105 protein-coding genes, 7 tRNA genes and 1 pseudogene (1 of these 113 running past the window's edge) are annotated in these 113783 nt (G+C 73.8%); 86 read left to right on the plus strand and 27 right to left on the minus strand.

What is annotated here, in order from left to right; all coding sequences use genetic code 11:
- The first annotated feature begins 915 nt into the window (after positions 1 to 915).
- The 4 genes from ACH4SL_RS24935 to ACH4SL_RS24950 all read left to right on the plus strand — a co-directional run bounded on the left by ACH4SL_RS24935 (position 916) and on the right by ACH4SL_RS24950 (position 4934).
- Complete coding sequence (locus tag ACH4SL_RS24935; protein WP_398449218.1) at positions 916 to 1719, plus strand: hypothetical protein; 804 nt, start codon at positions 916 to 918, stop codon at positions 1717 to 1719.
- Positions 1716 to 2960 carry a type VII secretion-associated serine protease mycosin gene (mycP, locus tag ACH4SL_RS24940; protein ID WP_398449220.1) on the plus strand — a complete coding sequence of 415 codons (1245 nt, stop codon included), beginning with the start codon at positions 1716 to 1718 and terminating at the stop codon, positions 2958 to 2960. The genes ACH4SL_RS24935 and mycP overlap by 4 nt, the downstream gene beginning before the upstream one ends.
- A gap of 315 nt (positions 2961 to 3275) precedes the next feature.
- Entirely contained in the window at positions 3276 to 4019 is a 744-nt protein-coding gene (locus tag ACH4SL_RS24945; RefSeq protein WP_398449222.1) for an SseB family protein, read from the plus strand.
- A gap of 126 nt (positions 4020 to 4145) precedes the next feature.
- Complete coding sequence (locus ACH4SL_RS24950; protein ID WP_398449224.1) at positions 4146 to 4934, plus strand: MIP family channel protein; 789 nt, start codon at positions 4146 to 4148, stop codon at positions 4932 to 4934.
- A gap of 15 nt (positions 4935 to 4949) precedes the next feature.
- Here ACH4SL_RS24950 and ACH4SL_RS24955 read toward each other — a convergent pair whose 3' ends face one another.
- The gene (locus ACH4SL_RS24955) at positions 4950 to 5306 is read right to left on the minus strand and encodes a DUF1844 domain-containing protein (RefSeq protein ID WP_398449225.1); all 357 of its coding nucleotides are present in this window, start codon (positions 5304 to 5306) and stop codon (positions 4950 to 4952) included.
- A 377-nt stretch (positions 5307 to 5683) separates the two neighbouring features.
- On the opposite strand from ACH4SL_RS24955, the gene infC reads away from it, so the two are divergent.
- The 9 genes from infC to ACH4SL_RS25000 all read left to right on the plus strand — a co-directional run bounded on the left by infC (position 5684) and on the right by ACH4SL_RS25000 (position 17524).
- On the plus strand, positions 5684 to 6349 hold the full coding sequence (gene infC / locus ACH4SL_RS24960) for a translation initiation factor IF-3 (RefSeq protein WP_398449635.1): 666 nt from the start codon (positions 5684 to 5686) through the stop codon (positions 6347 to 6349).
- A gap of 116 nt (positions 6350 to 6465) precedes the next feature.
- On the plus strand, positions 6466 to 6660 hold the full coding sequence (gene rpmI, locus ACH4SL_RS24965; RefSeq protein ID WP_031515208.1) for a 50S ribosomal protein L35: 195 nt from the start codon (positions 6466 to 6468) through the stop codon (positions 6658 to 6660).
- Positions 6661 to 6759: 99 nt separating this feature from the next.
- Positions 6760 to 7143 (plus strand): 50S ribosomal protein L20, encoded by a 384-nt coding sequence (gene rplT, locus ACH4SL_RS24970; protein WP_033178180.1) that lies wholly within the window; start codon positions 6760 to 6762, stop codon positions 7141 to 7143.
- A gap of 120 nt (positions 7144 to 7263) precedes the next feature.
- Positions 7264 to 8124, plus strand: a complete 861-nt coding sequence (locus ACH4SL_RS24975) for a TrmH family RNA methyltransferase (protein WP_398449228.1) — start codon at positions 7264 to 7266, stop codon at positions 8122 to 8124.
- Between the two features lie 103 nt (positions 8125 to 8227).
- On the plus strand, positions 8228 to 9412 hold the full coding sequence (locus ACH4SL_RS24980; protein WP_398449230.1) for an ATP-binding protein: 1185 nt from the start codon (positions 8228 to 8230) through the stop codon (positions 9410 to 9412).
- Between the two features lie 213 nt (positions 9413 to 9625).
- Positions 9626 to 10765 carry a phenylalanine--tRNA ligase subunit alpha gene (gene pheS / locus ACH4SL_RS24985; protein WP_398449232.1) on the plus strand — a complete coding sequence of 380 codons (1140 nt, stop codon included), beginning with the start codon at positions 9626 to 9628 and terminating at the stop codon, positions 10763 to 10765.
- Positions 10765 to 13251 carry a phenylalanine--tRNA ligase subunit beta gene (pheT, locus tag ACH4SL_RS24990; protein ID WP_398449234.1) on the plus strand — a complete coding sequence of 829 codons (2487 nt, stop codon included), beginning with the start codon at positions 10765 to 10767 and terminating at the stop codon, positions 13249 to 13251. Before pheS ends, pheT begins: the two co-directional genes overlap by 1 nt.
- A 491-nt stretch (positions 13252 to 13742) precedes the next feature.
- On the plus strand, positions 13743 to 16502 hold the full coding sequence (locus ACH4SL_RS24995; RefSeq protein WP_398449236.1) for a cellulose binding domain-containing protein: 2760 nt from the start codon (positions 13743 to 13745) through the stop codon (positions 16500 to 16502).
- A 161-nt stretch (positions 16503 to 16663) separates the two neighbouring features.
- On the plus strand, positions 16664 to 17524 hold the full coding sequence (locus ACH4SL_RS25000; RefSeq protein WP_398449238.1) for a 3-hydroxybutyryl-CoA dehydrogenase: 861 nt from the start codon (positions 16664 to 16666) through the stop codon (positions 17522 to 17524).
- A gap of 40 nt (positions 17525 to 17564) precedes the next feature.
- Here ACH4SL_RS25000 and ACH4SL_RS25005 read toward each other — a convergent pair whose 3' ends face one another.
- A complete protein-coding gene (locus tag ACH4SL_RS25005) occupies positions 17565 to 18320 on the minus strand; it encodes an ABC transporter ATP-binding protein (protein ID WP_398449637.1) in 756 nt (251 codons plus the stop codon).
- A gap of 264 nt (positions 18321 to 18584) precedes the next feature.
- Here ACH4SL_RS25005 and ACH4SL_RS25010 point away from each other — a divergent pair, with 264 nt between their 5' ends.
- Complete coding sequence (locus ACH4SL_RS25010; RefSeq protein ID WP_398449240.1) at positions 18585 to 19379, plus strand: metallophosphoesterase family protein; 795 nt, start codon at positions 18585 to 18587, stop codon at positions 19377 to 19379.
- Positions 19380 to 19413: 34 nt separating this feature from the next.
- Here ACH4SL_RS25010 and ACH4SL_RS25015 read toward each other — a convergent pair whose 3' ends face one another.
- Positions 19414 to 20571, minus strand: a complete 1158-nt coding sequence (locus tag ACH4SL_RS25015; protein WP_398449241.1) for a PP2C family protein-serine/threonine phosphatase — start codon at positions 20569 to 20571, stop codon at positions 19414 to 19416.
- Positions 20572 to 20828: 257 nt separating this feature from the next.
- Between ACH4SL_RS25015 and ACH4SL_RS25020 the strand changes: the two genes are divergently transcribed.
- The 3 genes from ACH4SL_RS25020 (at position 20829) to ACH4SL_RS25030 (ending at position 23740) form a co-directional block, all read left to right on the plus strand.
- Positions 20829 to 22097: a glycoside hydrolase family 10 protein gene (locus tag ACH4SL_RS25020; RefSeq protein ID WP_398449242.1), complete on the plus strand. Its 1269-nt coding sequence runs from the start codon at positions 20829 to 20831 to the stop codon at positions 22095 to 22097.
- 104 nt (positions 22098 to 22201) lie between these two features.
- On the plus strand, positions 22202 to 22531 hold the full coding sequence (locus ACH4SL_RS25025; RefSeq protein ID WP_398449244.1) for a trypco2 family protein: 330 nt from the start codon (positions 22202 to 22204) through the stop codon (positions 22529 to 22531).
- A 48-nt stretch (positions 22532 to 22579) separates the two neighbouring features.
- Positions 22580 to 23740, plus strand: coding sequence for a methyltransferase (locus tag ACH4SL_RS25030; protein ID WP_398449246.1), 1161 nt, complete (start codon positions 22580 to 22582; stop codon positions 23738 to 23740).
- Positions 23741 to 23758: 18 nt separating this feature from the next.
- Here the strand turns inward: ACH4SL_RS25030 and ACH4SL_RS25035 are convergent, their stop codons facing one another.
- Positions 23759 to 24406 carry a DUF4232 domain-containing protein gene (locus ACH4SL_RS25035; RefSeq protein WP_398449248.1) on the minus strand — a complete coding sequence of 216 codons (648 nt, stop codon included), beginning with the start codon at positions 24404 to 24406 and terminating at the stop codon, positions 23759 to 23761.
- 254 nt (positions 24407 to 24660) lie between these two features.
- Between ACH4SL_RS25035 and ACH4SL_RS25040 the strand changes: the two genes are divergently transcribed.
- The 7 genes from ACH4SL_RS25040 (at position 24661) to argH (ending at position 31580) form a co-directional block, all read left to right on the plus strand.
- Complete coding sequence (locus tag ACH4SL_RS25040; protein ID WP_398449250.1) at positions 24661 to 24999, plus strand: hypothetical protein; 339 nt, start codon at positions 24661 to 24663, stop codon at positions 24997 to 24999.
- Positions 25000 to 25113: 114 nt separating this feature from the next.
- Positions 25114 to 26142 carry an N-acetyl-gamma-glutamyl-phosphate reductase gene (argC, locus tag ACH4SL_RS25045; protein ID WP_398449252.1) on the plus strand — a complete coding sequence of 343 codons (1029 nt, stop codon included), beginning with the start codon at positions 25114 to 25116 and terminating at the stop codon, positions 26140 to 26142.
- The gene (gene argJ / locus ACH4SL_RS25050; protein WP_398449254.1) at positions 26139 to 27293 is read left to right on the plus strand and encodes a bifunctional glutamate N-acetyltransferase/amino-acid acetyltransferase ArgJ; all 1155 of its coding nucleotides are present in this window, start codon (positions 26139 to 26141) and stop codon (positions 27291 to 27293) included. The genes argC and argJ overlap by 4 nt, the downstream gene beginning before the upstream one ends.
- A complete protein-coding gene (argB, locus tag ACH4SL_RS25055) occupies positions 27290 to 28264 on the plus strand; it encodes an acetylglutamate kinase (RefSeq protein ID WP_398449256.1) in 975 nt (324 codons plus the stop codon). Before argJ ends, argB begins: the two co-directional genes overlap by 4 nt.
- On the plus strand, positions 28261 to 29493 hold the full coding sequence (locus ACH4SL_RS25060) for an acetylornithine transaminase (RefSeq protein WP_398449258.1): 1233 nt from the start codon (positions 28261 to 28263) through the stop codon (positions 29491 to 29493). The genes argB and ACH4SL_RS25060 overlap by 4 nt, the downstream gene beginning before the upstream one ends.
- 22 nt (positions 29494 to 29515) lie before the next feature.
- Positions 29516 to 30049, plus strand: a complete 534-nt coding sequence (locus ACH4SL_RS25065) for an arginine repressor (protein WP_398449260.1) — start codon at positions 29516 to 29518, stop codon at positions 30047 to 30049.
- A 103-nt stretch (positions 30050 to 30152) separates the two neighbouring features.
- On the plus strand, positions 30153 to 31580 hold the full coding sequence (argH, locus tag ACH4SL_RS25070) for an argininosuccinate lyase (protein WP_398449262.1): 1428 nt from the start codon (positions 30153 to 30155) through the stop codon (positions 31578 to 31580).
- A 78-nt stretch (positions 31581 to 31658) separates the two neighbouring features.
- Here argH and ACH4SL_RS25075 read toward each other — a convergent pair whose 3' ends face one another.
- A complete protein-coding gene (locus tag ACH4SL_RS25075; RefSeq protein WP_398449264.1) occupies positions 31659 to 32327 on the minus strand; it encodes a lysophospholipid acyltransferase family protein in 669 nt (222 codons plus the stop codon).
- A gap of 189 nt (positions 32328 to 32516) precedes the next feature.
- Here ACH4SL_RS25075 and ACH4SL_RS25080 point away from each other — a divergent pair, with 189 nt between their 5' ends.
- From ACH4SL_RS25080 to ACH4SL_RS25090, 3 genes are all read left to right on the plus strand, one after another.
- Positions 32517 to 33686 (plus strand): glycerophosphodiester phosphodiesterase, encoded by a 1170-nt coding sequence (locus tag ACH4SL_RS25080; protein ID WP_398449266.1) that lies wholly within the window; start codon positions 32517 to 32519, stop codon positions 33684 to 33686.
- Positions 33687 to 33776: 90 nt separating this feature from the next.
- Positions 33777 to 34307: a sigma-70 family RNA polymerase sigma factor gene (locus tag ACH4SL_RS25085; protein ID WP_398449268.1), complete on the plus strand. Its 531-nt coding sequence runs from the start codon at positions 33777 to 33779 to the stop codon at positions 34305 to 34307.
- Between the two features lie 205 nt (positions 34308 to 34512).
- Positions 34513 to 35019 carry a GNAT family N-acetyltransferase gene (locus ACH4SL_RS25090; RefSeq protein ID WP_398449270.1) on the plus strand — a complete coding sequence of 169 codons (507 nt, stop codon included), beginning with the start codon at positions 34513 to 34515 and terminating at the stop codon, positions 35017 to 35019.
- A 94-nt stretch (positions 35020 to 35113) separates the two neighbouring features.
- On the opposite strand, the gene ACH4SL_RS25095 is transcribed toward ACH4SL_RS25090, so the two are convergent.
- Complete coding sequence (locus ACH4SL_RS25095; RefSeq protein ID WP_398449272.1) at positions 35114 to 35599, minus strand: hypothetical protein; 486 nt, start codon at positions 35597 to 35599, stop codon at positions 35114 to 35116.
- The gene (locus ACH4SL_RS25100; RefSeq protein WP_398449274.1) at positions 35592 to 35960 is read right to left on the minus strand and encodes a hypothetical protein; all 369 of its coding nucleotides are present in this window, start codon (positions 35958 to 35960) and stop codon (positions 35592 to 35594) included. Before ACH4SL_RS25100 ends, ACH4SL_RS25095 begins: the two co-directional genes overlap by 8 nt.
- Before the next feature lie 419 nt (positions 35961 to 36379).
- On the opposite strand from ACH4SL_RS25100, the gene ACH4SL_RS25105 reads away from it, so the two are divergent.
- The 3 genes from ACH4SL_RS25105 (at position 36380) to ACH4SL_RS25115 (ending at position 39127) form a co-directional block, all read left to right on the plus strand.
- Positions 36380 to 37429, plus strand: coding sequence for a methionine ABC transporter ATP-binding protein (locus ACH4SL_RS25105; protein WP_398449640.1), 1050 nt, complete (start codon positions 36380 to 36382; stop codon positions 37427 to 37429).
- Positions 37426 to 38163 carry a methionine ABC transporter permease gene (locus tag ACH4SL_RS25110; protein WP_398449276.1) on the plus strand — a complete coding sequence of 246 codons (738 nt, stop codon included), beginning with the start codon at positions 37426 to 37428 and terminating at the stop codon, positions 38161 to 38163. The genes ACH4SL_RS25105 and ACH4SL_RS25110 overlap by 4 nt, the downstream gene beginning before the upstream one ends.
- Before the next feature lie 85 nt (positions 38164 to 38248).
- Positions 38249 to 39127 (plus strand): MetQ/NlpA family ABC transporter substrate-binding protein, encoded by an 879-nt coding sequence (locus ACH4SL_RS25115; RefSeq protein ID WP_398449279.1) that lies wholly within the window; start codon positions 38249 to 38251, stop codon positions 39125 to 39127.
- Between the two features lie 45 nt (positions 39128 to 39172).
- Here the strand turns inward: ACH4SL_RS25115 and ACH4SL_RS25120 are convergent, their stop codons facing one another.
- Positions 39173 to 39976: a class I SAM-dependent methyltransferase gene (locus ACH4SL_RS25120; protein WP_398449281.1), complete on the minus strand. Its 804-nt coding sequence runs from the start codon at positions 39974 to 39976 to the stop codon at positions 39173 to 39175.
- 187 nt (positions 39977 to 40163) lie between these two features.
- Here ACH4SL_RS25120 and ACH4SL_RS25125 point away from each other — a divergent pair, with 187 nt between their 5' ends.
- The 6 genes from ACH4SL_RS25125 to galE all read left to right on the plus strand — a co-directional run bounded on the left by ACH4SL_RS25125 (position 40164) and on the right by galE (position 50033).
- Positions 40164 to 40865 carry a GNAT family N-acetyltransferase gene (locus ACH4SL_RS25125; protein ID WP_398449283.1) on the plus strand — a complete coding sequence of 234 codons (702 nt, stop codon included), beginning with the start codon at positions 40164 to 40166 and terminating at the stop codon, positions 40863 to 40865.
- 215 nt (positions 40866 to 41080) lie between these two features.
- Positions 41081 to 42334 (plus strand): precorrin-6y C5,15-methyltransferase (decarboxylating) subunit CbiE, encoded by a 1254-nt coding sequence (gene cbiE / locus ACH4SL_RS25130; protein ID WP_398449285.1) that lies wholly within the window; start codon positions 41081 to 41083, stop codon positions 42332 to 42334.
- Between the two features lie 303 nt (positions 42335 to 42637).
- Positions 42638 to 46285 carry a nicotinate-nucleotide--dimethylbenzimidazole phosphoribosyltransferase gene (cobT, locus tag ACH4SL_RS25135; RefSeq protein WP_398449287.1) on the plus strand — a complete coding sequence of 1216 codons (3648 nt, stop codon included), beginning with the start codon at positions 42638 to 42640 and terminating at the stop codon, positions 46283 to 46285.
- Between the two features lie 495 nt (positions 46286 to 46780).
- Positions 46781 to 48034, plus strand: coding sequence for a uroporphyrinogen-III C-methyltransferase (gene cobA / locus ACH4SL_RS25140; RefSeq protein WP_398449289.1), 1254 nt, complete (start codon positions 46781 to 46783; stop codon positions 48032 to 48034).
- Positions 48027 to 48836, plus strand: coding sequence for a TrmH family RNA methyltransferase (locus ACH4SL_RS25145; protein ID WP_398449291.1), 810 nt, complete (start codon positions 48027 to 48029; stop codon positions 48834 to 48836). Before cobA ends, ACH4SL_RS25145 begins: the two co-directional genes overlap by 8 nt.
- Before the next feature lie 189 nt (positions 48837 to 49025).
- Positions 49026 to 50033, plus strand: a complete 1008-nt coding sequence (galE, locus tag ACH4SL_RS25150; RefSeq protein WP_398449293.1) for a UDP-glucose 4-epimerase GalE — start codon at positions 49026 to 49028, stop codon at positions 50031 to 50033.
- Between the two features lie 51 nt (positions 50034 to 50084).
- Here the strand turns inward: galE and ACH4SL_RS25155 are convergent, their stop codons facing one another.
- The 3 genes from ACH4SL_RS25155 to ACH4SL_RS25165 form a co-directional block, all read right to left on the minus strand.
- Complete coding sequence (locus ACH4SL_RS25155) at positions 50085 to 51245, minus strand: acyl-CoA dehydrogenase family protein (RefSeq protein WP_398449295.1); 1161 nt, start codon at positions 51243 to 51245, stop codon at positions 50085 to 50087.
- Positions 51242 to 52432: an acyl-CoA dehydrogenase family protein gene (locus ACH4SL_RS25160; protein ID WP_398449297.1), complete on the minus strand. Its 1191-nt coding sequence runs from the start codon at positions 52430 to 52432 to the stop codon at positions 51242 to 51244. The genes ACH4SL_RS25155 and ACH4SL_RS25160 overlap by 4 nt, the downstream gene beginning before the upstream one ends.
- Positions 52433 to 52995: 563 nt before the next feature.
- Positions 52996 to 54216 (minus strand): serine/threonine-protein kinase, encoded by a 1221-nt coding sequence (locus ACH4SL_RS25165; protein ID WP_398449299.1) that lies wholly within the window; start codon positions 54214 to 54216, stop codon positions 52996 to 52998.
- Positions 54217 to 54496: 280 nt separating this feature from the next.
- On the opposite strand from ACH4SL_RS25165, the gene ACH4SL_RS25170 reads away from it, so the two are divergent.
- The 4 genes from ACH4SL_RS25170 to ACH4SL_RS25185 all read left to right on the plus strand — a co-directional run bounded on the left by ACH4SL_RS25170 (position 54497) and on the right by ACH4SL_RS25185 (position 57064).
- Positions 54497 to 54775, plus strand: coding sequence for a hypothetical protein (locus ACH4SL_RS25170; protein ID WP_398449301.1), 279 nt, complete (start codon positions 54497 to 54499; stop codon positions 54773 to 54775).
- A gap of 290 nt (positions 54776 to 55065) precedes the next feature.
- Positions 55066 to 55248 (plus strand): hypothetical protein, encoded by a 183-nt coding sequence (locus ACH4SL_RS25175; RefSeq protein ID WP_398449303.1) that lies wholly within the window; start codon positions 55066 to 55068, stop codon positions 55246 to 55248.
- Between the two features lie 414 nt (positions 55249 to 55662).
- Entirely contained in the window at positions 55663 to 56718 is a 1056-nt protein-coding gene (locus tag ACH4SL_RS25180; RefSeq protein WP_398449642.1) for a phosphotransferase family protein, read from the plus strand.
- A gap of 34 nt (positions 56719 to 56752) precedes the next feature.
- Positions 56753 to 57064 (plus strand): zf-TFIIB domain-containing protein, encoded by a 312-nt coding sequence (locus ACH4SL_RS25185; protein ID WP_398449305.1) that lies wholly within the window; start codon positions 56753 to 56755, stop codon positions 57062 to 57064.
- Positions 57065 to 57124: 60 nt separating this feature from the next.
- Here ACH4SL_RS25185 and ACH4SL_RS25190 read toward each other — a convergent pair.
- From ACH4SL_RS25190 to ACH4SL_RS25210, 5 genes are all read right to left on the minus strand, one after another.
- Positions 57125 to 57199, minus strand: a tRNA-Val gene (locus ACH4SL_RS25190).
- 34 nt (positions 57200 to 57233) lie between these two features.
- Positions 57234 to 57305 (minus strand) — tRNA-Val (locus tag ACH4SL_RS25195).
- Between the two features lie 34 nt (positions 57306 to 57339).
- A tRNA-Val gene (locus ACH4SL_RS25200) sits at positions 57340 to 57411 on the minus strand.
- A 1-nt stretch (position 57412) separates the two neighbouring features.
- Positions 57413 to 57486, minus strand: a tRNA-Cys gene (locus tag ACH4SL_RS25205).
- 36 nt (positions 57487 to 57522) lie between these two features.
- A tRNA-Gly gene (locus ACH4SL_RS25210) sits at positions 57523 to 57595 on the minus strand.
- A gap of 291 nt (positions 57596 to 57886) precedes the next feature.
- On the opposite strand from ACH4SL_RS25210, the gene ACH4SL_RS25215 reads away from it, so the two are divergent.
- From ACH4SL_RS25215 to ACH4SL_RS25225, 3 genes are all read left to right on the plus strand, one after another.
- On the plus strand, positions 57887 to 59059 hold the full coding sequence (locus tag ACH4SL_RS25215; RefSeq protein ID WP_398449307.1) for a chorismate-binding protein: 1173 nt from the start codon (positions 57887 to 57889) through the stop codon (positions 59057 to 59059).
- The gene (locus tag ACH4SL_RS25220) at positions 59056 to 59877 is read left to right on the plus strand and encodes an aminotransferase class IV (protein WP_398449309.1); all 822 of its coding nucleotides are present in this window, start codon (positions 59056 to 59058) and stop codon (positions 59875 to 59877) included. The genes ACH4SL_RS25215 and ACH4SL_RS25220 overlap by 4 nt, the downstream gene beginning before the upstream one ends.
- Positions 59878 to 60025: 148 nt before the next feature.
- Positions 60026 to 60724 carry a GNAT family N-acetyltransferase gene (locus ACH4SL_RS25225; protein ID WP_398449311.1) on the plus strand — a complete coding sequence of 233 codons (699 nt, stop codon included), beginning with the start codon at positions 60026 to 60028 and terminating at the stop codon, positions 60722 to 60724.
- A gap of 156 nt (positions 60725 to 60880) precedes the next feature.
- Here the strand turns inward: ACH4SL_RS25225 and ACH4SL_RS25230 are convergent, their stop codons facing one another.
- On the minus strand, positions 60881 to 61399 hold the full coding sequence (locus ACH4SL_RS25230) for a DsbA family protein (protein ID WP_398449314.1): 519 nt from the start codon (positions 61397 to 61399) through the stop codon (positions 60881 to 60883).
- A gap of 124 nt (positions 61400 to 61523) precedes the next feature.
- Between ACH4SL_RS25230 and ACH4SL_RS25235 the strand changes: the two genes are divergently transcribed.
- Positions 61524 to 61973 carry a hypothetical protein gene (locus ACH4SL_RS25235; protein ID WP_398449316.1) on the plus strand — a complete coding sequence of 150 codons (450 nt, stop codon included), beginning with the start codon at positions 61524 to 61526 and terminating at the stop codon, positions 61971 to 61973.
- Between the two features lie 426 nt (positions 61974 to 62399).
- Positions 62400 to 62678 carry a hypothetical protein gene (locus ACH4SL_RS25240; RefSeq protein WP_398449318.1) on the plus strand — a complete coding sequence of 93 codons (279 nt, stop codon included), beginning with the start codon at positions 62400 to 62402 and terminating at the stop codon, positions 62676 to 62678.
- Positions 62679 to 62694: 16 nt separating this feature from the next.
- Here the strand turns inward: ACH4SL_RS25240 and ACH4SL_RS25245 are convergent, their stop codons facing one another.
- Entirely contained in the window at positions 62695 to 63270 is a 576-nt protein-coding gene (locus ACH4SL_RS25245) for a CGNR zinc finger domain-containing protein (RefSeq protein ID WP_398449320.1), read from the minus strand.
- A 200-nt stretch (positions 63271 to 63470) separates the two neighbouring features.
- On the minus strand, positions 63471 to 63884 hold the full coding sequence (locus tag ACH4SL_RS25250) for an SsgA family sporulation/cell division regulator (RefSeq protein WP_003959770.1): 414 nt from the start codon (positions 63882 to 63884) through the stop codon (positions 63471 to 63473).
- A 191-nt stretch (positions 63885 to 64075) separates the two neighbouring features.
- On the opposite strand from ACH4SL_RS25250, the gene ACH4SL_RS25255 reads away from it, so the two are divergent.
- The 5 genes from ACH4SL_RS25255 (at position 64076) to ACH4SL_RS25275 (ending at position 66171) form a co-directional block, all read left to right on the plus strand.
- The gene (locus tag ACH4SL_RS25255) at positions 64076 to 64489 is read left to right on the plus strand and encodes a TIGR02611 family protein (RefSeq protein WP_398449322.1); all 414 of its coding nucleotides are present in this window, start codon (positions 64076 to 64078) and stop codon (positions 64487 to 64489) included.
- 52 nt (positions 64490 to 64541) lie between these two features.
- Positions 64542 to 64613, plus strand: a tRNA-Val gene (locus ACH4SL_RS25260).
- Positions 64614 to 64703: 90 nt separating this feature from the next.
- Positions 64704 to 65165, plus strand: coding sequence for an SRPBCC family protein (locus ACH4SL_RS25265; protein ID WP_398449324.1), 462 nt, complete (start codon positions 64704 to 64706; stop codon positions 65163 to 65165).
- Between the two features lie 38 nt (positions 65166 to 65203).
- Positions 65204 to 65278, plus strand: a tRNA-Val gene (locus tag ACH4SL_RS25270).
- Positions 65279 to 65481: 203 nt separating this feature from the next.
- A complete protein-coding gene (locus tag ACH4SL_RS25275; RefSeq protein ID WP_398449326.1) occupies positions 65482 to 66171 on the plus strand; it encodes an HAD family hydrolase in 690 nt (229 codons plus the stop codon).
- Positions 66172 to 66229: 58 nt separating this feature from the next.
- On the opposite strand, the gene ACH4SL_RS25280 is transcribed toward ACH4SL_RS25275, so the two are convergent.
- Positions 66230 to 66637 (minus strand): hypothetical protein, encoded by a 408-nt coding sequence (locus tag ACH4SL_RS25280; protein ID WP_398449328.1) that lies wholly within the window; start codon positions 66635 to 66637, stop codon positions 66230 to 66232.
- Positions 66638 to 66781: 144 nt separating this feature from the next.
- On the opposite strand from ACH4SL_RS25280, the pseudogene ACH4SL_RS25285 reads away from it, so the two are divergent.
- Positions 66782 to 67000, plus strand: a pseudogene (locus ACH4SL_RS25285) (transposase family protein); the annotation flags it as partial.
- Positions 67001 to 67019: 19 nt separating this feature from the next.
- On the opposite strand, the gene ACH4SL_RS25290 reads toward ACH4SL_RS25285, so the two are convergent.
- Positions 67020 to 67460, minus strand: coding sequence for a response regulator (locus ACH4SL_RS25290; RefSeq protein WP_398449330.1), 441 nt, complete (start codon positions 67458 to 67460; stop codon positions 67020 to 67022).
- Positions 67461 to 67670: 210 nt separating this feature from the next.
- On the opposite strand from ACH4SL_RS25290, the gene ACH4SL_RS25295 reads away from it, so the two are divergent.
- The 5 genes from ACH4SL_RS25295 (at position 67671) to thrS (ending at position 73247) form a co-directional block, all read left to right on the plus strand.
- On the plus strand, positions 67671 to 69302 hold the full coding sequence (locus tag ACH4SL_RS25295) for an ATP-binding protein (protein WP_398449332.1): 1632 nt from the start codon (positions 67671 to 67673) through the stop codon (positions 69300 to 69302).
- Positions 69299 to 70549 carry a PP2C family protein-serine/threonine phosphatase gene (locus tag ACH4SL_RS25300; RefSeq protein WP_398449334.1) on the plus strand — a complete coding sequence of 417 codons (1251 nt, stop codon included), beginning with the start codon at positions 69299 to 69301 and terminating at the stop codon, positions 70547 to 70549. Before ACH4SL_RS25295 ends, ACH4SL_RS25300 begins: the two co-directional genes overlap by 4 nt.
- A gap of 69 nt (positions 70550 to 70618) precedes the next feature.
- Complete coding sequence (locus ACH4SL_RS25305; protein ID WP_398449336.1) at positions 70619 to 70918, plus strand: DUF6400 family protein; 300 nt, start codon at positions 70619 to 70621, stop codon at positions 70916 to 70918.
- The gene (locus tag ACH4SL_RS25310; protein WP_398449338.1) at positions 70902 to 71147 is read left to right on the plus strand and encodes a hypothetical protein; all 246 of its coding nucleotides are present in this window, start codon (positions 70902 to 70904) and stop codon (positions 71145 to 71147) included. Before ACH4SL_RS25305 ends, ACH4SL_RS25310 begins: the two co-directional genes overlap by 17 nt.
- Before the next feature lie 117 nt (positions 71148 to 71264).
- Positions 71265 to 73247, plus strand: coding sequence for a threonine--tRNA ligase (thrS, locus tag ACH4SL_RS25315; RefSeq protein ID WP_398449340.1), 1983 nt, complete (start codon positions 71265 to 71267; stop codon positions 73245 to 73247).
- A 21-nt stretch (positions 73248 to 73268) separates the two neighbouring features.
- Here thrS and ACH4SL_RS25320 read toward each other — a convergent pair whose 3' ends face one another.
- Positions 73269 to 73928: a potassium channel family protein gene (locus tag ACH4SL_RS25320; RefSeq protein WP_398449342.1), complete on the minus strand. Its 660-nt coding sequence runs from the start codon at positions 73926 to 73928 to the stop codon at positions 73269 to 73271.
- 66 nt (positions 73929 to 73994) lie between these two features.
- Here ACH4SL_RS25320 and ACH4SL_RS25325 point away from each other — a divergent pair, with 66 nt between their 5' ends.
- Entirely contained in the window at positions 73995 to 74552 is a 558-nt protein-coding gene (locus ACH4SL_RS25325) for an HIT family protein (protein ID WP_398449344.1), read from the plus strand.
- 15 nt (positions 74553 to 74567) lie between these two features.
- On the opposite strand, the gene ACH4SL_RS25330 is transcribed toward ACH4SL_RS25325, so the two are convergent.
- Together ACH4SL_RS25330 and ACH4SL_RS25335 are read right to left on the minus strand one after the other, a co-directional pair.
- The gene (locus ACH4SL_RS25330; RefSeq protein WP_398449349.1) at positions 74568 to 76217 is read right to left on the minus strand and encodes a hypothetical protein; all 1650 of its coding nucleotides are present in this window, start codon (positions 76215 to 76217) and stop codon (positions 74568 to 74570) included.
- A gap of 179 nt (positions 76218 to 76396) precedes the next feature.
- Positions 76397 to 78613 (minus strand): elongation factor G-like protein EF-G2, encoded by a 2217-nt coding sequence (locus ACH4SL_RS25335; protein ID WP_398449351.1) that lies wholly within the window; start codon positions 78611 to 78613, stop codon positions 76397 to 76399.
- A gap of 362 nt (positions 78614 to 78975) precedes the next feature.
- On the opposite strand from ACH4SL_RS25335, the gene pgsA reads away from it, so the two are divergent.
- The 15 genes from pgsA (at position 78976) to ACH4SL_RS25410 (ending at position 94327) form a co-directional block, all read left to right on the plus strand.
- Positions 78976 to 79647, plus strand: a complete 672-nt coding sequence (gene pgsA, locus ACH4SL_RS25340) for a phosphatidylinositol phosphate synthase (protein ID WP_398449353.1) — start codon at positions 78976 to 78978, stop codon at positions 79645 to 79647.
- Positions 79644 to 80603: a phosphatidylinositol mannoside acyltransferase gene (locus tag ACH4SL_RS25345; RefSeq protein WP_398449355.1), complete on the plus strand. Its 960-nt coding sequence runs from the start codon at positions 79644 to 79646 to the stop codon at positions 80601 to 80603. The genes pgsA and ACH4SL_RS25345 overlap by 4 nt, the downstream gene beginning before the upstream one ends.
- Positions 80600 to 81760: a glycosyltransferase family 4 protein gene (locus ACH4SL_RS25350; RefSeq protein ID WP_398449357.1), complete on the plus strand. Its 1161-nt coding sequence runs from the start codon at positions 80600 to 80602 to the stop codon at positions 81758 to 81760. Before ACH4SL_RS25345 ends, ACH4SL_RS25350 begins: the two co-directional genes overlap by 4 nt.
- An 11-nt stretch (positions 81761 to 81771) precedes the next feature.
- Positions 81772 to 82323: a hypothetical protein gene (locus ACH4SL_RS25355; RefSeq protein ID WP_398449359.1), complete on the plus strand. Its 552-nt coding sequence runs from the start codon at positions 81772 to 81774 to the stop codon at positions 82321 to 82323.
- A gap of 145 nt (positions 82324 to 82468) precedes the next feature.
- On the plus strand, positions 82469 to 83380 hold the full coding sequence (gene pdxS, locus ACH4SL_RS25360) for a pyridoxal 5'-phosphate synthase lyase subunit PdxS (protein WP_398449361.1): 912 nt from the start codon (positions 82469 to 82471) through the stop codon (positions 83378 to 83380).
- A gap of 6 nt (positions 83381 to 83386) precedes the next feature.
- Entirely contained in the window at positions 83387 to 83977 is a 591-nt protein-coding gene (gene pdxT, locus ACH4SL_RS25365; protein ID WP_398449363.1) for a pyridoxal 5'-phosphate synthase glutaminase subunit PdxT, read from the plus strand.
- A gap of 64 nt (positions 83978 to 84041) precedes the next feature.
- A complete protein-coding gene (locus tag ACH4SL_RS25370; RefSeq protein ID WP_398449365.1) occupies positions 84042 to 84794 on the plus strand; it encodes a YebC/PmpR family DNA-binding transcriptional regulator in 753 nt (250 codons plus the stop codon).
- A gap of 136 nt (positions 84795 to 84930) precedes the next feature.
- Positions 84931 to 85554, plus strand: a complete 624-nt coding sequence (ruvC, locus tag ACH4SL_RS25375; RefSeq protein ID WP_398449367.1) for a crossover junction endodeoxyribonuclease RuvC — start codon at positions 84931 to 84933, stop codon at positions 85552 to 85554.
- The gene (ruvA, locus tag ACH4SL_RS25380) at positions 85551 to 86159 is read left to right on the plus strand and encodes a Holliday junction branch migration protein RuvA (protein WP_398449369.1); all 609 of its coding nucleotides are present in this window, start codon (positions 85551 to 85553) and stop codon (positions 86157 to 86159) included. Before ruvC ends, ruvA begins: the two co-directional genes overlap by 4 nt.
- Positions 86160 to 86238: 79 nt before the next feature.
- On the plus strand, positions 86239 to 87348 hold the full coding sequence (gene ruvB / locus ACH4SL_RS25385; RefSeq protein ID WP_398449371.1) for a Holliday junction branch migration DNA helicase RuvB: 1110 nt from the start codon (positions 86239 to 86241) through the stop codon (positions 87346 to 87348).
- Between the two features lie 159 nt (positions 87349 to 87507).
- Entirely contained in the window at positions 87508 to 87987 is a 480-nt protein-coding gene (gene yajC, locus ACH4SL_RS25390) for a preprotein translocase subunit YajC (RefSeq protein WP_398449373.1), read from the plus strand.
- A gap of 78 nt (positions 87988 to 88065) precedes the next feature.
- Positions 88066 to 89835, plus strand: coding sequence for a protein translocase subunit SecD (secD, locus tag ACH4SL_RS25395; RefSeq protein WP_398449375.1), 1770 nt, complete (start codon positions 88066 to 88068; stop codon positions 89833 to 89835).
- The gene (secF, locus tag ACH4SL_RS25400; protein WP_398449377.1) at positions 89835 to 91022 is read left to right on the plus strand and encodes a protein translocase subunit SecF; all 1188 of its coding nucleotides are present in this window, start codon (positions 89835 to 89837) and stop codon (positions 91020 to 91022) included. The genes secD and secF overlap by 1 nt, the downstream gene beginning before the upstream one ends.
- Before the next feature lie 173 nt (positions 91023 to 91195).
- On the plus strand, positions 91196 to 91756 hold the full coding sequence (locus ACH4SL_RS25405; protein WP_398449379.1) for an adenine phosphoribosyltransferase: 561 nt from the start codon (positions 91196 to 91198) through the stop codon (positions 91754 to 91756).
- 111 nt (positions 91757 to 91867) lie between these two features.
- Positions 91868 to 94327: a RelA/SpoT family protein gene (locus ACH4SL_RS25410; protein ID WP_398449381.1), complete on the plus strand. Its 2460-nt coding sequence runs from the start codon at positions 91868 to 91870 to the stop codon at positions 94325 to 94327.
- 113 nt (positions 94328 to 94440) lie between these two features.
- Here the strand turns inward: ACH4SL_RS25410 and ACH4SL_RS25415 are convergent, their stop codons facing one another.
- Together ACH4SL_RS25415 and ACH4SL_RS25420 are read right to left on the minus strand one after the other, a co-directional pair.
- The gene (locus ACH4SL_RS25415; RefSeq protein ID WP_398449383.1) at positions 94441 to 95670 is read right to left on the minus strand and encodes a DUF349 domain-containing protein; all 1230 of its coding nucleotides are present in this window, start codon (positions 95668 to 95670) and stop codon (positions 94441 to 94443) included.
- 171 nt (positions 95671 to 95841) lie between these two features.
- Positions 95842 to 96696 carry a peptidylprolyl isomerase gene (locus tag ACH4SL_RS25420; protein WP_398449385.1) on the minus strand — a complete coding sequence of 285 codons (855 nt, stop codon included), beginning with the start codon at positions 96694 to 96696 and terminating at the stop codon, positions 95842 to 95844.
- 362 nt (positions 96697 to 97058) lie between these two features.
- Between ACH4SL_RS25420 and ACH4SL_RS25425 the strand changes: the two genes are divergently transcribed.
- The 5 genes from ACH4SL_RS25425 to rpsD all read left to right on the plus strand — a co-directional run bounded on the left by ACH4SL_RS25425 (position 97059) and on the right by rpsD (position 102109).
- Complete coding sequence (locus ACH4SL_RS25425) at positions 97059 to 97772, plus strand: MBL fold metallo-hydrolase (RefSeq protein WP_398449387.1); 714 nt, start codon at positions 97059 to 97061, stop codon at positions 97770 to 97772.
- An 11-nt stretch (positions 97773 to 97783) separates the two neighbouring features.
- On the plus strand, positions 97784 to 99046 hold the full coding sequence (gene hisS / locus ACH4SL_RS25430; protein ID WP_398449390.1) for a histidine--tRNA ligase: 1263 nt from the start codon (positions 97784 to 97786) through the stop codon (positions 99044 to 99046).
- Between the two features lie 102 nt (positions 99047 to 99148).
- Complete coding sequence (locus ACH4SL_RS25435) at positions 99149 to 99808, plus strand: vitamin K epoxide reductase family protein (protein ID WP_398449392.1); 660 nt, start codon at positions 99149 to 99151, stop codon at positions 99806 to 99808.
- Positions 99809 to 99867: 59 nt separating this feature from the next.
- Positions 99868 to 101226 carry a replication-associated recombination protein A gene (locus ACH4SL_RS25440; RefSeq protein ID WP_398449394.1) on the plus strand — a complete coding sequence of 453 codons (1359 nt, stop codon included), beginning with the start codon at positions 99868 to 99870 and terminating at the stop codon, positions 101224 to 101226.
- Positions 101227 to 101494: 268 nt separating this feature from the next.
- Complete coding sequence (gene rpsD, locus ACH4SL_RS25445) at positions 101495 to 102109, plus strand: 30S ribosomal protein S4 (protein WP_398449396.1); 615 nt, start codon at positions 101495 to 101497, stop codon at positions 102107 to 102109.
- Between the two features lie 21 nt (positions 102110 to 102130).
- Here the strand turns inward: rpsD and ACH4SL_RS25450 are convergent, their stop codons facing one another.
- Entirely contained in the window at positions 102131 to 104281 is a 2151-nt protein-coding gene (locus tag ACH4SL_RS25450; RefSeq protein ID WP_398449398.1) for an ATP-binding protein, read from the minus strand.
- A 259-nt stretch (positions 104282 to 104540) separates the two neighbouring features.
- Here ACH4SL_RS25450 and ACH4SL_RS25455 point away from each other — a divergent pair, with 259 nt between their 5' ends.
- From ACH4SL_RS25455 to aroB, 9 genes are all read left to right on the plus strand, one after another.
- A complete protein-coding gene (locus tag ACH4SL_RS25455; RefSeq protein ID WP_398449400.1) occupies positions 104541 to 104957 on the plus strand; it encodes a DUF948 domain-containing protein in 417 nt (138 codons plus the stop codon).
- Positions 104958 to 104962: 5 nt separating this feature from the next.
- Entirely contained in the window at positions 104963 to 105301 is a 339-nt protein-coding gene (locus ACH4SL_RS25460; RefSeq protein ID WP_398449402.1) for a DUF6167 family protein, read from the plus strand.
- Positions 105301 to 107970, plus strand: a complete 2670-nt coding sequence (gene alaS / locus ACH4SL_RS25465) for an alanine--tRNA ligase (RefSeq protein ID WP_398449404.1) — start codon at positions 105301 to 105303, stop codon at positions 107968 to 107970. The genes ACH4SL_RS25460 and alaS overlap by 1 nt, the downstream gene beginning before the upstream one ends.
- Positions 107967 to 108479: a Holliday junction resolvase RuvX gene (gene ruvX, locus ACH4SL_RS25470; protein ID WP_398449406.1), complete on the plus strand. Its 513-nt coding sequence runs from the start codon at positions 107967 to 107969 to the stop codon at positions 108477 to 108479. The genes alaS and ruvX overlap by 4 nt, the downstream gene beginning before the upstream one ends.
- 101 nt (positions 108480 to 108580) lie before the next feature.
- Positions 108581 to 110497: an endolytic transglycosylase MltG gene (gene mltG / locus ACH4SL_RS25475; RefSeq protein WP_398449408.1), complete on the plus strand. Its 1917-nt coding sequence runs from the start codon at positions 108581 to 108583 to the stop codon at positions 110495 to 110497.
- 31 nt (positions 110498 to 110528) lie between these two features.
- Entirely contained in the window at positions 110529 to 111374 is an 846-nt protein-coding gene (locus ACH4SL_RS25480) for a shikimate dehydrogenase (RefSeq protein WP_398449410.1), read from the plus strand.
- Positions 111375 to 111477: 103 nt separating this feature from the next.
- Positions 111478 to 112662, plus strand: coding sequence for a chorismate synthase (gene aroC / locus ACH4SL_RS25485; RefSeq protein ID WP_398449412.1), 1185 nt, complete (start codon positions 111478 to 111480; stop codon positions 112660 to 112662).
- The gene (locus ACH4SL_RS25490) at positions 112659 to 113186 is read left to right on the plus strand and encodes a shikimate kinase (RefSeq protein ID WP_398449414.1); all 528 of its coding nucleotides are present in this window, start codon (positions 112659 to 112661) and stop codon (positions 113184 to 113186) included. The genes aroC and ACH4SL_RS25490 overlap by 4 nt, the downstream gene beginning before the upstream one ends.
- Positions 113183 to 113783: the 5' portion of a 3-dehydroquinate synthase gene (aroB, locus tag ACH4SL_RS25495; protein ID WP_398449417.1), read on the plus strand. Its footprint extends 506 nt past the window's final position; only the first 601 of its 1107 coding nucleotides appear in the window; the start codon lies at positions 113183 to 113185; the stop codon falls past the right edge of the window. Before ACH4SL_RS25490 ends, aroB begins: the two co-directional genes overlap by 4 nt.

Below are 113783 nucleotides of genomic sequence, written 5' to 3' on the forward strand. Positions count from 1 at the left end.
CGCTCGGCCGGGGACATAGCCCAGTCGCCTCGTCCCGCCGCCGCCGCGGGCCCGCCGCCTGCGCAGGCACAGGGTCCGCGCGCGGACTCGGCCGAAAGCCGTCCCGTCGCGCCGGGCGCGGGTACGCAGTCGGCGCCCGGCGGCCGGTCCGTTCCGGCGCGGGCCGAGGCGGTGGGTGGTTCCCCGTCCGCGGCTCCGCAGCCGGTGCCCGCGACGGGCGGGCGGCCCGTACCGCCGCCGCCGGATTCGGCGACCCGGCTGCCGGGGACGCCGGACACGGTTACGGCGGCCGCCGAGCCGGGGCCGCGCCCCGGCCGTCCCGTTCCGCCGCCGCCCGAGCCGGGGACCCGGCTCCCCGACCCGCCGCCCCCGCCCCGCCCGGCCACCCCGCCGCCGGGCGCAGGCGCGACGCCGCCGCGGCCGCCGGCTCCGCCGCAGGGCCCGAGCGGTGCGCCGCCGCGCCCGGCGCCGCCGGAGGCCCCGCGGGTGCAGGCACCGGCCGCGCCTGCCGTGCCGCCGCAGGGCCCGAGCGGTGCGCCGTCGCGCCCGGCGCCGCCGGAGGCCCCGCGGGTGCAGGCCCCGTCCGCACCCGCCGTACCGCCGCAGGCCCCGCCGGCCGTACCGCCGTGGGCCGGGGGGCCGGCGGAGCCGCGCGTGCAGGTGCCGGCGGCTCCCGTCGGGCCGCCGCCGGCTTCGGGGGTCGGTGTGCCTTCGGGCCCGCCGCAGGGGCCGGCCGCCGCTCCGCCGCTTCCGGCGCCGCCGGTGCGGGCTCCGGCCGTACCGGCGCAGGGTGACGGGTGGGTGCCCGTGCCGCCCGGGGGGACGTGGGGCGGAGGGGTCGCGCCCGTGCCGGCGTACGCGCCGCCGCCCGGGGGCGGGTACGGGCCGGGCCGGGCCGCGGCGACACGGCGGGCCGTGGGCATCGCGGTGTGCCTGGTGCTCGGGCTGGGGCTGATCGGCGGGGCCACCGCCGGGGCCGTACTGGACCGGGGGCCGGACGCGGCGCCGTCCGCGGTGCCGCGCAGCCCCGCCGAATTCGCGCAGGCGCGCCTGGTGTGGCGCGGTACGCCCGTCGACACGCTCTTCCCGCCCGTCGTGGACGGCAAGGGCCAGGGTCCCGGCGGCGCCGACCGGACCTGGACGCGTATCGGCGTCGCCGAGCCCGGCGACTGCACGGGCGCCTTCGACCCGCTGCTGGACCGCGTGCTCGCGCCCACCGGCTGCGTCAAGCTGCTGCGCGCCACCTACGTGGACAGCACGTCCACGACCGTGACGACGGTCGGCGTACTGGTCACCGCGGGCGAGGCGGCCGGCATGAGCGCGCTCGCCCAGCGCTGGACGGCCGAGCACCTCGGCAGCCGCACCGACCTGATACCCCGTCCGGTGGCTTTCGCCGGCACGGCCGCCGCCCGCTTCGGCAACGCCCAGCGCGGCAGCTGGGACGTCCGGGTGTCGACGGCGGCGCCCTTCGTCGTCTACGCGGTCAGCGGTTTCGCGGACGGCCGCAAGGTCCCGCAGCCGCAGCCCGCGGCCGAGGCCGTCGCGTCGGGCACGACCAGCGCACCCGCGCAGGCGGGCCTCGGCTTCGACGCGACGGGGCTGGCCAAGGCCGTGGACGCCCGCCTCCAGGCCGCCGTCGACGCCGAGCTGCACCCGAACGCCCACAGCACCGCGGCCACCACCCCGGCCACCCCCGCGGGAACGGAGCAGAGCCGATGAGCCGCCGCACCCCCCGCCGCCCGCGGCTCGCGGCCGCGACCGCCGCGGTCACGGCGGCCGCCGCGCTCGTCGCGCTCGGCGCCACGCCCGCGGCGGCGGACGGCATCCGCGACCGGCAGTGGGCGCTGGACGCCCTGCACGCCCAGCAGGCGTGGCGTACGACGAAGGGCGCGGGCGTGACCGTCGCCGTGCTCGACACCGGCGTGGACGCCACCCACCCCGACCTCACCGGCCAGGTGCTCACCGGCAAGGACCTCATCGGCTTCGGCGCCGCCCGCGGCGACAAGGCGTGGGCCAACCACGGCACGGGCATGGCCGCGATCATCGCCGGGCACGGCCACGGCGCGGGCAACGGCTCGGGCGTGCTCGGCATCGCCCCGCAGGCGAAGATCCTGCCCGTGCGGGTGATCCTGGAGGAGAAGGACCCGCAGCGCGACAAGGCACGCTCCTCGCGCGGCAGCGCGCTGCCGGAGGGCATCCGCTGGGCCGTCGACCACGGCGCCGACGTCATCAACCTCTCGCTCGGCGACGACAGCGCCACCGCCTCACCGGTCGCCGCGGAGGCGGACGCGATCCAGTACGCGCTCAGCAAGGGCGTCGTCGTGGTCTCCTCGGCCGGCAACAGCGGCGACAAGGCGGACCGCTCCTCCTACCCCGCGGCCTACCCCGGCGTCATCGCGGTGACCGCCGTCAACGACCTGGGCCGCCACCCGCAGTTCTCCACGCACCGCTGGTATTCGGCGGTCGCCGCGCCCGGCGACGACATCGTCATGGCCGACCCGGACCGCAAGTACTACGACGGCCTGGGGACGAGCGCCGCGTGCGCGTACGTCTCCGGGTCGGTCGCCCTGCTCAGGTCGGCCTACCCCAAGCTGAGCCCGCTCCAGATCAGGCAGGTCCTCCAGGACACCACCCGGCACAAGCCGGACAGCGGGCGCAGCGACGAGCTGGGCACGGGCGAGATCGACCCTGCCGCGGCGCTCGCCGCGGCCGCGAAGCTCAAGCCCGCCCCGGTCGCCCCCGCCCCGGCGTCCTACCCCCAGCGCTACTTCGGCCCCGGCCCCGCCCCGGCACCCGCGTCCCCGGCCGCTTCGAGCGTCCTCGGCAACGGCGTCGCCGCCGCCTTCGCCGGCGCGGGCGCGGTGCTCGTCGCGATCGCCGGACTGCTCTGGTACCGCCCCCGCCGCCGCGCGGCGGCCCAGGCCGCCGCGGCACGGGCGACGGCGCCCTGGGCGGAGTAGCGGCAGGCCGCGCTCCGGCCGCGCCCGGCGTACGCGCCGCGCTCGGCGCGGGCCCGCCGGACGGGTGCGTGAGGTGCCGGGGCCGGTTGGTGGGGTGTGCGGGGTGCCACGTCCGGTTGGCGGGGTGCGTGAGGTGCTGGGCCGGGCCGGCGGGTGCGTGAGGCGCCGTGTCCGGTGCGCGGGGGGCGTCGTGCGCGCAGGCGGTCTGCCGGGCGGCCTCGCCGGGGGGCTCCGCGCGCAAGGCGCGATACGCGTACGGTCGGCGGCCCCCGGCGCCCCGTCAGGCCGGCGCCCCGCGCCGGATAGGCTGCGTGGGTGGAGCTCAAGAACATTCCGGATCCCGGTTTTCCCGACGACGACGGCTCCGCCGCCCCCGCGCTGGCCGCGGCGCTCGCCGCGTGGGGCGACGCGCGCGAGCCGGAACGGGAGGACGCGGTCGTCGAGGCGCTGCAGGGCGCGCGGCTGCTCGTGCCCGTCGTGGCGCTGCTGGGCGAGGTGGAGACCGGCCCCGACGGGCTGCGCCGGGAGAAGACCAGCGACATGGCGGTGCCGACCATCGAGTCGGGCCGCACCGGGCGCCGCGCGGTGCCCGCCTTCACCTCCACCGCCGCGCTCGCCGCGTGGCGCCCGGACGCCCGGCCCGTCGCCGTACGGCTCGGGCAGGCCCTCCAGGCGCTCGCGCACGAGGGCGCGGACACGCTGCTGATCGACATCGCCGGGCCCGTGCCGTTCTCGCTGCACGGCGCCGCGCTGCGGGCCGCCGCCCGCGGCCCCGGCGGGACGGACCCGCTGGGCGACGCGGAGGTGCGCGAGGCGCTGCGCGCCGCGGTCGCCGCCGAGCCGGGCATCGTACGGGCGCACCTCACGCGGGCGGCCGACAGCGACGGCACCCTCGGTCTGGTGCTGGCCCCGGGCGCCGACGCGGCCGCGACCGCCCGCGCGCTCGCCGGTGCGCTCGCCGCCCACCCGGTGCTGCGCGCGGCCCTGCGGCGGGGCCTGGACCTGGCCGTACTGCCGCCGGACGCCACCCTCCCGGGTGAGCCGCTGTTCACCCGCTGACGCGGCCCGCGGCGCCCGCCCGCGACCGCGGCCGGTCGACGTCCCGTTTCCCCCGAGATGTGGCTTTAACCCGTAAAGCCGACAATACGAGGGCGGACATCGATCACCGTCGTCGTGGAGGCGCGGATGGACATCCGAACGATCACCGAGAACCGTACGGCCGACGATCAGCGGGCGTTCGTCTGCGAATTCCTCGGCACGCTGCTGCTGGTCTTCTTCGCGGTGGGCGCGGCGGTGCTCTCCGGCGAGTACATCGGCACCCTGGGCATCGCCCTGGCCTTCGGCCTGGTCCTGCTGGCCATCGCGTACGCGGTCGGGCCGATCTCCGGCAGCCACGTCAACCCGGCGGTCACGCTGGGCATGCTCGTCGCCAAGCGCATCTCGCTGCGCACGGCCGTCGAATACTGGGTCGCGCAGTTCCTGGGCGCGATCGTGGGCGCGGCGCTGCTGCTGCTCGTCGCCAAGCAGGTGCCGGGGCTCCAGACGCACGGCGCCTTCGGCACCAACGGCTACGGCTACCGGTCGGCGGTCGGCATCAACATCTTCGGCGCCTTCGTGGCCGAGCTGATCCTGACCTTCCTGCTGGTCTTCGTGGTGCTCGCGGTCACCCACCGGATCGCGGTGGTCGGCTTCGACGGGCTGCCCATCGGCATGGCACTCGCCGTGATCCACCTCGTCGGCATCCCGCTGACCGGCACGGGCGTCAACCCCGCCCGGAGCCTGGGGCCCGCGCTCTTCGCGGGCAGCCCGGCGCTCAGCCAGGTGTGGCTGTTCCTCGTCGCGCCACTGATCGGCGCGGCGCTCGCGGCGCTGGTGCACGAGGTCACGCACCCGGCCTTCGCCGCGGTCCAGGCCGCACGGGCGGCGGCCGCCGAGGAGGAGACGGCGGCGCGCGCGGAGGGCCAGGAGGGGTGAGGGGCCCGCGGAGCCTCAGCCGTAGACGGGCCCGGTGAACTTCTCGCCGGGCCCCTGGCCGGGCTCGTCCGGCACCAGCGACGCCTCGCGGAAGGCGAGCTGCAGCGACTTCAGACCGTCGCGCAGCGGCGCCGCGTGGAAGCTGCTGATCTCGCCCGCGCTCGCGGTGACCAGGCCGGCCAGCGCCTGGATGAGCTTGCGGGCCTCGTCCAGGTCCTTGTGCTGCGCACCCTCCTCCGCCAGGCCCAGGTTCACGGCCGCGGCGCTCATCAGGTGCACGGCGACCGTGGTGATCACCTCGACCGCGGGCACGTCCGCGATGTCGCGCGCGAGCTGGTCGGACTGGTCGGGGGTGGCAGGTGCGTCGCTCATGCCGACACGATATGCCCCGTCCGGCCGATTACGGCCTTCGGTCCCGCGCTGGTATGCTGAGTGGACGACCGGTCGGGCGCACGCGTGCCCGACCACCAAGTGGAGGCTCCGATCTCCCACCTGATCGGCCGCGAGGCCGACGGGTCCCGGTCAGACGGTGCGGTCCGGATCGTACGCGAATACGTCGCGTATATCCGGTGTGTACCGTCCGAATGCGCCCCGCGGAATAAACGCGGCGGTGCTCCCGGTTGTGAGGAGCCCCGCCTGTGTCCCGTACGGGGCGTTTTCCACGCCTGGGGTGCGGGTCGGTCCATACGAAGACAGACTCAAGCGCGGCTGTCGGCCAGTCAGCCGCGTGGTGCAACCGAGGAGGCCCCATCAGCGCCGAGCCCCGCATCAACGACCGGATTCGCGTTCCCGAGGTGCGACTTGTCGGTCCCAGCGGCGAGCAGGTCGGCATCGTGCCGCTTGCCAAGGCCCTGGAGCTTGCGCAGGAGTACGACCTCGACCTGGTCGAGGTGGCGGCGAACGCCCGTCCGCCCGTGTGCAAGCTCATGGACTACGGGAAGTTCAAGTACGAGTCGGCCATGAAGGCCCGTGAGGCGCGCAAGAACCAGGCGCACACGGTCATCAAGGAGATGAAGCTCCGGCCGAAGATCGACCCGCACGACTACGACACCAAAAAGGGTCACGTCGTCCGGTTCCTCAAGCAGGGTGACAAGGTCAAGATCACGATCATGTTCCGCGGGCGCGAGCAGTCCCGTCCGGAGCTGGGCTACCGGCTGCTCCAGCGGCTCGCCGAGGACGTCCAGGACCTCGGGTTCGTCGAGTCGAACCCGAAGCAGGACGGCCGCAACATGATCATGGTCCTGGGTCCGCACAAGAAGAAGACCGAGGCCATGGCCGAGGCCCGCGAGGCGCAGGCCGCCCGCAAGGCCGTCCGCCAGGGCGACGCCCCGGCCGAGGCGGAGACGCCCGCCGAGGACGTCGAGGCCGCGGTCGAGACCGAGGCCGCCCCGGCCGAGGCCCAGGACGCCGGCTGAGCGGCCTGGACGAAGAACATCCGGAGCATCGGCTCCGGGTCGGTTAATGCAGAACTGACGCTCTCCGCGCGCCCGAGCGGCGCACGGGAGGCCAGCGACGAGGAGACTACGGCGCCATGCCGAAGAACAAGACGCACAGCGGTGCGAGCAAGCGCTTCAAGATCAGCGGCTCCGGCAAGGTGCTGCGCGAGCGCGCCGGCAAGCGCCACCTGCTGGAGCACAAGCCGTCCAGCAAGACCCGTGCCCTGACCGGGACCGTCGAGGTCGCCGCCCCGGACGCCAAGAAGATCAAGAAGCTTCTCGGCAAGTGACGGCCGTGCCCCCGCCGGGGCGCAGCCGTCCCGGGTCGGGAGTCCATTCGCTTTCGGACCGCGTGAGGCATACCGCGGTCCCCTAGAAGGAGTTATCAAGTGGCACGCGTCAAGCGGGCAGTCAACGCCCAGAAGAAGCGCCGGGCGATCCTGGAGCAGGCCAGCGGCTACCGCGGTCAGCGTTCGCGCCTGTACCGCAAGGCCAAGGAGCAGGTCACCCACTCCCTGGTCTACAACTACAACGACCGCAAGAAGCGCAAGGGCGACTTCCGCCAGCTGTGGATCCAGCGCATCAACGCCGCTGCCCGCGCGAACGGCATCACCTACAACCGCTTCATCCAGGGTCTGAAGGCCGCCAACGTCGAGGTCGACCGCAAGATCCTCGCGGAGCTGGCCGTCAACGACGCCAACGCCTTCGCGGCACTGGTCGAGGTCGCCCAGAAGGCGCTGCCCGCGGACGTGAACGCCCCCAAGGCGGCGTGACCCCGCGCTGAGCGACGTCCTCCTCGGCAGTACCCCGGGCCCGCGGGCGGCAACGCCCCCGCGGGCCCGTCGCATGGACGGACCCACCCACCCCGTACCCCTTCTGGAGCAGCCACCCCGATGGGCACCACCCCCGAGCTGACCTCGCTGCGCTCCGCGCGGGTCACCGCCGCGCACCGGCTGGCCCGGCGCAGCTTCCGCGGCAAGGAGCGGCGGTTCCTGGCCGAGGGCCCGCAGGCCGTACGCGAGGCGATCGCCCACCCCGGGGGACCGGCCGGGCGCACCCTCATCGAGCTGTACGCCACGCCCGAGGCCGCCGAGCGGCACGCCGACCTGGTCGCCGCCGCCCGCGCGGCCGGCGCGCCCGTGATCACCGCGACCCCCGAGGTGATGGCCGAGATCTCCGACACCGTCACCCCGCAGGGTGTCGTCGGGGTGTGCCGCTTCCTGGACACGCCCTTCGCCGAGGTGCTGCGCGCCCGCCCGCGGCTGGTCGCCGTACTGGCCCACGTCCGCGACCCCGGCAACGCCGGCACGGTGCTGCGCTGCGCCGATGCGGCGGGCGCCGACGCGGTCGTCCTCACCGACGCCTCCGTGGACCTGTACAACCCCAAGGCGGTACGCGCCTCCGCCGGCAGCCTCTTCCACCTGCCGGTCGCCGTCGGGGTGCCGGTCGCGGACGCCGTGGCGGGGCTGCGCGCCGCGGGCGTACGGGTGCTGGCCGCGGACGGCGCGGGGGAGCGGGACCTGGACGCGGAGCTGGACGAGGGCACGCTGCGCGGGCCCAGCGCGTGGATCTTCGGCAACGAGGCGTGGGGCCTGCCCGAGGAGACCCGGGCGCTCGCGGACGAGGTCGTACGCGTCCCCATCCACGGGCGCGCCGAGAGCCTCAACCTCGCCACCGCCGCCGCGGTGTGCCTCTACGCCTCCGCGAGGGAGCAGCGTGCGCCCGGAGGGTGCCGCAGCGTTACGTCCACCTAGTAGGGTGGCTCGCCCGGGGGACCCTGAAAGGGGGGTGGCGCGCATGGGTGTCACGGCGCGAGACAACGGAACGCACACGCGTGAGGACGCTGCGCACAGCGCGGTGACGGTCCTGCCCGCCGGGGAGCCGCCCGCGCCACCCGCCGGCGACCCGCACCGCGCCCCCGTACCGGCGCCGGCCGCCCCCGCGGTCGCGGCCGACCCGTGCCGCGCGACCGCCGGCGGCTACGCCCCGCACCCCGACGACCTGCCCGACGGCCTGCTGGTCGCCGACGGCGCCGGAGAGGTCGTGTGCTTCAACGCCGCCGCCGCCCGCATCACCGGGCTGCGCCCGCAGGACGTGCTCGGCCGCCCGGTGGAGCAGGCGCTGCCGCTGGAGGACCTGGAGGGCCGCCGCTGGTGGCCGCTCACCGACCCGTACGGCGGCCTCGCGATCAGGACCGGGCAGCCCGAGCGCAACCTGCTGCTGCCCGGCGGGCGTGAGGTGCTGGTCGCCGCGCGGTACGTCCGCGAGCGCCCCGCCGGGCCCCTGCAGCGGCTCGTGGTCACCCTGCGCGGCACCGAGGCCCGGCGGCGTACCGAACGCAGTCACGCCGAGCTGATCGCGACCGTCGCGCACGAACTGCGCTCACCGCTGACCTCCGTCAAGGGCTTCACGGCGACGCTGCTCGCCAAGTGGGAGCGTTTCACCGACGACCAGAAGAAGCTCATGCTGGAGACCGTCGACGCCGACGCCAACCGCGTCACCCGGCTGATCGCCGAACTCCTGGACATCTCCCGGATCGACTCCGGCCGGCTGGAGGTCCGCCGCCAGCCGGTCGACCTCGCCGCCGCCGTGCAGCGGCATGTCGACGCGCACATCGCCGCAGGTCAGCCGCAGGACCGCTTCACCGTACGGGTCAGCGGTCCGCTGCCCGACCTGTGGGCCGACCCCGACAAGGTCGACCAGGTGCTCGGCAACCTGCTGGAAAACGCGGTGCGCCACGGCGAGGGAAGGGTCACCATCGATGTGGCGCCCGCACACCCGGGCGACCTCACCGAGCGGCGCTGCGACGCGACCGCGGTCACGGTGGGCGACGAGGGTCCCGGCATTCCGGAGGAGTCCATGAGCCGCGTGTTCACCCGCTTCTGGCGGGGCAGCAAGCGCGGCGGCACGGGCCTCGGGCTCTACATCGTCAAGGGCATCGTCGAGGCCCACGGCGGCACCATCACCGTCGGCCGGGCCGCGGGCGGCGGCGCCGAATTCCGATTTACCCTGCCCGTCGGGGCTCCCGCGTATCTGGCCTGAGGGCCCCGGGACCGCCACGACGGGCAGCACCAGGGCGTGCGCCCGTACGGGTGCATGCCGGCTCCGGCGGCCGAAAACAGCCGGTCCTCGCGGCGCAAGTAGACTCGTCCCCTGGCATGTGTCCGGTCGGGCAGAGCCTCCACCGCGACGCCACCGCAGCGCAGTGGCGCCGCACGCCGCCCACCACCATCGTCCACTCCGGAACGGGAAGAGATGTCGGCACCGAACAAGTCGTACGACCCTGTCGAGGTCGAGGCGCTCCAGCCGGAAGCGATCGAGCGGATGCGCGACGACGCGCTCGCCGCGATCGCCGCGGCCGGCGACCTCGAAGCCCTCACCCACGTCAAGACCGCGCATGCCGGCGGCGGCTCACCGCTCGCCCTCGCCAACCGGGAGATCGGCGCCCTCCCGCCGCAGGCCAAGGCCGAGGCGGGCAAGCGGGTGGGCCAGGCCCGCGGCGCGGTCAACAAGGCCCTCGCCGCCCGCCAGGCCGAGCTGGAGGCCGAACGCGACACCCGGGTGCTCGTCGAGGAGGCCGTCGACGTCACGCTGCCGTACGACCGCCGCCCGGCCGGCGCCCGGCACCCGCTCACGACGCTGTCGGAGCGCATCGAGGACATCTTCACGGCCATGGGCTACGAGGTCGCCGAGGGCCCCGAGGTCGAGTCCGACTGGTTCAACTTCGACGCGCTGAACTTCCCGCCCGACCACCCCGCGCGCGAGACGCAGGACACCTTCTTCGTCGCGGGTCCGGAGGGCAGTGAGGGCGCTTCCCAGACCGGAAGCTCCGGCGTGGTGCTGCGCACCCACACCTCGCCGGTGCAGATCCGCGCCCTGCTGGAGCGCGAGCTGCCGGTGTACGTGATCGCGCCCGGCCGCGTCTACCGCTCCGACGAGCTGGACGCGACCCACACCCCGGTCTTCTCGCAGGTCGAGCTGCTCGCGGTGGACGAGGGCCTGACGATGGCCGACCTCAAGGGCACCCTCGACCACATGGTCGTCTCGCTGTTCGGCGAGGGCATGACCACCCGACTGCGGCCCAACCACTTCCCCTTCACCGAGCCGTCCGCCGAGATGGACATGCTCTGCTACGTCTGCCGCGGCGAGTCCGTCGGCAACCCCGACCGCCCCTGCCGCACCTGCTCCTCCGAGGGCTGGATCGAGCTGGGCGGCTGCGGCGTCGTCAACCCCAGGGTGCTGGTGGCGTGCGGCGTGGACCCGGAGAAGTACAGCGGCTTCGCCTTCGGCTTCGGCATCGAGCGGATGCTGATGTTCCGCCACAACGTCGAGGACATGCGAGACATCGTCGAGGGTGACGTGCGCTTCACCCTCCCGTTCGGGATGGAGATCTGATGCGGGTCCCGCTTTCTTGGCTGCGGGAGTACGTCGACCTGCCCGCCGGTGCCACCGGCCGCGACGTCCAGGCCAAGCTCATTTCCGCCGGCCTGGAGGTCGAGACCGTCGACCAGCTCGGCGCCGGTATCAAGGGCCCGCTGGTCGTCGGCCAGGTGCTGACGGTCGAGGAGCTGGAGGGCTTCAAGAAGCCGATCCGCTTCTGCACCGTCGACGTCGGTGACGCCAACGGCTCCGGTGAGCCGCAGGAGATCGTGTGCGGCGCCCGCAACTTCGCCGTCGGCGACCGCGTCGTCGTCATCCTGCCCGGCGGCGTACTGCCCGGCGACTTCCAGATCGCCGCCCGCAAGACCTACGGCAAGGTCTCGCACGGCATGATCTGCTCCGCCCGCGAACTGGGCATGGGCGACGACCACGACGGCATCATCGTGCTGCCGCCCGGCGCCCCCGCGCCCGGCACCGACGCGATCGAGCTGCTGGAACTCGTCGACGAGGTGCTGGACATCGCGGTCACGCCCGACCGCGGCTACTGCCTGTCGATGCGCGGCGTCGCCCGCGAGGCCGCCATCGCCTACGGGGTGCCGCTGCGCGACCCGGCACTCATCGACGTGCCCGCCCACAACGGCGCGGGCTACCCCGTCGCCGTCGCCGACCCCGAGGGCTGCGACCGCTTCACCGCCCGCACCGTCACCGGCATCGACCCCGAGGCGCTCTCGCCGATCTGGCTCCAGCGCAGGCTGCAGAAGGTCGGCATGCGCCCGATCTCGCTCACCGTCGACATCGCCAACTACGTGATGTTCGAGCTGGGCCAGCCGCTGCACACCTACGACCGCGCGCGCGTGCGCGGCACCATCGGGGTCCGCCGCGCCACCCCCGGCGAGCAGCTCACCACGCTGGACGGCGCCGAGCGCACCCTCGACGCCGAGGACCTGGTCATCACCGACGACTCCGGGCCCATCGGCCTGGCCGGCGTCATGGGCGGCGCGGACACCGAGATCGCCGACGGCGGCTCGGCCGACGTCGTCATCGAGGCCGCGCACTTCGCTCCGATCCCGATCGCCCGCACCTCGCGCCGCCACAAGCTCGGCTCCGAGGCGTCCCGCCGCTTCGAGCGCGGCACCGACCCGCTCGCCACCTCGGCCGCCGCCCAGCGCACCGTCGACCTGCTGGTGCTGCTCGCGGGCGGCACCGCGGAGCCCGGCGTCACCGAGATCGCCGCGCCGGTCGCACCGCGCACCATCGCGATGCGCGCCGACCACCCCGACAAGGTGGCCGGCACCGACTACGGCCGCGAGACCGTCGTCCGGCGCCTCCAGGAGATCGGCTGCGACGTCACCGGCTCCGACGAGCTGGCGGTCACCGTGCCGTCCTGGCGGCCCGACCTCAACTACATCAACGACCTCGCCGAGGAGGTCATCCGCCTCGAAGGCTTCGAGAACCTCCCCTCCACGCTGCCGCAGCCGCCCGCCGGCCGCGGCCTGACGCCCGGCCAGCTGCTGCGCCGCCGCGTCGGCCGCGCGCTCGCCGGCGCCGGGTACGTCGAGGCGCTGAGCTACCCCTTCCTCAGCTCCGACGTCCTCGACCAGCTCGGCCTCGACGCGGACGACGACCGCCGCCGTACGGTCCGGCTCGCCAACCCGCTCGACGACACCGAGCCGCTGCTGCGCACCACGCTGCTCCCCGGGCTGCTCGGCACCCTGCGCCGCAACCACGGGCGCGGGGCACACGACCTCGCCCTCTTCGAGACGGGCCTGGTCTTCCTGCCCGCCGAGCACCAGGCGCTGCCGCCGCGGCTGCCCGTCGACCGGCGGCCCACCGACGAGGAGATCGCCGCGCTCGTCGCCCCGCTGCCCGACCAGCCGCACCGCGTCGGCGCGGTGCTCGCGGGCGCCCGCGAGCAGGCCGGCTGGTGGGGCGAGGCCCAGCCCGCCACCTGGGCGGACGCGGTCGAGGCCGCCCGCACGGTCGCCCGCGAGGCGGGGGTGCGGCTCACCGTACGAGCCGGGCAGTACGCGCCCTTCCACCCCGGGCGGTGCGCGGTGCTGCTCGCCGGCGAGCAGGTCGTCGGGTACGCGGGCGAGCTGCACCCGCGGGTGACGAAGGCGTTCGGCGTGCCGGAGCGGACGTGCGCGATGGAGATCGACCTCGACCTCGTCGTCGCGGCGGGCGGCGAGACCGCCACCGGGCCGCGCGTGTCGACCTTCCCGGTCGCCACGCAGGACGTCGCGCTCGTGGTCGACGCGGATGTTCCGGCGGCGGAGGTGGAGGCGGCGCTGCGCGCCGGGGCGGGCGAACTGCTCGAATCGGTGCGGCTGTTCGACATCTTCACGGGCGCGCAGATCGGCGAGGGCCGCAAGTCCCTCGCATACGCGCTGCGCTTCCGCGCCCCCGACCGCACCCTCACCGCGGAAGAGGCCTCCGCCGCCCGCGACGCGGCAATCGCCTCGGCGGCGAGCCGCACAAACGCCACCTTGCGCGGCGCCTGACCCGCCCCGGAGGGGCCTGCACCCCGCCGGGTGCGGGCCCCTCCGCTATTGCGCTGGGAGGTGCCACGACCTCCGCCCGGTGGGGGCTGGTCGCGCAGTTCCCCGCGCCCCTGTTCGCCGGGGGGTGCCGCTCGCGGTGGGTGCCGCGACCTTCGGCCGGTGGTGGGTTGTGCGCGCAGTTCCCCGCGCCCCTGGGGTGTTGGGCTGCGTCGCAGACGCGAACGCCTGCGGGGGAGGGTGAGCGTCTTTAGGGGCGCGAGGAACTGCGCGACCAGCCAGGGGAGCGGGACGGTCCCGCGATCACAGCAAGTGGCAGCCCGGAGGGCTGGACGCGCGGGGCACCGGGACCGGGGCCAAGGCACGGGGGCCTGAGGCCCTCCCGCGGGGCTTCTCCCCGCGAGAGGTGAGCGCTATCATCGGACCTCTCGTGGGAGCGCTCCCACGCACCGCGCTGCCCCGAGTCGTCCACCCCCCACACCCAAGGACGCCCCATGCTTCGCAGACCCCTCGCCGCGCTCGTCGCGGCCTTCTCCCTGATCGGCGGCGCCGTATCCGTCGCCGCGGCGACCGTCGCCGCCACCGGCTCACCGGCCGCGGCAGCGGCCCCCGCCGCGGTGTCGGACACGTACACCTGGAAGAACGCCCAGATCGAGGGCGGCGGCTTTGTGCCGGGCATCATCTTCAACCAGTCCGAGAAGAACCTCGCCTACGCCCGTACCGACATCGGCGGCGCGTACCGGTGGAACGAGTCGACCAAGTCCTGGACCCCGCTGCTGGACTCGGTCGGTTGGACGGACTGGAACCGCAACGGCGTGGTCAGCCTCGCCACCGACGCGCTCGCACCGGACAAGGTGTACGCGGCGGTCGGGATGTACACCAACGACTGGGACCCGAACAACGGCGCCATCATGCGCTCGTCGGACCGCGGCGCGACCTGGCAGTCGACGGCGCTGCCCTTCAAGCTCGGCGGCAACATGCCCGGCCGCGGCATGGGCGAGCGGCTGGCGATCGACCCCAACAAGGACAGCGTCCTCTACTTCGCCGCGCCCAGCGGCAACGGCCTGTGGCGCAGTACGGACTCCGGCGTGACCTGGGCGAAGGTCGCGTCCTTCCCCAACGCGGGCACCTACGTGGCCGACCCCTCGGACAGCACCGGCTACCAGAGCGACAACCAGGGCGACGTGTGGGTGACCTTCGACCCGCGCACCGGTAGCAAGGGCAGCACCACGCAGACGATCTACGTGGGCGTCGCCGACAAGGACAACACCGTCTACCGCTCCACCGACGGCGGCGCCACCTGGTCCCGGATCGCCGGGCAGCCCACCGGCTACATCGCGCACAAGGGCGTCCTGGACAGCGTCAACGGCTACCTCTACCTCGCCACCAGCGACACCGGCGGCCCGTACGACGGCGCCAAGGGCCAGGTGTGGCGGTACGCGACGGCCACCGGCACCTGGACGAACATCAGCCCGATGTCGGACGCGGACACGTACTTCGGCTACAGCGGCCTGAGCGTGGACCGGCAGCACCCCGGCACGCTCATGGTCACCGGCTACAGCTCCTGGTGGGCGGACACCCAGATCTTCCGCTCCACCGACAACGGCGCCACCTGGACCCGGGCCTGGGACACCCCCAGCTACCCGACCCGCGCCGACCGCTACACCATGGACATCTCGTCCTCCCCGTGGCTGAGCTGGGGCGGCAACCCCGCGCCGCCCGAGGAGGCCCCCAAGCTCGGGTGGATGACGGAGTCGCTGGAGATCGACCCCTTCAACTCCAACCGCATGTGGTACGGCACCGGCGCCACGATCTACGGCACCGACAACCTCACCAACTGGGACACCGGGACCAAGTTCACCGTCAAGCCCAACGCCAAGGGCCTGGAGGAGACCTCGGTCCAGGACCTCATCAGCCCGCCCACCGGCGCCCCGCTCATCAGCGCCCTCGGTGACCTGGGCGGCTTCCGGCACACCAGCCTCGACACCGTGCCGGCGATGATGTTCACCCAGCCGAACTGGACCACCACGACGAGCCTGGACTACGCCGGCACCAACGCCAACATCATCGCCCGCGTCGGCAACGCCGACACCGGCGCGCACGTCGCCTTCTCCACCGACAACGGCGCCAACTGGTTCGCCGGCACCGACCCCTCCGGCGCCGCGGGCGGCACGATCGCGGCGGCCGCCGACGGCAGCGGCTTCGTGTGGAGCACCGCGGGCGTCGGCGTCCAGCACACCACCGGCTTCGGCAACTCCTGGCAGACCGTCAGCGGCCTGCCCACGGGCGCCGCGATCGGCTCCGACCGGGTCAACCCGAAGAAGTTCTACGGGATCTCCGGCGGCAAGTTCTACGTCAGCACCGACGGCGGCGCGACCTTCACCGCGACCGCGGCCACCGGCCTGCCGACCGAGAGCGCCCACCTGAAGGCGCTGCCCGGCACCGAGGGCGACGTCTGGGTCGTCGGCGGCGCGGGCAGCACGTACGGCCTGTGGCACTCGACGAACTCCGGGGCGTCCTTCACCAAGCTGTCGAACGTCACCGAGGCCGACACGATCGGCTTCGGCAAGGCCGCCCCCGGCGCGTCCTACCAGGCGCTCTACACCAGCGCGAAGATCGGCGGGGTGCGCGGCATCTTCCGCTCCACCGACGCCGGCGCGAACTGGGTGCGCATCAACGACAACGCCCACCAGTGGGGCGTGACCAACACCGCGATCACCGGCGACCCGCGGGTCTACGGGCGCGTCTACATCGCGACCAACGGGCGCGGGATCATCTACGGCGACACGTCGGACACCTCGGGCGGGGGTACGACCCCGCCCACGACACCTCCGACCACCGGGCAGACCACCCCGCCCACCACGCCGCCGACGACCCCGCCGACGACACCTCCGACGACTCCGCCCACCACACCTCCGACCAGCGCGCCCGCGGGCTCGTGCACGGTGGCCTACGCCGTCACCAACCAGTGGCCCGGCGGCTTCCAGGCGTCGGCCACGGTGACCAACACCGGCAGCACGGCCGTCGACCCGTGGAAGCTGGCGTGGTCCTTCACGGCAGGCGAGACGATCTCGTCGCTGTGGAGCGGTGACTACACCCAGAGCGGCGCGGCCGTGACGGTGACCGCGCCCAGCTGGGGCACGTCGATCCCGGCCGGCGGCAACACCGTGGTCGGCTTCACCGGCGTCGCCCCCGGCACCCCCGCGGTGCCGGCCTCCTTCACCCTCAACGGCAAGGCCTGCACCAAGGTCTAGCGCGAGCACGCCGGACCCGCGCGGCTGCCGGCGCGCGGGCCCGGCGACGGGGGGCGGCGGGTGGGACCGGGGCAGCACGCCGGTCCCACCCGCGGCTTCGGGCACCGGCCCGGGTAACGTCTGTGCGGTAGGCGATGGAGCTGCACGGAGGGCTGGGTCGAGTGGGAGACATCGAGCGCGTCGGAGTGGTCGGCGCGGGCCAGATGGGGTCCGGTATCGCCGAGGTGTGCGCGAAGGCCGGGCTGGACGTCCGGGTCGCGGAGACCACGGGTGAGGCCCTGGAGCTGGGACGGGCCCGGCTCACCGGCTCCCTCGGCAAGGCGGCGGAGCGCGGCAAGATCACCGCGGAGCAGCGGGACGAGGCGCTCGGCCGGCTGACCTTCACCACCGACCTCGGCGAGTTCGCCGACCGCGACCTGGTGATCGAGGCCGTGGTGGAGGACGAGCGGGTCAAGACCGACATCTTCAAGGTGCTGGACCAGGTGGTGCAGCGCGAGGACGCGATCCTGGCGTCCAACACCTCGTCGATCCCGCTGGTCCGGCTCGCGGTGGCGACCTCCCGTCCGGACCGGGTGCTCGGCATCCACTTCTTCAACCCCGCGCCCGTCCAGGCCCTGGTCGAGCTGATCCCGGCGCTCACCACCGGCAGCGACACCCTCAAGCGCGCCGAGGACCTCGTCACGACCGTCCTCGGCAAGCACGCGATCCGCGCCCAGGACCGCTCCGGCTTCGTCGTCAACGCGCTCCTGGTGCCGTACCTGCTGTCGGCCATCCGGATGTACGAGTCGGGCATCGCGACCCGCGAGGACATCGACAACGGCATGGAGTTGGGCTGCGCCCACCCGATGGGCCCGCTGCGGCTGTCCGACCTCATCGGCCTCGACACCGTCGCCGCGATCGCCGACTCGATGTACGCCGAGTACAAGGAGCCGCTGTACGCGGCCCCGCCGCTGCTCCAGCGGATGGTCGACGCGGGGCGGCTGGGCCGCAAGTCCGGCGCGGGCTTCTACCCGTACGGCTGAGCCGCGCCCGGCGGCAGGGGCCCGGCCGCGGGCTCCCCGGTCAGCCGGGGGGCTTGCCGTCGCTGTGGTTCTCGTAGGCGCTGACGACCGCTTCGGTGGGGCCGTCCATGAGCAGCTCGCCCCGCTCGATCCACAGGGTGCGCGTGCAGGTGTCGCGGATGGCGGCGTTGCTGTGGCTCACCAGGAAGACGGTGCCGGCCTCCTTGCGCAGTTCGCGGATGCGCTGCTCGGAGCGCAGCTGGAATTGCCGGTCGCCGGTGGCCAGCGCCTCGTCGATCATCAGGACGTCGTGCCGCTTGGCCGCGGCGATGGAGAAGCGCAGCCGGGCGGACATGCCGGAGGAGTACGTGCGCATCGGCAGCGACACGAAGTCGTCGGAGTCGTTGATGCCGGAGAAGTCGACGATGCCCTGGTAGCGGGCGCGGATCTCCTCCGGGCTCATGCCCATCGCCAGGCCGCCGAGGATGACGTTCTTCTCGCCGGTCAGGTCGTTCATCAGGGCGGCGTTGACGCCGAGCAGCGAGGGCTGGCCGTCGGTGTAGACCCGGCCGCGGTCCGCCGGGAGGAGCCCGGCGATGGCCTTGAGCAGCGTGGACTTGCCCGAGCCGTTGGAGCCGATGATGCCGATGGCCTCGCCGCGGTAGGCGGTGAAGGTGACGCCCTTGACGGCGTGCACGGTCTGCACGGCGGGCGAGCTGCGGCGCAGCAGGATGCGGCGCAGCGCGGCGGTGGCGCTGCCGCGGCTGGCGTCGGCGCCGTAGATGCGGTAGACGACGTGCAGGCCGTCGACGACCACCGTCGGGCGCCCGGGGGGCGCTTCCGGCGCCGGCCGGGTCTGCGGCTGCGGCTGCGTCTGCGTCTGCGGCCGGGTCTGGAGCTGCGGTTCGGGCGGGGCCCCGCCGTCGGCGCCGCTCGCGGGCTGCTCGGTCACGCCCGTACTCCTTCGGACGACGTCATCGACCTCGTCCACCCTCCCGCGGCCGGGCCGCCGCGGCAGCCCCGGGCAGCCGGGCGGGTGACGGTCCGCGTGCTGTCCGGGGTGAATGCAAGGATGCCCCCCATGCGCCACGACCTCGAACGTATCGCACTGATATCGGACGTCCACGGCAATCTGACCGCGCTCGAAGCCGTCCTCGACGACATCGACGCCCGCGGCATCACCCGGATCCTCAACCTCGGCGACTACGTGGGCAAAGGCCCCCGGGGACGGGAGGTCGTCGACCTCTGCCGCGCGCGCTGCGCGGTGAACATCCTCGGCAACTGGGACGACTTCCTGCCCGACCCGGGTCGGGAGGAGGACAGCGAGGCCCTGCGCTGGTGGCTCGGCCAGCTCTCGGCCGGCCAGGGGGAGTGGCTGCGCGGCCTGCCCTTCAGCCACGACCTGCTGGTCAGCGGCCGCCGGATGCGGCTCTTCCACGCCTCCGCCACCTCGGTGCACCGGCGGGTCCGGTTCGACCACGACGAGGAGGAGTTTCGCGGGATGTTCGCCAACACCCCCGCGACCGGGGACGGCCCGCCCCCCACCGTCGTCGGCTACGGCGACACGCACGACGCGTACTACGAGGTCGACCGGGAGCGGTACACCCTGTTCAACACCGGCAGCGTCGGCAACAGCCTCGGCGACCCCACCCCCGTCTACGTCGTCGTCGAGGGAGTGCCCGGCTCGGCCGAGCAGGCGCCCTTCTCGCTCCAGTTCGTCCGCGTCCCCTACGACGTCGAGGCGGAGCTGGCGGTGGCCCGCGCGGTGGGCATGCCGGAGTACGACGGCTACGCGACGGAGCTGCGGCACGGCGTCTACCGCGGGGACCTCGCGGCCGGCGGCGGCAGCCCGCGCTACCACCGCCGGCCGCGGTAGCCCCGGCTACGACACAGGCCCCCGGCAGCCCCGGCTACGACGCCGACAACGCCGTACCGCGTGCCACCGCCGGACGCGGGGAGCCGTCGCGCAGCAGCACCAGGACGGCGACGTCGTCCGCGCAGCGGCCCCCCGCGTGCCGGACCACCGCGTCCCGCAGCAGCTCGGCGACCTCCGTGCCGCGCACCCGGCGGGCGGCCATCGCGTTGAGGGTGTCGGGCAGCGGGAAGTAGCGCCCGGCGGCGTCCCGGGTGTCCGTCACGCCGTCGGTGTGCAGCAGCAGGCCCTCGCCCGGCTCCAGTCGCCCCGTACCGACCGGCACCCGGGTGCGCGGCGCGTCGAACAGCCCGAGCGGCGGCAGCGGGTCACCCAGCGGCAGCGGCCCGGTGCGCGGACCGAGGAGGTACGGGGCGGGGTGGCCGCAGTTGACCACCAGCAGCGTGCCGTCGTCGTCGATCTGCACCAGCTGGAGCGTCGCGAACTCCTCCGCGGCGTCCGAGACCTCGCCGCGGGCCGCCTCCGCGGCGACGCGTTCCAGCAGGTGGCGGCGCAGCGCCCCGTCGAGGCGGCGCACCACGCCCGCCGGGTCAGGCTCCTGGTGCGCGGCCTCCCGGAAGCAGCCCAGCAGCGCCGCGGCCAGCCCGATCGCGGGCAGACCGTGCCCGCGGGCGTCACCGATCAGGGCGCGCACGCCGAAGGGGGTGGCCACGGCCTCGTAGAAGTCGCCGCCGATCCGGGCGTCCAGGCTCGCCGACACGTACTCGCCGGTGACCGTCACATCGCCCAGGCGGCGCGGCAGCGCGGGCAGCAGCACCTGCTGCGCCGCGGCGGCGATCTCCCGGGCGCGGTCCAGCTCGGCGCCGAGGGCGGATCGGCGGCCCGCCGCCCACATCCCGGCGGCCAGCACGGTCAGCACCGCGCCCGCCGTCCCCGCGGCCGGGCCGGGCCCGCTGACCTGGTCGGTCGCGATGTCGGCGCCCATCGCGGCGAGCGCGAGTCCGCCGCTGCCCAGCACCGCGAGCCGGCGGGCGCCGGCCGCGGCCGTCAGCGCCGGGGCCGCGGCCAGGGCCGGGAGCACGTCGGAGCCGTCCGGCAGCTGCCAGGCCAGCAGGCCCAGCGCCGCGGTCCACCCTGCGGGGAGCAGGGCCCAGTGTGCGCGGGTCAGACCGCGCGAGGTTCGCTTGTGGCTCATCCAGCCGGCTCCCCCTTGCAGCGCTGGGACGTCGCCCTGATTCTGGCCCCTCCGCAGGCCGCCACGCCCGCATCACGCGTGCTGTTCCCCCATTTGAGCGACCCGGCCCCTTCCGCCGGTTGGCGGGTCCCCCGCCCCGCGGGCCGGCCCTTCCGCCACCACGAGGGGCAGGTGGGAGCGGGGATTCGGGAGGGGGAGAAGGGGGCAGGGATGGACCGGGCTCGGGCCCGACCATGATCCTGCGTCAGGAGGCAGCAATGGGTTCGCTCTCACGGAGATCGCTCACCGCCGGAGCGGCGGGCGTCGCGGCGGCGGCGATGGTGCCGGGCTCGGCCGCGGCGGCGAGCGGCGCGGTACGTGGGACCGCACCGGCGGGAGCGCCGCGCACCCCGCACAGGGAGCTGCGGGGGATGTGGATCGCGACCGTCGCGAACACCGACTGGCCCTCCGCCCCGGGCCTCGCGCCCGAGCAGCAGCGGCAGGAGCTGCTCGACCTCCTCGACCTGGCCGTCGAACGCCGGCTGAACGCCGTGATGTTCCAGGTCCGCCCGACTGCCGACGCCTTCTGGCCCTCCCCGTACGAGCCCTGGTCGGAGTACCTGACGGGCACCCAGGGCCGCGACCCCGGCTGGGACCCGCTCGGCACCGCCGTCCGCGAGGCGCACCGCCGCGGGCTGGAGCTGCACGCCTGGTTCAACCCCTACCGGATCGCGAACAGCGACGACCCGTCCCGGCTCGCCCCCACCCACCCCGCGCGGCTCAACCCGCAGTGGGCGGTGCCGTACGGCGGCAAGCTCTACTACAACCCCGGCCTGCCGGAGGTCCGCCGCTTCGTGCAGGACGCGATGCTCGACGCCGTCCGCCGCTACCCGGTGGACGCGGTGCACTGGGACGACTACTTCTACCCCTACCCGGTCGCCGGCCAGGTCTTCGACGACGACGCCGCCTACGCCGCGTACGGCGCCGGCTTCCCCGACCGCGACGCCTGGCGCCGCCACAACACCGACCTGCTGGTCCTGGAGACCGCCGCCCGCATCAAGGCGATCCGCCCCGGCACGCAGTTCGGCATCAGCCCCTTCGGCGTGTGGCGCAACGCCGCGAACGACCCCCTCGGCTCGGCCACGACGGCGGGCGTCCAGACCTACGACGACCTCCACGCCGACACCCGCGCCTGGGTCAAGCGCGGCTGGATCGACTACATCGTCCCCCAGGTCTACTGGAACATCGGCTTCACCGCGGCCGACTACGCCGTCCTCGTCCCCTGGTGGTCCGACGTCGTCCGCGGCACCCGCACCCGCCTCTACATCGGCGAGGCCCTCTACAAGGTCGGCGACCCGGCCCAACCGGCGCAGTGGCAGGACCCGGCGGAGCTGTCCCGGCACCTCACCTTCGACGCCGGATACCCCGAGGTGCGCGGCAACGTCTTCTTCTCCGCCACCCAGGTCGCCGCCGACCCGCTGGGTGCGATGAGCCGGGTGGTCGCCGACCACTACACCTGCCGGGTCAGGACGCCCGCCCGTACGTGACGGACCCGGCGGCGCGGGGGACGTGCGCGGGGTCGCCGCGACTTTCGCGCACGCGCGCCGCCGCGCGCTTGTACCGTTGACGCGTCGTCGTGGGGGGAGTGGGCGTGGAGATCGAACTGGCCGACGCGGTGGCCGAGTTGCGGGACGAGCTGACCAGGGCTGTCGCGCGCGGGGCCGGGCAGGACATCACCTTCCAGGTGGGGCCGATCGAGCTGGAGTTCACCGTGGAGCTGCGCGCCGACACCAGGGCGCGGGCGGGGTTCAAGGCCTGGGTCGTCTCCGGCGACGCGGAGGTGGGCGCCGGGAGGGCGCGTACGCACCGGGTCAGCCTGACGCTGCATCCGCAGGGGCGTGACGGACGGCCCCTGCCCATCAGCGGCGGGCGGGACATGCCCGCCGCGTCGGACGCGTTCCCCGACCGCATCCCCGACTGACGCGCCCGGGTCGGGACCCGCCGGCCCAGGCCCTACGCTGGGGGGATCATGCACCGATTCACCACCCCGTGGGGCGACCTCGACCTGACGCGCCACCCCGCGGACCCCCGCGACCAGTTGCGGGCCTGGGACGCCGCCGACGACTACCTGTTGCGGTACCTCGCCGAGGAGGGGCCCGCCCGCGGCCCCGGCAGCACCACCGTGGTGCTCGCCGACCACTGGGGGGCGCTGGCCACCGCGCTCGCGGTCGCGCCCGGCGCGGACGAGCTGGTGCAGATCTCCGACTCCTTCCTCGGCCAGCAGGCCACCCGCGCGAACCTGCGGCGGGCGGGCGCCGACGGGCGGGTGCGGCTGCTCACCACCCGGGAGGCGCCGCCCGCGCGGATCGACCTGCTGCTGGTGCGCGTACCGAAGAGCCTGGGCCTGCTGGAGGACCAGCTGCACGCCCTCGCGCCCGCCGTGCACGCCGGCACGGTCGTGGCAGGCGCGGGCATGGTCACCGAGATCCACACCTCGACGCTCGCCCTCTTCGAGAAGATCCTCGGCCCGACCCGCACCTCGCTCGCCGTCCGCAAGGCCCGGCTCGTCCACTGCGCGCCCGACCCCGCCCTGCCGCGCACCCCCAGCCCGTGGCCGCTGCGCTACCCGCTGCCGGACGGCATCGGCCCGATGTCCGGGGCCACGGTCACCAACCACGCCGGCGTCTTCTGCGCCGACCGCCTCGACGTCGGCACCCGCCTGCTGCTCGCCCACCTCCCGCGGCGCACGGGCCCGGACCGGGTCATCGACCTCGGCTGCGGCAACGGCGTGCTCGGCACCGCGGCGGCGGTCGCCAACCCGGAGTCCGACGTGCTGTTCACCGACGAGTCCCACCAGGCGGTCGCCTCCGCCGAGGAGACCTTCCGCGCCGCGGCGGACCCGGCCACCCGCGCGGAGTTCGTCGTCGCGGACGCGGCCTCCGGCGTGCCCGCGGGCAGCGCCGACCTCGTCCTGAACAACCCGCCCTTCCACTCCCACCGCGCGACCACCGACGCCACGGCCCGCCGTATGTTCGCCACCGCCCGCGCGGCGCTGCGACCCGGCGGCGAGCTGTGGGTCGTCGCCAACCGCCACCTCGCCCACCACACCCGGCTGCGCCGCCTGTTCGGCAACTGCGACGTGATGTCCTCCGACCCCAAGTTCGTCGTCCTGCGCGCGACCCGCCGCTGACGCGGACGCGGCCGGACGTCAGCGGGACATGACGAAGTCCAGCGCGTAGCCCTGGGCCGTCGTCCAGTACGTGACGCGGGCGCCCTCGTCGAAGGAGGCGACCGCCGGGAGGACGACGGAGATCGGCCCGCCCACGGTGCTGCCGGGCTTCTCGCCCTGGAGGCGCAGCGTGATGCCCTTCGTCTCGTAGGTGTCCGTCCGGGCGCCGTTGACGAGCAGGGCCGCGTAGACGTCGTCGCCGGGGGAGAGGACGGCGGGATCCCCGGGGGCGCTGTCCTCGAACACCCCGACCGGCGACTTGGAGTAGGCGCCCAGCCGCACCTGGGGGTAGCCGTGGACGGTACAGGTCCGGTCGCCGGTGTTGGTGAGGACGAGGAGCAGGTGCCGGGGGTCGTGGCCCTGGCCGTCCTCGTTCGTCGCCGAGGGCGTGAGGTCGTCCTGGCCGCAGTCGGGCGCCCGCTCGCCGTCACCGTCGTCGTCGGTGTCGTCGGTGTTCCCGTCGGGCGCGGTGGAGGCCGCCGTGCCGGGGCCGGACGGCCGCGAGGACGTCGCGGTGCCCGACCGGTCCGACGCCCGGGCGGCGTCCTTCGCGTCCGCCCCGTCCGACCGGCACCCCCCGGCGGTGAGCACCGCGGCCACCGCCGCGCCCGCGAGTACACGGGACATCGTGCGGTTCCTGCGGGCAGGTGCGTGCATGGCTCTTCCCCCGGTGGTACGCAGTACGCGGCGCTCTCGTCGTTCGCTGTTCGCTGGCAAGCCGAGTATGCGATATGCCTCGGACACAACTCGCCTCCCCCCGTGATCTGTTACCGACCGCGTACAGGGAACGTCCGCCTCCGCGAAAACCTGAGTACGGGACGCACCCGTACCTGAGTACGCGGGACGGTGTGCCGGGGCCGCCGGCCCCGTGGAATGGACGTATGACCACGACCCAGCGTTCCCCGAAGCCCTCCGCGGCGGCCCCGGACGAGGGCCGCCTCCGTGTCTGGTCCAGCGTGTGCGCCGGCCTCTTCCTGCCCCTGTCGCTGGGCGTCTTCCTGCTGACGATGAGCAGCGACAGCGCGTCCGACTGCGCACTGAACGGCGAGCAGTGCCACCCGGCCCCGCCCTGGCCGCTCTTCGGCTGGGGCGCCACCGTGGCCGCCACCGCCTGGCTCGTCACCCTCATGGCCGCGACCGTCCGGGGCCGCCGGTGTGCGCTGGCCGTCCAGCTCCTCGCGGAGTTCGCGGCGCTGATGGTGGTCCTCGCCCACGGCTGAGCCCGCCCGGGGGCGGGCCTGCCCCGGTGCCTCGCGCGCGCGGGGGGCCTCGCAAAGATCTTTGCATAAAAGTGCGGATCGCCGTATAGTCATGCCATCGACGAGGAGGGTTCGATGGCATTGCGCGCGGCGGTTGCCGGAGCGAGCGGGTATGCGGGCGGTGAGGTGCTGCGGCTGCTGGTCGGGCACCCGGAGGTCGAGATCGGGGCGCTGACCGGGAATTCCAACGCCGGACAGCGACTCGGCGGGCTCCAGCCGCATCTGCTGCCGCTCGCGGACCGGGTGCTGGAGGCGACCTCCGCGGAGGTGCTCGCCGGGCACGACGTGGTCTTCCTCGCGCTGCCGCACGGGCAGTCCGCGGCCGTGGCCGAGCAGCTGGGGGAGGACGTCCTCGTCGTCGACATGGGCGCCGACTTCCGGCTGGAGAACGCCGCCGACTGGGAGCGCTTCTACGGCTCGCCGCACGCCGGGACATGGCCCTACGGGCTGCCCGAGCTGCCGGGCGCGCGGGCCGCGCTCGCCGGGAGCCGGCGGATCGCGGTGCCGGGCTGCTACCCGACCGCGGTGTCGCTCGCGCTCGTCCCCGCGTACGCCGCGGCGCTCGCCGAGCCGGAGGCCGTGATCGTCGCCGCGTCCGGCACCTCGGGCGCGGGCAAGGCGGCCAAGCCGCACCTGCTGGGCTCCGAGGTCATGGGCTCGATGACCCCGTACGGCGTCGGCGGCGGCCACCGGCACACCCCGGAGATGATCCAGAACCTCAGCGCGGCCGCCGGCACCCGGGTCGGGGTGTCCTTCACGCCCACCCTCGCGCCGATGCCCCGCGGCATCCTTGCCACCTGCACCGCCAAGGCCGCCCCCGGCGTCACGGCCGCGGACGTGCGCGCCGCGTACGAGAAGGCGTACGGCGACGAGCCGTTCGTGCACCTGCTGCCCGAGGGCCGGTGGCCCGCGACCGCCTCCGTGTACGGCTCCAACGCCGTCCAGCTCCAGGTGGCCTTCGACGAGGCGGAGCGCCGGATCATCGCGATCAGCGCCATCGACAACCTGACCAAGGGCACCGCCGGCGGCGCGGTGCAGAGCATGAACATCGCCCTCGGACTGCCCGAGACGACCGGGCTGACCACGATCGGAGTCGCGCCATGAGCGTCACCGCTGCGAAGGGATTCCGGGCGGCGGGCATCGCCGCCGGGATCAAGGAGAACGGCAACCCCGACCTCGCCCTGGTGGTGAACGACGGGCCGGGCCGCGCCGCGGCGGGTGTCTTCACCTCCAACCGGGTGAAGGCCGCGCCCGTGCTGTGGTCGGAGCAGGTGCTCAAGGGCGGCGCGGTCACCGCGGTCGTGCTCAACTCCGGCGGCGCCAACGCCTGCACGGGCCCCAAGGGCTTCCAGGACACCCACGCCACCGCCGAGAAGGCGGCCGAGGCGCTCGGGCACAGCGCCGGGGAGGTCGCGGTGGCCTCCACCGGGCTCATCGGCCTGCTGCTCCCGATGGACAGGCTGCTGCCCGGCGTGGAGCGCGCGGCCGGCGAGCTGTCGGAGCACGGCGGCGAGAAGGCGGCCATCGCCATCAAGACCACCGACACCGTGCACAAGACCGCGGTGGCGACGAGCCCCGCCGGGTGGACGGTCGGCGGCATGGCCAAGGGCGCGGGCATGCTCGCCCCGGGCCTGGCGACCATGCTGGTGGTGCTCACCACCGACGCCGCCGTGGACGCCCCCGCGCTCGACAAGGCGCTGCGCGAGGCCACCCGGGTCACCTTCGACCGGGCCGACTCCGACGGCTGCATGTCCACCAACGACACCGTGCTGCTGCTGTCGTCCGGCGCCTCCGGCGTCACCCCGGACCTGCCGGAATTCGCCGAGGCCGTACGCACGGTGTGCGCGGACCTGGCCCGCCAGCTCATCGGCGACGCCGAGGGCGCGAGCAAGGACATCAGGATCGACGTCGTGAACGCCGCGACCGAGGACGAGGCGGTCGACGTCGGCCGCCAGATCGCCCGCAGCAACCTGCTCAAGTGCGCCATCCACGGCGAGGACCCCAACTGGGGCCGGGTGCTGTCCGCGATCGGCACCACCTCCGCGACCTTCGACCCCGACGAGCTGAACGTCGCCATCAACGGCGTGTGGGTGTGCCGCAAGGGCCAGGTCGGCGACGACCGCGAGCTGGTCGACATGCGCTTCCGGGAGGTCGTCATCACCGCCGACCTCGCCGCAGGCGACGCCTCCGCCGCGATCTGGACCAACGACCTGACCGCCGACTACGTCCACGAGAACAGCGCCTACAGCTCATGACGACGACTCCCAGCACCCGCAAGCACGCCGCCCTGCCCAAGGCCCAGGTCCTGGTCGAGGCGCTGCCCTGGCTGACCCGGCACAACGGCCGGGTCGTGGTGATCAAGTTCGGCGGCAACGCCATGGTCGACGACGACCTCAAGGCCGCCTTCGCGCAGGACGTCGTGTTCCTGCGGCAGGCCGGCCTCAAGCCTGTCGTCGTGCACGGCGGCGGCCCGCAGATCAGCGCCGCGCTCGACCGGCACGGCCTGGTCAGCGAATTCCGCGCGGGCCTGCGGGTCACCACGCCCGAGGCCATGGACGTGGTCCGGATGGTGCTGGCCGGGCAGGTGCAGCGCGAACTGGTCGGGCTGCTCAACTGGCACGGACCGCTCGCGGTCGGCCTGACCGGCGAGGACGCCCACACCATCACCGCGGTCAAGCACCAGCCGGTGATCGACGGCGAGGCGGTCGACATCGGCCGGGTCGGCGAGATCACCGCGATCGACACCGGCGCGATCGACGCGCTGCTGGCCGACGGCCGTATCCCGGTCGTCTCCTCGATCGCCCGCTCCGCCGACGACGGCCATGTCTACAACGTCAACGCCGACACCGCCGCCGCCGCGCTCGCGGCCGCGCTGGGCGCCGAGACGCTGATGGTCCTCACCGACGTCGAGGGCCTGTACGAGGACTGGCCGAACAGCGACGAGGTGATCAGCCGGCTCACCGCGAGCGAGCTGGAGAAGCTGCTGCCGGACCTGTCCAGCGGCATGGTCCCGAAGATGCAGGGCTGCCTGCACGCGGTGCGGGGCGGGGTGCACACCGCGCGCGTCATCGACGGCCGCGTCCAGCACTCGATCCTGCTGGAGATCTTCACCGACGAGGGCATCGGCACCATGGTCGTCCCCGACGAACCCCCGGCGCCGGTCCAGCGCGCCACCGAGTACGTACCCGAGCAGACGACCGCAAGCGCAGAAGGGGGAGCACGGTGACCGCCACCGACACCGCCGTGACCACGACCACGACCGGCAACGAGGCCCTCACCGCCCGCTGGCAGGGCGCGCTCATGGACAACTACGGCACCCCGCGGCTGCCGCTGACCGGAGGCAGCGGCGCCCGGCTGTGGGACGCCGACGGCAAGGTCTACCTGGACTTCCTCGGCGGCATCGCCGTCAACTCGCTCGGCACCGCGCACCCCGCGGTCGTCGAGGCGGTCACCCGGCAGATCGGCGTGCTCGGCCACGTCTCCAACCTCTTCGTCGCCGAGCCCCCGGTCGCCCTCGCCGAGCGGCTGCTGCGGATCTTCGGGCGGCCCGGCCGGGTCTACTTCGCCAACTCCGGCGCCGAGGCCAACGAGGCGGCCTTCAAGCTGGGCCGGCTCACCGGCCGGACGAAGATGGTCGCCACCGAGGGCGCCTTCCACGGCCGGACCATGGGCTCGCTCGCGCTGACCGGCCAGCCGAAGAAGCGGGAGGCCTTCGAGCCGCTGCCCGGCGACGTCGTGCACGTCCCGTTCGGCGACGCCGACGCGCTGCGGGCCGTGGTGGACACCGACACCGCGCTGGTGATCGTCGAGCCGATCCAGGGCGAGAACGGCGTCGTGGTGCCGCCCGCCGGCTACCTGCGCGAGGTGCGGGAGATCACCGCCGCGACCGGCACGCTGTTCGTGCTGGACGAGGTGCAGACCGGGATCGGCCGGACCGGGCACTGGGCGCAGTGCCTGGCCCAGGGCGTGCAGCCGGACGTGGTGACGCTCGCCAAGGGCCTCGGCGCCGGGCTGCCGATCGGCGCCACCCTCGCCTTCGGCCCCGCGGCCGACCTCTTCACCCCGGGCGCCCACGGCTCCACCTTCGGCGGCAACCCGGTCTCCTGCGCGGCCGCGCTCGCGGTGCTGGACACCATCGAGAACGACGGGCTGCTGGACAGCGTCGCGCGGCAGGGCGAGAAGCTGCGCGAGGGCATCGCGGCACTCGGCCATCCGCTGGTCGATCATGTGCGCGGTGCGGGCCTGCTGATCGGTATCGTGCTCACCGAGCCCGTGTCCGCCCAGATCCAGCAGGCGGCTCAGGACGCCGGTTTCCTGGTCAACGCCGCCGTGCCGGGCACGGTGCGGCTCGCGCCGCCGCTGATCGTCGGCGACGCCGAGACGGACGCGCTGCTCCAGGCGCTCCCCGGCATCCTGGACCGGGCGCACGCGGCGATCCAGCAGGGCAGGCAGTGACCGGACGGAGAATGACCCGACGATGAGCGAGGCGCAGCAGCACGGCGGCACCCACTCGGTGCCGCAGACCCGCACGGCCCGGCACCGCAGGATCGTGGACATCCTGGGCCGGCAGCCGGTGCGGTCCCAGAGCCAGCTCGCCAAGCTGCTCGCCGACGACGGGCTGAGCGTCACCCAGGCGACGCTCAGCCGCGACCTGGACGAGCTGGGCGCGGTCAAGATCCGCACCAACGACGGCGAGCTGATCTACGCCGTCCCCTCCGAGGGCGGCTTCCGCACCCCGCAGGCGCCGCTCGGGGAGTCCGTCAAGGAGGAGCGGATGCGCCGGCTGGCCGGCGAGCTGCTCATCTCCGCGGAGGCGTCGGCCAACCTGGTGGTGGTGCGGACCCCGCCGGGCGCCGCGCAGTTCCTCGCGTCGGCGATCGACACCGCCGAGGTCTACGACATCCTCGGCACCATCGCGGGCGACGACACGGTCGTCCTCATCAGCCGGGACCCCGCCGGCGGCCAGAAGCTCGCCGACCACCTGCTGCGGCTGGCCCAGGGCGAGGTCTGAGCCCGCGGCGCGGGGCCCCGGGCCCGGCAGCTTTGACTATGCATACGGTGGAGTGCATACTTATGCCAATGAGCGTATGCACCGTCGAGAGGGAGCTGGCACTGTGAGCGCCGAACAGCAGGGCGGCAAGCTGTGGGGAGGGCGGTTCGCCGACGGGCCGTCCGCCGCGCTGGAGAGGCTGTCGGCCTCGATCCACTTCGACATGCGGCTCGCGCCGTACGACATCGCGGGCTCGCGCGCGCACGCCCGGGTCCTCTACCGCGCCGAACTGCTCAGCGCGGACGAGCTGGACCGTATGATCGCCGGGCTCGACCGGCTGGAGAGCGACGTCGCCGCAGGCGACTTCACCGCGACCATCGCCGACGAGGACGTGCACACCGCGCTGGAGCGCGGCCTGATGGAGCGCGTCGGCCCGGAGCTGGGCGGCAAGCTGCGGGCCGGCCGGTCCCGCAACGACCAGATCGCCACCCTCTTCCGGATGTACCTGCGCGACCACGCCCGGACGCTCGGCGGCCTGCTCGCCGAGCTCCAGGACGCGCTGGTGGGCCTGGCCGAGGCGCACCCCGACGCCGTCATGCCCGGCCGCACCCACCTCCAGCACGCCCAGCCGGTGCTCTTCGCCCACCATGTGCTCGCGCACGCCCAGGCGCTGTCCCGGGACGCCGAGCGGCTGCGGCAGTGGGACACCCGCACCGCCGTCTCCCCGTACGGCGCGGGCGCGCTCGCCGGCTCCTCGCTCGGCCTGGACCCCGAGGCGGTCGCCCGCGACCTGGGCTTCGAGGGCGGCTCGGCCGGCAACTCCATCGACGGCACCGCCGCGCGCGACTTCGCCGCGGAGTTCGCCTTCGTCACCGCCATGATCGGCGTGGACCTCTCCCGGATCGCCGAGGAGGTGATCCTGTGGAACACCAAGGAGTTCTCCTTCGTGACGCTGCACGACGCCTTCTCCACCGGCTCGTCGATCATGCCGCAGAAGAAGAACCCCGACATCGCCGAGCTGGCGCGCGGCAAGTCCGGCCGGCTGATCGGCAACCTGACCGGTCTGATGGCCACCCTCAAGGCGCTGCCGCTGGCCTACAACCGGGATCTCCAGGAGGACAAGGAGCCGGTCTTCGACTCCGTCGACCAGCTGGAGATGCTGCTCCCGGCCTTCACCGGGATGATGGCCACGCTCACCGTGCACACCGACCGGATGGCCGAGCTGGCCCCCGCGGGCTTCTCGCTCGCGACCGACATCGCCGAGTGGCTGGTACGGCAGGGCGTGCCCTTCCGGGTCGCGCACGAGGTCGCGGGCGAGTGCGTCAAGGTCTGCGAGGCCGAGGGCATCGAGCTGCACGAGCTGAGCGACGAGCAGTTCGCGAAGATCTCCCCGCACCTGGCGCCCGAGGTCCGCGAGGTGCTCGACGTCCGCGGCGCGCTCGCGGCCCGCAGCGCCCGCGGCGGCACCGCCCCCAGCGCGGTCGCGGTGCAGCTCGCCGAGGTCAAGGCCGACCTGGCCGCCCAGCACGCATGGGCGCGGGCCAAGCAGTAGCCGGCGGCACGGCACGAGGCCGGGCGGCCCCCCGCGGGGGGCCGCCCGGCCTCGTACGCGTGCGGTGTGCGGCCCGGCTCAGGCGGCCTTCGCCTTGGTCGCGTACATGTCCACGTACTCCTGGCCGCCGAGGCGCATGACCTCGCTCATCACCTCGTCGGTGACGGCCCGCAGGACGTAGCGGTCGCGGTCCATGCCGTCGTAGCGGGCGAATTCCAGCGGTTGGCCGAAGCGGATGGCGACCGGGGCGATACGCAGCATGCCGGAACCGCCGGGCTGCACCTTGTCGGTGCCGACCACCGCGAACGGCACGACCGGCGCGCCGGTCATGAGCGTGAGCCGGGCGACACCGGTGCGGCCGCGGTAGAGGCGGCCGTCGGGGGAGCGGGTGCCCTCGGGGTAGATGCCGAAGATCCGGCCCTCCTCCAGCACCCGGCGGCCGGTCATCAGCGCCGCGACACCGCCGCGCCCGCCGTCCCGGTCCACCGGGATCATGCCGCACGTGGTGAAGAACCACGCCATCAGCCGGCCCTTGACGCCCTTTCCGGTGACGTACTCGTCCTTGCCGATGAAGTACACCTGCCGCTTGACCGCCAGCGACAGGAAGATCGAGTCGATGAAGGTCACATGGTTGCCCGCCAGGATCACCGGTCCGTCGCCCGGGATGTTCTGCGCGCCCTCGACGACCGGGCGGTAGAGGACCCGCAAGAGCAGTCCGAGAATCATCTTGAGCACACTGCGGGACACCGTGTTCCTCCGCTTCGCACCGTCGGCCGGCCGGTCCCTACCGGTCCGTATGTACACCAGGACGATACTTGCGCCCCCGGGTCCACCGCACGTCGGGTTCACGCGAAAGGCATCCACTGTTGACGCGTGTTACGGATGTGTTCCGCACGGCGTCGGCCGTACGCAAGCTCCCCGCGGCACGATGCGCGCATGACGGATGACCAGCACACAACGGGCCCCGGCAGGCGCGCCCTGCTGTCCGCGGCGGCGCTCGGCGCCGGCGGCGCGGTGATCGGCACGGCGACCTCGGCCGCGGCGCAGTCCGGGCCCGCGCAGAGCGGCGGCAGGGGGCACGGCGCCCCGCAGCTGCCGGTGCCGACCATCGTGGGCCACCGCGGCAGCGCGGGCTACCGGCCCGAGCACACCTTCGGATCCTACGAGTACGCGCTCGCGATCGGCGCGGACGTCGTCGAGCAGGACGTCGTCCCCACCCGCGACGGGCACCTGGTGTGCCGCCACGAGCCCGAGATCGGCGGCACCACCGACGTCGCCGACCACAAGGAGTTCGCGAGCCGCAGGACCACCAAGACCATCGACGGCACCGCCACCACCGGCTGGTTCACCGAGGACTTCACGCTCGCCGAGCTCAAGCGGCTGCGCGCGGTCGAGCGGCTGCCCGCGGTGCGGCCGCACAACACCATCTACAACGGCCGCTGGGACATCCCCACCTTCGCCGAGGTCCTGGAGTGGGCCGAGAAGGAGGGCAGGAAGCGCGGCAGGCCGGTGTGGCTGCACACCGAGACCAAGCACCCCACCTACTTCCGCGGCATCGGCCTGCCGCTGGAGGAGCGGCTGGTCACGCAGCTCAGGCAGTACGGCAGGCACCGCGCGGACGCCCCGCAGTTCCTCCAGTCCTTCGAGGCGCAGAGCCTCCAGCGGCTGGGGCGGCTCGGCGCCGAGGCGGCGAAGATCTTCCTGCTCAACGGCCTGACCTCGCAGCCCTGGGACTTCGTCGTCGCCGGCGACAAGCGCACGGTGGCCGACCTCGTCACCCCCGCGGGCCTGAAGTGGATCGCGGGCTTCGCGCAGGGCATCGGCCCGACCACCGACGTCGTCATCCCGCGCGACGCCGCAGGCAGGCTGCTGCGGCCCACCACCGTGGTGCGCGACGCCCACCGGGCCGGACTGGTGCTGCACCCCTTCACCGCGCGCAACGAGAACCAGTTCCTGCCCGCGGACTTCCAGGTCGGCACCGACCCGAACGCGTACGGCGACCCCATCGCGGCCTTCAGGACCTGGTTCGCGACCGGCATCGACGGCCTGTTCACCGACAACGCCGACACCGCGGTGCTCGCCCGCGCGGACTACCTGTCCTCCTGACCGGCCCGCGGGCCACTCCATGAGGTGAAGCCGGCCGTGCCGGGCGCCCCGGTCGGGCGCGCGGCACGGCCGAGCGGATATGCACGGGGCATGACCCCCACCGCGGGCCTGCCCGCTCGCTACCGCACGCTGCTGGCCGCGGAGGCCGCCGCGTACGCACCGGCCGGTGCCGCCGACGCCGAGGACCTCGAACAGGACGTGTGGCTGCGGCTGCTGGAGACCCGCCGCGCCCCCGCCGAACCCGCCGGGTGGCTCGCCGCGCAGGTGCGGGCCGCGGCGCTCGCGGCGGAGGCGCCGGGCGCCTGCGAGGGCCCGTACGCCGACCGCGCGGCGGGGCCGCCGCCGCGCGCCGGGCACGGGCGGCACGGTGTCGAGGACCGGGCCGAGGCCGCGGTCGCGCTGCGCGCGGTGCTGGCCGCCGTACCCGGGCTGCCGGGCGACTGCCCGCGGCTGCTGGCCGTGCTGACGTCCGGCTCCGATCCCACATACCGGGAAATCTCCCGGGAGTTGGGAATCTCACAGGGGAGCGTGGGGCCGCTGCGCTCGCGCTGCCTGGCGTGCCTGCGTTCGATCCTGAATTCGAGGGTTGGATCCCCGGTGGGAAGGGGTAATGCACGGTAAACAGCCGGCGGCAGTGGGCACCCTTTGCACGCCCGGAGGAGTCTGGAGCGGGCAGTGGTAAGTCACTGACCGGCAGGGATGTTTGTGCGATCATCGGCGCCACGGAGACGGCACCGACCGCGCCGACTCCGTTCAGGCACACGTCCCGGGCGCACACCTCACCCTCAGACTGCCCGGACGGATTTCGAAGGGGAGGCCTGCGCGCATGGGCATGAGCGTGACCATCTCTACGGCGGAAGCAAGCGACGCCGAAAAGATCCTGAAACTCCAGTACCTCTGCTACCAGAGCGAAGCCGAGATCTACGGCGACTACACCATCGAACCTCTCACCCAGACCCTGGACGAGCTGCGGGCCGAACTGGCCGAGGGCTGCGTCCTGGTGGCCCGCCTCGGCCCCGAGGTCGTCGGTTCCGTGCGGGGAACCGTCGACGGGGACGGGACGGCCGTGATCGGCAAGCTGATCGTGCATCCGCGGCTCCAGCGGCACGGCCTCGGCGGGCGGCTGCTGTCCGCCCTGGAGGACCGTCTCGCGGCCGAGCGGGAGGCCAAGGTCTACCAGCTCTCCACCGGCCACCGCAGCGAGGTCAATCTGCGGATGTACCGCAAGCTCGGGTATTCCCAGGTGGGCGTAGCCCGCCCGGTCACCCGGCGGCTGAGCATGGTGACCCTCGAAAAGCCCGCGGAGCAGGCGCCCTTCGCTGCCTCCGCCTGACCCGTACCGCCCGGGTGCGGCGCCAACGGCGCTGCCGCGCCCGGGCCTTCGGGCCCGCCTCGCGGGTCCCGGCCCCGGGCCGCGGCGGACGGCCTCAGGCCGCGGTGGACGCCTCGCGTGCGGAGCGGCGCAGCCACAGCAGGCCCATGACCGGCAGCAGCAGCGGCAGGAAGACGTAGCCGACGCCGAAGTCCGACCACACGGTCTGGTCGGGGAAGGCCGAGGAGTCCGCCACGGTGAGGATGCCCACCGTGATCACCCCGAGCAGCTCGGCCGAGCAGGACACCAGCGCGACCCTGCGGGCCTGGTCGCCGCCCCGCCACAGCGCGACGCTGATGACCCCGTAGACGACGCCCGCCGCGAGCGACAGCACGTACGCCAGCGGCGCCTCGTGGAATTTGGTCGAGATCTGGGTGATCGAGCGGGAGAGCGCGGCCACCGTGAAGACCCCGTAGAACCACAGCAGCAGCCGCCCGGGCCCCTGCCCGATCCGCCCGCCGGCGGGCTGCTCCCCGGCCGTCGGGCCCGTTGCCGTCTCCGCCGCGGCCTTCGTGTCGCCCGCGGTGGTGTCCTCAGCCATGACCGGCTCCCCAGATGTCGTACAGCCGCAGTTCCAGCACGGCCAGGATCACTCCGCCGGCCGCGACGACCGCGGTGCCCCAGCGGCTGCGCTCGGTCAGCGACATGAAGGCCGCGGCCGGGACGGTGCAGACCGCGCCGATCAGATAGCCCACGAAGACCGGCACCCCCTGCTCGGGGCGGTCGCCGTGGCCGAGCTGCACCAGCGAGATCACCAGCTGCACGAGCGTGGCGAGCGTCACCACGGCCATGCCGGCGAAATGCCGGTCGTTGGTCGGCTCGTCGCGGTACGCGGACCAGGCGCACCACGCCGCGAGGAGCAGCGCCATGACCGAGACCGTGAGGGTGACCGCGTCGAGCATGCGCCGACTGTATTACGGCCGCGCGGCCGCCCGTTCTCCCACCCCCGTCCCGCGGCCTCGGGGCCCGCCGTGGGGCCGTCCCACCCGCCGTCCGGATAGTGGACGAACTGCCCGGATTTCGGAACCGGGCGGGATGTCTGGTTTACTGGGGTCCATGACCACGACGAACCGCCGCAGCCGCGCGACCGAGGCGACCACGCCCGGTGTTCGTCGTATGTGTCGAATGTGTCGAATGTGTGCCTGACCTGAGGCCCTGAGCGGTCGCGCCCCCGGCGCCCGCCGCCCACGTCACACCCCCCTCCCGGTGCAGCGCCGCGCCGCGCCCGGGACGCCGTGGCCAACCTCCTGTGCCACGCCCCCGAAGCACACCCCCTGTGCGGTGGTACGTCCGCCGTGCGCCCGACCAGATGGACACCCCTGTGATCACCACCACCGACCTGCGCAAGGTCTACCGCTCGCGCGACCGCGAGGTCACCGCACTCGACGGCGTCGACCTGGCGGTGCGCGAAGGCGAGGTCTACGGCGTCGTCGGCCGCAGCGGCGCCGGCAAGAGCACCCTGATCCGCTGCGTCAACCTGCTGGAGCGCCCCACCTCGGGCACCGTCGAGGTCGCCGGGCGCGACCTCACCGCGCTGGCCGGGCGCTCCGACCGGGCCCCGGCCGCACTGCGCGCCGCCCGGGCCGGCATCGGCATGGTCTTCCAGCACTTCAACCTGCTCTCCTCGCGCACCGTCCAGGACAACGTCGAGCTGCCGCTGGAGATCCAGGGCGTCACCCGCCGCGAGCGCGCCGCCCGCTCCCGCGAGCTGCTCGACCTCGTCGGCCTCGGCGACAAGGCCCGCGCCTACCCCGCGCAGCTGTCCGGCGGCCAGAAGCAGCGCGTCGGCATCGCCCGCGCCCTGGCCGGCCGCCCCCGGGTGCTGCTCTCCGACGAGGCCACCTCGGCGCTCGACCCGGAGACCACCCGCTCCGTGCTGGAACTGCTGCGCGACCTCAACCGGCAGCTCGGCCTGACCGTGCTGCTCATCACGCACGAGATGGACGTCGTCAAGGCCGTGTGCGACTCGGCGGCCCTCATGAAAGGCGGACGCGTGGTGGAATCCGGCACCGTCGCGGAACTGCTGGCCACGCCCGGCTCCGAACTGGCCGGCGAACTCTTCCCGGTCGGCGGCGAGGCATCCGGCCCGGACCGCACCGTGGTCGACCTCACCTTCCACGGCGACAGCGCGACCCGCCCGGTGATCTCCCAGCTGGCGCGCACCTACAACGTCGACGTGTCGATCCTCGGCGCCGCCATGGAGACCTACGGCGGCCGGCAGATCGGCCGGATGCGCATCGAGCTGCCCGGCCGCTTCGAGGACAACGTCGTGCCCATCGGCTTCCTGCGCGAGCAGGGCCTCCAGGTCGACGTCGCCCCGTCCGTGAACGCCCCGTCCGGGCGGAGCGCGGCGCCGGCGGTGGCCAAGTGACCTGGTCCGAGATGCACCCGCTGATCACCCAGGCGCTGGGGGACACCCTGCGGATGGTCGGCTGGTCCGCCGCCGTCACGATCGCCGCCGGGCTGCCGGTCGGCGTGCTGCTGGTCCTCACCGACCGCGGCGGCCCGCTGCACGGCGTCGCCGGCACCGTCGTGAACAAGGTGCTCGGCGCGGTGGTGAACCTCGGCCGCTCGCTGCCGTTCGTCATCCTGATGATCGCGCTGATGTCCTTCACCCGCACGGTCGTCGGCACCACCATCGGCTGGCAGGCCGCGGTCGTCCCGCTGTCCGTCGGCGCCATCCCCTTCTTCGCCCGGCTCGTGGAGACCTCGCTGCGCGAGGTCGACCGCGGGCTGGTCGAGGCCGTCCGGTCGATGGGCGGCAGTACGTGGACGGTGGTGCGCAAGGTGCTGCTGCCCGAGTCGCTGCCCTCGCTCGTCGCGGGCGCCACGACCACCGTGATCGCGCTCGTCGGCTACTCCGCCATGGCCGGCGTGGTCGGCGGCGGCGGGCTCGGCGACCTCGCGCTGCGCTACGGCTACCAGCGCTTCGAGACCGGCTTCATGTGGGTCATCGTCGCCGTCCTCGTCGTGCTCGTGACCCTCGTGCAGCTGGCCGGCGACCTCGCCGCCCGCGCCGCCGCCCGCCGCGGGCGCTCCTCGGCCGCCCCCCGGCTGCGGCTGCTGAAGTCCCGCCCCGCGGACCCGGCCCCCACCGCCCCCTGACGTCCGGCCGCCCCGCACCACCCGCGCGGGGCGGGCGGAGACCTGAAAAACAGGCACCACAGAACACAGGAAAGAGGCACTTTTCGTGCGTAGGACACTCAAGATCACCGCTGCCGCCGCTGCCGTGGGCGCTCTCGCGCTCGGCCTGTCCGCCTGCGGCTCCGACTCCGGCTCGAAGTCCGGCAGCGCCGGCTCCGCCGACGGCAAGGCCGCCAAGGACGCCTCCGCGCCGCTCGTCGTCGCCGCCAGCCCCACCCCGCACGCCCAGATCCTGGACTACGTCCGCGACCACCTCGCCAAGAGCGCCGGACTCGACCTCCAGGTCAAGGAGTTCTCCGACTACGTCCTGCCCAACACCGCCACCGAGCAGGGCCAGGTCGACGCGAACTTCTTCCAGCACAAGCCCTACCTCGACGACTTCAACAAGAAGAACGGCACCCACCTGGTCGCGGTCGCCGACGTCGAGCTGGAGCCCCTGGGCCTGTACTCGCACAAGATCGGCTCGCTGTCCGAGCTCAAGGACGGCGCCACCGTCGAGGTGCCCAACGACACCACCAACGAGGCCCGCGCCCTCGGCCTGCTCGCCGCCAACGGCCTCATCACGCTGCGCGACGGCACCGAGCAGACCGCCACCCCCGCCGACGTCACCGGCAACCCCAAGCACCTGCACTTCAAGGAGCTGGAGGCCGCGCAGCTGCCGCGCTCGCTCGGCGACGTCGACGCGGGTGTCATCAACGGCAACTACGCCATCGAGGGCGGCCTGAGCCCCGTCAAGGACGCCCTGGTCACCGAGAAGGCGACCGGCAACCCGTACGCCAACATCCTGGTCGTCAAGAAGGGCCAGGAGAACGACCCGCGGGTGGTCAAGCTCGTCAAGCTGCTCAACTCCCCGCAGGTCGAGCAGTACATCAAGGACACCTTCAAGGGCGCGGTCATCCCCGCCTTCGGCACCCCGGCCGCCTGAGCCGGTCCGCCCCCGGGGTTCCCCGCCCCGCCCGGCCGGTGACGGTCAGGCGGGGCGCACCCAGTACACGTCCGTCGTGTACGGCATCTCGATCGCGCCGCTGACCCGCGTCGCGTCGTGCGCCCCGAGCACCGCGGCCAACTCCGCGCGCACCCTCGCCCGCGCGTCCTCGTCCAGCACCGCGATGTGGCTGGAGGACATCATGCGCTCCACGACGTCCGCGACCGTCGTCGAGTGCGGGTTGGGCCAGTGCCGCTCGTGGATCCGGCCCCAGCCCGACCCCGGCGCCTCGAACGCCCGCCGCCAGCCGTCGGCCGGCCGGTGGTCGTCGACCGGACCGGCCGCCAGCGGCGGGCTCGGCAGGTCGCGCGGCGCGAGCCGGAAGATGATGTCCTGGAAGTCCCGCACCCACGGCACCGACGTGTCGTACGTGTTCCACACCAGCGCCAGCGCGCCGCCCGGCCGCAGCAGCCGCCGCACCTCGGCGAGCGCCGCTGCCTCCGCGAACCAGTGCCAGGACTGCGCCGCCACCACCGCGTCCGCGCAACCCTGCGGCAGCCCGGTCGCCTCCGCCGTGCCCGCGCTCACCGCGACCCCCGGCAGCAGCCCGGCGAGCGTCTCGCGCATCTCCCGCACCGGCTCCACCGCGAGCACCTCGGCGCCGGTCAGCGCCAGCAGCCGGGTGAACTTGCCCGTGCCCGCGCCCAGATCGACGACCGTACGGCCCGCCTGGAGCGGCAGCGCGTCCGCGAGCGCCGCGAGCGCGGCGAGCGGATAGGACGGACGGGAGCGCTCGTAGACCCCCGCGGCCCGCTGGTAACCGACTCCTGCTGCGTGGTGCACCGTCACGCGGGCAGACGGTAGCAGGATCGGATGACGTCCACGGATACTCGCGGCGACCGCCATCCGCCCTACTCTGGAAGGGCGTTCGCCGCCGAGCACCCCCGCGGCACCCCGGACGGACCCTGCCCGGCGGCCGCCGCGCGCGATGCTGCATGCTGTGCAGTCCACCCATGCCCTGGTTACGGAGCAGTGAATGACCGCCACCTTTCCGGACATCTCCCTCAGTACGGAGCGGCTGCTGCTGCGCCCGTACGACGAGGACGACATCCCCGAACTCGTGGAGATGATGAACGACGACCTGGTGACCGCGTGGACCGGCTCCCCGCGGCCGTACACCGAGGCCGCCGCACGGTCGTTCGTCACCACCGGGGCGCCGGGGGAGCGGACGAGCGGGCGGGGCCTGGTGCTGGGCGTCTCCGAACTGCTCACCCAGCGGCTGGTGGGCACCGTCCAGCTGCAGAACACCGACTGGCGCGTCCGCGGCACCGAGATCGGCTACCTCACCGCCTCCTGGGCCCGCGGCGAGGGATACGCCGGGGAGTCGGTGCTCGCCGTCGTCCGCTGGCTCTTCCGCAACCAGGGCTTCGAACGGGTCGAGCTGCGCACCGCCGCCGACAACAGCGCCTCGCAGCAGGTCGCGCAGAAGATCGGGTGCATCAGCGAGGGCGTGCTGCGCGGCGCGGGCCTCATCCGCGGCCGGGCCGGCGACGACCCCGCCGGGCGCTGGGTCGAGACCCGCACCGACCTGCTGGTGTGGAGCCTGCTGCCCGAGGACCTCGACGGCCTGGACGACCTCGGCGGCGCCACCGGTACGGACGGGGCCGGCGAGGGCTACGACGCGTACTCCCCTTACCCCGACTACGCCGACTACTCCGCGGCCGCCCGCCGCCGCTGACCCGCGGCCGCCCGCCGCCGCCGACCCGTCGCTGCCGACCCGTCGCCGCCCGCCGGAGCGCCCCCGTGCCGCGGCCGGAACACCTGCGCGTATCGGCGTACCCGTGGCGCCCGCCGCCGGGTTAGGGTTCTCACCCGGGCCTCACCTCCGCCCCCACCGAGGAGGCTCCGCCGGCACCCCCCGCGAACCACCCCACGGCTTGGAGGCAGACGACGATGGCCGACCGGGTCACCGTGATCGGATGGGACGGCTCACCCCCGTCCGAGGCCGCCCGCGCCGCGCTGGACGCCGCCACCCTCGTCGCCGGCACCCGCCACCACCTGGCCCTGCCGTACGTCCCGAAGCAGGCCGAGCACATCGTCCTCGGCAGCATCGACATCGCCGCCCGCCGCATCGCCGGCCACCGCGGCACCGCCGTCGTCCTCGCCGACGGCGACCCCGGCTTCTTCGGCGTCGTCCGCGCGCTGCGCGACCCCGAGCACGGCCTGGAGGTCGAGGTCATCCCCGGCGTCTCCGCCGTGGCGCGCGCCTTCGCCCGGGCCGGCATGCCCTGGGACGACGCCCGGGTCGTCGTCGCCACCAGCCGCACCCTGCGCCGCGCCGTCAACGTCTGCCGCTCCTACCCCAAGGTCGCCGTCCTCACCGCGCCCGGCGCCGGGCCCGCCGAACTCGCCCTGCTGCTCGCCGGGGTGCACCGCACCTTCGTCATCTGCGAGGCGCTCGGCTCGGACCGCGAGCAGATCACCGTGCTGACCTCAGACAAGGTCGCCGACCACATATGGCGCGACCCCAACATCGTGCTCGTCGTGGGCGGCAGCACCGGCAGCCCCGGCCTGGCCGTACTCGGCTCCACCGCCCCGCCGACCGCGCCCGGGGGCCGCCCCGCGACCTCCCGCGGCGGCGGCTGGATCGCCGGCCGCGACCCGGGCTTCCCCGGCCCGGTACGCGGCTGGGCGCTGCCCGCCGCCGAGTACGGGGGCGACGTGCCCGCCCCGGTGCGCGCCTACCAGCTCGCCCGGCTCGGCCCCCGCACCGGCGACCTGGTGTGGGACATCGGCGCCGCGGACGGCGCCCTCGCCCTGGAGGCCGCGCGGCTCGGCGCCGCCGTCATCGCCGTCGACCGCGACGCCCAGGCCTGCGACTGGATCACCGCCGCCGCCCGCCGCGCGGGCGTCCAGATGCAGGTGGTGCACGGCACCGCGCCCCAGGTGCTGGAGGACCTGCCGGAACCCGACGTGGTGCGCATCGGCTGCGCCGACCCCGCCGTCGTCGCCGCGTGCGCCGCGCGCCGCCCCGAGCGCATCGTCGCCGCGGCCGCCACCCGGGAGTCCGCGGCGGCCGTCGACCGCGCGCTGACCGAAGGCGGTTACACCGTCGAACGCATGTTGCTGCGCTCCGCGGAGACGGACTCCGGGTGGCAGGAGCAGGAGGGCCCGGCGGCCTTCCTGCTGTGCGGCAGCAGGCCCTGAACCGGGCCCGGCCGCAAGGCCGGCGGACGGGCCCGCGAGGCGCCGTTTGCGCATGTGGGAGCGCTGCCGCAGGGCGCTGTGTGAGATACGTCCCGCGGTGCGGACTTCGGGGCGGTGGGCGCGGCGAGTGAGGGTAGGCTGACGGATCGTTGTGCCGTCGTCGTGCGTTGACGGGGTGTCGATACGTCCGATGTCCCCGCGGTTGACGTGCCGCATCCCGGGCCCGCTCGTTGGAGTCGGTGAGGGGTGGGTGTGCGCGGCGCAGCGGCTGGAAGGAGCGAAACCGATGGGCGAGGGGCACGCATGACGGACACCGGTCAGATCCCCGGCGAGGGGCTGCCGGAGAACGCGGTCGGCGACGCGGCTCACCAGCCGCACACCGGCGCACTCGGCGCACCGCAGGCCACCGCCAACGGCTGGGGCGCGCAGCCGCCCGCGGGCCTCGACACCCCCCCCTACGGCTACCTCGACCAGCCCCCCGCCCCCGGTACCGGGCTCGACGACGAGGACGACGTGCTCCTCATGCCCGGCCCCCAGGGCACGTGGAGCGACCCGCAGCCCGTACCGCTCCAGCCCGAGCCGCCGCAGGCGCCGCTCCCCGCGGACCACTTCGCACCGGGCTACGGGTCCGAATCCGCGCCCGGCCTCCCCCTGCCGGGCGCCGCCCACGACCAGGGGTTCGCCGCGCCGGGGCAGCTGCCGGGCGGCGACGCCGCCGGGTTCCTCCCGCAGGAGCAGGGCTTCGCGGCGCCGGGTGGCCTGGGTGCTCCGGGCGCCGGATTCGCCGTGCCGGGAGCCGACGGAGCGGGCGCCGGGATTCCGGCCGCCGCGCAGGGTGCGCCCGGTGACGTGGCGTCCGGCGCCGTCGCCGCGGGGGAGGGGGCCGCGCCCGGGCTGGTGCCGGGGCAGGCCGCGGGTGACGCGGGGCCCGGCTTCGGCGCGCAGGCGCAGGGCACCGCCGCGTCCGTACCCGGGGGCGTACCCGGGCTCGCGGGGCCGGGGCATTTCCCGGGTGCTCCGGGTGCTCCGGGTGCGGAGTTCGCGCCGGGCGCCGGATTCCCGGAGCCGGGGCAGGCGCCGCAGGGCGAGCCGTCGCAGGGCGCGGGCTTCGCCGTGCCGGGCGCCGGGCAGGCCCTCGCGGGGCAGGTGCCGGCCGCCGCGGACCCGGGGGCCGAACAGGCCGCCCAGGGTGCCGGATCCGGGCAGGGCGTCCAGACGGCGGAGGCCGCCGCGGAGCCGCAGACCGCCGCGCCGGGCGCCACCGCCGAGAGCGGCGCGCAGGACCCGGCCGCCGTACGGGCGCCGGGAGCTGACGCCCCGCCGGTCGCGCCCGCACCGCCGCGCCGCCCGCTGCACATGGGCCCGCCGGTCCAGGACACCCCGAGCGGCGGCGTCTCTGTCCGCTCCCTCGCCGACCGCGGGCCCGCGCAGGGCGGTCCCGTACCGGCGCCGGTACGCGTGCAGGGCCCGCCGACCGCGGGTCCCGAATACCTCGACGTGCCGCCGCAGGGCCCGCACGCCATCCCCGCCCAGCAGAACGGCGAGCCCGGCGACGCCGCGGGACCGCACGGCGGGTGGCCCGCGGCCGACCAGCCCTCCCAGCAGTCGCTCATCCCGCACGCCGACAGCATCGTCGCGCCCCGGACGCCGCCGGAGCCCGTCACGGCCCTCACGCAGGCGGAGCCCGTACCGGCGCCCGCTCCGGCACCCGACGCGGGCCTGGAAGCGCCCGCCGGCGCGGCCGAAGCCGCCGCGGGGACCGCCGCGGAGGCCGCCGCAGCGACCACGCCGCAGGGCACCGCCGTGCCCGCGCCCGCCCTCGCCGGACCCGCCTCCGCGCCGTCCGCACCGGGCCAGCCCGCCGCCGCGCCCATCGGTCTCGACCTCGCCGCCCCGCCGTCCGGCCCGGCCTTCGACGAGCAGGCCGCCGCCCCCACTGCCCCTGCCGAGCAGGCCGCGGCCGAACTCCCGGCGCAGGACGCCGAGACGGCGGCCGTACCGGACGCGCCCGTCGCGGAGACGGCGCAGACGGCGGAAGCCGCGGTGGCCGCGCCCGCCGAGGAGCAGGCCGCGGAGAGCGCCCAAGCCGCGGAGACCGCCGAGGCAGTGGAGACCGCCGAGGCCGTGGAAGCGGTGGCGGCCGTGGAGGCCGCGCCCGCCGCCGAGGCACCGGACGCCGCCGTGCCCGCTCCCGCCGAGGAGCAGGGAGAGCCCGGGGAGCCCGCGGAGGCGTACGAGCCCGCCGTGCGCGACGCCGTCCACCGCGTCATCCGCGAACGCCGCGACATCCGCAACGGCTTCCGCTCCGACCCCATCCCGCCGGAGGTGCTGCTGCGCGTCCTGGAGGCCGCGCACACCGCGCCGAGCGTCGGCCACTCCCAGCCGTGGGATTTCGTCGTCATCCGCTCCGAGAAGACCCGGGAGAAGATGCACGAGCTGGCCATGGCCCAGCGCGAGGCGTACGCCCAGTCGCTGCCGAAGGCCCGCGCCCGGCAGTTCCGCGAGCTGAAGATCGAGGCGATCCTCGACACGCCCGTCAACATCGTCGTCACCGCCGACCCCACGCGCGGCGGCCGGCACACCCTCGGCCGGCACACCCAGCCGCAGATGGCGCCGTATTCCTCCGCGCTCGCCGTGGAGAACCTCTGGCTCGCCGCCCGCGCGGAGGGCCTCGGCGTCGGGTGGGTCAGCTTCTTCGACGAGCGCCAGGTCGTCGCCGAACTCGGCCTTCCCGAGCACCTGGAGGTCGTCGCGTACCTGTGCGTCGGGTACGTCGACGAATTCCCCGAGGAGCCCGAGCTGATGCAGGCGGGCTGGTCGCAGCGCCGCCCGCTGTCCTGGGTCGTCCACGAGGAGGAGTACGGCAACCGGGCGCTGCCCGGCGAGGAGCCGCACGACCTCCTGGAGGAGACGCTGCGCGCCATCCGCCCGCTCGACGCGAAGGCCCTCGGCGAGGCGTGGGAGCGGCAGAAGCGGATGACCAAGCCCGCGGGGGCGCTCGGCATGCTGGAGATCATCTCCGCGCAGCTCGCCGGGCTCTCCCGGGTGTGCCCCGCGCCCATCCCCGAGCCCGCGGCCGTGGCGATCTTCGCCGGCGACCACGGGGTGCACGCCCAGGGCGTCACCGCGTGGCCCCAGGAGGTCACCGGGCAGATGGTCGCCAACTTCCTCGGCGGCGGGGCGGTCTGCAACGCCTTCGCCAACCAGGTCGGCGCGGAGGTCTGCGTCATCGACGTCGGTGTCGCCGCGGAGCTGCCCGGCACGCCGGGACTGCTGCCGCGCAAGGTGCGCGCCGGGACGGCCGACTTCACCGCGGGCCCCGCCATGACCCGGGAGGAGGCGCTGCGCGCGATCGAGGTCGGCATCGAGACCGCCCGCGACCTGGTGGCCGCCGGCAACAAGGCGCTGCTCACCGGCGAGATGGGCATCGCCAACACGACGACCTCGGCGGCGCTCGTCGCCGTCTTCACCGGTACGGACCCGGCCGAGGTCACCGGGCGCGGCACCGGCATCAACGACGAGATGCACGCGCGCAAGGTGGACGTCGTACGGCGCGCGCTGGAGCTGCACCGGCCCGACCCGGCGGACCCGATCGCGGTCCTCACCGCGATCGGCGGGCTCGAACACGCCGCGCTCACCGGCCTGCTGCTCGGGGCGGCGGCGCTGCGCACACCCGTCATCCTCGACGGGGTGTCCGCCGGGGCCGCCGCGCTCGTGGCCCGCGCCATCGCGCCCGAGGTGCTGGCCGCGTGCATCGCCGGCCACCGCAGCGCCGAGCCCGGCCACGTCGCCGCCCTCACCGCGCTGGGGCTGCGCCCCCTGGTCGACCTCGACCTCCGCCTCGGCGAGGGCACGGGCGCACTCCTCGCCCTCCCCCTCGTCCAGAGCGCCGCCCGCGTCATGCACGAGGTCGCCACCTTCGACGCGGCCGGCGTCACCGAAAAAGCCTGACCCTCCCGGGGCGGGGGCTATCCCGCCCCCGGGGGGCGGCTTGCGCTGGTTTGCGCGATCTCCCCGCCGCCGTGGCTGGTCGCGCAGTTCCCCGCGCCCCTGAAAACGCTTGCCCAGCGCGCTAAGAGCCCGCCTCTGCCGCGCAGGCCGGCAACCCAGGGGCGCGGGGAACTGCGCGCTCAGCCGACCACCGGCAGATGGTCCCGCGACAAGGAATCGTGGCAGCCCGGAGGGTCGCGGGTGCCGCGGAGGGCGGCACACCAGGGGCGCGGGGAACTGCGCGCTCAGCCGACCACCGGCGGACGGCCCCGCGACAAGGAACCGTGGCAGCCCGGAGGGTCGCGGTGCCGCGCCGGGTACGCAAGGGGCGCGGGGAACTGCGCGACCAGCCCACCACCCGCAGAAGGCCGCGCGACCAGCGCAAGAGGCACCCCGCGGCGTACCCCCCAGCGCAACGTAAGATCAAAGCTCGCCGTGGATTGCCGAAGGAGCGCGATGGATCGCAAGGACGACGCCCCCGCCTACCCCGTGGGGCTGCGGCTGGCGGGGCGCCGGGTCGTGGTGGTCGGCGGGGGGCAGGTCGCCCAGCGGCGGCTGCCCGCGCTGCTGTCGGCCGGCGCCGACGTCGTCCTGGTCGCGCCGGAGGCGACACCCTCCGTGGAGGCGATGGCCGCGGCCGGCGAACTCCGCTGGGAGCGCCGCCCGTACCGTACGGGCGACCTCGCGGAGGCCTGGTACGCGCTGGTCGCCACGCGCGACCCCGCCGCGAACGCCGCGGCCTCCGCGGAGGCGGAGGAGCGCCGCGTGTGGTGCGTGCGCAGCGACGACGCGAGCGCCGCGTCCGCGTGGACCCCGGCGACGGGCCGCACGGACGGCGTGACCGTCGCCGTCCTCAGCGGCCGGGACCCGCGCCGCAGCGCCGCCGTGCGGGATGCCGTCGTCGAGGGGCTGCGCGACGGCAGCCTCGTGGCGCCCCGGCACCGGGACCGCACCGCGGGCGTCGCGCTGGTAGGCGGCGGCCCCGGCGACCCGGACCTGATCACCGTGCGCGGCCGCCGCCTCCTCGCCGAGGCGGACGTCGTGATCGCCGACCGGCTCGGCCCGCGCGACCTGCTGGACGAACTGCCGCCGCACGTCGAGGTGATCGACGCGGCGAAGATCCCGTACGGCCGGGCGATGGCCCAGGAGGCCATCAACGCCGCGCTGATCGAGCACGCGAAGGCCGGCAAGGCCGTGGTGCGGCTCAAGGGCGGCGACCCGTTCGTCTTCGGCCGCGGCATGGAGGAGGCGGAGGCCCTGGCCGCCGCGGGCGTCCCGGTGAGCGTCGTCCCCGGCATCTCCAGCTCGATCAGCGTGCCGGGCGCGGCCGGCATCCCGGTCACGCACCGGGGCGTGGCGCACGAGTTCACCGTGGTGAGCGGCCATGTCGCCCCGGACGACGCGCGCTCGCTCGTCGACTGGCCCGCGCTGGCGCGGATGCGCGGCACCCTCGTGCTGCTGATGGCCGTGGAGCGGATCGGCGCCATCGCGGACGCCCTGATCGCGGGCGGCCGCCCCGCGGGCACCCCGGTCGCGGTGGTGCAGGAGGGCACGACGGCGGCGCAGCGCCGGGTCGACGCCACGCTCGCGTCGGTGGCCCGCATCGTCACCGAGGAGGCCGTGCGGCCCCCCGCGGTGATCGTCGTCGGCGACGTCGTGACGGTGGGGCGGCCGGGCGGCGCGTACACCGAGGGCAACGTCCATGGCTGAACCGGTCGCCGTCACCGACCCGGACGACCCGCGGCTGCACGACTACACCGGCCTCACCGACGTCGAGCTGCGGCGCCGCCGCGAGCCCGCGGAGGGCCTGTTCATCGCCGAGGGCCAGAAGGTGGTCCGGCGGGCGCTCGCGGCCGGCTACCCGATGCGTTCGATGCTGCTCACCGAGAAGTGGGTGGCGGCGCTGCGGGACGTCGTCGACGACGTGCCCGCGCCCGTCTACGTCGTCGACGACGACCTCGCCGAGCGCGTCACCGGCTACCACGTCCACCGCGGCGCGCTCGCCGCGATGCAGCGCAAACCGCTGCCGGACGCGGCGGGGGTGCTCGCGGGCGCGCGCCGCGTCGTGGTGATGGAGGCGGTCAACGACCACACCAACATCGGCGCGATCTTCCGCAGCGCCGCCGCCCTCGGCATGGACGCGGTCCTGCTGTCGCCGGACTGCGCCGACCCGCTCTACCGCCGGTCGGTGAAGGTCTCGATGGGCGCGGTCTTCTCCGTGCCGTACGCGCGTCTCGACGCCTGGCCGCGCGACCTGTACGGCACGGTGAAGCAGGCCGGCTTCCGGCTGCTGGCGCTCACCCCGGCGGCGCACGCCACCGCGCTGCCGGAGCTGCCGCTCGCCGAACTCCCGCGGCTGGCCCTGCTGCTGGGCGCCGAGGGCCCCGGCCTGAGCCCGAAGGCGCTGGCGGCCGCCGACACCCTCGTCCGCATCCCGATGTCCCACGCCATCGACTCGCTCAACGTGGGCGCGGCCGCCGCGGTGGCCTTCTACGCCGTGGCCGGGGCGTAATTCCCGCCGGGAATACGCGGCACAAAGAATTACCGGCCGCCGCCCATTTACCCGGCCCGCCTGTTGCGATATCGCGCCCGCGTCCTATTCCACTGCGCTGTGGAGCTGCGGATTCCGCCCCCGTGCCGCCCGCGGCGGTGGTGCTAGGGTTGCCGTAATCCTGGTACGGGGCAGCGGAGATGGGTGCACATGAAAATTCTTGTCACCGGCGGCGCGGGCTATATCGGCAGTACGGTCGCGAGCGCGCTGCTGGACGAGGGGCACACCCCGGTCATCCTCGACAACCTGGTCACGGGGCTCGAAGCGTTCACCGAGGGCCGGGTGTTCTACCGCGGGGACATCGCGGACGGCGCGCTCCTGGACCGTATTTTCCGCGAGCACCCGGACATCACGGCGGCCGTGCACTGCGCGGCGCTGATCGTCGTCCCCGATTCGGTGGCCGAACCACTGCGCTACTACCGGGAAAACGTGGCGAAGACCATCGCCCTGCTCGAACACCTGGAACGCAACGGCTGCCACCGCGTCCTCTTCAGCTCGTCTGCATCGGTCTACGAGCCCGGCACGGACTTCACGGTGGACGAGGATTCTCCCGTGGCCGCCGGCAGCCCCTACGCGCAGACCAAGGCCGTGATCGACCGCATCCTCGCCGACGCCGCCGCGGGGACGGAGCTGCGCGCGGTGTCGCTGCGCTACTTCAACCCCATCGGCGCCGACCCGCGGATGCGCACCGGCCTCCAGCTCCGCGAACCCTCGCACGCGCTCGGCAAGATGATCGCCGCCTGGGAGAGCGGCGACGTCTTCCGGGTCACCGGCACGGACTGGCCCACCAGCGACGGCAGCGGTATCCGCGACTACATCCACGTCTGGGACCTCGCGCGCGCCCACGTCGCCGCGCTCGCCCGCTTCGACGACATCGTCGGCGGCGACCGGCCCCCGCACCTGGTCGTCAACCTCGGTACGGGCAAGGGCACCACGGTGCGCGAGCTGGCCGCGGCCTTCGGCGGGGTCACCGGCATACCGCTGCGCACCGAGGACGCGCCGAGCCGCCCCGGGGACGTCGCGGGCGCGTACACCCGCACCGAACGCTCCGCCCGGCTGCTGGGCTGGAAGCCGGAGTACGACGTACGCGACGGCATCCGCGACTCCCTCGCCTGGCGCGGGCGGCTGCTGGAACTGCTCGGCCCGGTCGAGGACTGAACCGCGCCCCGCGGCGGACCGGCGGAGAGCTTCCGCCGGTCCGCCGGTGCGTCAGGGCGCGGGCGGCAGGTCCACCAGGGCCGCCAGCCGGCGGCGGTGGTGGCCGGGGGAGCCCAGCGCGATCTCGTCGGCCTTCGCGCGCTTGAGGTACAGATGCGCGGGGTGCTCCCACGTCATGCCGATGCCGCCGTGCAGTTGCACCGCCTCCTCCGCCGCGCGCACCGCGACGGGCGAGACGTACGCCTGCGCGACCGCCACCGCGATCTCCGCCTCGGCCCTCTCCTGCGGCGACCGCCAGGAGGCCAGCGCGGCGGCCGCGCCGCGCGCCGCCGCACGGGCCGACACGACCTCCAGCCACAGGTCGGCCAGCCGGTGCTTGAGCGCCTGGAAGGAGCCCACGACCCGGCCGAACTGGTGCCGCTGCTTCAGATAGCCGACCGTCTCGTCCAGGCACCACTGCGCCGCGCCGAGCTGTTCCGACGCCAGCAGCCCCGCCCCGGTCAGCAGTGCCCGCTCCAGCGCCGCCCGCGCGGTCTCCCCGGCGGCCAGCAGCCGCCCCGGCGCGCCCTCCAGCGTGACGTCCGTCAGCGGCCGGGTCAGGTCCAGGCTCACCGGGCGGCGCAGCACCGCCGACTCCGCGGCCACCTCGTGGAGAGCGGGCCCGTCCGGCCCGTCGGCGGGCACCACCAGCACGTCCGCGCCCACCGCGTCGGCCACGCTCGTGACCCGGCCCGACAGCCGCCCCGCGGTGTCCACCCGCACGCCCGCGGGGAAGCCGCCGCCCGGCGCCGCGGACAGCGGCACCGCGAGGGCCGCGGTGACCTCGCCCGCCGCCAGCCGCCCGAGCAGCGGGACAGCCGCGTCACCGGCCTCCGCGCAGCCCACCAGCGCCGAGGCCGCGAGCACCGCGCTGCCCAGGAAGGGGACGGGGGCGACCGCGCCGCCCAGCTCCTCCAGCACCACCGCGGCCTCCCGCGCGGTGCCGCCCTGCCCGCCGTACTCCTCGGGCACCAGCAGCCCGGCCAGGCCCAGCTCGCCGCCCAGCACCCGCCACAGCGCGGGGTCGTACGGCTCGTCCGTCTCGATCCAGCCCAGCACCGCGGCCGGGCCGCAGCGGTCGGCGAGCACCGCGCGGACGGCGGCCCGCAGGTCGTCCTCGACGTCGGAGTACAGCAGGCCGGGCGCCGCGGGGGAGGGGGTCGTCGCGGTCATCGGGGCAGGTCCTTCCACGGGACGTCCTTGTCGTTGCGGGGCTCGGCGGGCAGCCCGAGCACCCGCTCGGCCACGATGTTCCGCAGGATCTCGGACGTGCCGCCCTCGATCGAGTTGCCCTTCGCGCGCAGGTAGCGGTAGCCCGCGTCGCGCCCGTAGAAGTCGACGCTGCTCGGACGCACCATCGTCCAGTCGCCGTAGCGCAGCCCCTGCTCGCCGAGCAGCTCCAGCTCCAGCCCGCTCAGCTGCTGGTTGAGCCGCGCCATCGACAGCTTCAGCCCCGAGCCCTCGGGGCCCGGGGTGCCCGCCGCCATCTGCTGCCGCACCCGTTCGGCGGTAAGCCGCGCCACCTCCGACTCCACCCACAGCGTCAGCAGCCGGTCGTGCAGCTCGGGCGTGCGCAGCTCGGGGCGCTCGCGCCAGGTCGCCGCGACGGGCGCGGCCATGCCGCTCTCGCGCGGCACCGGCGCGCCGCCGCCGATCGCCACCCGCTCGTTCATCAGCGTCGCCTGCGCCACCCGCCAGCCGTCGCCGACCGCGCCCAGCCGGTGCGCGTCCGGGATCCGCACCCCGGTCAGGAAGACCTCGTTGAACTCCGCCTCCCCGGTGATCTGCCGCAGCGGCCTGACCTCCACGCCCGGGTCGGTCATGTCGCACACGAAGTACGTGATGCCGCGGTGCTTGGGCACCTCCGGGTCGGTGCGGGCGATGAGGATGGCCCAGCGCGCGGTGTGGGCGCTGGACGTCCACACCTTCTGCCCGTCCACGACCCAGTCGTCCCCGTCCCGCACCGCGCGGGTGCGCAGCCCCGCCAGGTCCGAGCCCGCGCCCGGCTCGCTGAAGAGCTGGCACCACACCTCCTCGCCCGTCCACAGCGGCCGCAGGAAGCGGGCCTGCTGCTCGGCGGTGCCGTACGCGAGGATCGTCGGCGCCGCCATGCCCAGGCCGATACCGATCCGCCGCGGATCGTTGTCCGGCGCCCCGGCCGCGGCCAGCACCTCGTTCGCCACCTGCTGCAGCGCACGCGGCGCCCCGAGCCCGCCCAGCCCCGCCGGAAAGTGCACCCACGCAAGCCCCGCGTCGAACCGAGCCCGCAGAAACTCCCCCGCCGCCGTACTCCCCGGCGGATGCGCCCCGAGCAACGCCCGAGCCCGCTCCCGCACCTCGCCTTCCCCGATGTCTCCCATACGCCGCCGCCCCTTCCACTCCCGGCCTCTCCGACCGACTAAGCAAGCGCTTGGTAAGCTACTCCCCCCGGGACCGTACGGCCAGCACCAGACGCGCGGGTACCTTCGACGGCGCGGCGTCCGCGCCGCGCACCGCAAGCGGCAGGGCGCCCCGCAGGGGCGCGTGGGGGCACCTCCCGGGCGGAGCCTGGGGGAGAACTGCGCGAGTAACCACGACGGCGCGGCGGCCGTCCGCCTGGCGCAAGTGGCACGGCGCCCCGCAGGGGCGCGAGGAACTGCGCGGCCAGCCACCACGGCGGAACAGCCGCGCGCCCCGCGCAAGCGGCACCCCCGAAGGCGCGGCCGCGCGCCCGCGGCGAAGGTGGCAGGGCGCCCCGTAGGGGCGCGGGGAACTGCGCGATCAGCCACGACGGTGGGACGGCCGCGCGCCCAGCGCAAGTGGCACCCCCGAAGGCGCGGCAGCGCGCCCCGCGCAAGTGGCACCCCCGAAGGCGCGGCAGCGCACCCCGCGCAAGTGCCGCCCCCGAAGCCGCGCGCCCAGCGCATGGGCAGGGCAACCACCCTCAGAAGTGGTGGCACCCCTGCAGCGTCGCGATGATCACCGCCGCCAGCAGCGTGACGACCACGAACACCGCGAGCCGCTGCCGCATGAGGCGCCGCCGCCCGGCCCCGGGCGCCCCGGGCCGACGCCCGCCGGACGTCCGGACCGGCGGGCGCGTGGACGCGCGCGCCGACGGCATCGTGGCCTTCAGCGTCGGCTTCGGCGCGCCCGCGGCGGAACCGGCCGGGGGGCGACCGGCGGCGCGCCCCGCCGCCCCGCCCCCACCGGTGGGGTCCAGCCGCGGCGGCGTCCGCCGCTGCGTGCGCTGCTGGGCGTATTCCTCCGCGCGCCGCCCGACGGGCCGTTCGGGCCGCGGCCCCGCCGCCTTGGGAACGCCCTCCCGGCGCGGCGCTCCGATGCCGCGGGCCTCGCGCGTGGCGATCTCGGTCAGCCGCTCCGAGAGCTGCACCGTGCTCGGCCGCTCCTCGGGATCCTTGGCCAGGCACGCGTGGACGAGCGGCGCGAGCGCGTCCGGCACCGCGCCGAGGTCGGGCTCCTCGTGGACGACCCGGTAGAGCATGACCTCCGAGCTTCCCTGCCCGAAGGGCGAGTCCGCGGTCGCGGCGTAGACGAGCGTCGCACCGAAGGCGAAGACGTCGGTGGCCGGTGTGACGGGCAGCCCGCGCACCTGCTCGGGTGCGAGGAAGCCGGGCGAGCCGACCGCCGTCCCCACGTGCGTGAGCGTGCTCGCCCCGGTGGCCCAGGCGATGCCGAAGTCGATGATCCGCGGGCCCTTGGGCGACAGCAGGATGTTGGACGGCTTGAGGTCGCGGTGGACGACCCCGGCCTCGTGCACCGCGACCAGCCCCTCGGCGAGGGCCGCGCCCATCGAGGCGGCCTCCGCGGCGGAGAGCACGCCCTGCTCGGCGACCTTGTCGTGCAGGGAGGGCCCCGGCACGTACTGCGTGGCGAACCAGGGGCGCTCGGCCTCCAGGTCCGCGGCGACCAGCCGGGCGGTGCAGCCGCCGCGGATCCGCCGCGCAGCGGACACCTCGCGGGCGAAGCGCGACCGGAATTCCTGGTCCTCCGCCAGCTCCGGCCGGATCACCTTCAGCGCGACCCGCTGGCCGCGCTTGTCCGCGCCCAGGTAGACCACGCCCATGCCGCCCGCGCCGAGCCGCCGGTGCAGCCGGAAGGCGCCGACGACCCGCGGATCCTCGCGCCGCAGCCGCATCATCGCCATGTCCGTACCCCTGCCTCCGGTGGGGGCGGACCCCACTGCCGCTCCGCTCCGCTGCGCCACCCCTGCCGCTGCTGCCCGGCGGGCCGGGTCAGTGGACGGGTGGGCCGCCCACAGCTTACGGACTCACCTCCCGTCGCGCGGTGAAGGCCCGCAGGCGACGGGCCGTGAATTGTCAGTGCCGGGTGGGAAGCTGGAGGCAACGGCGAGGTGCCGGTCCGACAGCGGGCCGCCGCCTGGCCGCGATCGGCCAACGGTCCATCCTGCGAAGGGGAATGACGCCGTGAAAGGTGATTGCGTGGAGATAGTCGTGGACGCGGGGGACAGCACCCGCACCTATGAGGTCGTGGCCACCCGGGCCGGGCGCCGGGTGGAGACCGCGGTGCGCCGCGGGGTCGTGGAAGTGAGCGAGGTCACCCGGAGCGGCACGGTCGTGCGCACCGCGCGCTTCATGGCCACGCGGGTGCTCGCACTGGTCGAGCAGCCCGTGCCGAGGGACGACGAGCGGGCCGAGGAGCAGGCGCAGGAGCGGGCCGTCGGGGCCCGGCCGGCTCAGGGATGACCCTGGGGAGCCGGGGCGCGGGATCCACCCAGGGATGTACACAAGGCGGCCGCCGTCATCCTCCGGGAGGCCTGCGAAGGGGTACCAGGGCCTGACGACCAAGGGCCCGGGCGCACCTAATGTGGAGGTCAAGCGGCGGGCGGAGCACTCGTCCCCCGAGGTCAAGCGCCCGCCGCCCCCTGATGCACCGGTCAGCCGGACCGGTTCCTCTCCTTCACATCCTTCATCTTCTCCACCTTCTTCAACTGCACAGCGAACGACCACACGGCGGACCCCGGAAGGGGGCGGGCATGGCGAACACGGTGACGCGCACCACACGCGCCATACGCGGCACCCGGCGGACCGGATCCCGGCACCCGCTGGTCGCGGCGGCCATGGTGCTGCCGCTCGCCGCACTGCTCGCCTACCTCTTCGGCGGGGTGGACGCAGTGGTCGTACAGGCGTCGTCCGTGGCCGGCCTGCTGGGGCGCTGAAAGGCGCTCCGACCTGGAAGAGCGGTCCGGGTCAGGGACTCACCGGTGGACCCCGTGGGGACGGGGGTAGGGCGGACGACTGCGCTTGCCCGGGCATCCATGCGGATGCCCGGGCATTGCGCTGTCCGGGCCCGGGGCGGGCCCCCCGCAGGGACTCCGGACGGCCGACTCCGCCGGGACGGGGCGACGGGGGGATGCTTGACTGGGGCAATGACGACCACGGGGGAGCAGTCCGGGCCCGCCCGGCAGGGCGGTACGGTCCGTATCGACCGGCAGGCGGCGCGCCGCACCGCCGCCCCCGTCGCGGACGACGCCCTCGTCACCGCGCTCGCCGCGACCGCGGCCGCCGCCGCCCGGCGCACCCCGCGGGCCGTCCGGCGGGCAGCCGCGGGACCGGCCGCCGTCCAGCCCACCGTGCCCGCCGCCACCACCGTGCTGGCCGACCGCCCCGACGGCACGGTGGTACGGGTCGGCGCGGTCGTGGCCAAGGCGCACGCGCCCGGCACGGACGTCGCCGCGCTCGCCGTCCGCGTCGGCGTCGCCGCCCACCCCGCGCTGCGCGGCATCCTGCTGCCCCCGCTGCCGCAGGACCCGCTGCCGCAGCGGCCCGCCCCGAACGGCGCGGCTCCCGTTCCCGCCCCGCCCGTTCCCGCCCCGCCCGTTCCCGCCCCGCCCGTTCCCGCCCCGCCCGCAGCCGCCCAATCCGACGCCGCGCAGTCCGCGCCTGGGCCGTACGTCGCCGCCCCGCACGTGCCGCCCGCTCCCGTACCGTCCGCCCCTGCCGTCGCCGTCCTGTCCGTTGCCGCGGGTGGGCGGCCCGTCAGCGCGTGGCCCTACGGCGTGCCCGTGGACCGGCACGACCCGGCGGCCGCGCCCTGGGCGGAGGCGGCGGTGCTGCTCGCCCGGCTGCACCTCGTGCCGCCCGGCGCCCTGCCGGGCCCGCTGCCGCCGATGCGCGGCCCCGCGAAGGCCGCGCTCGCCGTGGCCCGGCTGCGCGGCGTCGCGGACTCGGCGGCGGCCCGTACCGTACGGCGGGCCTGGCGGCGCCTTCCCGCGTGGGCCAGGGACGAGGCCCCGCACCCCGGGCCCGCCGCGCTCTGCCACGGCGACCTGCACCTGGGCCAGCTCGTACGGCACCCGGCGCCCGACGGCCCCTGGCAGCTCATCGACGTCGACGACCTCGGCACGGGCCCGGCCGCGTGGGATCTGGCCCGCCCCGCGATGTGGTTCGCGGCCGGCCTGCTGGAACCGGACGCGTGGGCGCGCTTCCTGGCCGCCTACCGCTCCGCGGGCGGCCCCGCCGTACCGCCCGAAGGCGACCCGTGGGGCCAACTGGACGTGCCCGCGCGGGCGCTGGCCGTGCAGACCGCCGCGATCGGCGTCGCCAAGGCCGCCCGGGAGGGCCGCGACCTCGACGAGGCCGAGTCCGAACTCGTGGCCACCTGCGCCCGCATCGCCCATCTAGAGTGAACTCACGTGTTCGAAGCGAGGAGTTGATTCGACGATGGTCTGTCCCAAGTGCCACGGCCAGATGCAGACGTTCAACCGCAGTGGCGTCCAGATCGAGCAGTGCCTGAACTGCCGCGGCATCTTCCTCGACTACGGCGAGCTGGAGGCCCTGACCCAGCTCGAAGGCAAGTGGAACCAGCCCGCCCCGCCGCCGCAGGCCTACCCCGCCGCTCCCGTCCCGCCACCGCCCGCCTACCCGCAGGCCCCCGGTTGGGGCGCCCCCCAGTACGGTCACGGCCATGGCCACGGGCACGGCCACAAGCACCACGGCCACGGCGGCTTCGCGCACATGCTCTTCTCCTCCTGACCGGCAGGAGGGAACGGCCGAGGGCCCGGAAGCAGATGCCTCCGGGCCCTCGGCCGTAGCTGGTGGACGATACTGGGATTGAACCAGTGACCTCTTCCGTGTCAGGGAAGCGCTCTCCCGCTGAGCTAATCGTCCGGGATGGCAGGCGCCCGCAGGACGCCGTACTGCGTGCGCGATACTGGGATTGAACCAGTGACCTCTTCCGTGTCAGGGAAGCGCTCTCCCGCTGAGCTAATCGCGCGGGAAGGTACTGCTCAGGGCCCGGCAGGGCCCCGTGGACGATACTGGGATTGAACCAGTGACCTCTTCCGTGTCAGGGAAGCGCTCTCCCGCTGAGCTAATCGTCCTTGGAGGTGGAGACGGGATTTGAACCCGTGTAGACGGCTTTGCAGGCCGTTGCCTCGCCTCTCGGCCACTCCACCAGCAGCGGAGGGTCCCCGGGAGGATCCCCCACATCGAGCGGACGACGAGATTCGAACTCGCGACCCTCACCTTGGCAAGGTGATGCTCTACCAACTGAGCCACGTCCGCAGGTCTGCTCCGCAACAACTCCGGGGCGACGCGTTGAACTCTAGCGGATTCCGGGGCCAGCTCAAAAACCGGTTTCCGCAGCGTGCCGGGCCAATGACGGCGAGTTGGCGCCGCCGGCGCCGCGGCACGGGCCCGTACGCACCCTCCGGGGGCCGTGTGCGAGCGGGGTGAAAGCCCTGCGTGCGTGCGGTGCGCGCCACCCCGCGCGGCCCGCCCGGCCCCCTCCCGCGCCGGCCGGTCCGCCCACCCTAGACTCGGGTTCCGACCGCTCCAGCCTCCCGGGGAAGCACCGTGCGCGATCTCGTCCCGCTGGCCCGTTTCCACGGGCTCGTCGCCACCGGACTGCGTGACGTCACCGCGGATCCGGCCGCCCTGGACTCCACGGGCTTCTGGGCCGTCGTCGCGGACTTCGAGGGCCGCACCGTCTGCGCCCGCTTCGCCGACGTCCACCGCACCCCGCGCTCCGGCACCGGCCCCGGCACCGGCGCCGCGACCGCCGCCCGGGCGGCCCGGTGGCGCGGCCCCGACCCGGCCGCCTGGACGTCCTCCATGGACCGCGCCGCCTACGAGTCCGGCGTGCACACCGTCCGCGCCCGTATCGCCGCCGGCGACGTCTACCAGGTCAACCTCTGCCGCGTCCTGCACGCCCCGCTGCCACCCGGCCCCGGCGGCGGCGCACCGGACGTCGACGCGCTCGCGGCCGTCCTGGAACTGGGCAACCCCGCCCCGTACGCGGCGACCGTCCGGCTGCCGAGCCACGGCGTCGAGGTCGCCACCGCCTCGCCCGAGCTCTTCCTGCGCCGCAGCGGCACGACCGTCGAATCCGGTCCGATCAAGGGCACCGCGACCACCGCGGACGACTTCCTGCCCAAGGACCGCGCGGAGAACGTGATGATCGTCGACCTGGTCCGCAACGACCTCGGCCGGATCTGCGAAACCGGCTCGGTCACCGTCCCCGCGCTGTGCGCCGTCGAACCGCACCCGGGGCTCGCGCACCTCGTCTCGACCGTGCGCGGCGAACTGCGCCCCGGCACCGGCTGGCCCGAACTGCTCGCGGCCGCCTTCCCGCCCGGCTCCGTCACCGGCGCGCCCAAAACCAGCGCCCTGCGGATCATCGGCGAGCTGGAGACGGCGCTGCGCGGCCCGTACTGCGGCGCGGTCGGCTGGGTCGACGCCGACCGCCGCACCGCCGCGCTCGCGGTCGGCATCCGCACCTTCTGGATCGACCGCGACGCCGCCGACCGCCCCGAACTGCGCTTCGGCACCGGCGCGGGCATCACCTGGGGATCGGACGCCGCGGGCGAGTGGGAGGAGACCGAGCTGAAGGCCCGGCGGCTGCTGGCGGTAGCGTCGGGAACAGCGGGTCCGGAGCGTCCGGGGCCCCCGGGCGGGATCGGCGCCGGGGACGGTACCGGCGACAGGAACGGCAGCGGCGTCAGCGCCAGTGGGAGGTCACAGCGGTGAGGATCTGGGTGGACGGCGGGCTGCGGGACACCGCGGACGCGACCGTGTCGGTGCTCGACCACGGCCTGACGGTCGGCGACGGCGTCTTCGAGACGCTCAAGGCCACCGGCGGGCAGGCCTTCGCGCTCGACCGGCACCTGCGGCGGCTGACCCGCTCCGCGCTCGGCCTCGGCCTGCCCGAGCCGGACACCGCCGAGGTCGCCCGCGCCTGCGAGGCGGTCCTCGCCGCGAACCCGCTGCCGCACGCGCGGCTGCGGATCACCTACACCGGCGGCATCTCCCCGCTCGGCTCCGACCGCGGCGACTCCGCCGCCACCCTCGTGGTCGCGGCGAGCCCGGCGCCCGCGCACCCCGCCTCCGGCGCGGTCGTCACCGTGCCCTGGACGCGCAACGAGCGCGGCGCCCTCACCGGCCTGAAGACCACCTCGTACGGCGAGAACGTCGTCGCCCTCGCGCGCGCCCGTGAACAGGGCGCCACCGAGGCGATCTTCGCCAACACCACGGGGCGGCTCTGCGAGGGCACCGGCTCCAACGTCTTCGTCGTCCTCGACGGCCGCCTCCTCACCCCGCCGCTCTCCTCCGGCTGCCTCGCGGGCATCACCCGCGAACTCGTCGTCGAGTGGTGCGGCGCCCTGGAGGAGGACCTCCCGTACGAGGCCCTGGGCGAGGCGGAGGAGGTCTTCGTCACCTCCTCGCTCCGCGACATCCAGCCCGTCACCCGCGTCGACGCCCGCGAGTTGCCTGCGGCGCCGGGCCCGGTGACGGCGAAGGCGATGGAGGTCTTCGCCGAGCGGGCCGCGGCGCACCCGAATCCGTAGGGCGGCGCCGCGGCTCCGCTGCCGAAGCCGGCGGGATGGCCAAGTGCCTTCCAAGCACCTGGCCGTAGCGCCCGCCGTACACTCGGGCCGCACCCCGCCGGACGCGGCCGGACGCCGCTGCGGGGCGGGCGAAGGGGGAGTGGGACGCATGACGACGACCCTCAGGCCGGCCGGGGCCGAGCGCGCCGGAAGCGGCGGCGGGCGCTCCCGCGACTTCACGGTCTGCGTCAACGGCCGCCCCGTCGGCGCCCTCCGGCTCGCCGCGGAGGCGCCGGGCGGCTCGGGACGCATCGAGGCGCTGTCCGTCGACGAGCCCGACCGGCGGCGCGGGCGCGGCACGGTCGCCGCGCTCGCGGCGGAAGAGGTGCTGCGGCAGTGGGGCTGCACCCGCGTGACCGCCGCGATTCCGCCGGCGGCGGTGCACGGGCTGCGGATCGCTCGGGCGCTCGGCTACACCGAGGCCGATCGCGTGCTCGGCAAGCGCCTGAGCGGCGCGGGCGAGGAGGTGCCGGTGCCGAAGGGCTTCCGCCTCTACGAGCCGGACGCGGATCCCGCCGTGCTTCCCGGCAGCCGCCTGTTCGCCCTCGACACCGACGGCGGCACCGTGGGCCGCCTCTGGCTCCGCACGGTGCCGGAGCCGGCATGGGTACTCGCCGTGGAGCTACTGGCGTCCCACCACGGTCTCGGCCTCGGCCGAGCGCTGCTGCTGGCCGCCGAATCCGCGTGCCGCTCCGCGGGGGTGGGCGAGATCGCCCTGAACATCGCCCCCGAGGAAGCCGCCGGGCTCCACGTCTGCGCGTCCCTCGGCTACGAGGTGCGCACCCACAACTTCTGGAAGCCGCTGTAGCGGTGGGGGCCGGTGTCGTACGGCGGGTTCGCCGCCGACGGTGGTTGCGCCCCACAGGAGAACCGTCGGACGACATCTGACCTGCACGGGTGGTGCGGGCGGGAACACCCCGCGCCGTCAGGCGCGGGAAACCCCCGCGGCGGGGAAGCCGCCGACCTACGCCTCGCCCCGCGAGAGAAGCGCGTCCGCCAGGGACTCGATGCGGGCGCGCAGGCCCTCCTGGGACGCGCCGCCGTCGAGGCGCTCGCCGGCGATGACATACGTGGGCGTGCCGGTCACCCCGATCGCACGCCCCTCCGCCTCGTCCGCGTCGACGACGAGCATGTGCCGGCCGTCGATGAGCGCGGTGTCGACCTCCTCCGCGTCGAGCCCGAGGTCGCGGGCGACCTCGACCAGGAGCGGCTCGCCCACCGTGCCCAGCTCCTCCGCGCGGGCGAGGACGGCGGCCGCGTACTCCCAGCCGCGGCCCTGCGCGAGGGCCTCCTCGTACGCCTGCGCGGCGGCCTGCGCGTGCTTGTGCTTGGGCAGCGGGAAGTGCCGCAGCTGGATGTCGAGCGCGGCGCCGTACCGCTCGCGGAGGGCGGCGATGTCGCCGAGCGCGGTGCGGCAGTCGGGGCACTGGAGTTCGCACCAGACGTCGAGCACGACGGGGGTGGCGGGGAGGGGTCGTTCCATGCGGCCAGTCTCCCACTCGCGGAGGAGGCGCCCCGGAGATCCCCCTGAACATCCGTGCCGACCGTGGCCCTCCGCGCCCGGGGCGAGGCACGATGGGGAGGCACCGACCGACGGGAGCCGCAGAATGCTGACCACGACGCTATGTGCCGCCCTGTCCGCGGGCGGTCTGGGCATCGCGATGATGACCGCCTACCGGCGCCGCTTCCTCGCGGCGACGAGGATCGCCGCGGTGTCGCTGCTGCCGGTCGGACTGGCCATGGCCGGGCTGGTGACGCTGGGCCGCAAGGTCGGCACCGCCACCGCGCACTGGGGCGCCGACCTGGTCTTCAAGCCGACGGTGTGGCTGGGCTTCGGCGTGCTCGCGGTCGCCGCGCTGCTCTACGGGGTGACGCGGCTGATCTCCGCCCGCCTCCCGGAGGGCGGCGCCCCGGCAGCCGTGCGCGGCGGCGCGGAGGCCCCGGCGATCGCCGCGACCCGCCCGGCGGCGACCCCCGCCCGCCGGTCGCGCGGCTCCGACAGCGCCCTGTCTGAATTCGCCGACGTCGAGGAAATCCTCAAGCGCCGCGGCATCTGACCGGCCCGTCAGCCGCCCCAGGAGGTGCCCACGCGCGGCCCGGGGCCGCGCAGGCTGTTCCGCGCCGCGGTTATCCGAGCGGCCCGTCAGCCGCCCTAGAAGGGGCCCATGCCGCGTAAGCCGTTCCGCGCCGCGGTTATCTGAGCAGCCTGTCGGCCGCCGCAGGACGGGCCCACACGATCCGGGGTCGCGTATGCCGCCCCGGGACGCGGCCCCGGGCCGGGCTCGCGGGTCCTCCGGGGCCGGGGCCGACCGCGCCCGGGCGCTCCACCGCCGGTGCAGGCCCCGAGGCCGGGGCCCCGCCCCGAGGCGCCCAGCGCGGTCCGTTCGACCGCGCTGCGAACGCCTCCCCCCGGAGTGCTGAAGATCGCGGCGGAGTGCGCCGGCCGGTCCGTGGCACCCCGCGGGCTAGGCGAAGATCATCGTGTGCTGTCCACCACCGGCGACCGGGTCGCCGCAGAGCGGCTGCCGGACCGTGCCGGGCCGGCTGCCTCCGACGTCGTCCCCCTCCCCGCTCCGCGCACCGGGACCGCTCCGTGTCCCGGGGGTACGGAGCCCATGGCGGACGGGCTCGCCGAGGACGGGCCCGCGGCGGAGGCGCGAGGGTGCCTGTACGCGCTGTCGCAGCCGCCGCTGATGCTGTTCCTGCTGGTGGTCGGCGGGCTGCTGGGCGTGGGCGCGGCGTACGACCTGATCTTCCTCTGAGGGCCGCTCCCGGGCCTCAGACGGTCGCTTCCGCCGGGTCGCCCGCCTCGCGCCGGCGGGCGCGGTACGCGGCGACGTGCAGCCGGTTGCCGCACGTACGGCTGTCGCAGTAGCGGCGGGAGCGGTTGCGGGAGAGGTCGACGAACGCGCGGCGGCAGTCGGGGGCGTCGCAACGGCGCAGCCGCTCCCGCTCGCCGGCGACGATCAGGAAGGCCAGCGCCATGCCGCAGTCGGCCGCGAGGTGGTCGGCGAGGGAGGCGCCCGGCGCGAAGTAGTGCACGTGCCAGTCGTAGCCGTCGTGGTCGGTGAGCCGCGGGGTGGTGCTCGCGGCGGCGATGAGCGTGTTGAGCAGGCCCGCGGCGGCCGCGTTGTCCGCGGCGGCGAAGACCTCGGCGAAGCGGGCGCGGACCTCCCGGACCGCGGTGAGGTCCTGCCCGTCGAGCCGGCCGACCTCGCTGATGTCCCGCCGCTCGACGAAGGCCCGCAGGTCGGAGAGGTCGGCGAGCCGCTCGCGGCCCTCGCTCGCGGGCGCGGTGTTGAGCAGATCCACCGCGCTGTCGAGTGCGCACCTGGTGTCATGGTTGATCAGCACGAAACGCTCCCTGCCGGCGTCGTCGTTCGGCTGCGTTCCGGTGACTCTAGCGTGCGAGAGCCGCCGCTGTGAGGCGTGTCGGCCCCACCGCGGCGGCTCTCGTTCCTGCGGTGTCAGGCGGCCGGCGCGGGCCTGCGCCGCCTTGGGTGTCCGGGCGGTCCCCCCGAGTAGGACCGGCCGCGGACGGTCGGTGACCGCGGCTAGCTCTCCGCGAGGATGTGGGAGAGCTCGGTGTCGAGGTCGAAATGGCGGTGCTCGGTGCCCGGCGGGACCGCGGCGTCCGTCCGCTTCAGGAAGGACTCCAGGGCCCGTGCGGGGGCTTCGAGCAGGGCTTCGCCCTCCGGGGAGCTGAGGGCGATGCACACGACGCCCTGACCGTGGCTGCGGGACGGCCAGACTCTGACGTCGCCGGTGCCGGTAGGGCGGTGCAGCCCCTCGGCGAGCAGGTCGCGGGCGAAGACCCACTCGACCGTCTCTTCGGCTCCGGTGTGGAAGGTGGCGTGCACGGCATACGGATCGGCCGTGTCGTACCGCAAGCCCGCGGGGACGGGCAGTGAGGATTCGCTCGACACAACGAGGCGCAGGTGCAGCTCGCAGCTGACCGTGGTGTTCATAAGCGCCAGGGCCTTTCGCTCAGTGTGCGCTCGGGGATTCGCACGTCGGCGAAATCGACATGCCACCTGCGGGGACGTTGTAAACCCCTCTGAGGGGTTTGTGAGGCTTCTGGTAGCTCGTCCGGACTAGTGGCGAGAAGGGTGGAAGGGCCGTTTCGGCTAATGCCCCGACGTCCGGTACGTTGGCATATGTGATCGCGGAGAGTGACCAGATCGATGAAGCTGTGGCCAACGGTTCGCGGCTCGGTTCGCGTGCCCCGGCGTTCGTCAAGCGGTCACGGCTGCTGCACGGAGTGTGGCGGGTGGGGATCTTCGTCGTCGGCCTGGCGGTGATCGGCGGCGGCATCGTGCTGCTGCCGCTCCCCGGGCCCGGCTGGCTGATCATCTTCGGCGGCATGGCGATCTGGGGGACCGAGTTCGTCTGGGCGCAGAAGGTGCTGCGCTGGACGCGCCGCAAGGTCACCGACTTCGCCAGGGCCGCCGCCGACCCCCGGGTGCGCAGGCGCAACCTGCTGATCACCACGGCGGTCGTGCTCGTGCTCGCGGGCCTGGCGGTCTGGTACGTGCTGGCCTTCGGCTTCACGATGCCCTGGAAGGCGGTGTGAGGCCGGCTGGTCGGGAGGCCCGCACGGGTGCGGTAAAGTAGTCCGCACGCCGGGGCGATTAGCTCAGCGGGAGAGCACTTCGTTCACACCGAAGGGGTCACTGGTTCGATCCCAGTATCGCCCACCCCGGACCGAGGGTCCCGGAGCCGTCACAGGCTCCGGGACCCTCGGCGTTTCCGCCCCCGCGGCCTCGTCCCGCGCGCACACTGGCCCCATGGACTGGAGTCACTACCGATTCCGCAGCATCTGGCGGCTGGCCGCGGACCCCGACGCCGTCTACCGCGTCCTGGAACGCCCGGACGCCTACCCGCAGTGGTGGCCGCAGATCCGCGAGGTCCGGCAGACCGGCGGGACCACCGGCCTGCTGCGCTTCCGCTCGCTGCTCCCGTACGACCTCGTCGTCACCGCCCGCTCCACCCGCCAGGACCCGCACCACCGGGTCCTGGAAGCCGCGATGGAGGGCGATCTGGAGGGCTGGGTCCGCTGGACGGCCACCCCGGACGGCCCCGGCACCCGGCTGCTCTTCGAGCAGGAGGTCGTCGTCCGCAAACCCCTGATGCGCCGACTCGCCGCCCCCGGCCGCCCGTTCTTCGTCGCCAACCACGCGCTGATGATGTACGCGGGCCTGCGCGGCCTGCGCGCCCACCTGGCCGCCGCCCCCGGTCATGTCGTTTGAACGCGCGGCGCGTTCACCTGTAAGGTTCTCGATGTCCCGGGCGATTAGCTCAGCGGGAGAGCACTTCGTTCACACCGAAGGGGTCACTGGTTCGATCCCAGTATCGCCCACCATAGTGAGACAACGAGAAGTCGTTACCTTCCAGGGGCCGTCCGCCAGGACGGCCCCTGTTCGGTGCCCGGAAGCGCCTGTCCCCGGCACCGTCGGACAGTTGAGCGCGTCACTGGGCGAGAGCGCCGGAAGCGACGTCGTGCGGCACCGGAGCCGCCGCCCGCACGGTTGCGGTCGTCCTGTCGGCGCAGGCAGGATCGACGGCATGATCAAGGGCGTGATGTTCGACTTCTCCGGGACCCTCTTCCGTATCGAATCGGCCGCGGAATGGCTGCGTGTGGTCGTGGCGGACGCTGGTCTGGCTGTTCCTGAGGGCGAACTCGACGCATGCGTCGTTGCGCTGGAGGAGTTCGGGGCCCAGCCCGGCGGAGTGCCGCCCCGCCGAATTCCGCCCCGTTTGGAGGGACTGTGGCGGGAGCGCGATCTGACCGCCGAACGACACCGGGCGGCATTCACGGCCATGGCACGGGAGGCGGGCCTGCCGGCGGCTGACCTGGCCGAGGCTCTGTACGAACGTTCTCAGGTGTCCGGGGCATGGCAGCCCTACCCCGACACCCGGGCGACCCTCCGCGCTCTGCGCGAGCGAGACATCCCGGTCGCTGTCGTCAGCAACATCGGCTGGGACATGCGCCCTGTTTTCCGTGACCACGGTGTCGATACCCTCGTGGACGCTTACTTCCTCTCCTTCGAATGCGGGGTGAAGAAGCCCGACCCCCGGATCTTCCAGATGGCGTGCGACAAGCTCGGAGTGGCGCCCGGAGACGCACTCATGGTGGGCGACGAGCCCATTGCGGACACCGGCGCTGCCGCGTTGGGGTGCCAGGTCCACCTGGTCGACCCCCTGCCCGTGGACCGGCGTCCGGGCGCGCTCGCCGAGGTGCTGCAACTCCTCTGACACGGCAGTGGCTGCCGCCGGCAGTGCGGGCACTCGTGGGTGGCGGGGTCGGTTGAGCTCAATCTTGCCCTGCGGCTGTCCCGAGGGGGCCGTCGGTCAGGCGCAGGCGGCGCCGGCCAGAGCGCTGCCGGTCCCGAACTCGGCGTACACGAGTCCTGAGGGTGCCATGGCTCGCGGCCAGCAGGGCGGCCCAGGCGCCGAAATCGGCGATCCCGGCGGCTACTCCGACGGGCTGGTGGCCGTACCGGTCGGCAAGGACCCCGACCAGCGTGCCGCCGACGGCGACGGCGATGCTCTGGGCCGCGCAGGCGAGTCCGGCGAGGGCGTAGCTGTAGGTCGCCGCCTGGAACGGGATGAGGGTGGCAAGAGCTGAGGTCGCGTACGGCAGGCGGGCGATGAACCCCAGGGGGAAGAAGCCGACGCCTGCCACACGCAGCAGGGAGCGGTAGGACACTGATGTCTCCATCGAGCACGTCGAGGAGACGAGTCACCCAGCCACCAACGCGTCGACGAGCCCGATTCTGACCGTCAACGTAGCGGAGGCGGCCGGGGGCCGGACCGATGCCTCGACCCAGGCGAACGGGACGACGGGGTACGGCCCGTTGAGGGAGGTGTTCGACGTCTCAACACCCTCGCTCATATCGCCGGAGCCTCGGGATATCCATGGGCACCGCCCATGCCTGCCTCACCGCGGTCATCGGAGCGCCGACCGCCAGGCGGCGAACTCACCCCCACCGAGCGGACCAGGAACCGGGCCCTGTCCGCAGCCCGCGCACTCGTCGAACGCGGCATGGCACGGCGGAAGTCCTGGCAGGTCTTCCGCTCGTCGTTCCCGGGAGCCGGGGCGGTCAGTCCTCGCGGTGCTGGACGGTCGCCGTCTCCAGGAAGAACTGGTCGATGCTGCGGACCGACTCCAGGAAGTCGTCGAGGTTGACCGGCTTGGTGACGTACGCGTTGGCGTGCCGCTCGTAGGCGGCGCTCACGTCGGCGGGGGTCGCGGAGGTGGTGAGCACCACGACGGGAATGCTGCGCAGCTCGCCGTCCTCCTTGAGGACGCCGAGCAGTTCGCGGCCGTTCATCCGGGGCATGTTGAGGTCCAGGACGATCAGGTCCGGCCGCGGGTTGGCCGGGTCGCGGAGATGGTCGAGCGCTTCGATGCCGTCGTCGGCCCGGGTGATGGCCCGGTCGATCCCCCGGCCGGTGAGCGCCTCCTCCACGAGGAGCGCGTCGGCGGGATCGTCCTCGACGAGGAGCACGCGGTACGCGGGGTGCGGGACGAGGGAGTTCACTGCGGTGCTCCTGACGTTGTGGACGGCGGGGCGCCCGTACGGTCACCGGCAGGATATGCAGCACCGCGGGCAGGGACAATCGAGCCTCCCCGGGACGGCCGCGGGGGGCCTGTCACCGGCGGCGCTTGCGGGTACGATGGCGCCGTCCGCGACCGGGCCCGCAGTTCGCGTGTCACGCGGCATCAGCACACGCCGGTCGTGAGGAGCAGGGTGGACATCCAGATACCGCAGCAGTCCACCGGACCGCGGGAGGCGCCGCGGCAGCCGCGGTCCGCGGAGTCCGGTCCGCACGCGGCCGGGCGCTGGACGACCCGGCGGTGGCTCACCGTCGGCGTCGCCTCCTCCTTCGCCGTCCTGCTGCTGCTCGGGGTCGCCGGCGGCCTGCTGCTGGCCCGCTCCGCGACGCTGACCGACCGCGTACTGTCCGCCGACTCCGCCTTCGTCGCCGCCGTCCGGCTGGAAACCGCCCTGACCGACCAGGAGACGGGCATCCGCGGCTACGGTCTGGCCGGCCAGCCCGGCTTCCTCGACCCCTACCGCACCGGCGTCAGCGACCAGCACACGTTCGCCACCCGGCTGCGTACGGTCATGGGCGACCGCGCCGAGGTCGTGCGCGACCTCGACGTGCTGGAGCAGCGAGCCGCCCTCTGGCAGCGGCGTATCGCCGAGCCCGTCGCGGCGGCCCCGCCCGGCGCGCCGGTCGCGCTGGCCGCCGAGCGCGCCGACGAGGGCAAGAGCGACTTCGACGCCGTACGCGACGCCTCGGGTCTGCTCCAGCAGACCATCCAGCGCGTCCGCGAGGACTCCCGCGCCCAGCTCCACTCGGCCACCACCGAGCGCGACATCCTCTTCGGCGCGATCGGCGTGCTCATCCTCGCCCTGACCACCGCGGTGTTCGCCGGGCTGCGCCGCGGCGTGACGCGCCCGCTGGAGCGGCTGTCCGGCGACGTACGGCTCGTCGCCGACGGGATATTCGACCACCCCGTCACCCCCACCGGGCCCGCCGACATGCGGCAGATGGCCGCGGGCGTCGACTCGATGCGCGTCCGGCTGGTCCGCGAGCTGGCCCGCACCGACGAAAACCGGCTGCAACTGGACGAGCAGGCCACCGAACTGCGCCGTTCCAACGCCGAGCTGGAGCAGTTCGCCTACGTCGCCTCGCACGACCTCCAGGAGCCGCTGCGGAAGGTCGCCAGCTTCTGCCAGCTGCTCCAGCGCCGCTACGCCGACCAGCTCGACGACCGGGCCGGGCAGTACATCGGCTTCGCCGTCGACGGCGCCAACCGCATGCAGACCCTCATCAACGACCTGCTCGCCTTCTCCCGCGTCGGGCGGCTGAACACCGAGACCTCCGAGGTGGACCTGGAGCAGCTCTTCACCCGCACCGCCGACGCGCTGAGCGTCGCGGTCGAGGAGGCCGGCGCCGAGCTGGACCACGACCCGCTGCCCACCGTCACGGGCGACGCCACCCAGCTGGGGATGCTGCTGCAGAACCTGCTGTCCAACGCCGTCAAGTTCCGCAGCCCCGAGCGCCCCTCGCGGATCCGGCTCAGCGCCCGCGCCGACGACGACGGCCTGTGGCACTTCGCCGTCACCGACAACGGCATCGGCATCGGACCGGAGTTCGCCGAGCAGGTCTTCGTCATCTTCCAGCGGCTGCACACCCGCGAGACCTACCCGGGCAACGGCATCGGCCTGGCCCTGTGCAAGAAGATCGTCGAATTCCACGGCGGGACCATCGCCGTCGACCCCGCCCACACCCCCGGAACGCGTATCGCCTTCACGCTGCCCGGGCCGTCCCCCGCCGCGGTGGCCGCCGCGGCGCAGGAGAACCAGCGGTGAACCTTGCGGCAACCGGGCCGGCGGACGCGCCGGTCCAGACCCGGCTGCGCGTCCTGCTCGTCGAGGACGACCCGGGCGACGCGCTGCTCGTCGAGGAATACCTCGCCGACACCACGCTCGACGTCGACCTCCTGTGGGTGCAGAACCTGCACGAGGGCATCGCGCACGCCGCCCGGAAGGCGCCCGACTGCGTCCTGCTCGACCTGCACCTGCCCGACGCGCAGGGCGTGGGCGCGGTGCGCCGGGTGCAGGAGGCCTGCGGCGCCGCGGCCGTCATCGTCCTGACCGGCCTGGCCGAGGACACCGCGGGCGCCGACGCGGTGGCCTCCGGCGCGCAGGACTACCTGGTCAAGGGCGCGGTCACCGGCGAGCTGCTGGACCGCGCGATCCGCTACGCCGTGCACCGCAAGCAGGTCGAGCACACCGCGGCGCAACTGCGCGCCAACCAGCAGCGCGCGCAGGAGAACCAGCGGCTGGAACGCGGCCTGCTGCCCGTCCCGATGCTGCCGCCCGAACCGCGGGTCGTCCCGGCGTCCCGCTACCTGCCAGGACGCGAGGGCGCCCTGCTGGCCGGGGACTTCCTCGACGTCGTGGAGACCGCGGACGGTGTCGTGCACGCCGTCATCGGCGACGTGAGCGGCCACGGCCCGGACGAGGCCGCGATGGGGGTGTGCCTGCGGATCGCGTGGCGCACCCTGGTGCTCGGCGGCTACCGGGACGCCGGGCTGCTCGCCCTGCTGGAGCGGATCCTGGTCGCCGAGCGCACCGACCCGGCCATGTTCGCCACCGTCGCGACCCTGCGGCTGGATCCCGCGAGCGGCCACGCCGACGTCACGCTCGCCGGGCACGAGGCACCGCTGCTGGTCGAGAAGGGCCAGGCGACCCAGATCGCGGCCCGGCCCGGAATCGCGCTCGGTTTCCTGCCCGGCACCGAGGACTGGCACACCTCACGGGTCGTGCTGCCCCCGGCCGGGTCCCTGCTGCTGTACACCGACGGGCTCACCGAGGGCCACGCGGGCAGCGGCCCGGCCAGGCTCGGCACCGAGGGCCTCATCACCGTCATCGCCGCCGCACCCGACCCGTACGGTCAGGCCCTGCTGGACCACCTCACGGCCGCCACCCGCGCCCTGGACGGCGGGCGGCACCTCGACGACGTCGCCGTCCTGCTGCTGACCTGGACCGCCACCGGCCGGCTGCCGGGGCCCCGGGCGCGGCGGAGCGGGCATGAGGTCGGTCACGGCGGGTAAGGGGACCCTTCCCTCGGGGCGGAACGGCTGGTAAGGATGGAAGGGTCCCCCCAGATCGGAAGTCACGCCATGAACGCCGCCGATGCCCGCGATCCCCGCAATCCGGACGACCGTCCCGGCCTCATACCCTTCAGCCTCGACCTGACCCGCGACGAGGTCCGGCGGCGCGCCGAGGTCGTCGCCGCGCTGGGCCCGGACTGGGACCCGGTCGAGGTGCTGCGCGGCGAGGCCGAGGCGTACGCGCTGCTGTACTCCGGGCTGGACGCCGAGCAGCAGCGCATCCACGACGAGCTGGTCGCGGCCGGGGTCCTGCCCGGCGGGGCGGACGGAGGGCCGGGGGAGGGGCCGGGCCGTGCGGCTGCCCATTGACCCGCAGGCCGACCCCGCGCGGCGGGCCTGGCTGCCGTGCCCGGGCTGCGACGACGCGCGCGACTGCGCGACCTGCGCCGACCGCCGCTCCTGCGGCGAGCACTGGCGCTACCTGCTGTCCAACCGCGGCCCCGTCGTCCACCTCCAGTGCCCGCGCTGCACGCACGTGTGGTCCCTGAACACCCGGCCGGGCGCGGCGGGCCCCGGCGGCGGCGCTCCGGGCCGCTGACGGGCGGCCTCGCGGGCACCTGTGGACGGCCTGCGCGGGCGGACCTCCCGGCTCGGTACGATTCAGCGGTGCGGCGACCATCGCCGCGGTCCGTAGACCTCAGTCAGGAGCAGACCGGTGTCAGACCTCCGTGTGATCATCAGACGCGATTCCGCCGAACCGGAAGAGCGGACGGTCACGACGGGCACGACGGCCGCCGGGCTCTTCGAGGGCGAGCGGTCCGTCGTGGCGGCCAGGGTCGGCGGCGAGCTGCGCGACCTGACGTACGTCCTCGCCGACGGCGAGACCGTCGAGCCGGTCGACATCACCAGCGACGACGGGCTGAACATCCTGCGGCATTCGACCGCGCACGTCATGGCCCAGGCCGTGCAGGAGCTCTTCCCCGAGGCCAAGCTCGGCATCGGCCCGCCCATCAAGGACGGCTTCTACTACGACTTCGACGTCGACAAGCCCTTCCAGCCCGACGACCTCAAGGCCGTCGAGCGGAAGATGCAGGAGATCCAGAAGCGCGGCCAGCGCTTCTCCCGCCGTGTCGTCACCGAGGACGAGGCCCGCGCGGAGCTGGCCGCCGAGCCGTACAAGCTGGAGCTGATCGGCCTCAAGGGCTCCTCGGCCGGCAGCGAGGACGGCGCGGACGTCGAGGTGGGCGGCGGCGAGCTGACCATCTACGACAACCTCGACGCCAAGACCGGCGAGCTGTGCTGGAAGGACCTGTGCCGCGGCCCGCACCTGCCGAGCACCCGCCTCATCCCGGCCTTCAAGCTGATGCGCAACGCGGCGGCGTACTGGCGCGGCAGCGAGCGCAATCCGATGCTCCAGCGCATCTACGGCACCGCCTGGCCGACCAAGGACGAGCTGAAGGCGTACCTGGAATTCCTGGAGGAGGCCGCCAAGCGCGACCACCGCAAGCTCGGCAGCGAGCTGGACCTCTTCTCCATCCCCGAGCAGATCGGCTCGGGCCTCGCGGTCTTCCACCCCAAGGGCGGCATCGTCCGCCGGGTCATGGAGGACTACTCGCGCCGCCGGCACGAGGAGGAGGGCTACGAGTTCGTCTACACCCCGCACGCCACCAAGGGCACGCTGTTCGAGACGTCGGGCCACCTGGACTGGTACGCCGACGGCATGTACCCGCCCATGCAGCTGGACGAGGGCACGGACTACTACCTCAAGCCCATGAACTGCCCGATGCACAACCTGATCTTCGACGCGCGCGGCCGGTCCTACCGCGAACTGCCGCTGCGGCTGTTCGAGTTCGGCACGGTCTACCGCTACGAGAAGTCGGGCGTCGTGCACGGCCTGACCCGGGCCCGCGGCTTCACGCAGGACGACGCGCACATCTACTGCACCAAGGAGCAGATGGCCGAGGAGCTGGACAAGACCCTCACCTTCGTCCTCAACCTGCTGCGCGACTACGGCCTCACCGACTTCTACCTGGAGCTGTCCACCAAGGACCCGGAGAAGTACGTCGGCTCCGACGAGGTGTGGGAGGAGGCCACCGAGACGCTGCGCCAGGTCGCCGAGAAGCAGGGCCTGCCGCTCGTACCCGACCCGGGCGGCGCCGCCTTCTACGGGCCGAAGATCTCCGTCCAGACGAAGGACGCGATCGGCCGCAGCTGGCAGATGTCCACCGTGCAGCTGGACTTCAACCTGCCCGAGCGCTTCGACCTCCAGTACACCGCGCCGGACGGCTCCCGGCAGCGGCCGGTCATGATCCACCGGGCGCTCTTCGGGTCGATCGAGCGCTTCTTCGCGGTGCTGCTGGAGCACTACGCGGGCGCCTTCCCGGCGTGGCTCGCGCCCGTCCAGGCGGTCGGCATCCCGGTCGGCGACGCGCACGTGCCGTACCTGCAGGAGTTCGCGGGCGAGGCGAAGCGCAAGGGGCTGCGGGTCGAGGTCGACGCGTCCTCGGACCGGATGCAGAAGAAGATCCGGACGTGGCAGAAGCAGCGCGTACCGTTCATGATCATCGTCGGCGACGAGGACATGACGAACGGCACGGTGTCCTTCCGCTACCGCGACGGCACGCAGGAGAACGGCATCCCGCGCGACCAGGCGCTGGCCAAGCTCGTCGACGTGGTGGAGCGCCGCGTCCAGGTGTGACCGCCGCTGCCCCCGGCCCGCTCAGCGGTCCGGGGGCAGCTCGCCCTCGCGGGCGAAGACCTGGAAGAGCCACGAGGAGAACGAGCCGGTCACCGCGCCCAGCAGGGCCAGGCCCAGCGCCATCAGGAAGGCCGCGATGACCCGGCCGCCCACCGTGACCGGCGTGACGTCGCCGTAGCCGACCGTCGTGAGCGTCTCGCACACCCACCACACCGCGTCCCCGAAGGTGCGGATCGTCGCGCCCGGTGCGCCGCGCTCCTGCTGGTAGACGGCGAGCGCGCCCGCGAAGCCCATGAGCAGCGTCGCGATGCCCGCGTACGCGATGACCCGGCCGTACAGGCTCAGCCGCGGCTGCTCGTTGCGGCGCTGGATCACCTGGTAGACCTCCACCGCCCGCAGCGGGCGCAGCAGCGGCAGCAGCAGGACGACGGTGTCCAGCAGGTGGTGGGCGACATAGCGCGGGCCGAAGCGCGCCCCGCTGAGCCGCAGGCGCACCACGTAGTCGACCAGGAAGCCGGCCCAGGTCGCGCCGATCACCGCGAGCAGTGCGATGTGCGCGGCCCGCGGCAGACCGGTGGCCAGCACGTGCACGGCGTAGGCGGCGAGGTAGAGCGTCGACAGCACGAACAGCGGGGTCTCGCTGCGGTTCTGCCAGCGTTCCAGCCGGTCGTGGTGCTCCATCGGGCCAGGATCGCGCTACGGGCCCGGGGCGGGGCCCGGCGACACGCGCCGCGCCGGGGAAGTCCTATGCTGAGCCGCATGACGAGTGAGCCGGAGCACAGGCACGGGGCGGGGGTACCGGACGCGTTCCAGCGGCTGTGGACCCCGCACCGCATGGCGTACATCCAGGGGGAGAACAAGCCCACCGGCCCCGGCGCCGGCGACGGATGTCCGTTCTGTGCGATCCCGGCCGAGTCGGACGAGGACGGGCTGGTCGTCAACCGCGGCGAGCACGTGTACGCGGTGCTCAACCTCTACCCGTACAACAGCGGTCACCTGATGGTGGTGCCCTACCGGCACGTCGCCGACTACACCGAACTGGACGCCGCCGAGACGCTGGAGCTGGCGGACCTGACGAAGCGGGCGATGGCGGCGCTGCGCGGCGCCTCGGGCGCGCACGGCTTCAACATCGGCATGAACCAGGGCGCCGTGGCCGGCGCGGGCATCGCCGCCCACCTGCACCAGCACGTGGTGCCGCGGTGGGGCGGCGACGTGAACTTCATGCCCGTCGTGGGCCACACGAAGGTGCTGCCGCAGCTCCTGGCCGACACCCGCAAACTCATCGCGGACGCCTGGCCCCGCTGAGGGCCCAGCGCAGCGTCATGCGTCGTAGGCGTCGGCCTTCTTGGGTTCGGCGCTCTGCACCGCGCCGCTGAGGGAGGACGAGCGGCTGCTGAAGTGCGTGGTGTCCACGCCGTTCTCGGCCATGACCTGGATCGCGGCGGCGTGCACCGCGCGCAGCACGGGGGTGGCGGTGCGCAGCGCGTCGTCGGCCATGAAGCGGTGGCCCCACGGCTTGTCGACCCAGGTGTGGCGCAGCCCGAACGGCTCGGGCAGCGTGAGGGTGCCGCCGAGGTGGTCCAGGATCGGCGGGAACCAGGTCAGCGGGGCGCGGGCGGCGAGCCGGACGACCTCGGTCGAGTCGATGAGCGGCAGGTTGACGGTCCTGGTCTCCCAGAACTTGACCGACTTGCTGACCGTCTTGGTCCTGGCGGCCGGGCCGGACGTGAACAGCCCGTTGACCGGGCCGAGCGCGTGCGCGGTGACGTCGACCCGCAGGGTGTGCGCGAGCACGGTCACCGTCGTCATGAGGGTGATGACGAGGTTGCCGTCCCACAGCGTGAACTGGATGCCCAGGTAGTGGCGGTTGCCCTTGCCGAACTGCTGGGTGTTGCAGATCCGCTGGACCTCGAAGTCCTTGACGGTGAAGGCGTCGACCTCCGCGCCGGTCGGCCGGGCGATCTTCGAGGTGCCCTCGCCGGTCGGGACGACGATCCAGTGCCGTATCGACGGCTTGCTGAAGCCGCCGGTGTGCAGCGGGGTGCGCTCCAGCATCCGCAGCCGGTCGTGGATCGCGCGGATCACGTCCCAGCTGCGGAAGGGGTTGATGTCCGTGACGCCCTCGGCGGGCACCAGCTCCTCGGCCATGTGCCAGCTGCCCCAGCGGCTGCCCATGCCGAGTATCCCCTTGGGGCCGGCGTAGAAGACGACGTTGCTGCGCTGCTCGGCGGAGAGCTTCGCGAGGGACTGCCGCAGCGTCTCGGCCTTGGTCTGGTTGGGGTTGCGGGGCACCGCCTCGGGGATCTTCGCGCCGACGCCGCTGCCCTTGACCAGGCCGTCCCAGCGGTCGCGCAGGTCCTTCGCGGTGCGCTCGCAGATCCGCTTGGCATAGAACCAGCCGATGACCGGGGCGATCATCATGACCCGGAAATACTGGTGCCAGAAGCCGGAGAAGGGCGGCTTGAGCGCCAGCAGCACGGCGAGCGCGACCGCGACGAAGAGCACCGCGCCGCCGAGCACGCCGTACTTCTTGCCGCCCGCCTTCGCGTTGCCGAGCGACTTGCGCAGCTGGAAGGCGCCGAGCCACAGCAGCACGCCGGGCAGGAAGAGCACACCGGCCACGCCCATCACGACGGTCAGCCGGGTGTCGCGTTCCTGCCGGATACGGTTGGCGGCCAGGCAGTGCTCGACGACGGTCTGCGGCTCGACGCCGAAGGACTGCACGAGCTCGCCCCGCGCGCCGCCGAGCATCCGCGTCTGCACGGCGCGCGACCAGGCCTCGCCGAGGTTGGGCTCGAAGAGCGACAGGCGCGGTGCCTTGACCTTGGTGGCGTCGTTGATCTCGACCAGCGCCTCCATCTTGGAGTCACGGTACGCCGCCGAGGCGAGCGCCTGCGTCGCGCCGGTCTCGCCGTCGGTGCCCGTGAGCGGGACCTGCGCCCCGGGGCTGAAGTCGAATCCGTTCGTCACCGATGCCCCCAGTCCGCCACGCCGCCGCACCACCCGGCTCCGACCGGCCCATTCCCCGCCGGAGCCCGCATCACACGTTCGGAGCAGTCACCAGATTACCGGTGCGGCAGCCCGCGGTGGGCCCGCAAGCCCCGACGCGGGACCCAACGCTCCGGCGCACGCCGGGTGCTGAGTGCGGGTCACCCCGCGGGGACGGACGTCCCCTCCTGCTCGCGGAGCTTCGCCGCGAGCGCGGCCGGCATCGGTTCGTGCCGGGCGTAGTGGCGGCTGAAGCGCCCGGTGCCGTGCGACAGCGACCGCAGGTCGACCGCGTAGCGGCCGATCTCGATCTCCGGCACGTCGGCCCGTACCAGGGTGCGTCCCGGCCCCGCCGGTTCGGTGCCGAGGACCCGCCCGCGGCGGGCCGACAGGTCGCCCATCACCGGGCCGACGTACGCGTCCGGCACCAGCACCCCGACCTCGGAGACCGGCTCCAGCAGGTCGATCCGGCACTCCGCGGCGGCCTCCCGCAGCGCCAGCGCGCCCGCGGTCTGGAAGGCGGCGTCGGAGGAGTCGACGGAGTGCGCCTTGCCGTCCGCGAGGGTGACGCGGATGTCGACGACCGGGAAGCCCATCGCGACCCCGCGGGCGGCCTGCGCGCGCACGCCCTTCTCCACCGACGTCACGAACTGCCGCGGCACCGCCCCGCCGACGACCTTGTCCACGAACTCGATGCCCGAGCCCGCGGGCAGCGGCTCCACCTCGATCTCGCAGATCGCGAACTGCCCGTGCCCGCCGGACTGCTTGACGTGCCGCCCGCGCGCGGCGGCCGGCCGGCCGAACGTCTCGCGCAGCGGCACCCGGTAGGGCACCGCGTCGACCTGCACGCCGTAGCGGCCGCGCAGCCGCTCCAGGGCCACGTCGGCGTGCGCCTCGCCCAGGCACCACAGCACGACCTGCCCGGTCGCCCGGTTGTGCTCCAGCCGCATCGTCGGGTCCTCGGCGACCAGCCGGGACAGGCCCTGCGAGAGCTTGTCCTCGTCGGCCTTGCTGTGCGCCTCGATCGCGACGGGCAGCAGCGGGTCGGGCATCTGCCAGGGCTCCATCAGCAGCGGCCGGTCCTTCGCCGAGAGCGTGTCGCCGGTCTCCGCGCGCGCCAGCTTCGCCACGCACACCAGGTCGCCGGCCGCCGCGGACGGCACCGGGCGCAGGTGCTTGCCGAACGGCGAGGTCAGGGCCCCGACCCGCTCGTCCACGTCGTGGTCCTCGTGGCCGCGCCCGGCCATGCCGTGCCCGGACACGTGCACGGTGTCGTCGGGCCGCAGCGTCCCGGAGAAGACCCGCACCAGGCTGAGCCGCCCCACGTACGGGTCGGACGACGTCTTGACGACCTCGGCGGCCAGCGGCCCCTCCGGGTCGCAGGCCAGCGTGGCGCGCCCGCCGTCCAGCGCCGCCACCGGCGGCACCGCGCGCTCCAGCGGCGTCGGGAAGCCCCCGGTGACCAGCTCCAGCAGCTCGACGGTGCCCAGCCCCTGCCGGGCGCCCTCGGCGGCGGGGGCCGCGGCGAGCACCGGGTGGAAGGTGCCGCGGGCGACCGCGCGCTCCAGGTCGGCGATCAGCGTGCCGACGTCGATGTCCTCGCCGCCCAGGTAGCGGTCCATGAGCGTCTCGTCCTCGCTCTCGGCGATGATCCCCTCGATCAGCCGGTCGCGGGACTCCGCCAGCAGCGGCAGCAGATCCTCCGGCGGCTCCTGCTCCGCGCGCTCGCCGGAGGAGTAGTCGTACACCCGCCGCGTCAGCAGCCCGGCCAGGCCCGTCACCGGGGCGTGCCCGTCGGGGCCCGCCTCCCCGTGCACGGGGAGGTAGAGCGGCAGCACCGCGTCCGGGTCGTCGCCGCCCAGCTCGCGGGCGACCTGCGCGGCGGTCTCCTCGAAGCCGGCCCGCGCCGACTCCAGGTGCGTCACCACCACCGCCCGCGGCATCCCGACGGCCGCGCACTCCTCCCACACCATCCGCGTCGCACCGCCCACGCCCTCGCCGTCCTGCGCCGCCGAGACGACGAAGAGGGCCGCGTCCGCCGCCCGCAGACCGGCCCGCAGCTCCCCGACGAAGTCGGCGTAGCCGGGGGTGTCCAGTACGTTGACCTTGATGCCGTCCCATTCGACCGGCACCAGCGACAGCTGCACCGACCGCTGCTGCCGCTGCTCGATCTCGTCGTGGTCGGAGACCGAGCCGCCGTCCTCCACCCGGCCCGCCCGGTTCACCGCGCCGGTGGTCAGCGCCAGCGCCTCCACCAGCGTCGTCTTGCCCGCTCCGGTGTGGCCGACCAGCACCACGTTGCGCACCTTCTCGGGGCGGTCGGCCGCCGGTGCCCTTCCGGCGGCCCCTGGCTGTCCGTTCCTGTCGGCTGCACCCATGTGCACTCGCCTCCCGGTCCTGCCCGCGTGGGGTCCGCGCCCTCGCCACGGGGGCGCGCTCCGGGACACCGCGTCACGACCGCGTGTACTCGTCCGAGGCGGCCTGGAGGCGACGCCCGCGGTCTTTCGACCTTCCCACGGCGGTCGGACGGCGTCCATATGTCGTACGGGTGCCGGTCACCGCGGACCCTCCCGGCCCGGCCGCGGCAGGGGCGGGCGGCGCTCACGGCGGTGCCTGGCGCATCGGCCCTGCGGCGGCTGGCTACGATGGGCCATCCGGCGGCGGACCACGGACCGCCACCGCAGGCGGCCGGCTCACGTACGGCCGCCGCGCTCACGTTCTCCGACCTGTCGGGAAGGCCATGCTGAACAAGTACGCGCGTGCTTTCTTCACGCGTGTTCTCACGCCGTTCGCCGCGTTTCTGCTGCGCAAGGGGGTGACCCCGGACACGGTGACGCTGGTCGGCACCGCCGGCGTCGTCGCCGGCGCGCTGGTGTTCTACCCCATGGGGCAGTTCTTCTGGGGCACGGTCGTGATCACGCTCTTCGTCTTCTCCGACCTGGTCGACGGGAACATGGCACGCCAGATGGGCCGCTCCAGCCGCTGGGGCGCCTTCCTGGACTCCACCCTGGACCGCGTCGCGGACGGCGCGGTCTTCGGCGGCCTGGCCATGTGGTACGCGGGCAAGGGCGACGACCTGGTGCTGTGCGCCGTCACGATCTTCTGCCTCGCCAGCGGCCAGGTGGTGTCGTACACCAAGGCGCGCGGCGAGGCGATCGGGCTGCCGGTCAACGTCAACGGCCTGGTCGAGCGTTCCGAGCGGCTGGTCATCACCCTCGTGCTGTGCGGCCTGTCCGGCTTCCACCGCACCTTCGGGGTGCCCGGCATCCAGTACCTGCTGCCGATCGCGCTGTGGGTCGTCGCCGTCGGCAGCCTCGTCACGCTCGTCCAGCGTGTCGTGACGGTCCGCCGCGAGTCGGCGGAGGCGGACGCGGCCGCCGCCGCGACGGCCGGCCAGGGGAGCGGCGGATGACGGGGGGCACCCCCCGCGGTGCCGCGTTCCGGGGGAAGGCCGTCGACGGCCTGTACGGGGCGGGCTGGGCCGCGGTCAGGACGCTGCCGGAACCCGCGGCGCGGGCGCTGGGCCGTACCGTCGCCGACGCCGCGTGGCGCCGGCGCGGCAAGGGCGTGCAGCGGCTGGAGGCCAACCTCTCCCGGATCGTGCCGGACGCCGGCCAGGAGGCGCTGCGCGAGCTGTCCCGCGCCGGGATGCGCTCGTACCTGCGCTACTGGATGGAGTCCTTCCGGCTGCCGGCCTGGAGCAAGGACCGCATCCGCGGCGGCTTCGCGCCCTCCGACGTGCACTACCTGACGGGCGGCATGGCCGCGGGCAAGGGCGTCATCCTGGCGCTGCCGCACATGGCCAACTGGGACCTGGCGGGCGCCTGGGTCACCACCAAGCTGGAGACGCCCTTCACGACCGTCGCCGAACGCCTCAAGCCCGAGACGCTCTACGACCGCTTCGTCGCCTACCGCGAGGGCCTGGGCATGGAGGTGCTGCCGCACACCGGGGGCAGCGCCTTCGGCACGCTCGCCCGGCGGCTGCGCGACGGCGGCCTGGTGTGCCTGGTCGCCGACCGCGACCTGTCCTCCTCCGGCGTCGAGGTCGACTTCTTCGGCGCGAAGACCCGCATGCCCGCCGGCCCCGCGCTGCTCGCCCAGCACACCGGCGCGCTGCTGCTGCCGGTCACCCTCTGGTACGACGCGTCGCCGGTGCTCCAGGGCACCGTGCACCCGCCGGTCAGGGTGCCCGCGGAGGGCACCCGCGCGCAGCGCACCGCGGCCATGACGCAGTCGCTCGCCGACACCTTCGCAGCCGGTATCGCCGCGCACCCGCAGGACTGGCACATGCTCCAGCGGCTGTGGCTCGACGACCTGGAGCCGCGGACCCGCACGGCCGGAACGGACGAGGGAACGGGGACCGCGTGAGGATCGGGATCGTCTGCCCGTACTCCTGGGACGTCCCCGGCGGCGTCCAGTTCCACATCCGCGACCTCGCCGAGCACCTGACGGGGCTCGGCCACCACGTGTCCGTCCTCGCGCCCGCCGACGACGAGACGCCGCTGCCGCCGTACGTCGTCTCCGCCGGGCGCGCCGTCCCCGTCCCGTACAACGGGTCGGTGGCCCGGCTGAACTTCGGCTTCCTGTCCGCCGCCCGGGTCCGCCGCTGGCTGCACGACGGCGGCTTCGACGTCGTCCACATCCACGAACCCAGCTCGCCGTCGCTGGGGCTGCTCGCGTGCTGGGCCGCGCAGGGCCCGATCGTGGCGACCTTCCACACCTCCAACCCCCGCTCGCGCGCGATGATCGCCGCCTACCCGATCCTCCAGCCGGCGCTGGAGAAGATCCGGGCGCGCATCGCGGTGAGCGAGTACGCCCGGCGCACCCTCGTCGAGCACCTGGGCGGCGACGCGGTCGTCATCCCCAACGGCGTCGACGTCGGCTTCTTCGCGCGCGCCGAGCCGCGCCCGGAGTGGCAGGGCGACACCATCGGCTTCATGGGCCGCATCGACGAGCCCCGCAAGGGCCTGCCGGTGCTCATGCGGGCGCTGCCCGCGATCCTCGCGGCCCGCCCGCAGACCCGGCTGCTGGTCGCCGGACGCGGCGACGCCGAGGAGGCCGTCGCCACGCTCCCGGAGCACCTGCGCGGCCAGGTCGAATTCCTCGGCATGGTCAGCGACGAGGACAAGGCCCGGCTGCTGCGCAGCGTCGACCTGTACGTGGCGCCCAACACCGGCGGCGAGTCCTTCGGCATCATCCTCGTCGAGGCGATGTCGGCCGGCGCCCCCGTGCTGGCCAGCGACCTGGACGCCTTCGCGCAGGTCCTCGCGCAGGGCACCGCGGGCGAGCTGTTCGGCAACGAGGACGCCGACGCGCTCGCCGAGGCCGCGCTGCGGCTGCTCGCCGACCCGCAGCGGCGCGCCGCGCTGAGCGAGCGCGGCCGGGCGCACGTGCGGCGCTTCGACTGGTCCGAGGTGGGCGCGGAGATCCTCGCCGTCTACGAGACCGTCGCCGACGGCGCCGCGCGCGTCGCGACCGACGAACGCACCCGGCTGCGCGGCATCTTCGGCCCGACGCGCCGGTAGCCTTGCCGCCCGTGACCACCACCATCATCTGGATCGCGGTGGCGCTCGTCGCCGTCGGCCTCTACCTGAGCTGGACCGCGGGGCGCCTGGACCGGCTGCACGCCCGTATCGACGCCGCCCGCGCCGCGCTGGACGCGCAGCTGCTGCGGCGCGCCTCGGTCGCCCAGGAGCTGGCGACCGCGGGCGTCCTGGACCCGGCGGCCTCGATCGTGCTGTACGAGTCCGCGCACGCCGCCCGGCAGGCCGAACCCGAGCAGCGCGAAGTGGCCGAGAGCGAGCTGAGCCAGGCGCTGCGGGCGGTCTTCCCGGACACCGACGCGGTCGGCGAGGTGCGCGCCGCGCCCGGCGGCACCGCGGCGGTCGGCGAGCTGACGCAGGCGGTGCGCCGGGTGCCGATGGCCCGCCGCTTCCACAACGACGCGGTGCGCGCCGCCCGCGCCGTCCGCGAGCACCGCGTCGTGCGCTGGCTGCGGCTGGCCGGGCACGCGCCCTTCCCGCTGGCCTTCGAGATGGACGACGAGCCCCCCGCACCGCTGACCACCGAGGGCGCGGGCGTACCGTAGAAGGTGCCCGTGGGGCCGGTGGCACCACCGGTGACCTGCGGCGGGAGCCACCCGAGGCGAATTGGCCCTTTCCAGGCCGCGGCGCCGCGCCGGAGCATGGGTGGGGTTTGCCAACCAGTCACCGTCATCAGTGAGTGAGGTCACCGTGTCCACCACACCGTCCACCGCCAGCACCCCCGAGACCGGCACCGCGCGCGTCAAGCGGGGTATGGCCGAGCAGCTCAAGGGCGGCGTGATCATGGACGTCGTCACCCCGGAGCAGGCCAAGATCGCCGAGGACGCCGGCGCCGTCGCCGTCATGGCGCTGGAGCGCGTTCCGGCCGACATCCGCGCGCAGGGCGGTGTGGCCCGGATGTCCGACCCCGACATGATCGAGGGCATCATCGGCGCCGTCTCCATCCCGGTGATGGCCAAGTCCCGCATCGGCCACTTCGTCGAGGCGCAGGTGCTGCAGTCGCTCGGCGTGGACTACATCGACGAGTCCGAGGTGCTGACCCCGGCCGACGAGGTCAACCACTCCGACAAGTGGTCCTTCACCACCCCCTTCGTGTGCGGCGCCACCAACCTCGGCGAGGCCCTGCGGCGTATCGCCGAGGGCGCGGCCATGATCCGCTCCAAGGGCGAGGCCGGCACCGGCAACGTCGTCGAGGCGGTCCGCCACCTGCGCCAGATCCGCGGCGAGATCGGCCGCCTCAAGGCGCTGGACAACCACGAGCTGTACGCCGCCGCGAAGGAGCTGCGCGCGCCGTACGAGCTGGTCAAGGAGGTCGCGGAGCTGGGCAAGCTGCCCGTCGTGCTGTTCTCCGCCGGCGGCGTGGCCACCCCCGCCGACGCCGCCCTGATGCGCCAGCTCGGCGCCGAGGGCGTCTTCGTCGGTTCGGGCATCTTCAAGTCCGGCGACCCGGCCAAGCGCGCCGCCGCGATCGTCCGCGCGACCACCTTCTTCGACGACCCCAAGGTCATCGCGGACTCCTCGCGCAACCTCGGCGAGGCCATGGTCGGCATCAACATCGACACGCTGCCGGAGTCCGAGCAGTACGCCAAGCGCGGCTGGTAAGCACCGATGAGCCGGCCCACCATCGGCGTGCTCGCCCTCCAGGGCGACGTACGCGAACACCTTGCGGCGCTGGCCGCGGCGGACGCCGCGGCCGGCCCGGTCCGCCGCCCCGAGGAGCTGGCCGGGCTCGACGGCCTGGTCATACCCGGCGGCGAGTCCACCACCATCTCCAAGCTGGCCGTGCTCTTCGGTTTGATGGAGCCGCTGCGCGCGGCGATACGCGACGGCCTGCCGGTCTACGGCACGTGCGCCGGGCTGATCATGCTCGCCGACAAGATCCTCGACCCCAGGTCCGGTCAGGAGACCTTCGGCGGCATCGACATGATCGTGCGCCGCAACGCCTTCGGGCGGCAGAACGAGTCCTTCGAGGCCTCCGTCGAGATGGCGGAGATCCCCGGCGGGCCGGTCGAGGGCGTCTTCATCCGGGCCCCCTGGGTCGAGTCGGTCGGCGCGAGCACCGAGGTGCTCGCCGAGCACCGGGGCCACATCGTGGCCGTCCGGCAGGGGAACGTGCTGGCCACGTCCTTCCACCCGGAGCTGACCGGCGACCACCGGGTGCACGAACTCTTCGTGTCCGCAGTGCGCGCCGCGGGGTGATCCGATCCCGGTAGGATCGACCGAGCCGAAGAACAGCAATGGGTGACGCGAAGGAGACTGTCGGATGTCCGGCCACTCTAAATGGGCTACGACGAAGCACAAGAAGGCCGTGATCGATGCCAAGCGCGGCAAGCTCTTCGCGAAGCTGATCAAGAACATCGAGGTCGCGGCCCGGACCGGTGGCGCGGACCCGGACGGCAATCCGACCCTCTTCGACGCCATCCAGAAGGCGAAGAAGAGCTCCGTCCCGAACAAGAACATCGACAGCGCGGTCAAGCGCGGTGCGGGTCTGGAGGCCGGCGGCGCCGACTACCAGACGATCATGTACGAGGGCTACGGGCCGAACGGCGTCGCCGTCCTGATCGAGTGCCTGACCGACAACCGCAACCGCGCGGCCTCCGACGTCCGGGTGGCCATGACCCGCAACGGCGGCTCCATGGCCGACCCGGGCTCGGTGTCGTACCTGTTCAACCGCAAGGGCGTGGTCATCGTCCCCAAGGGCGAGCTGGGCGAGGACGACGTGCTCGGCGCGGTCCTGGACGCGGGCGCCGAGGAGGTCAACGACCTCGGCGAGTCCTTCGAGGTGATCAGCGAGGCCACCGACCTGGTGCCGGTCCGCAAGGCCCTCCAGGAAGCCGGCATCGACTACGACTCGGCGGACGCCAACTTCCTGCCCACCATGCAGGTGGAGCTGGACGAGGACGGCGCCCGCAAGATCTTCAAGCTGATCGACGCGCTGGAGGACAGCGACGACGTGCAGAACGTCTTCGCGAACTTCGACGTCTCGGACGAGGTCATGGAGTCCGTCGACGCCTGACGCGACGCGGACGACGGGCAGCGGGCGGGCCGGGCGGGAACACACCTGCCCGGCCCGCCCTTTGTTGTCGGTGCGAACCGATAGCCTGCGGGAACGAGTGGGCGAGCGGACGAGTGTGCGAGGGAAGGGGGCGGCGGTGCGGGTGCTCGGCGTGGACCCGGGGCTCACCCGGTGCGGTATCGGCGTGGTCGACGGCACCGCGGGCCGCCGGCTGGCGATGGCCGGCGTCGGTGTCGTACGGACCCCGGCGGACGCACCGGTCGGCGAGCGGCTGGTGCTGGTCGAGCAGGGGATAGAGGCCTGGCTCGACGAGTACGGGCCGGACGCCGTCGCCGTGGAGCGCGTCTTCAGCCAGCACAACGTGCGGACGGTGATGGGCACCGCGCAGGCCAGCGCGGTCGCGATCCTGTGCGCCGCCCGCCGCGGCCTGCCCGTCCACCTGCACACCCCCAGTGAGGTCAAGGCCGCCGTCACCGGCAGCGGCCGCGCCGACAAGGCCCAGGTCGGAGCGATGGTCACCCGGCTGCTGCGGCTGGACGCACCGCCGAAACCGGCGGACGCGGCGGACGCGCTGGCCCTGGCCATCTGCCACATCTGGCGCGGCCCGGCCACCGACCGGCTGCTCCGCGCCGCCGCCGGGCAGGCCGCCGCCGCCGGCGTACGCCCCCCTGCCGCGGTCGCCGCCCGCGCCGCCGCCGGCCGCCCCCGCAGGTCCGCCGCAAGCACCGACGCCGTACGCAACCGGGAGTCCGCCACGTGATCGCCTTCGTCAGCGGCCAGGTCGCCGCGCTCGCGCCCGACGCCGCCGTGATCGAGGTCGGCGGGGTCGGCCTGGCCGTGCAGTGCGCGCCGGGGACCCTCGCCGGGCTGCGCCTCGGCACCCCCGCCCGGCTGGCCACCTCGCTGGTCGTCCGGGAGGACTCCCTCACCCTCTACGGCTTCGCGGACGACGACGAGCGGCAGGTCTTCGAGCTGCTCCAGACCGTCAGCGGGGTCGGCCCGCGGCTGGCCCAGACGATGCTGGCCGTGCACGCTCCCGACGCGCTGCGGACCGCGGTCGCCGCGGGCGACGAGAAGGCGCTCACCGCCGTGCCCGGCATCGGGAAGAAGGGGGCGCAGCGGCTGCTGCTCGAACTGAAGGACCGGCTCGGCGCCCCGGTCGGCACCGGCGCGGCGCCCGTCGTCGCCGCCGGGCCCGCCGCGTGGAACGACCAGCTGCACGCCGCGCTGCTGGGCCTCGGCTACGCGGCGCGCGAGGCGGACGAGGCGGTCGCCGCCGTCACCCCGCAGGCCGAGGCGGCGGCCGAGCCCAACGTGGGGGCGCTGCTGCGCAGCGCGCTCCAGTCCCTCAACCGCACCCGCTGAAGACCCGCCCGCGAAGACCGCACCCGCGAAGACCGCACGCCGAGACCGCCCGAGCCGAGAGACCCGAGAGACCACACTCATGAACTGGGACGCCGCCGACGAAGCTGCCGGCCCCGACCGCGCCGCCGACGCCTTCGCCGACCGGCTGGTGGCAGCCGCGGCCGACGGCGACGACCAGGCCGTCGAGGCCGCCCTGCGGCCCCGGGACCTGGGCGAGTTCGTCGGCCAGGAGCGGGTCCGCGAGCAGCTCGGCCTGGTCCTGCAGGCGGCCCGCAAGCGCGGCGGCACCGCCGACCACGTCCTGCTCTCCGGCGCGCCCGGCCTCGGCAAGACCACCCTGTCCATGATCATCGCCGCCGAGATGGGCGTCCCGATCAGGATCACCTCGGGCCCCGCCATCCAGCACGCGGGCGATCTCGCCTCGATCCTGTCGTCGCTCACCGAGGGGGAGGTCCTCTTCCTCGACGAGATCCACCGCATGTCCCGGCCCGCCGAGGAGATGCTGTACATGGCGATGGAGGACTTCCGGGTCGACGTGATCGTCGGCAAGGGTCCGGGCGCCACCGCGATCCCGCTGGAGCTCCCGCCCTTCACCCTGGTCGGCGCGACCACCAGGGCCGGGCTGCTGCCGCCGCCGCTGCGCGACCGCTTCGGCTTCACCGGGCACATGGAGTTCTACGCCCCCGCCGAGCTCGAAAGGGTGATCCACCGTTCGGCCGGCCTGCTGGACGTCACGATCGACCCGGCCGGCGCCGCGGAGATCGCCGGCCGCTCCCGGGGCACCCCGCGTATCGCCAACCGGCTGCTGCGCCGGGTGCGGGACTACGCGCAGGTCAGGGCGGACGGCGTGGTCGACCGGGCGACGGCCGCCGCGGCGCTGGAGGTCTACGAGGTGGACGCGCGCGGCCTGGACCGGCTGGACCGTGCGGTGCTTCATGCCCTGCTGTCCCTTTTTGGCGGCGGTCCTGTGGGTTTGTCCACACTTGCTGTCGCTGTGGGGGAGGAGCGTGAGACTGTTGAGGAGGTCGCCGAGCCCTTCCTCGTCAGGGAGGGGCTGCTGGCCCGCACCCCGCGGGGCAGGGTGGCGACCGCTGCCGCATGGGCGCACCTGGGCCTCGTACCCCCGCAAGCCATCGGGGGGCAGGGCGCAGGAAACGGACCGGGACAGACCGGGCTGTTCGGGCCGTGACCCGGCTCGGCTCGTCCGTTCAGGAACCCCAGTGCCATGCTTGGCGTTGTTCCAGCGGCGAGCCAGCGCTTAGACTCCGCCGACGCCCTTCCTCCGGAGCGGCACTCACATCCCGAAACCCAGGCCAGCACCGTTGGCCGTGCGAAGGAACGTCAGACCGTGAATCCCCTGATCCTCATCCTGATCGTCGCGTTCGGCGGCATGCTGCTGATGACGAGGTCCGCCAAGAGCAAGCAGCGCCAGGTCCTCGAAATGCGGGAGAAGATGGAGCCCGGTGCCGGGATCCGCACCATCGGCGGCATGTACGCCGTGGTGAAGGAGGTCAACCAGGAGACGGTCCTGCTGGAGCTGACCGACGGCGTGCACGCGCACTTCACCAAGGGCGCCATCTCCGCCGTGCTCAGCGAGCAGGAGTTCAACCGCATCGTGCACGGCATCGAGCCCGATGAGCTCGACGACGACACCGCGGACGCCGACGGTACCGACGCCACCGACATTGCCGACGCCGACGGCGCGGAGGACACCGCGCAGGACGGCGCGCACGCCGACGCCGACGTCACGGCTGCCGACGGGGATCGCGTGGAGCTGAAGAAGACCGAGGACGAGCCGGAGGCGGGCGGGTCGGGCCCCGCCAAGTAAGGGTCATGTTCGCGCAACACTCGTCACCGTCCGCGGGCGCGCAGGCCCCGGTGCGGTAGGACAGGGAGACACAAGAAGGTGGCAGCAGCCAAGAAGGGCCGCAGGCCCTCGGGGAGCCAGGGATACCCCGGGCGCGCTCTGGCCGTGATCCTCATCGCCCTGGTGGCGCTGACCGGTGGGATCTTCCTCACCGGTGACCGCACACCCCGGCTGGGCATCGACCTCGCCGGTGGTGTGAGCATCACCCTGACCGCTCGTGGCGGCCAGGGCGATGCGGTGAACAAGGCGAACATGAACACCGCGGTCAACATCATCAGCAACCGGGTCAACGGCCTGGGTGTCTCCGAGGCGGAGGTGCAGACCGAGGGATCGAAGAACATCATCGTCAACATCCCGAAGGGCACCAACGCCGACCAGGCGGAGAAGCAGGTCAACACCACGGCGAAGATGTACTTCCGCCAGGTGCTCGCGGCGGGCGCGGGCGCCCCCGCACCGGCCGAGACTCCGACCCCGAGCGCCTCGGGCAGCTCCACCCCGTCTCCCGGCGCCAGCGGCACGGCGACCCCCAAGGCCACCGGCAGCGCGACGAGCAGCCCCACGGCCAGCTCCTCCGCGCAGGGCCGCGCGGTCAGCGGCGCCCTGACGTCCTCGGTCGACAAGGCGCCCACCCCGCTGCCCTCCCCGTCGGCCACCGACGACACGGGTGCCGCGAGCGGCGACACCGCCACCGACACCAGCGTCCCCGCCGACCTCCAGGCGACGTACGCCGCGCTCGACTGCACCAACGCCAAGCAGCGCGCCGCCGCCCAGGAGGCCGCCGGCGACCCGGCCAAGAAGGTCGTCGCCTGCGGTGACGAGGGTGGTGTCTGGCAGAAGTACGTGCTCGGCCCGTCCCTGATCGACGGCAAGCGCATCTCCGGCGCGAACGCGGCCTTCGACACCCAGCAGGGCAACGGCTGGGTCGTCAACCTGACGTTCGACTCCAAGGGCGCCGGCCAGTTCACCTCGGTGACCAGCAACCTGTCCAGCCAGCAGGCCCCGAACAACCGCTTCGCGATCGTGCTGGACGGCAACGTCCAGTCCGCCCCCTCGGTCAGCCAGGCGCTGCCCGGCGGCAGCGCGCAGATCTCCGGCTCCTTCAAGCAGTCGGAGGCCCAGGACCTGGCGAACGTGCTCAAGTACGGTTCGCTGCCGCTGGCGTTCGACATCTCCGACAAGACCACGGTCTCCGCCGCCCTCGGTGGCGAGCAGCTGCACGGCGGCCTGATCGCCGGCGCGGTCGGCCTGGCGCTCGTCGTGCTCTACATGTTCGCCTACTACCGCGGGCTGAGCCTGGTCGCCATCGCGAGCCTCATGGTCTCCGCGGGCCTGACGTACACGATCATGTGCCTGCTCGGCCGGGCCATCGGCTTCGCGCTGAACCTGCCGGCCGTCGCCGGTGCGATCGTCGCCATCGGTATCACCGCCGACTCCTTCATCGTGTTCTTCGAACGCATAAGGGACGAGCTGCGTGAGGGCCGGTCGCTGCAGCCCGCGGTCGCCCGCGGCTGGCCGCGAGCCCGGCGCACCATCCTGGTGTCCGACTTCGTGTCCTTCCTGGCCGCGGCGGTGCTCTACGTCGTGACCGTCGGCAAGGTCCGCGGCTTCGCCTTCACGCTGGGTCTGACGACGCTGCTCGACGTCGCGGTGGTCTTCCTCTTCACCAAGCCGCTGATGACGATCCTGGCCCGCCGCAAGTTCTTCGCGGACGGCCACAAGTGGTCCGGGCTCAACCTCAAGAGCCTCGGAGTCAAGGCGCCGCTGCGCCGTGTCCGCCGTACCCACAGCACCGAGACGAAGGAAGCCTGATGTCCAAGCTCGGCACTCTCGGTCACCGGCTGCACCGGGGCGAGGTCAGTTACGACTTCGTCGGCAAGCGGAAGATCTGGTACGGCGTCTCCATCCTGATCACGGTCGTCGCGATCGTCGGCCTGGTGGTGAACGGCCTCAAGCTCGGTATCGAGTTCAAGGGCGGCGCGGTCTTCACCACGCCGAAGATCTCGATGTCGACCTCGCAGGTGCACGACCGGATCGAGGGCGACACCGCCGGTCACCCGGCGACGATCCAGAAGCTCGGCAACGGCGGGATGCGCATCCAGGTCAGCGACATCTCGACGCAGACCTCCAAGGACATCCAGCAGAAGATCGCCGACGACCTGAAGATCGACAAGTCGAAGCTCGACGCCGAGATCGTCGGCCCGAGCTGGGGCAAGGAGATCTCCAAGAAGGCCCTCCAGGGCCTGATCATCTTCCTGGTGCTGGTGGTCATCTACCTGGCGATCGCCTTCGAGTGGCGCATGGCCATCGCGGCACTCGTCGCCCTGCTGCACGACCTGACGATCACCACCGGTGTGTACGCGATCGTCGGCTTCGAGGTCACGCCGGGTACGGTCATCGGTCTGCTCACGATCCTCGGTTACTCCCTCTACGACACCGTCGTCGTCTTCGACGGTCTGAAGGAAGCCACCAAGGACATCACCAAGCAGAACCAGCGGACCTACAGCGAGCTGGCCAACCGCAGCCTCAACGGCACGCTGGTGCGGTCGATCAACACCACCGTGGTCGCGCTGCTGCCGGTCGCCGCGCTGCTCTTCATCGGCGGCGGCCTGCTCGGCGCCGGTGTGCTCAACGACATCGCGCTCGCCCTCTTCGTCGGCCTCACCGCCGGTGCGTACTCCTCGATCTTCATCGCCACCCCGATCGTGGCGGAGCTGAAGGAGAGCGAGCCGCAGATGAAGTCGCTGCGCAAGCGGGTGCTGGCCAAGCGCAAGGCGGACGCGGCCAAGGCCAAGGAGGCCGAGGCCCGCGGTGAGGACCCGGAGGAGCCGGCCGACGAGGTCTCCGACGGCGACGACGACGGGGACGAGGCCACCGCCACGGCGGGCGCCGGAGTCGTCTCCCCGCGCGCCCAGAGCGGTACGCGCCCGCGCACCCAGCCGGGCAGCCGCGGCAACGGCCGCGGCGGACGGGGCCGCCCGTCCGGCCGGCGGCGCTGACGCCGCGCACCGCACCGCACACACCTCGCGGAAGCCGCCCGGTCGCCACGGCCGGGCGGCTTCCGCACGTCCGGCGGGGGACAATGGGGCGCGCACGGCCGCAGCGGCCCGCGCGTCCGCACCCCGCCCCCACCTGCTGCCCCGACGACCGAGAAGAGCCGAGGAACACCCTGATGACCACCACGGAGACCCCGTCCGCCGAGCTGCGCGAGCTGCTGCTCGCCCACATCAGGGACGTCCCGGACTACCCGGAGCCCGGTGTGATGTTCAAGGACATCACCCCCCTGCTGGCCGATCCCGGGGCCTTCGGCGCGCTCGTCGAGGCGCTCGCGGAGCTGTGCGTCCGGCACGGCGCCACCAAGGTCGTCGGGCTGGAGGCGCGCGGCTTCATCCTGGCGGCGCCCGCGGCGGTACGGGCCGGGGTCGGCTTCGTACCGGTGCGCAAGGCGGGCAAGCTGCCCGGCACGGTGCACGGGCAGGCGTACCAGCTGGAGTACGGCACCGCCGAGATCGAGGTGCACACCGACGCCTTCACCGCGGACGACCGGGTGCTGGTGATCGACGACGTGCTGGCCACCGGCGGCACCGCGGAGGCCGCCGTGGAGCTGATCCGCCGGGCCGGCGCGACGGTGGCGGGCCTCACGGTCATGCTGGAGCTGAGCTTCCTCGGGGGGCGCGAGCGCCTGCTCCCCGTCCTCGGCGGAGCGCCGCTGGACGTGCTGATCACCGTCTGACGCGGCCTGTCACGGCCTGGTGGCGCGGCGGGGGGCGCCCGGGCACCGCGCACGCCCGGGTGCCGGCGCAGGTCGATACCATGGGATTTCTACCGCGCGTGAGGAGTGCACTTGCCAGACAAGGCCCAGCCCCTCGGCGGCGCGGGCGGTACGGAACCGGCCCCGCGCGGCTCGGACGCGCCCGCGCACACCCCAGCCGAGCCCGCGCCGAAGCCGGCGCCGCCCGCCGTCCGGCCGGTCCGCACCCCGGGCAGTGTGGCGCCGACCCGCCCCGGCGCCTCCTCCAGCCGGGTGCGCGCGCGGCTGGCCCGGCTCGGCGTGCAGCGCTCCAGCCCGTACAACCCCGTGCTCGAACCGCTGCTGCGGGTCGTGCGGGGCAACGACCCCAAGGGCGACACCGCCCAGCTGCGGCAGATCGAGGCCGCCTACCAGGTCGCCGAGCGCTGGCACCGCGGCCAGAAGCGCAAGAGCGGCGACCCGTACATCACCCACCCGCTCGCCGTGACGACCATCCTGGCCGAGCTGGGCATGGACCCGGCCACCCTGATGGCCGGGCTGCTGCACGACACCGTCGAGGACACCGAGTACGGCCTGGACCAGCTGCGCCGCGACTTCGGCGACCAGGTCGCGCTGCTGGTGGACGGCGTCACCAAGCTGGACAAGGTCAAGTTCGGCGAGGCCGCGCAGGCCGAGACCGTCCGCAAGATGGTCGTGGCGATGGCCAAGGACCCGCGGGTCCTGGTGATCAAGCTCGCCGACCGGCTGCACAACATGCGCACGATGCGCTACCTCAAGCGGGACAAGCAGGAGAAGAAGGCCCGCGAGACGCTGGAGATCTACGCCCCGCTGGCGCACCGGCTGGGCATGAACACCATCAAGTGGGAGCTGGAGGACCTGGCCTTCGCCATCCTCTACCCCAAGATGTACGACGAGATCGTGCGGCTGGTCGCCGAGCGCGCGCCCAAGCGCGACGAGTACCTGGCGATCGTCACCGACCAGGTGCAGCAGGACCTGCGCGCGGCCCGTATCAAGGCCACCGTCACCGGCCGGCCCAAGCACTACTACAGCGTCTACCAGAAGATGATCGTCCGCGGGCGGGACTTCGCGGAGATCTACGACCTGGTCGGCATCCGGGTCCTGGTCGACACCGTCCGCGACTGCTACGCGGCGCTCGGCACGATCCACGCGCGGTGGAATCCGGTCCCCGGCCGGTTCAAGGACTACATCGCGATGCCGAAGTTCAATATGTACCAGTCGCTGCACACCACCGTGATCGGCCCCAGCGGCAAGCCCGTCGAGCTGCAGATCCGCACCTTCGACATGCACCGCCGCGCCGAGTACGGCATCGCCGCGCACTGGAAGTACAAGCAGGACGCGGTGGCCGGCGCGTCCAAGGTCCGCACCGACAGCCCGCGCTCGGACAAGAAGGACGACGCGGTCAACGACATGGCGTGGCTGCGCCAGCTGCTGGACTGGCAGAAGGAGACGGAGGACCCGGGCGAGTTCCTGGAGTCGCTGCGCTTCGACCTGTCGCAGAGCGAGGTCTTCGTCTTCACGCCCAAGGGCGACGTGATAGCGCTGCCCGCGGGCGCCACCCCGGTGGACTTCGCGTACGCGGTGCACACCGAGGTCGGCCACCGCACCATAGGCGCCCGGGTCAACGGGCGGCTGGTGCCGCTGGAGTCGACGCTCGACAACGGCGACCTGGTCGAGGTCTTCACCTCCAAGGCGGCCGGCGCGGGCCCCTCGCGCGACTGGCTGGGCTTCGTCAAGTCGCCCCGGGCGCGCAACAAGATCCGCGCGTGGTTCTCCAAGGAGCGCCGCGAGGAGGCCGTCGAGCACGGCAAGGACGCCATCGCGCGCGCCATGCGCAAGCAGAACCTGCCGATCCAGCGGGTGCTCACCGGCGACTCGCTCGTCACGCTGGCGCACGAGATGCGCTACCCCGACATCTCCGCGCTGTACGCCGCGATCGGCGAGGGCCACATCACCGCCCAGTCGGTGGTGCAGAAGCTCGTCGACGCGCTCGGCGGCGAGGAGGGCGCGACCGAGGACGTCGAGGAGATCACCGCCCCGCCGCAGACCGGACGCGGCAAGCGGCGGGGCGTCGCCGACCCCGGCGTGGTCGTCAAGGGCACCAGCGACGTGTGGGTCAAGCTGTCGCGCTGCTGCACCCCGGTGCCCGGCGACCCGATCATCGGCTTCGTCACGCGCGGCAACGGGGTGTCGGTGCACCGCGCCGACTGCGTCAACGTCGACTCGCTGTCGCAGCAGCCGGAGCGGATCATCGACGTCGAGTGGGCGCCCACCCAGTCGTCGGTCTTCCTGGTCGCGATCCAGGTCGAGGCGCTGGACCGCTCCCGGCTGCTGTCGGACGTCACCCGGGTGCTGTCCGACCAGCACGTCAACATCCTGTCGGCGGCCGTGCAGACCTCCCGGGACCGGGTGGCGACCTCGCGCTTCACGTTCGAGATGGGCGACCCCAAGCACCTCGGGCACGTCCTGAAGGCCGTACGCGGCGTCGAGGGCGTCTACGACGTCTACCGGGTCACCTCGGGTCGCCAGCGGTAGCGCAGGCCCGCAGCGGGGCGCTGAGCGCCGCTGCGGGCCCCGGGCAGCGAAAAGCGGCTCCCGGTGCCGCGGGGCACCGGGAGCCGCTTCGTTCCGTACGACGGGCCGGGCGGTCAGCCGCCGAACTCCTGGAGGCCCTTGAGCGCCTGGTCCAGCAGCGCCTGGCGGCCCTCCAGCTCGGCCGCGAGCTTGTCGGCCTTGGCGGTGTTGCCCGCCGCGCGCGCCGTGTCGATCTGGCCGCGCAGCTTGTCCACCGCCGCCTGCAGCTGGCCGGTCAGCCCCTGGGCGCGGGCCCGCACCTCGGGGTTGGTACGCCGCCACTCGGCGTCCTCGGACTCCGCGAGCGCCCGCTCGACGGCGTGCATCCGGGACTCGATCCGCGGCCGGGCGTCGCGCGGCACATGGCCGATGCCCTCCCAGCGCTCGTTGATCGTCCGGAAGGCGGCGCGGGCCGCCTTCAGGTCGGTCACCGGCAGCAGCTTCTCGGCCTCGACGACCAGCTGCTCCTTGGCCGCCAGGTTGTCGCGCTGCTCGCCGTCCCGCTCGGCGAAGACCTCGGAACGGGCGGCGAAGAAGACGTCCTGCGCCCCGCGGAAACGATTCCACAGGTCGTCCTCGGCCTCGCGCTGCGCACGGCCCGCGGCCTTCCACTCGGTCATCAGCTCGCGGTAACGGGCCGCGGTCGGCCCCCAGTCGGTGGAGTCCGACAGCGACAGCGCCTCGGTGACCAGCTTCTCCTTGGTGCGCCGGGCCTGCTCGCGCTGCGCGTCCAGGGACGCGAAGTGCGCCTTGCGGCGCTTGGAGAACACCGACCGCGCGTGGCTGAAGCGGTGCCACAGCTCGTCGTCGCTCTTGCGGTCCAGCCGGGGCAGGCCCTTCCACGTGTCGACCAGCGCCCGCAGCCGCTCACCCGCGGTGCGCCACTGCTCGCTCTCCGCCAACTGCTCGGCCTCGGTGACCAGTTGCTCCTTGGCGGACCTGGCCTCCTCGCTCTGCTTGGCCTTGGCCGCGCGGCGCTCCTCGCGCCGCGAGTCGACCAGCGCGACGAGCGCGTCCAGCCGGCCGGCCAGCGCCGCCAGGTCGCCGACGGCGTGCCCCTCGTCCACGGCCGCCCGCAGGTGCTCGATCGCGGCCAGCGCGTCCTTGGGCGCGAGGTCCGTGGTCTGCACCCGGCGTTCCAGGAGGCCGATCTCCACGACGAGCCCCTCGTACTTGCGCTCGAAGTAGGCGAGGGCCTCCGCGGGGGAGCCCGCCTGCCACGAACCGACCTCCTTCTCCCCGTCGGCCGTACGCACGTACACGGTCCCCGTCTCATCGACGCGGCCCCACGGGTCGCTGCTCACAGCGCCTCCTCCACGTGATGCCCGGCCGGGTGGCGGCTCGACGGCATCGTCCACAGTGTCTCCCCCGGCGCAATCCCCGGGTGCATCTCCGGCCGGGCTGTGCGCACGGACCGGTCCAACGCCAACATAGGCGACCATCGCCCCGGCTGTCCGCATCCGATGCGGCGGGAATCAGGATTTGCCGACGGTCGCCTTGTTGATGACGACGGTGGCGTTCGGCGCCCCGTCGCCCTGCCCGCCGCTGTTCTCACCGGCGCCGGCGATCTTGTTCAGCACCTTGAGTCCGTCGGCGCTCAGGGTGCCGAACGGAGTGTAGTTGGGCTGCAGCGGGCTGTCCTTGTAGACGAGGAAGAACTGGCTCCCGCCGGTGTTCGGGCCGCTGTTGGCCATCGCCACGGTGCCGGCCGGGTACGTGACCGCGCCGGTCGCGTCGGCCTTGCCGAACGCCGTCAGGTTCTCGTCCGGGAGCGAGTAGCCGGGGCCGCCGCTGCCGGAGGCCGTCGGGTCGCCGCACTGGAGCACGTAGATGCCCGCGGTGGTGAGCCGGTGGCAGCGGGTGTGGTCGAAGAAGCCCTGGTCGGCGAGGAACTTGAAGGAGTTCACCGTCTCCGGCGCCTTCGCCGCGTCCAGCGCGATCGGCATCGCGCCGCACGTGGTGTCGAGCGTGAAGGTGTACTTCGCGCCCTTGTCGATCGCCATCTTCGGCTTCGACTTCCAGCTCGCCGTGCCCGGGTTGCCCGCCGCGGGCTTCTTGCACGGGTCGGCCGCCGCGGTGGGTGCCGCGGCCGCGCTGCCCGACGCGCTCGGCGTGCTGGACGCGCCCGCGGCGTCGTCCTTCTTCTTCGAGCTGCCGTCGAAGGCCCCCGCCGCCCACGCCCCGCCGGCGCCCGCGAGGGCGACCACCACGACCGCCGCGATTCCCGCGTTGCGCCGGCGCGACTTGCGCTGGTGATCCACCCGGCGATTCTGCTGCCGCTCGAACTTCTCCCGGGCGAGCTGCCGCCGCCGCTGATCCTTGGTGACCACTTCGCCTGCTCCCGGTCGCTGGGCCGGACCATGCCGGCCGCCTCGTGTACGCGTGTGTGCTCTGCGTCTGTCTGGGGTCTGTCTGGGTAAGTCTGGTGCGGTTTGCTGTGTATCTGCTGGGGCGTGCCCCGGTCCGCGGAAGCATTCTGCCGCAGGCCGTGTGAGCTGTGCTTTTGCTGTGAGTCCGCAGCGCGGGCGCGAACCCTTACGAGGGTGTGTCCGCAGATCTTCGCGTCCCGCGGCGTGTCGAGTCCAGTCCGCAAACACGCCGATGCACGCCCGATACGCGTTCGCGACCGCGATGTTCTCGCCGGTAGGCTCGTGAGCTGCCGACACCGCCCGCGGACGACAGAAGGACGAACGTGCTCATTGCCGGGTTCCCCGCCGGGGCCTGGGGGACCAACTGCTACGTGGTCGCCCCCGCCGCCGGCGAGGAGTGCGTGATCATCGACCCGGGCCACCTCGCGGCCCAGGGCGTCGAGGACATGCTCGCCAGACACCGCCTCAAGCCCGTTGCCGTCGTCCTCAGCCACGGCCACATCGACCATGTCGCCTCGGTCGTCCCGGTGTGCGGCGCGCACGGCGTACCGGCCTACCTGCACCCCGCGGACCGCTACATGCTCACCGACCCGGAGAAGGCGCTCGGCGAGACCATCGGCGCGCCCCTGATGGGGGAGCTGACCATCGGCGAGCCGGACGACCTGCGGGAGCTGGCGGACGGCGGCACGCTGTCACTGGCCGGCCTGGAGTTCTCCGTCGCGCACGCGCCCGGCCATACCAAGGGGTCGGTGACCTACCGGGTGCCGGAGGCCGCGGACGTCCCGTCCGTGCTGTTCTCCGGCGACCTGCTGTTCGCCGGCTCCGTCGGACGCACCGACCTGCCCGGGGGCTCCACGCCCGAGCTGTACGAGTCGCTGGCCCGCGTGTGCCTGCCGCTCGACGACTCCACCGTGGTGCTGTCGGGGCACGGCCCCCAGACGACCATCGGCCGCGAGCGCGCCACCAACCCCTACCTGGGCGAGGTGGCCCGCGGCCAGGGAGCACCCGACCCGGCGGCTCCCCGACGAGGATTGTGACGACTGCTGACGTGAGCACCATCCAGGCACCCAAGGGCACCTACGACCTGCTGCCGCCGGACTCCGCGGTCTACCTCGCGGTGCGCGAGGCCATCGCGGCGCCGGCCCGCCGGGCCGGCTACGGCTACGTCGAGACCCCCGGCTTCGAGCACGTGGAGCTGTTCTCCCGCGGTGTCGGCGAGTCCACCGACATCGTGACCAAGGAGATGTACACCCTCACCACCAAGGGCGGCACGGAGCTGGCGCTGCGCCCCGAGGGCACCGCCTCGGTGCTGCGCGCGGCGCTGGAGGCCAACCTGCACAAGGCGGGCAACCTGCCGGTCAAGCTCTGGTACTCGGGCTCCTACTACCGCTACGAGCGCCCGCAGGCCGGGCGCTACCGGCACTTTTCGCAGGTCGGGGCCGAGGCGATCGGCGCCGAGGACCCGATGCTGGACGCCGAGCTGATCATCCTGGCCACGGACGCCTACCGGGCGCTCGGCCTGCGCGAGGTCCGGCTGCTGCTGAACTCGCTCGGCGACCGCGAGTGCCGCCCCGTCTACCGCGCCGCGCTCCAGGACTTCCTGCGCGGCCTGGACCTGGACGAGGACACCCGCCGCCGGATCGAGATCAACCCGCTGCGGGTGCTGGACGACAAGCGCGAGTCCGTGCAGCGGCAGCTCACCGGCGCCCCGAAGATCTCCGACCACCTGTGCGAGGCGTGCAAGGCCTACCACGAGCAGGTCCGCGAGCTGCTGGACGCGGCGGGAGTGGCCTACGAGGACGACCCGCGGCTGGTGCGCGGCCTGGACTACTACACCCGCACCACCTTCGAGTTCGTGCACGACGCGCTCGGCTCGCAGTCCGCGGTCGGCGGCGGCGGGCGCTACGACGGCCTGTCGGAGATGCTCGGCGGCCCCGCGTTGCCGTCCGTCGGCTGGGCGCTCGGCGTGGACCGCACGGTCCTCGCGCTGCGCGCCGAGGGCGTCGAACTGCCGCTGCCCCGGGCGACGGACGTCTACGCGGTGCCGCTCGGCGAGGAGGCCCGGCGGGTGCTCTTCGGCGCGGTGACGCAGCTGCGCAGGGAAGGCGTCGCCGCGGACTTCGCCTACGGCGGCAAGGGTGTGAAGAACGCCATGAAGTCGGCCAACCGCTCCGGCGCCCGCTTCGCGCTCGTCGCGGGCGACCGGGATCTCGCCGAGGGGGTGGCCCAGCTCAAGGACCTGGAGAGCGGCGAGCAGGTCGCGGTGCCGCTCGACGCGATCGCCGCCGCGGTCAAGGAGAGGCTGGCGTAAACCGCTCCTTCGTGTACCAGGGCGGCTCAGGCTTATTCCCTCCTGACCGCCCTGGTGCACAATGAGTGTGCCCGCCCCCACGGACCTGAGAGATCGGCGACCATGACGACTTCCGCCCTGGACGAGACGCGTACCTCCGGAGAGAGCGCACCACGCCCGGCAAGCGAAGGCATCGTCGCGGGCAAGGCGTTCACCTGGCTGCTGCTGATCTGCGGCGCGCTGGGCCTGCTGGCCTCGTTCGTCATCACCGACGACAAGTTCAAGCTGCTCCAGGCCAAGGTCGAGGGCAAGACGTACACCCCGGGGTGCAGCCTCAACCCGATCATCTCCTGCGGCAGCGTGATGGAGAGCGACCAGGCGCACGTCTTCGGCTTCCAGAACCCGATCATCGGCCTGGTGGCCTTCCCGGTGCTGATCACCCTGGCCGTGGGCATGTTCGCGGGCGCCCGCTACAAGGCGTGGTTCTGGTACGGGCTGCAGGCCGGCGGGCTGTTCGGCGTGTGCTTCATCAGCTGGCTCCAGTACCAGACGATCTACAACATCAACGCCATCTGCCTGTGGTGCTGCCTGGCCTGGATCGTGACCATCGCCACCTTCTGGTACACGGCGGTGCACAACATCAAGCACGGCCTGTACAAGGTGCCGGCCAAGGCGAAGGCGCTGGTGCTGGAATTCCACTGGGTCGTGCCGGTGCTGTGGTACGGCGTCATCGCGATGCTGATCCTGGTGCACTTCTGGTACTACTGGAAGACCGTCATCTGATCGTGGTCCCGGCGGGCTGGGGACCGCGGCTGTCAGTGCCGTGACCTAGGCTTCGAGGCGTGGAACCAGACCTTTTCACCGCCGCCGCCGAGGAACGCCGGGAACGCGACCCGGGCGCCAGCCCGCTCGCCGTACGGATGCGCCCGCGCACCCTGGACGAGGTCGTCGGGCAGCAGCATCTGCTGCGCCCGGGGTCGCCGCTGCGGCGCCTGGTGGGGGAGAGCGGCGGCGGCCCGGCGGGACCCTCGTCGGTGATCCTGTGGGGCCCGCCCGGCATCGGCAAGACGACGCTGGCGTACGTGGTGAGCAAGGCCACCAACAAGCGCTTCGTGGAGCTGTCGGCGATCACCGCGGGCGTCAAGGAGGTCCGCGCGGTCATCGAGAGCGCCAAGCGGCAGTCCGGCGGCTTCCAGCGCGAGACGGTGCTCTTCCTCGACGAGATCCACCGCTTCAGCAAGGCCCAGCAGGACTCGCTGCTGCCCGCCGTGGAGAACCGCTGGGTCACGCTCATCGCGGCCACCACGGAGAATCCCTACTTCTCGGTGATCTCCCCGCTGCTGTCCCGCTCGCTGCTGCTGACCCTGGAGCCGCTCACCGACGACGACGTGCGCGGGGTGCTGCGCCGCGCGCTCGCCGCCGAGCAGGGCCTCGCGGGCGCGGTGGCGCTGCCGGAGGACACCGAGGACCACCTGCTGCGGATCGCCGGCGGCGACGCCCGCCGGGCGCTCACCGCGCTGGAGGCCGCCGCGGGCGCGGCGATCGCCAAGGGCGAGGACACCATCGCGCTCGCCACCCTGGAGCAGACCGTGGACCGCGCCGCGGTCGCCTACGACCGGGACGGCGACCAGCACTACGACGTGGCCAGCGCCCTCATCAAGTCGATCCGCGGCTCGGACGTGGACGCCGCGCTGCACTACCTGGCGCGGATGATCGAGGCGGGCGAGGACCCGCGCTTCATCGCCCGGCGGCTGATGATCTCGGCGAGCGAGGACATCGGCCTCGCCGACCCGACCGCGCTGCCCACCGCGGTCGCCGCGGCGCAGGCGGTCGCGATGATCGGCTTCCCCGAGGCGTCGCTGATCCTGTCGCACGCCACCATCGCGCTCGCGCTGGCGCCCAAGTCCAACGCGGCGACCACCGCGATCGGCGCGGCGCTCGCCGACGTCAAGGCGGGCAAGGCGGGCCCCGTCCCGGCCCATCTGCGCGACGGCCACTACAAGGGCGCGGCCAAACTCGGCCACGCGCAGGGCTACGTCTACCCGCACGACGTGCCAGGCGCCGTCGCCGCCCAGCAGTACCTGCCGGACGTGCTGGCCGGGCGCCGCTACTACGAGCCGACGCGCTACGGGACCGAGGCCCGCTACGCCGACGTCCTGGAGTGGGTGCGCGGCCGGCTGGAGGGCAAGGGCGGCGAGTAGCCGTACGGGGCGCCGCGGGCCGTGATCTGCGGCACAGCCGGGCGTGACGGCCCCGGTGGCGGAATCGGCTGCTCCCGGGCCGGGTTAGGCTCGAACGGAGTGCGCGCGCCGTACGGCCGGCAGGCCGCCGGGCGCTCCTTCCTCTTCGGGACGCGGCTGACCGTGCCGCGGCCGTCTCCGGCCGCCGTACGGGGTTCCCGGGTCGAAACCTACGTACTCCTTCAGTTAAGGTAAGCCTTACCTAAATCCCGATGGAGGTTCGACGCACGTGAACCAGTCGCGTCCCAAGGTCAAGAAGTCCAGGGCACTGGGCATCGCGCTGACCCCGAAGGCCGTCAAGTACTTCGAGGCCCGCCCCTACCCGCCGGGCGAGCACGGCCGCGGTCGCAAGCAGAACAGCGACTACAAGACGCGGCTGCTGGAGAAGCAGCGGCTGCGCGCCCAGTACGACATCAGCGAGCGCCAGATGCAGCGCGCGTACGACGCCGCCAAGAAGGTCGCCGGGCTGCGCACCGGCGAGGCGCTGATCATCGAGCTGGAGCGGCGCCTCGACGCGCTCGTGCTGCGTGCGGGCCTGGCCCGCACCATCTACCAGGCCCGCCAGATGGTCGTGCACGGCCACATCGAGGTCAACGGCCGCAAGGTCGACAAGCCGTCCTTCCGGGTCCGCCCCGACGACGTCGTCCAGGTCCGCGAGCGCTCCCGCGAGAAGACGCCCTTCCTCGTCGCCCGCGAGGGCGGCTGGGCCGGCGAGGGCGAGGCCCCGCGCTACCTCCAGGTCAACCTGCAGGCGCTCGCCTTCCGGCTGGACCGCGACCCCAACCGCAAGGAGATCCCGGTCATCTGCGACGAGCAGCTGGTCGTCGAGTACTACGCCCGCTGAGCCCGCCCAGGGTCCCGCGCGTCAGCCCGCCGCCTCGGGAGAGGCGGCGGGCTCGTGCGTCCGGGGGGCGGGCGGGCGCGGACCGCCGCGCTGCCCCTGCGGCCCCTCATCGGCGTGCGGCCGGTTCAGCGCCCGGCGGGCCGCCGCGTCCAGGCCCAGCAGGGCGCCCTCGCCGAGCGCCGCCGCATAGGCCGCGTCGCCCAGCGCCGCCCGCACCCGCTGCTCGCACACCGCGTGCGGGGCGTTGAAATACCGCGAGCCGAACAGCCGCAGGCCCACCGACTCCCACAGCCGCCGCGCCGCGCCCTGGAGCACCGCCGCCTCGTACGGCGCCCCCTCGCCCTCGGTGATGAGCGCCAGCAGCTCCAGCGCGAGCACCGCGCCCACCAGGTCGTCGAAGCTGTGGTCGATCGCCAGCGCCTCCTCGGCGAGCCGGCGCGCCCGGTCCGGCCGCCCGTCCAGCCAGGCCGCGTAGCCCAGCACGTACAGCGCGTACGCCTGCGTCCACCGCTCCCCATGGTCCCGGCAGATGTCCCGGACCTCCTCCACCAGGCCCACCGCCTTGGCGACGTCGCCCTGGAAGGCGACCGACATCGCCAGTTCCACCTGCGCCATCAGCACGTTGCTGTTCAGCTCGCCGATGCTGCGGTAGCGCAGCAGCGCGTCGCCGATGAAGCGCTCGGCACGCGGCATGTCGTCCGAGACCAGCGCCAGGCAGCCGAGCCGGTGCACGGCGTACGCCTCCGCGGTCGCGTTGCCCGACGCGACCGCCTGCTCCCGGCAGTCCTGGAGCACCGCGAGGGCCGCCGCCGAATCGCCCTGGAGCAGGGCGACATAGCCGTACACCCACATCGCCTTCGCGCGCGCCTCGGTCGGCTCCGCCGGCACCTCCAGTGCCCGGTCCAGCCAGTGCCGCCCCTCCGCGAGCCGCCCGCAGCCCACCCAGCAGAACCACAGCGTGCCCGCCAGGTACTGGCCGACCGCCGGGTCCTCCGGCGGCTCGCCCGGCAGCCCGTCGAAGCTGAACTCCAGGGCCAGCCGCAGATTCGGCAGATCGGCCGCGACCCGCGCGGCCACCTCCGTCTGGCGCGGGCTGAACCAGTCCAGCTCGCACCAGGTGGCCAGGCCCAGATACCAGTCGCGGTGCCGGCGCCGCACCCGCGGCTCGTCGCCCAGCGCCGCGAGCCACCCGGCGCCGTACTCGCGCACGCTCTCCAGCATCCGGTAGCGGACCCGGCCCGCGCGGTCCTCCTCGCGGCTCAGCACCGACTGCGCCACCAGCGCCGCGACCGCCTCCACCACGTCGTCCTCGGCGAGCCCGGTGCCCGCGCACACGTACTCCGCGGAGTCCAGGTCGAAGTGCCCGGCGAAGACCGAAAGCCGCGCCCACAGCAGCCGCTCGGCCGGGCTGCACAGCTCGTGGCTCCAGCCGATCGCGGTACGCAGCGCCCGGTGCCGCTCGGGCGCGCTCGGATCGCCGCCGGTCAGCAGCCGGAAGCGGTCGTCGAGCCGGTCGACCAGCTGCTCCACCGACAGCGCGCGCAGCCGTACCGCCGCGAGCTCCAGCGCCAGTGGCAGGCCGTCCAGCCGGGCGCACAGCTCGGTGACGGCCGCGCGGTTCGCGGGGGTCACGGCGAAGCCGGGCAGTACGGCGGCGGCCCGGTCGGCGAACAGCCGTACCGCCTCCGACGCGGCCGGCAGCGGCTCCAGCGGCAGCAGGCGCTCGCCCGTCACACCCAGCGCCCGGCGCCCCGCCGCCAGCACCCGCAGCCCCGGGGCGCGCCGCAGCAGCTCGCCGACCAGATCCGCGCAGCCGTCCGCGAGGCGGTCGAATCCGTCGAGGACGAGCAGCACCTCCCGGTCGGCCAGATGCTCGGCGAGCGCGGCGCGCGGCCCCCGGCTGGTGTGGTCCGGCAGCCGCAGCGCCTCGGCGAGGGTGAGCTCCAGCAGGTCCGGGGCCGGGAGCGCGGCGAGCTCGGCGAGGAAGACGCCGTCGGGGAAACGGTCCTGCAAGGCGGCGGCCGCGCGCAGCACGAGGCGCGTCTTGCCGACGCCGCCCGCGCCGGTTACCGTCACCAGCCGCTCCGCTCCGCGGAGGGCGGCCGTGACCTGCTCCACGTCGGCCGCGCGGCCGACGAACCGGGTCAGCTCCGCCGGGAGGTTCGTCCTCATGATTGACGGAGCGTACCCGTACGCTCTCGCTGCGTACAACGGCGCCCCGGGGTGCCCGGCGCGGCAAAGGAGCGCGATTCTGCCACGCAGGGCAACAAACCAGGGGCGCGGGGAACTGCGCGCGCAACCCCCCGCTCACCGCAAGATCCCGCCACCGGCGGAACCCGGCACCCCGGGGGGTAAAGCGGTGCGGGGTCAGGTCCGCGGAGCGGTAAGGTCAGGAGTCACTGACCTGGGGACGAGAGGAAGGCGCGGCAAGGTGTCCGGTGGAGAAGTGGCCGGCGTAGCCGGCCTGATCGTGGCGGTGTTCTGGGCGATCCTCGTGTCGTTCCTGGCCGTCGCGCTGGCGCGGCTCGCCCGCACGCTGCGGAGCACCACCGAACTGGTGGCCGGCATCACCGAGCAGGCCGTTCCGCTGCTCGGCGAGGCCTCGGACGCGCTGCGCTCGGCGAACGCCCAGCTGGACCGGGTCGACACGATCACCGCGGACGTGGCCGAGGTGACGGCCAACGCCTCCGCGCTCTCCTCCACTGTCGCCAGCACCTTCGGCGGCCCCCTGGTGAAGGTCGCGGCCTTCGGCTACGGGGTGCGGCGGGCGGTCGGGCGGCAGGCCCGGGCCGGCGCCGACGTACCGGCCGCAAGGCGGCGCGGACGCCGCAACCGCTCGAAGGACTGAGGCCCATGTTCCGCCGTCTGTTCTGGTTCCTGACCGGCGCCGCCACCGGCGTGTGGGCCACCAGGAAGGTCAGCCGCGCGCTGCGCCGGCTGAGCCCCGACAGCCTCGCCGCGACCGCCGCCGACCGCGCGCTGGAGACCGGCGCGCGGCTGCGCGAGTTCGCCGCCGACGTCAGGTCGGGGATGGCGCAGCGCGAGGGCGAGCTGCAGGACGCGCTGGGCCTGACCGGTGGCGAGCCCGACAAGGCCGCCCGCCGCCCCGCGCCGCGGGAACTGGACACCGACCTCCCGGCACCGCGCCGGGGCATCGCGTACAACACGTACGACCGGAAGGACGAACACTGATGGAGTCGGCAGAAATCCGCCGCCGCTGGCTGCGCTTCTTCGAGGAGCGCGGGCACACCGTTGTGCCGTCGGCGTCCCTCATCGCCGACGACCCGACGCTGCTGCTGGTCCCGGCGGGCATGGTCCCCTTCAAGCCGTACTTCCTCGGCGAGGTCAAGCCGCCCTTCGCGCGCGCCACCAGCGTGCAGAAGTGCGTCCGCACCCCGGACATCGAGGAGGTCGGCAAGACCACCCGGCACGGCACGTTCTTCCAGATGTGCGGCAACTTCTCCTTCGGCGACTACTTCAAGGAAGGCGCCATCCGCTACGCCTGGGAGCTGCTCACCGAGCCCCTGGACAAGGGCGGTTACGGCCTGGAGCCGGACAGGCTCTGGATCACCGTCTACGAGGAGGACGACGAGGCCGAGCAGATCTGGCGGGACGTCATCGGCGTCCCCGCCGAGCGCATCCAGCGGCTCGGCAAGGGCCCGAACTTCTGGTCGATGGGCGTGCCCGGCCCCTGCGGCCCGTGCTCGGAGATCAACTACGACCGCGGCCCGGAGTTCGGCGCCGAGGGCGGCCCGGCCGTCAACGACGAGCGCTACGTGGAGATCTGGAACCTGGTCTTCATGCAGTACGAGCGCGGCGCGGGCGAGGGCAAGGAGGACTTCCCGATCCTCGGCGACCTGCCCGCCAAGAACATCGACACCGGCCTCGGCCTGGAACGCCTCGCGATGATCCTGCAGGGCGTGCAGAACATGTACGAGACCGACACCCTGCGTGTCGTGATCGACAAGGCCATCGAGCTGACCGGCGTCCCCTACGGCCGCGCGCACGACTCCGACGTGGCGCTGCGCGTGGTCGCCGACCACATGCGCACCTCCGTCATGCTCATCGGCGACGGCGTGACCCCCGGCAACGAGGGCCGCGGCTACGTGCTGCGCCGCATCATGCGCCGCGCCGTCCGCAACATGCGGCTGCTGGGCGCCCACGAGCCCGTGGTGGCCGAACTGCTGGACGCCGTCATCGGCATGATGGGCCAGCAGTACCCGGAGCTGGTCACCGACCGCAAGCGCATCGAGACCGTCGCGCTCGCCGAGGAGGCCGCCTTCCTCAAGACGCTCAAGGCCGGCACCAACATCCTCGACACCGCCGTGACGGAGACCAAGGCCGGCGGCGGCACGGTGCTCGCCGGCGACCAGGCCTTCCTGCTGCACGACACGTGGGGCTTCCCGATCGACCTCACCCTGGAGATGGCCGCCGAGCAGGGGCTGTCCGTGGACGAGGACGGCTTCCGGCGGCTCATGAAGGAGCAGCGCGACCGCGCCAAGGCCGACGCCCGCGCCAAGAAGACCGGCCACGCCGACCTGTCCGCCTACCGCGAGGTCGCCGACCGCACCGGCGGCACGGAGTTCACCGGCTACGCGGCCGACCAGAACGAGGCCACGGTCGTCGGCCTGCTGGTGGACGGCCTGCCGTCGCCCGCCGCCACCGAGGGCGACGAGGTCGAGGTCGTGCTCGACCGCACGCCGTTCTACGCCGAGGGCGGCGGCCAGCTCGCCGACACCGGGCGGATCCGGATCGAGGGTGGCGCCGTCGTCGAGGTCCGGGACGTGCAGCAGCCCGTGCCGGGCGTCAGCGTGCACAAGGGCGTCGTCCAGGTCGGCGAGGTCACCGTCGGCGCCACCGCGCTGGCCCAGATCGACCTGGTGCGCCGCCGGGCCATCGCCCGCGCCCACAGCGCCACCCACCTGACCCACCAGGCGCTGCGCGACGCCCTCGGCCCCACCGCCGCCCAGGCCGGTTCGGAGAACTCGCCCGGCCGCTTCCGCTTCGACTTCGGCTCGCCCACGGCTGTGCCCGGCGCGGTGCTCACCGACGTCGAGCAGAAGATCAACGAGGTGCTGGCCCGCGAACTCGACGTCACCGCCGAGATCCTGCCGATCGCCGAGGCCAAGCGGCAGGGCGCCATCGCCGAGTTCGGCGAGAAGTACGGCGAGCAGGTGCGCGTGGTCACCATCGGCGACTACTCCAAGGAGCTGTGCGGCGGCACGCACGTCGGCAACACCGCCCAGCTCGGGCTGGTCAAGCTGCTCGGCGAGGCCTCCATCGGCTCCGGTGTGCGCCGGGTCGAGGCCCTGGTGGGCGTGGACGCCTACAACTTCCTGGCCCGCGAGCACACCGTGGTCGCCCAGCTGACCGAGCTGGTCAAGGGCCGCCCGGAGGAGCTGCCCGACAAGATCGCCGGGATGCTCGGCCGGCTCAAGGACGCCGAGAAGGAGATCGAGCGCTTCCGCGCCGAGAAGGTCCTCCAGGCCGCCGCCGGGCTCGCGGAGAGCGCCGAGGACGTCAAGGGCGTCGCCCTGGTCACCGGCACGGTGCCGGAGGGCACCGGCGCCGACGACCTGCGCAGGCTGGTGCTCGACGTACGGCAGCGCGTCACCGGCGGCCGCCCGGCCGTCGTGGCCCTCTTCACCGTCGCCAATGGACGCCCGCTGACCGTGATCGCCACCAACGAGGCCGCCCGCGAGCGCGGCGTCAAGGCCGGTGAACTGGTGCGCGCCGCCGCCAAGACGCTCGGCGGCGGTGGCGGCGGCAAGGACGACGTGGCCCAGGGCGGCGGCCAGAACCCGGCGGCCGTGCCGGAGGCCGTGGAGGCCGTGCGGCGGCTCGTCGCCGAGAAGGCGTGAGCGTGCACGACGCGGCAGGCGGCGCCGAGCCGCCGCGGCCCGCCCTCCGGCGCGGGCGGCGGCTCGGCGTCGACGTCGGGGACGCCAGGATCGGGGTCGCCTCGTGCGACCCGGACGGCATCCTGGCCACCCCGGTCGAGACGGTGCCGGGCCGGGACGTGCCCGCCGCGCTGCGCCGGCTGGCGCAGATCACGGCGGAGTACGAGCCGATCGAGGTCGTCATCGGGCTGCCGCGGTCGCTCAACGGGACCGAGGGGCCGGCCGCGGCCAAGGTGCGGGCCTTCGCGCAGGGTGTGGCGAAAATCATCAGCCCCGTGCCGGTGCGGCTGGTGGACGAGCGGATGACCACCGTGACCGCCGCGCAGGGTCTGCGCGCGTCGGGCGTGAGGTCGAAGAAGGGACGCTCCGTAGTCGACCAGGCAGCCGCGGTCATCATCCTGCAGAGCGCGCTGGAAGCCGAACGGCTGTCGGGTAAAGCTCCGGGGGAGAGCATCCAATCCTCTGTCTGATCGCGATACGGTAACGTTCCGCGCGACACGGCGGCGCCTCATGGCGCCGCCCGTTTCGCAAGGTCGGCAGGCCCGATGCCGACCGCGTACCAAGGGGACCGATGACTGACTATGGCCGGGGCTCCGGCTCCGAACCGTGGGACCCGGACGACCCGCTGTTCGGCGACACGTACAACCGGGGTCAGGGATACCAGCAGCAGCCGCAGGGACAGTACGGCGGCGACTGGCAGGACCCCTACGCCACGGGCCAGCACCAGCAGCAGTACCCCCAGCAGGGCACCGGCCAGTACCCGCAGGCACCCCAGCAGCAGTACGGGCAGGAGCAGGGCTACCCGCAGCAGCAGGGCCACGCCGGCCAGTACCCCCAGCAGGGCGGCTACCCGCAGCAGGGCGGCTACGACACCGGCTCGCACCAGACGTACGGCACCGGCAGCCACGGCACGTACGACACGGGCTCGCACGGCACGTACGACACCGGCAGCCACGGGACGTACGACACCGGTTCGCACCAGACCGGCGGCTACGGCACCCAGGAGGCGTACGGCCGCGGCCCGCAGGATCCGTACGGCCACCCGCAGCAGCAGAGCGGCTACTACGACCAGGGCACCGGGCAGTACCCGCATCAGGCGCAGCAGCCCCAGCAGCCCCAGTACCGCCAGCCCCAGCAGCCCGGCCCCGGCGGCCAGCAGGCCATGGGCGCCCCCGGCCAAGGCCCCGGCCAGGGCCAGGCTCCCGACCCCGGGCAGGGTCGTGTGCAGCAGCCTCCGGCCGGCACCCGCCCGCAGGAGCCGCGCACCGGCCCGCTGCGCGGCGGCCCGGCCGCGACCGACTGGGACGCCGACGAGGACAAGGGCCCGCGCGAGCACAACTTCTTCGCCAACCGCGACGACGACGATGACGAGGACGACGACACCCCGGCGAGCACCGGCCGCCGCGCCGGCCGTGACCAGCCGGGCGGCCGCAAGCGCCGCAGCGGCTGCGCGTGCTTCGTCGTCGCGCTGGTGCTCGTCGGCGGGATCGCCGGCGGCGGCTACTACGGCTACGGCTTCTACCAGGACCACTTCGGCCCGGCCCCCGACTACTCCGGCCAGGGCACCGGCTCCGTGCAGGTGACGATCCCCAAGGGCGCGACCCTGACCACCATGGGCAACCTGCTCAAGGAGGCCGGCGTGGTCAAGAGCGTCGAGGCCTTCACCACCGCGGCGAACAAGAACCCCAAGGGCACGAGCATCCAGGCCGGCGTCTACTCGCTCAACAAGCAGATGTCGGCGGACTCCGCCGTCGCGATGATGCTCGACCCCAAGTCGCAGGACGCCCTGATCATTGCCGAGGGCATGCGCGACAAGCAGATCTACGCGGCGATAGATGCCAAGCTCGGCATCAAGGCCGGTACCACCGAGGACATCGCCCAGGCCCAGTACAAGACCTTCGGCCTGCCCGACTGGGCCGTCGTCGGGCACGGGGTGAAGGACCCGCTGGAGGGCTTCCTCTTCCCGGCGAAGTACAGCGTCGCCAAGGGCATGAAGCCCGAGGTCCTGCTCAAGCAGATGGTCGCCCAGGCGAGCGCCGAATACGCGCAGCTGGACCTCGCCGGCCAGGCGAAGAAGTACGACCTGTCCGGCCCGTACCAGCTCCTCACCGTCGCCAGCCTGGTGCAGGCCGAGGGCAAGACGGACGACGACTTCCGCAAGATGGCCAAGGTCATCTACAACCGGCTGGACCCCGCGAACAAGCAGCACACCAACGGCCTGCTGGGGTTCGACTCGACGTACAACTACGTCAAGAACCGCAACCAGGAGAAGATCTCCGAGAACGAGATCCTCTCGCTGCACGACAAGTACAACACGTACCTCTACAAGGGCCTGACGCCCGGCCCGATCGGCAATCCGGGCCTGGTGGCGCTCAAGGCGGCGATGAACCCGGACTCGGGACCCTGGTACTTCTTCATCTCCAAGGACGGCAAGACCACCGAGTTCACCGAGACCTACTCGGAGTTCCAGAAGATCAAGAACAGCTAGCCGGCACCAGCAAAAGCGAGCGACAACCCCCGTGAACCCCACCGCATCCTCCGGCGGCCTCCGCCGAGCCGCCGTGCTCGGCTCGCCGATCGCCCACTCGCTGTCCCCGGCGCTGCACCGCGCCGCCTACGCGGCGATGGGCCTCGACGGCTGGCGCTACGACCGCTTCGAGGTCGACGAGGCGGCCCTCCCGGCCTTCCTCGCCGACCTCGACCCGGCCGAGTGGGCGGGGCTGTCGCTGACCATGCCGCTCAAACGGGCCGTGATCCCGCTGCTCGACGCGATCACGCCCACCGCCGCGTCCGTCGAGGCCGTCAACACGGTGGTGTTCGGCCCCGACGGGCGGCGCGGCGACAACACCGACATCCCCGGGCTGCTCGCCGCCCTGTACGAGCGCGGCATCACCACCGTGCCGTCCGCCGCCGTCCTCGGCGCGGGCGCCACCGCGTCCTCCGCGCTCGCCGCCCTCTCCCGCATCTGCACCGGCGAGGTCACCGCGTACGTCCGCAGCGACGCCCGCGCCGCCGAGATGCGGCTGTGGGGCGAGCGGCTCGGCGTGGTCGTGCGCACCGCCGGCTGGGACGGCGCGGCCGCGGCGTTCGACGCCCCGCTGGTGATCGCCACCACGCCCGCGGGCGCCGCCGACCACCTCACCGCCGCCGTACCGCAGCGGCCGGGCGCGCTCTTCGACGTCCTCTACCACCCGTGGCCCACCCCGCTGGCCGCCGCCTGGTCCGCCCGCGGCGGCACCGTCCTCGGCGGCCTCGACCTGCTCGTCCACCAGGCCGTCCTGCAGATCGAGCAGTACACCGGCCGCACCGGCGTCCCCGTGCCCGCCCTGCGCGCGGCGGGCGAGGCGGCCCTCGGCGGCCACTGAGCCCCGAGCCCCCCGTCCCGCACCCTGGACGCGGGTCCGGGGTGGGGCGGGAAACGTGGGAGGATCGGGGCGAGAACGGCAGGGCTTTGTCGAGGGAGCACCGTTGAGCAGGTTGCGCTGGCTGACCGCGGGGGAGTCGCACGGCCCCGCACTCGTGGCGACACTGGAAGGGCTGCCCTCCGGGGTACCCGTCACCACCGACCTGGTGGCCGACGCACTGGCGCGGCGGCGGCTCGGCTACGGCCGTGGCGCCCGCATGAAGTTCGAGCGGGACGAGGTGACCTTCCTCGGCGGCGTACGCCACGGCCGCACCATGGGAAGCCCCGTCGCGATCATGGTCGGCAACACCGAGTGGCCCAAGTGGGAACAGGTCATGGCGGCCGACCCGGTCGACCCCGAGATCCTCGCGGGACTCGCCCGCAACGCCCCGCTGACCCGGCCCCGGCCCGGCCACGCCGACCTCGCCGGGATGCAGAAGTACGACCTGGACGAGGCCCGGCCGGTCCTGGAGCGCGCCAGCGCCCGGGAGACCGCGGCCCGCGTCGCGCTCGGCGCCGTCGCCCGCTCCTACCTCAAGGAGACCACCGGCATCGAGATCGTCTCGCACGTCGTCGAACTCGCCGCAGCCAAGGCCCCGTACGGGGTGCTGCCGGTGCCCGCCGACGAGGCCCGGCTCGACGAGGACCCGGTGCGCTGCCTCGACGCCGACGCGAGCAAGCGGATGGTCGCCGAGATCGACCAGGCCCACAAGGACGGCGACACCCTCGGCGGCGTCGTCGAGGTGCTGGCCTACGGGGTGCCGGTCGGCCTCGGCTCGCACGTCCACTGGGACCGCCGGCTCGACGCGCGGCTCGCCGCCGCGCTCATGGGTATCCAGGCCATCAAGGGCGTCGAGGTCGGCGACGGCTTCGACCTCGCCCGCGTCCCCGGCTCGCAGGCGCACGACGAGATCGTGCCCGGCCCCGACGGCATCCGCCGCAGCTCCGGCCGCTCCGGCGGCACCGAGGGCGGCATCAGCACCGGCGAACTGCTGCGGGTGCGCGCCGCGATGAAGCCCATCGCGACCGTGCCGCGCGCGCTCGCCACCGTCGACGTCACCACCGGCGAGCCCGCGCAGGCCCACCACCAGCGCTCCGACGTGTGCGCGGTGCCCGCCGCCGGCATCGTCGCCGAGGCCATGGTCGCGCTGGTGCTCGCCGACGCCGTCGCCGAGAAGTTCGGCGGCGACTCCGTCGCGCAGACCCGGCGCAACGTCCAGGACTACCTCGACCACCTGGTCGTGCGGTGACCGTACCGGGCGGGCCCCCCGCCGTCGTACTGGTCGGCCCGCCCGGCGCGGGCAAGTCCACCACCGGCCGCATCCTCGCCGACCGGCTCGGCGTCGGCTACCGCGACACCGACGCCGACATCGAGGCGACCGCGGGCAAGCCGATCCCGGACATCTTCGTCGACCACGGCGAGCCGCACTTCCGCGCGCTGGAGAGCGCCGCCGTCCGCGACGCGCTGGCCGGCCACGGCGGAGTCCTCGCCCTCGGCGGCGGCGCCATCATGGACGCCGGGACCCGCGCCCTGCTCGACGGCCTGCCGGTGGTCTTCCTCGACGTCGGCCTGCACTCCGCCGTCCACCGCGTCGGCCTCGACGCCCCGCGCCCGCTGCTTGCCGTCAACCCGCGGCAGCGCTGGCGGGAGCTGATGGAGGCGCGCCGCCCGCTCTACACCGAAGTCGCCCTGGCCGTCGTCCCCACCGACGACCGCACCCCCGAGGACGTGGCCGACGCCGTCCTCGACGCACTCCAGCTGAAGGACGCATGAGCGACACGCCCGAGACCGCGCCCCCGGTCCGCATCACCGTCGCCGGGACCGCCGGCACCGACCCGTACGACGTGCTCATCGGCCACCAGCTGCTCGGCGAACTCCCCGGCCTCATCGGGGAAAAGGCCAGGCGCGTGGCCGTCGTGCACCCCGAGGCGCTGGCCGGCACCGGCGAGGCCGTCCGCGACGACCTCGCCGAGCAGGGCTACGAGGCCGTCGCCGTCCAGGTGCCCAACGCCGAGGAGGCCAAGACCGCCGAGGTCGCCGCCTACTGCTGGAAGGCCCTGGGCCAGAGCGGCTTCACCCGCACCGACGTCATCGTGGGCGTCGGCGGCGGCGCCACCACCGACCTCGCCGGCTTCGTCGCCGCGAGCTGGCTGCGCGGGGTGCGCTGGATCGCCGTGCCCACCACGGTGCTCGGCATGGTGGACGCGGCCGTCGGCGGCAAGACCGGCATCAACACCGCCGAGGGCAAGAACCTCGTCGGCGCCTTCCACCCGCCCGCCGGCGTCCTGTGCGACCTCGCCGCCCTCGACTCGCTGCCCGCCAACGACTACGTCAGCGGCCTCGCCGAGATCATCAAGGCCGGCTTCATCG

Source organism: Streptomyces sp. NPDC021020 (assembly GCF_044333285.1).
Taxonomy (GTDB): Bacteria; Actinomycetota; Actinomycetes; order Streptomycetales; family Streptomycetaceae; genus Actinacidiphila.

Excerpts from the sequence above, each read along its gene's own strand:
- mycP (WP_398449220.1), top strand. The coding sequence starts at position 1,716 with ATGAGCCGCCGCACCCCCCGCCGCCCGCGGCTCGCGGCCGCGACCGCC.
- ACH4SL_RS24950 (WP_398449224.1), top strand. The coding sequence starts at position 4,146 with ATGGACATCCGAACGATCACCGAGAACCGTACGGCCGACGATCAGCGG.
- ACH4SL_RS24955 (WP_398449225.1), bottom strand. The coding sequence starts at position 5,306 with ATGAGCGACGCACCTGCCACCCCCGACCAGTCCGACCAGCTCGCGCGC.
- rpmI (WP_031515208.1), top strand. The coding sequence starts at position 6,466 with ATGCCGAAGAACAAGACGCACAGCGGTGCGAGCAAGCGCTTCAAGATC.
- ACH4SL_RS24975 (WP_398449228.1), top strand. The coding sequence starts at position 7,264 with ATGGGCACCACCCCCGAGCTGACCTCGCTGCGCTCCGCGCGGGTCACC.
- pheS (WP_398449232.1), top strand. The coding sequence starts at position 9,626 with ATGTCGGCACCGAACAAGTCGTACGACCCTGTCGAGGTCGAGGCGCTC.
- pheT (WP_398449234.1), top strand. The coding sequence starts at position 10,765 with ATGCGGGTCCCGCTTTCTTGGCTGCGGGAGTACGTCGACCTGCCCGCC.
- ACH4SL_RS24995 (WP_398449236.1), top strand. The coding sequence starts at position 13,743 with ATGCTTCGCAGACCCCTCGCCGCGCTCGTCGCGGCCTTCTCCCTGATC.
- ACH4SL_RS25010 (WP_398449240.1), top strand. The coding sequence starts at position 18,585 with ATGCGCCACGACCTCGAACGTATCGCACTGATATCGGACGTCCACGGC.
- ACH4SL_RS25015 (WP_398449241.1), bottom strand. The coding sequence starts at position 20,571 with ATGAGCCACAAGCGAACCTCGCGCGGTCTGACCCGCGCACACTGGGCC.
- ACH4SL_RS25020 (WP_398449242.1), top strand. The coding sequence starts at position 20,829 with ATGGGTTCGCTCTCACGGAGATCGCTCACCGCCGGAGCGGCGGGCGTC.
- ACH4SL_RS25030 (WP_398449246.1), top strand. The coding sequence starts at position 22,580 with ATGCACCGATTCACCACCCCGTGGGGCGACCTCGACCTGACGCGCCAC.
- ACH4SL_RS25035 (WP_398449248.1), bottom strand. The coding sequence starts at position 24,406 with ATGTCCCGTGTACTCGCGGGCGCGGCGGTGGCCGCGGTGCTCACCGCC.
- ACH4SL_RS25040 (WP_398449250.1), top strand. The coding sequence starts at position 24,661 with ATGACCACGACCCAGCGTTCCCCGAAGCCCTCCGCGGCGGCCCCGGAC.
- argC (WP_398449252.1), top strand. The coding sequence starts at position 25,114 with ATGGCATTGCGCGCGGCGGTTGCCGGAGCGAGCGGGTATGCGGGCGGT.
- argJ (WP_398449254.1), top strand. The coding sequence starts at position 26,139 with ATGAGCGTCACCGCTGCGAAGGGATTCCGGGCGGCGGGCATCGCCGCC.
- argB (WP_398449256.1), top strand. The coding sequence starts at position 27,290 with ATGACGACGACTCCCAGCACCCGCAAGCACGCCGCCCTGCCCAAGGCC.
- ACH4SL_RS25065 (WP_398449260.1), top strand. The coding sequence starts at position 29,516 with ATGAGCGAGGCGCAGCAGCACGGCGGCACCCACTCGGTGCCGCAGACC.
- ACH4SL_RS25080 (WP_398449266.1), top strand. The coding sequence starts at position 32,517 with ATGACGGATGACCAGCACACAACGGGCCCCGGCAGGCGCGCCCTGCTG.
- ACH4SL_RS25085 (WP_398449268.1), top strand. The coding sequence starts at position 33,777 with ATGACCCCCACCGCGGGCCTGCCCGCTCGCTACCGCACGCTGCTGGCC.
- ACH4SL_RS25090 (WP_398449270.1), top strand. The coding sequence starts at position 34,513 with ATGGGCATGAGCGTGACCATCTCTACGGCGGAAGCAAGCGACGCCGAA.
- ACH4SL_RS25095 (WP_398449272.1), bottom strand. The coding sequence starts at position 35,599 with ATGGCTGAGGACACCACCGCGGGCGACACGAAGGCCGCGGCGGAGACG.
- ACH4SL_RS25100 (WP_398449274.1), bottom strand. The coding sequence starts at position 35,960 with ATGCTCGACGCGGTCACCCTCACGGTCTCGGTCATGGCGCTGCTCCTC.
- ACH4SL_RS25125 (WP_398449283.1), top strand. The coding sequence starts at position 40,164 with ATGACCGCCACCTTTCCGGACATCTCCCTCAGTACGGAGCGGCTGCTG.
- cbiE (WP_398449285.1), top strand. The coding sequence starts at position 41,081 with ATGGCCGACCGGGTCACCGTGATCGGATGGGACGGCTCACCCCCGTCC.
- cobT (WP_398449287.1), top strand. The coding sequence starts at position 42,638 with ATGACGGACACCGGTCAGATCCCCGGCGAGGGGCTGCCGGAGAACGCG.
- cobA (WP_398449289.1), top strand. The coding sequence starts at position 46,781 with ATGGATCGCAAGGACGACGCCCCCGCCTACCCCGTGGGGCTGCGGCTG.
- ACH4SL_RS25145 (WP_398449291.1), top strand. The coding sequence starts at position 48,027 with ATGGCTGAACCGGTCGCCGTCACCGACCCGGACGACCCGCGGCTGCAC.
- galE (WP_398449293.1), top strand. The coding sequence starts at position 49,026 with ATGAAAATTCTTGTCACCGGCGGCGCGGGCTATATCGGCAGTACGGTC.
- ACH4SL_RS25155 (WP_398449295.1), bottom strand. The coding sequence starts at position 51,245 with ATGACCGCGACGACCCCCTCCCCCGCGGCGCCCGGCCTGCTGTACTCC.
- ACH4SL_RS25160 (WP_398449297.1), bottom strand. The coding sequence starts at position 52,432 with ATGGGAGACATCGGGGAAGGCGAGGTGCGGGAGCGGGCTCGGGCGTTG.
- ACH4SL_RS25165 (WP_398449299.1), bottom strand. The coding sequence starts at position 54,216 with ATGGCGATGATGCGGCTGCGGCGCGAGGATCCGCGGGTCGTCGGCGCC.
- ACH4SL_RS25175 (WP_398449303.1), top strand. The coding sequence starts at position 55,066 with ATGGCGAACACGGTGACGCGCACCACACGCGCCATACGCGGCACCCGG.
- ACH4SL_RS25185 (WP_398449305.1), top strand. The coding sequence starts at position 56,753 with ATGGTCTGTCCCAAGTGCCACGGCCAGATGCAGACGTTCAACCGCAGT.
- ACH4SL_RS25225 (WP_398449311.1), top strand. The coding sequence starts at position 60,026 with ATGACGACGACCCTCAGGCCGGCCGGGGCCGAGCGCGCCGGAAGCGGC.
- ACH4SL_RS25230 (WP_398449314.1), bottom strand. The coding sequence starts at position 61,399 with ATGGAACGACCCCTCCCCGCCACCCCCGTCGTGCTCGACGTCTGGTGC.
- ACH4SL_RS25235 (WP_398449316.1), top strand. The coding sequence starts at position 61,524 with ATGCTGACCACGACGCTATGTGCCGCCCTGTCCGCGGGCGGTCTGGGC.
- ACH4SL_RS25250 (WP_003959770.1), bottom strand. The coding sequence starts at position 63,884 with ATGAACACCACGGTCAGCTGCGAGCTGCACCTGCGCCTCGTTGTGTCG.
- ACH4SL_RS25265 (WP_398449324.1), top strand. The coding sequence starts at position 64,704 with ATGGACTGGAGTCACTACCGATTCCGCAGCATCTGGCGGCTGGCCGCG.
- ACH4SL_RS25275 (WP_398449326.1), top strand. The coding sequence starts at position 65,482 with ATGATCAAGGGCGTGATGTTCGACTTCTCCGGGACCCTCTTCCGTATC.
- ACH4SL_RS25280 (WP_398449328.1), bottom strand. The coding sequence starts at position 66,637 with ATGGAGACATCAGTGTCCTACCGCTCCCTGCTGCGTGTGGCAGGCGTC.
- ACH4SL_RS25305 (WP_398449336.1), top strand. The coding sequence starts at position 70,619 with ATGAACGCCGCCGATGCCCGCGATCCCCGCAATCCGGACGACCGTCCC.
- ACH4SL_RS25320 (WP_398449342.1), bottom strand. The coding sequence starts at position 73,928 with ATGGAGCACCACGACCGGCTGGAACGCTGGCAGAACCGCAGCGAGACC.
- ACH4SL_RS25325 (WP_398449344.1), top strand. The coding sequence starts at position 73,995 with ATGCTGAGCCGCATGACGAGTGAGCCGGAGCACAGGCACGGGGCGGGG.
- ACH4SL_RS25335 (WP_398449351.1), bottom strand. The coding sequence starts at position 78,613 with ATGGGTGCAGCCGACAGGAACGGACAGCCAGGGGCCGCCGGAAGGGCA.
- pgsA (WP_398449353.1), top strand. The coding sequence starts at position 78,976 with ATGCTGAACAAGTACGCGCGTGCTTTCTTCACGCGTGTTCTCACGCCG.
- ACH4SL_RS25345 (WP_398449355.1), top strand. The coding sequence starts at position 79,644 with ATGACGGGGGGCACCCCCCGCGGTGCCGCGTTCCGGGGGAAGGCCGTC.
- pdxT (WP_398449363.1), top strand. The coding sequence starts at position 83,387 with ATGAGCCGGCCCACCATCGGCGTGCTCGCCCTCCAGGGCGACGTACGC.
- ACH4SL_RS25370 (WP_398449365.1), top strand. The coding sequence starts at position 84,042 with ATGTCCGGCCACTCTAAATGGGCTACGACGAAGCACAAGAAGGCCGTG.
- ruvB (WP_398449371.1), top strand. The coding sequence starts at position 86,239 with ATGAACTGGGACGCCGCCGACGAAGCTGCCGGCCCCGACCGCGCCGCC.
- secF (WP_398449377.1), top strand. The coding sequence starts at position 89,835 with ATGTCCAAGCTCGGCACTCTCGGTCACCGGCTGCACCGGGGCGAGGTC.
- ACH4SL_RS25405 (WP_398449379.1), top strand. The coding sequence starts at position 91,196 with ATGACCACCACGGAGACCCCGTCCGCCGAGCTGCGCGAGCTGCTGCTC.
- ACH4SL_RS25435 (WP_398449392.1), top strand. The coding sequence starts at position 99,149 with ATGACGACTTCCGCCCTGGACGAGACGCGTACCTCCGGAGAGAGCGCA.
- ACH4SL_RS25450 (WP_398449398.1), bottom strand. The coding sequence starts at position 104,281 with ATGAGGACGAACCTCCCGGCGGAGCTGACCCGGTTCGTCGGCCGCGCG.
- ACH4SL_RS25460 (WP_398449402.1), top strand. The coding sequence starts at position 104,963 with ATGTTCCGCCGTCTGTTCTGGTTCCTGACCGGCGCCGCCACCGGCGTG.
- alaS (WP_398449404.1), top strand. The coding sequence starts at position 105,301 with ATGGAGTCGGCAGAAATCCGCCGCCGCTGGCTGCGCTTCTTCGAGGAG.
- mltG (WP_398449408.1), top strand. The coding sequence starts at position 108,581 with ATGACTGACTATGGCCGGGGCTCCGGCTCCGAACCGTGGGACCCGGAC.